Annotated in this window: 102 protein-coding genes, 2 rRNA genes and 1 other RNA gene; 34 read left to right on the plus strand and 71 right to left on the minus strand. The window is 64.0% G+C overall.

Annotation, left to right across the window (positions count from 1 at the left end):
• The 6 genes from HW932_RS15900 to HW932_RS15925 form a co-directional block, all read right to left on the minus strand.
• Nucleotides 1–984 (minus strand): tetratricopeptide repeat protein (locus tag HW932_RS15900; protein WP_176977482.1); only part of this gene is annotated, 984 nt, incomplete at its 3' end.
• A complete protein-coding gene (locus tag HW932_RS15905) occupies nt 981–1661 on the minus strand; it encodes a class I SAM-dependent methyltransferase (protein WP_176977483.1) in 681 nt (226 codons plus the stop codon). The genes HW932_RS15900 and HW932_RS15905, both read right to left, overlap by 4 nt.
• Nucleotides 1661–3637, minus strand: a complete 1977-nt coding sequence (locus HW932_RS15910; RefSeq protein ID WP_176977484.1) for a tetratricopeptide repeat protein — start codon at nt 3635–3637, stop codon at nt 1661–1663. The genes HW932_RS15905 and HW932_RS15910 overlap by 1 nt, the downstream gene beginning before the upstream one ends.
• Before the next feature lie 119 nt (nt 3638–3756).
• Nucleotides 3757–5667, minus strand: a complete 1911-nt coding sequence (locus HW932_RS15915) for a beta strand repeat-containing protein (protein WP_176977485.1) — start codon at nt 5665–5667, stop codon at nt 3757–3759.
• 582 nt (nt 5668–6249) lie between these two features.
• Nucleotides 6250–6585 (minus strand): type II toxin-antitoxin system RelE family toxin, encoded by a 336-nt coding sequence (locus tag HW932_RS15920; protein ID WP_176977486.1) that lies wholly within the window; start codon nt 6583–6585, stop codon nt 6250–6252.
• On the minus strand, nt 6572–6823 hold the full coding sequence (locus tag HW932_RS15925; RefSeq protein WP_176977487.1) for a type II toxin-antitoxin system prevent-host-death family antitoxin: 252 nt from the start codon (nt 6821–6823) through the stop codon (nt 6572–6574). The genes HW932_RS15920 and HW932_RS15925 overlap by 14 nt, the downstream gene beginning before the upstream one ends.
• A 534-nt stretch (nt 6824–7357) precedes the next feature.
• On the opposite strand from HW932_RS15925, the gene radC reads away from it, so the two are divergent.
• From radC to HW932_RS15970, 9 genes are all read left to right on the plus strand, one after another.
• Complete coding sequence (radC, locus tag HW932_RS15930) at nt 7358–7861, plus strand: RadC family protein (protein ID WP_176977488.1); 504 nt, start codon at nt 7358–7360, stop codon at nt 7859–7861.
• A gap of 119 nt (nt 7862–7980) precedes the next feature.
• Entirely contained in the window at nt 7981–8559 is a 579-nt protein-coding gene (locus HW932_RS15935) for a hypothetical protein (protein ID WP_176977489.1), read from the plus strand.
• Between the two features lie 77 nt (nt 8560–8636).
• On the plus strand, nt 8637–9059 hold the full coding sequence (locus HW932_RS15940; RefSeq protein ID WP_222932407.1) for a hypothetical protein: 423 nt from the start codon (nt 8637–8639) through the stop codon (nt 9057–9059).
• Nucleotides 9049–9264: a hypothetical protein gene (locus tag HW932_RS15945; protein ID WP_176977490.1), complete on the plus strand. Its 216-nt coding sequence runs from the start codon at nt 9049–9051 to the stop codon at nt 9262–9264. Before HW932_RS15940 ends, HW932_RS15945 begins: the two co-directional genes overlap by 11 nt.
• Entirely contained in the window at nt 9242–9601 is a 360-nt protein-coding gene (locus HW932_RS15950; RefSeq protein ID WP_176977491.1) for a hypothetical protein, read from the plus strand. The genes HW932_RS15945 and HW932_RS15950 overlap by 23 nt, the downstream gene beginning before the upstream one ends.
• Nucleotides 9602–10137: 536 nt before the next feature.
• Nucleotides 10138–11325, plus strand: coding sequence for a site-specific integrase (locus tag HW932_RS15955; protein WP_176977492.1), 1188 nt, complete (start codon nt 10138–10140; stop codon nt 11323–11325).
• Between the two features lie 95 nt (nt 11326–11420).
• A complete protein-coding gene (locus tag HW932_RS15960) occupies nt 11421–11687 on the plus strand; it encodes a hypothetical protein (protein WP_176977493.1) in 267 nt (88 codons plus the stop codon).
• Between the two features lie 343 nt (nt 11688–12030).
• Entirely contained in the window at nt 12031–12438 is a 408-nt protein-coding gene (locus HW932_RS15965) for a type II toxin-antitoxin system RelE/ParE family toxin (RefSeq protein ID WP_222932408.1), read from the plus strand.
• Nucleotides 12435–12713: an XRE family transcriptional regulator gene (locus tag HW932_RS15970; RefSeq protein ID WP_176977494.1), complete on the plus strand. Its 279-nt coding sequence runs from the start codon at nt 12435–12437 to the stop codon at nt 12711–12713. Before HW932_RS15965 ends, HW932_RS15970 begins: the two co-directional genes overlap by 4 nt.
• A gap of 268 nt (nt 12714–12981) precedes the next feature.
• Here the strand turns inward: HW932_RS15970 and HW932_RS15975 are convergent, their stop codons facing one another.
• The 4 genes from HW932_RS15975 to HW932_RS15990 form a co-directional block, all read right to left on the minus strand.
• Nucleotides 12982–13407, minus strand: coding sequence for a helix-turn-helix domain-containing protein (locus tag HW932_RS15975; RefSeq protein WP_176977495.1), 426 nt, complete (start codon nt 13405–13407; stop codon nt 12982–12984).
• Nucleotides 13407–13706 carry a type II toxin-antitoxin system HigB family toxin gene (locus tag HW932_RS15980; protein WP_176977496.1) on the minus strand — a complete coding sequence of 100 codons (300 nt, stop codon included), beginning with the start codon at nt 13704–13706 and terminating at the stop codon, nt 13407–13409. Before HW932_RS15980 ends, HW932_RS15975 begins: the two co-directional genes overlap by 1 nt.
• A 255-nt stretch (nt 13707–13961) precedes the next feature.
• Entirely contained in the window at nt 13962–15488 is a 1527-nt protein-coding gene (locus tag HW932_RS15985) for a class I SAM-dependent methyltransferase (protein ID WP_176977497.1), read from the minus strand.
• 360 nt (nt 15489–15848) lie between these two features.
• A complete protein-coding gene (locus tag HW932_RS15990; RefSeq protein WP_176977498.1) occupies nt 15849–20084 on the minus strand; it encodes a hypothetical protein in 4236 nt (1411 codons plus the stop codon).
• A 392-nt stretch (nt 20085–20476) separates the two neighbouring features.
• On the opposite strand from HW932_RS15990, the gene HW932_RS15995 reads away from it, so the two are divergent.
• The 7 genes from HW932_RS15995 (at nt 20477) to HW932_RS16025 (ending at nt 25756) form a co-directional block, all read left to right on the plus strand.
• Nucleotides 20477–21307, plus strand: a complete 831-nt coding sequence (locus HW932_RS15995) for a hypothetical protein (RefSeq protein ID WP_176977499.1) — start codon at nt 20477–20479, stop codon at nt 21305–21307.
• 15 nt (nt 21308–21322) lie between these two features.
• Entirely contained in the window at nt 21323–22840 is a 1518-nt protein-coding gene (locus HW932_RS16000) for an MBOAT family O-acyltransferase (protein ID WP_176977500.1), read from the plus strand.
• 11 nt (nt 22841–22851) lie between these two features.
• Nucleotides 22852–23832 (plus strand): hypothetical protein, encoded by a 981-nt coding sequence (locus HW932_RS16005; protein WP_176977501.1) that lies wholly within the window; start codon nt 22852–22854, stop codon nt 23830–23832.
• Nucleotides 23833–23971: 139 nt separating this feature from the next.
• Nucleotides 23972–24247, plus strand: coding sequence for a type II toxin-antitoxin system TacA family antitoxin (locus HW932_RS16010; protein ID WP_176977502.1), 276 nt, complete (start codon nt 23972–23974; stop codon nt 24245–24247).
• Nucleotides 24248–24748: a GNAT family N-acetyltransferase gene (locus HW932_RS16015; protein WP_176977503.1), complete on the plus strand. Its 501-nt coding sequence runs from the start codon at nt 24248–24250 to the stop codon at nt 24746–24748.
• A gap of 325 nt (nt 24749–25073) precedes the next feature.
• The gene (locus tag HW932_RS16020; RefSeq protein ID WP_176977504.1) at nt 25074–25313 is read left to right on the plus strand and encodes an AbrB/MazE/SpoVT family DNA-binding domain-containing protein; all 240 of its coding nucleotides are present in this window, start codon (nt 25074–25076) and stop codon (nt 25311–25313) included.
• Nucleotides 25314–25330: 17 nt separating this feature from the next.
• Nucleotides 25331–25756: a putative toxin-antitoxin system toxin component, PIN family gene (locus HW932_RS16025; protein WP_176977505.1), complete on the plus strand. Its 426-nt coding sequence runs from the start codon at nt 25331–25333 to the stop codon at nt 25754–25756.
• Nucleotides 25757–25980: 224 nt separating this feature from the next.
• Here HW932_RS16025 and HW932_RS22035 read toward each other — a convergent pair whose 3' ends face one another.
• From HW932_RS22035 to HW932_RS22040, 17 genes are all read right to left on the minus strand, one after another.
• Nucleotides 25981–27231, minus strand: a complete 1251-nt coding sequence (locus HW932_RS22035; protein ID WP_176977506.1) for an ABC transporter ATP-binding protein — start codon at nt 27229–27231, stop codon at nt 25981–25983.
• A 17-nt stretch (nt 27232–27248) separates the two neighbouring features.
• Entirely contained in the window at nt 27249–28085 is an 837-nt protein-coding gene (locus HW932_RS16035; protein ID WP_222932409.1) for an ABC transporter permease, read from the minus strand.
• Nucleotides 28082–30868, minus strand: a complete 2787-nt coding sequence (locus tag HW932_RS16040; RefSeq protein ID WP_176977507.1) for a glycosyltransferase family 4 protein — start codon at nt 30866–30868, stop codon at nt 28082–28084. Before HW932_RS16040 ends, HW932_RS16035 begins: the two co-directional genes overlap by 4 nt.
• Nucleotides 30861–31865: a class I SAM-dependent methyltransferase gene (locus tag HW932_RS16045; RefSeq protein WP_176977508.1), complete on the minus strand. Its 1005-nt coding sequence runs from the start codon at nt 31863–31865 to the stop codon at nt 30861–30863. Before HW932_RS16045 ends, HW932_RS16040 begins: the two co-directional genes overlap by 8 nt.
• Nucleotides 31866–32178: 313 nt before the next feature.
• Entirely contained in the window at nt 32179–32523 is a 345-nt protein-coding gene (locus HW932_RS16050) for a hypothetical protein (protein WP_176977509.1), read from the minus strand.
• Nucleotides 32520–33422, minus strand: coding sequence for a glycosyltransferase family 2 protein (locus HW932_RS16055; protein WP_222932410.1), 903 nt, complete (start codon nt 33420–33422; stop codon nt 32520–32522). Before HW932_RS16055 ends, HW932_RS16050 begins: the two co-directional genes overlap by 4 nt.
• Nucleotides 33423–33479: 57 nt before the next feature.
• Nucleotides 33480–35564: a DUF6311 domain-containing protein gene (locus HW932_RS16060; RefSeq protein WP_176977510.1), complete on the minus strand. Its 2085-nt coding sequence runs from the start codon at nt 35562–35564 to the stop codon at nt 33480–33482.
• Between the two features lie 17 nt (nt 35565–35581).
• Nucleotides 35582–36766, minus strand: coding sequence for a glycosyltransferase family 4 protein (locus HW932_RS16065; protein WP_176977511.1), 1185 nt, complete (start codon nt 36764–36766; stop codon nt 35582–35584).
• On the minus strand, nt 36766–38415 hold the full coding sequence (locus tag HW932_RS16070) for a M12 family metallo-peptidase (protein ID WP_176977512.1): 1650 nt from the start codon (nt 38413–38415) through the stop codon (nt 36766–36768). The genes HW932_RS16065 and HW932_RS16070 overlap by 1 nt, the downstream gene beginning before the upstream one ends.
• Before the next feature lie 57 nt (nt 38416–38472).
• On the minus strand, nt 38473–38955 hold the full coding sequence (locus tag HW932_RS16075; RefSeq protein ID WP_176977513.1) for a hypothetical protein: 483 nt from the start codon (nt 38953–38955) through the stop codon (nt 38473–38475).
• 230 nt (nt 38956–39185) lie between these two features.
• The gene (locus tag HW932_RS16080; RefSeq protein WP_176977514.1) at nt 39186–40526 is read right to left on the minus strand and encodes an HlyD family type I secretion periplasmic adaptor subunit; all 1341 of its coding nucleotides are present in this window, start codon (nt 40524–40526) and stop codon (nt 39186–39188) included.
• Nucleotides 40527–40532: 6 nt separating this feature from the next.
• Nucleotides 40533–42269 (minus strand): type I secretion system permease/ATPase, encoded by a 1737-nt coding sequence (locus tag HW932_RS16085; protein WP_176977515.1) that lies wholly within the window; start codon nt 42267–42269, stop codon nt 40533–40535.
• A gap of 206 nt (nt 42270–42475) precedes the next feature.
• On the minus strand, nt 42476–43258 hold the full coding sequence (locus tag HW932_RS16090; RefSeq protein WP_176977516.1) for a SapC family protein: 783 nt from the start codon (nt 43256–43258) through the stop codon (nt 42476–42478).
• Between the two features lie 39 nt (nt 43259–43297).
• Nucleotides 43298–44455 carry a glycosyltransferase gene (locus HW932_RS16095; protein WP_176977517.1) on the minus strand — a complete coding sequence of 386 codons (1158 nt, stop codon included), beginning with the start codon at nt 44453–44455 and terminating at the stop codon, nt 43298–43300.
• A gap of 62 nt (nt 44456–44517) precedes the next feature.
• Nucleotides 44518–45609 (minus strand): GDP-mannose 4,6-dehydratase, encoded by a 1092-nt coding sequence (gene gmd, locus HW932_RS16100; protein WP_176977518.1) that lies wholly within the window; start codon nt 45607–45609, stop codon nt 44518–44520.
• 15 nt (nt 45610–45624) lie between these two features.
• Entirely contained in the window at nt 45625–46617 is a 993-nt protein-coding gene (locus HW932_RS16105; protein ID WP_246296872.1) for a GDP-mannose 4,6-dehydratase, read from the minus strand.
• 109 nt (nt 46618–46726) lie between these two features.
• Nucleotides 46727–46855 carry a hypothetical protein gene (locus HW932_RS22040; RefSeq protein ID WP_281358222.1) on the minus strand — a complete coding sequence of 43 codons (129 nt, stop codon included), beginning with the start codon at nt 46853–46855 and terminating at the stop codon, nt 46727–46729.
• A gap of 192 nt (nt 46856–47047) precedes the next feature.
• Between HW932_RS22040 and rfbB the strand changes: the two genes are divergently transcribed.
• From rfbB to rfbD, 4 genes are read left to right on the plus strand one after another with little or no spacing between them, the layout of a single operon-like run.
• A complete protein-coding gene (gene rfbB / locus HW932_RS16110; protein WP_176977520.1) occupies nt 47048–48115 on the plus strand; it encodes a dTDP-glucose 4,6-dehydratase in 1068 nt (355 codons plus the stop codon).
• A gap of 1 nt (nt 48116) precedes the next feature.
• Nucleotides 48117–48998, plus strand: coding sequence for a glucose-1-phosphate thymidylyltransferase RfbA (gene rfbA / locus HW932_RS16115; RefSeq protein ID WP_176977521.1), 882 nt, complete (start codon nt 48117–48119; stop codon nt 48996–48998).
• Nucleotides 48998–49567, plus strand: a complete 570-nt coding sequence (rfbC, locus tag HW932_RS16120) for a dTDP-4-dehydrorhamnose 3,5-epimerase (protein ID WP_176977522.1) — start codon at nt 48998–49000, stop codon at nt 49565–49567. Before rfbA ends, rfbC begins: the two co-directional genes overlap by 1 nt.
• Nucleotides 49564–50472 (plus strand): dTDP-4-dehydrorhamnose reductase, encoded by a 909-nt coding sequence (rfbD, locus tag HW932_RS16125; RefSeq protein ID WP_176977523.1) that lies wholly within the window; start codon nt 49564–49566, stop codon nt 50470–50472. The genes rfbC and rfbD overlap by 4 nt, the downstream gene beginning before the upstream one ends.
• Here the strand turns inward: rfbD and HW932_RS16130 are convergent.
• The 17 genes from HW932_RS16130 to zwf form a co-directional block, all read right to left on the minus strand.
• Nucleotides 50469–51428, minus strand: coding sequence for a protochlorophyllide oxidoreductase (locus HW932_RS16130; RefSeq protein WP_176977524.1), 960 nt, complete (start codon nt 51426–51428; stop codon nt 50469–50471). The genes rfbD and HW932_RS16130 overlap by 4 nt on opposite strands.
• Before the next feature lie 59 nt (nt 51429–51487).
• A complete protein-coding gene (gene pgi / locus HW932_RS16135) occupies nt 51488–53140 on the minus strand; it encodes a glucose-6-phosphate isomerase (protein ID WP_176977525.1) in 1653 nt (550 codons plus the stop codon).
• Nucleotides 53141–53286: 146 nt separating this feature from the next.
• Nucleotides 53287–54264 (minus strand): LysR family transcriptional regulator, encoded by a 978-nt coding sequence (locus HW932_RS16140; RefSeq protein ID WP_176977526.1) that lies wholly within the window; start codon nt 54262–54264, stop codon nt 53287–53289.
• Nucleotides 54265–54340: 76 nt separating this feature from the next.
• Nucleotides 54341–54553, minus strand: a complete 213-nt coding sequence (locus HW932_RS16145) for a hypothetical protein (protein WP_176977527.1) — start codon at nt 54551–54553, stop codon at nt 54341–54343.
• The gene (locus HW932_RS16150) at nt 54537–54860 is read right to left on the minus strand and encodes a 4a-hydroxytetrahydrobiopterin dehydratase (protein WP_222932411.1); all 324 of its coding nucleotides are present in this window, start codon (nt 54858–54860) and stop codon (nt 54537–54539) included. Before HW932_RS16150 ends, HW932_RS16145 begins: the two co-directional genes overlap by 17 nt.
• Before the next feature lie 2 nt (nt 54861–54862).
• A complete protein-coding gene (locus HW932_RS16155; protein WP_176977528.1) occupies nt 54863–55321 on the minus strand; it encodes a ferritin-like domain-containing protein in 459 nt (152 codons plus the stop codon).
• A 6-nt stretch (nt 55322–55327) separates the two neighbouring features.
• The gene (gene csoS1 / locus HW932_RS16160) at nt 55328–55651 is read right to left on the minus strand and encodes an alpha-carboxysome major shell protein CsoS1 (RefSeq protein WP_012971920.1); all 324 of its coding nucleotides are present in this window, start codon (nt 55649–55651) and stop codon (nt 55328–55330) included.
• 82 nt (nt 55652–55733) lie between these two features.
• On the minus strand, nt 55734–56051 hold the full coding sequence (gene csoS1, locus HW932_RS16165) for an alpha-carboxysome major shell protein CsoS1 (RefSeq protein ID WP_176977529.1): 318 nt from the start codon (nt 56049–56051) through the stop codon (nt 55734–55736).
• Between the two features lie 75 nt (nt 56052–56126).
• Nucleotides 56127–56390: a carboxysome peptide B gene (locus tag HW932_RS16170; RefSeq protein ID WP_176977530.1), complete on the minus strand. Its 264-nt coding sequence runs from the start codon at nt 56388–56390 to the stop codon at nt 56127–56129.
• A 2-nt stretch (nt 56391–56392) separates the two neighbouring features.
• A complete protein-coding gene (csoS4, locus tag HW932_RS16175; RefSeq protein ID WP_176977531.1) occupies nt 56393–56638 on the minus strand; it encodes an alpha-carboxysome shell vertex protein CsoS4 in 246 nt (81 codons plus the stop codon).
• Nucleotides 56635–58167: a carboxysome shell carbonic anhydrase gene (locus HW932_RS16180; protein ID WP_176977532.1), complete on the minus strand. Its 1533-nt coding sequence runs from the start codon at nt 58165–58167 to the stop codon at nt 56635–56637. The genes csoS4 and HW932_RS16180 overlap by 4 nt, the downstream gene beginning before the upstream one ends.
• A gap of 30 nt (nt 58168–58197) precedes the next feature.
• Entirely contained in the window at nt 58198–60525 is a 2328-nt protein-coding gene (locus HW932_RS16185) for an alpha-carboxysome scaffolding protein CsoS2 (RefSeq protein ID WP_176977533.1), read from the minus strand.
• A gap of 187 nt (nt 60526–60712) precedes the next feature.
• A complete protein-coding gene (locus HW932_RS16190) occupies nt 60713–61054 on the minus strand; it encodes a ribulose bisphosphate carboxylase small subunit (protein ID WP_012971926.1) in 342 nt (113 codons plus the stop codon).
• 47 nt (nt 61055–61101) lie between these two features.
• Nucleotides 61102–62517, minus strand: coding sequence for a form I ribulose bisphosphate carboxylase large subunit (locus HW932_RS16195; protein WP_176977534.1), 1416 nt, complete (start codon nt 62515–62517; stop codon nt 61102–61104).
• Nucleotides 62518–62755: 238 nt separating this feature from the next.
• Nucleotides 62756–63115 carry a ribulose bisphosphate carboxylase small subunit gene (locus HW932_RS16200; RefSeq protein WP_176977535.1) on the minus strand — a complete coding sequence of 120 codons (360 nt, stop codon included), beginning with the start codon at nt 63113–63115 and terminating at the stop codon, nt 62756–62758.
• A gap of 153 nt (nt 63116–63268) precedes the next feature.
• The gene (bicA, locus tag HW932_RS16205) at nt 63269–64960 is read right to left on the minus strand and encodes a bicarbonate transporter BicA (protein WP_176977536.1); all 1692 of its coding nucleotides are present in this window, start codon (nt 64958–64960) and stop codon (nt 63269–63271) included.
• 164 nt (nt 64961–65124) lie between these two features.
• A complete protein-coding gene (gene zwf / locus HW932_RS16210; RefSeq protein ID WP_176977537.1) occupies nt 65125–66594 on the minus strand; it encodes a glucose-6-phosphate dehydrogenase in 1470 nt (489 codons plus the stop codon).
• A 111-nt stretch (nt 66595–66705) separates the two neighbouring features.
• Between zwf and glgA the strand changes: the two genes are divergently transcribed.
• The gene (gene glgA, locus HW932_RS16215) at nt 66706–68241 is read left to right on the plus strand and encodes a glycogen synthase GlgA (protein ID WP_176977573.1); all 1536 of its coding nucleotides are present in this window, start codon (nt 66706–66708) and stop codon (nt 68239–68241) included.
• A gap of 7 nt (nt 68242–68248) precedes the next feature.
• On the opposite strand, the gene panD is transcribed toward glgA, so the two are convergent.
• Both panD and HW932_RS16225 read right to left on the minus strand, forming a co-directional pair.
• On the minus strand, nt 68249–68629 hold the full coding sequence (panD, locus tag HW932_RS16220) for an aspartate 1-decarboxylase (RefSeq protein WP_176977538.1): 381 nt from the start codon (nt 68627–68629) through the stop codon (nt 68249–68251).
• A gap of 154 nt (nt 68630–68783) precedes the next feature.
• On the minus strand, nt 68784–69533 hold the full coding sequence (locus tag HW932_RS16225; protein WP_176977539.1) for a YebC/PmpR family DNA-binding transcriptional regulator: 750 nt from the start codon (nt 69531–69533) through the stop codon (nt 68784–68786).
• Nucleotides 69534–69729: 196 nt separating this feature from the next.
• Here HW932_RS16225 and HW932_RS16230 point away from each other — a divergent pair, with 196 nt between their 5' ends.
• The 3 genes from HW932_RS16230 (at nt 69730) to HW932_RS16240 (ending at nt 72943) form a co-directional block, all read left to right on the plus strand.
• Complete coding sequence (locus HW932_RS16230) at nt 69730–71703, plus strand: LOG family protein (RefSeq protein WP_176977540.1); 1974 nt, start codon at nt 69730–69732, stop codon at nt 71701–71703.
• Between the two features lie 264 nt (nt 71704–71967).
• Entirely contained in the window at nt 71968–72735 is a 768-nt protein-coding gene (gene zapD, locus HW932_RS16235) for a cell division protein ZapD (RefSeq protein WP_343047379.1), read from the plus strand.
• A 4-nt stretch (nt 72736–72739) separates the two neighbouring features.
• On the plus strand, nt 72740–72943 hold the full coding sequence (locus HW932_RS16240) for a DNA gyrase inhibitor YacG (protein WP_176977575.1): 204 nt from the start codon (nt 72740–72742) through the stop codon (nt 72941–72943).
• 47 nt (nt 72944–72990) lie between these two features.
• Here HW932_RS16240 and HW932_RS16245 read toward each other — a convergent pair whose 3' ends face one another.
• From HW932_RS16245 to HW932_RS16260, 4 genes are all read right to left on the minus strand, one after another.
• Nucleotides 72991–73938, minus strand: coding sequence for a Nudix family hydrolase (locus tag HW932_RS16245; protein ID WP_176977541.1), 948 nt, complete (start codon nt 73936–73938; stop codon nt 72991–72993).
• Between the two features lie 53 nt (nt 73939–73991).
• Nucleotides 73992–75203 (minus strand): bifunctional glutamate N-acetyltransferase/amino-acid acetyltransferase ArgJ, encoded by a 1212-nt coding sequence (gene argJ / locus HW932_RS16250; RefSeq protein WP_176977542.1) that lies wholly within the window; start codon nt 75201–75203, stop codon nt 73992–73994.
• 17 nt (nt 75204–75220) lie between these two features.
• On the minus strand, nt 75221–78046 hold the full coding sequence (gene secA, locus HW932_RS16255; protein ID WP_176977543.1) for a preprotein translocase subunit SecA: 2826 nt from the start codon (nt 78044–78046) through the stop codon (nt 75221–75223).
• Between the two features lie 120 nt (nt 78047–78166).
• The gene (locus HW932_RS16260; RefSeq protein WP_176977544.1) at nt 78167–79069 is read right to left on the minus strand and encodes a M23 family metallopeptidase; all 903 of its coding nucleotides are present in this window, start codon (nt 79067–79069) and stop codon (nt 78167–78169) included.
• 150 nt (nt 79070–79219) lie between these two features.
• Here HW932_RS16260 and HW932_RS16265 point away from each other — a divergent pair, with 150 nt between their 5' ends.
• A complete protein-coding gene (locus HW932_RS16265) occupies nt 79220–79678 on the plus strand; it encodes a DciA family protein (RefSeq protein ID WP_176977545.1) in 459 nt (152 codons plus the stop codon).
• Here the strand turns inward: HW932_RS16265 and lpxC are convergent, their stop codons facing one another.
• The 17 genes from lpxC to rsmI form a co-directional block, all read right to left on the minus strand.
• Nucleotides 79679–80590 (minus strand): UDP-3-O-acyl-N-acetylglucosamine deacetylase, encoded by a 912-nt coding sequence (gene lpxC, locus HW932_RS16270; protein ID WP_176977546.1) that lies wholly within the window; start codon nt 80588–80590, stop codon nt 79679–79681.
• A gap of 232 nt (nt 80591–80822) precedes the next feature.
• On the minus strand, nt 80823–81992 hold the full coding sequence (ftsZ, locus tag HW932_RS16275) for a cell division protein FtsZ (protein ID WP_176977547.1): 1170 nt from the start codon (nt 81990–81992) through the stop codon (nt 80823–80825).
• A 169-nt stretch (nt 81993–82161) separates the two neighbouring features.
• A complete protein-coding gene (gene ftsA, locus HW932_RS16280) occupies nt 82162–83397 on the minus strand; it encodes a cell division protein FtsA (protein WP_176977548.1) in 1236 nt (411 codons plus the stop codon).
• 6 nt (nt 83398–83403) lie between these two features.
• Nucleotides 83404–84204, minus strand: a complete 801-nt coding sequence (locus HW932_RS16285) for a cell division protein FtsQ/DivIB (protein ID WP_343047381.1) — start codon at nt 84202–84204, stop codon at nt 83404–83406.
• 2 nt (nt 84205–84206) lie between these two features.
• On the minus strand, nt 84207–85133 hold the full coding sequence (locus HW932_RS16290) for a D-alanine--D-alanine ligase (RefSeq protein WP_222932412.1): 927 nt from the start codon (nt 85131–85133) through the stop codon (nt 84207–84209).
• Entirely contained in the window at nt 85130–86014 is an 885-nt protein-coding gene (gene murB / locus HW932_RS16295; RefSeq protein ID WP_176977549.1) for a UDP-N-acetylmuramate dehydrogenase, read from the minus strand. The genes HW932_RS16290 and murB overlap by 4 nt, the downstream gene beginning before the upstream one ends.
• 221 nt (nt 86015–86235) lie before the next feature.
• Entirely contained in the window at nt 86236–87663 is a 1428-nt protein-coding gene (murC, locus tag HW932_RS16300) for a UDP-N-acetylmuramate--L-alanine ligase (protein ID WP_176977550.1), read from the minus strand.
• Nucleotides 87660–88751, minus strand: a complete 1092-nt coding sequence (gene murG / locus HW932_RS16305; protein ID WP_176977551.1) for an undecaprenyldiphospho-muramoylpentapeptide beta-N-acetylglucosaminyltransferase — start codon at nt 88749–88751, stop codon at nt 87660–87662. The genes murC and murG overlap by 4 nt, the downstream gene beginning before the upstream one ends.
• A complete protein-coding gene (gene ftsW / locus HW932_RS16310) occupies nt 88736–89935 on the minus strand; it encodes a putative lipid II flippase FtsW (RefSeq protein WP_176977552.1) in 1200 nt (399 codons plus the stop codon). Before ftsW ends, murG begins: the two co-directional genes overlap by 16 nt.
• Nucleotides 89932–91308 (minus strand): UDP-N-acetylmuramoyl-L-alanine--D-glutamate ligase, encoded by a 1377-nt coding sequence (murD, locus tag HW932_RS16315; protein ID WP_176977553.1) that lies wholly within the window; start codon nt 91306–91308, stop codon nt 89932–89934. Before murD ends, ftsW begins: the two co-directional genes overlap by 4 nt.
• A 5-nt stretch (nt 91309–91313) precedes the next feature.
• Nucleotides 91314–92396 carry a phospho-N-acetylmuramoyl-pentapeptide-transferase gene (mraY, locus tag HW932_RS16320; RefSeq protein WP_176977554.1) on the minus strand — a complete coding sequence of 361 codons (1083 nt, stop codon included), beginning with the start codon at nt 92394–92396 and terminating at the stop codon, nt 91314–91316.
• Between the two features lies 1 nt (nt 92397).
• Nucleotides 92398–93756, minus strand: a complete 1359-nt coding sequence (locus tag HW932_RS16325) for a UDP-N-acetylmuramoyl-tripeptide--D-alanyl-D-alanine ligase (RefSeq protein ID WP_176977555.1) — start codon at nt 93754–93756, stop codon at nt 92398–92400.
• 58 nt (nt 93757–93814) lie between these two features.
• Entirely contained in the window at nt 93815–95596 is a 1782-nt protein-coding gene (locus HW932_RS16330) for a peptidoglycan D,D-transpeptidase FtsI family protein (protein WP_176977556.1), read from the minus strand.
• Complete coding sequence (gene ftsL / locus HW932_RS16335; protein WP_176977557.1) at nt 95583–95873, minus strand: cell division protein FtsL; 291 nt, start codon at nt 95871–95873, stop codon at nt 95583–95585. The genes HW932_RS16330 and ftsL overlap by 14 nt, the downstream gene beginning before the upstream one ends.
• Nucleotides 95870–96760 carry a 16S rRNA (cytosine(1402)-N(4))-methyltransferase RsmH gene (gene rsmH / locus HW932_RS16340; RefSeq protein WP_425485125.1) on the minus strand — a complete coding sequence of 297 codons (891 nt, stop codon included), beginning with the start codon at nt 96758–96760 and terminating at the stop codon, nt 95870–95872. Before rsmH ends, ftsL begins: the two co-directional genes overlap by 4 nt.
• A gap of 400 nt (nt 96761–97160) precedes the next feature.
• An RNA gene (gene rnpB, locus HW932_RS16345) (RNase P RNA component class A) lies at nt 97161–97529 on the minus strand.
• A gap of 48 nt (nt 97530–97577) precedes the next feature.
• The gene (gene rsmI, locus HW932_RS16350; RefSeq protein ID WP_176977559.1) at nt 97578–98438 is read right to left on the minus strand and encodes a 16S rRNA (cytidine(1402)-2'-O)-methyltransferase; all 861 of its coding nucleotides are present in this window, start codon (nt 98436–98438) and stop codon (nt 97578–97580) included.
• A 46-nt stretch (nt 98439–98484) separates the two neighbouring features.
• Between rsmI and HW932_RS16355 the strand changes: the two genes are divergently transcribed.
• From HW932_RS16355 to HW932_RS16370, 4 genes are all read left to right on the plus strand, one after another.
• Nucleotides 98485–100350: a penicillin-binding protein activator gene (locus HW932_RS16355; protein ID WP_176977560.1), complete on the plus strand. Its 1866-nt coding sequence runs from the start codon at nt 98485–98487 to the stop codon at nt 100348–100350.
• The gene (locus HW932_RS16360) at nt 100347–100724 is read left to right on the plus strand and encodes a YraN family protein (protein WP_176977561.1); all 378 of its coding nucleotides are present in this window, start codon (nt 100347–100349) and stop codon (nt 100722–100724) included. The genes HW932_RS16355 and HW932_RS16360 overlap by 4 nt, the downstream gene beginning before the upstream one ends.
• A 90-nt stretch (nt 100725–100814) precedes the next feature.
• Nucleotides 100815–101423, plus strand: coding sequence for a BON domain-containing protein (locus HW932_RS16365; protein WP_176977562.1), 609 nt, complete (start codon nt 100815–100817; stop codon nt 101421–101423).
• Nucleotides 101416–102801 carry an FAD-binding oxidoreductase gene (locus HW932_RS16370; protein WP_176977563.1) on the plus strand — a complete coding sequence of 462 codons (1386 nt, stop codon included), beginning with the start codon at nt 101416–101418 and terminating at the stop codon, nt 102799–102801. Before HW932_RS16365 ends, HW932_RS16370 begins: the two co-directional genes overlap by 8 nt.
• Here the strand turns inward: HW932_RS16370 and ptsP are convergent.
• Together ptsP and HW932_RS16380 are read right to left on the minus strand one after the other, a co-directional pair.
• The gene (ptsP, locus tag HW932_RS16375; RefSeq protein ID WP_176977564.1) at nt 102798–105059 is read right to left on the minus strand and encodes a phosphoenolpyruvate--protein phosphotransferase; all 2262 of its coding nucleotides are present in this window, start codon (nt 105057–105059) and stop codon (nt 102798–102800) included. The two genes, HW932_RS16370 and ptsP, sit on opposite strands and share 4 nt — an antisense overlap.
• Before the next feature lie 107 nt (nt 105060–105166).
• The gene (locus tag HW932_RS16380; RefSeq protein WP_012969363.1) at nt 105167–105715 is read right to left on the minus strand and encodes an RNA pyrophosphohydrolase; all 549 of its coding nucleotides are present in this window, start codon (nt 105713–105715) and stop codon (nt 105167–105169) included.
• Nucleotides 105716–105920: 205 nt separating this feature from the next.
• Here HW932_RS16380 and HW932_RS16385 point away from each other — a divergent pair, with 205 nt between their 5' ends.
• From HW932_RS16385 to HW932_RS16405, 5 genes are all read left to right on the plus strand, one after another.
• Nucleotides 105921–106577, plus strand: coding sequence for a histidinol-phosphatase (locus tag HW932_RS16385; RefSeq protein ID WP_176977565.1), 657 nt, complete (start codon nt 105921–105923; stop codon nt 106575–106577).
• A gap of 103 nt (nt 106578–106680) precedes the next feature.
• Nucleotides 106681–107442, plus strand: coding sequence for a GNAT family N-acetyltransferase (locus tag HW932_RS16390; protein ID WP_176977566.1), 762 nt, complete (start codon nt 106681–106683; stop codon nt 107440–107442).
• Between the two features lie 26 nt (nt 107443–107468).
• Nucleotides 107469–108302, plus strand: a complete 834-nt coding sequence (locus tag HW932_RS16395; protein WP_176977567.1) for a lysophospholipid acyltransferase family protein — start codon at nt 107469–107471, stop codon at nt 108300–108302.
• A gap of 3 nt (nt 108303–108305) precedes the next feature.
• Complete coding sequence (locus HW932_RS16400; RefSeq protein WP_176977568.1) at nt 108306–109535, plus strand: glycosyltransferase family 4 protein; 1230 nt, start codon at nt 108306–108308, stop codon at nt 109533–109535.
• On the plus strand, nt 109507–110034 hold the full coding sequence (locus HW932_RS16405) for a phosphatase PAP2 family protein (protein ID WP_012969358.1): 528 nt from the start codon (nt 109507–109509) through the stop codon (nt 110032–110034). Before HW932_RS16400 ends, HW932_RS16405 begins: the two co-directional genes overlap by 29 nt.
• A 78-nt stretch (nt 110035–110112) precedes the next feature.
• Here the strand turns inward: HW932_RS16405 and rrf are convergent.
• Both rrf and HW932_RS21655 read right to left on the minus strand, forming a co-directional pair.
• A 5S ribosomal RNA gene (gene rrf / locus HW932_RS16410) occupies nt 110113–110228 on the minus strand.
• 82 nt (nt 110229–110310) lie between these two features.
• Nucleotides 110311–110425: ribosomal RNA gene (locus HW932_RS21655) — 23S ribosomal RNA — on the minus strand; the annotation flags it as partial.

A 110425-nucleotide genomic window follows, 5' to 3' on the forward strand; every position in this document is an offset into this window, starting at 1 on the left:
AGTATCAGTCCCTGCAAGTTCAGCCAGCACGTTTTCCAGAAAGTGACCGACTGGATGCAATCTCAGGTCACCTGAGACAAGGCCTATCCTCAGGGCCTGACCTGCCGCCATCGCGGCACTCCAATTGGCATAAGGTTGCACAGACTGCGCCAGCATCGTTCGATAGTCCTGCGCAGCTCTCATACTTGCCAAGGCATCCGCACCGGCAGAAGAAGCCAGACAAAAGCAAAGATTACTTTGCGCACCGATCAGCGCACCATCTCGCTGCAGGGCCTGCTGATATTGGCTTGCAGCACGTTCGTGCTGCCCCAGATCCAGATAGAGATTGCCAAGATTAAGATAAGTCGTTGCTAATTCGGGTTGAATTGTCTGGGCTTTCTGGTACAGCGCAAGAGCCTCTAGCGGTTTCCCGAGCTCTCTGAGTAAATTGCCAAGGTTATTCAAAACGTCAGGCATATCCGGTCGCAATTGAAATGCTTTGACATAGGCTTGCAGAGCTTCTTCATTAAGAAGTGCATCTTTGCAGGCATTTCCCAAGTTGAACCAGGCCTCGGGGAAATCTGGCTTAAGTTGTACGGCCTCCTTTGCATGCTCGATGGCCAACTTCAGAAAACCCATCTGCAGTAAGACCACCGCCAAGGCGTGATGGCCTTCAGCAAAGTTGGGGCGTAACCCCAGGGCTTTCTGGCTCGCAGCCAGGGATTCGCTCAATCTGCCAGTTTGACGCAGTGCGATTCCGAAGTTGTTCAGCAAGTCGGCTTCATCTGGCGAGAGCTGAATGGCTCTTTGAAGAATTGGCAGGGCAGACTCCGGTTGATTTTGCTCAATCAGAAGTGCCCCCTTCAATTTCCAGCCAAAAGGATGATCCGGGTGCTCAGCAATGAAACGATCTGCCCCAGCCAAGGCTTCTGTCAAACGCCGATCAGAAAACAGTGCTACAAGTGATTCTATTTGGCTTTCGATAACGGTAGATTTCTTACTCATCCCCGCTTCTCCGCCACCACTCGAGCCACCACTGGATCATCATCCCCCAGCTTGGCCAATCCTTTGCTTTCGGTGAAGAAAATGACTTTCCAACCCCTCTGCATAAGTTTTCCCAGAAACACTTCAGGATCAATGAAGCGCCGATAATGATCGGTGAGTCGCTCATGGGGACTGAGTATTTCCCCTTGTTCCATCAATGGATCTCGAATGGTGCGGAATTCATGCAGCATTCGCCCCCCTCGTGCAAGCAGCCGATCACAGAAATCCAGCACGATGTCCTCAATATCCTCTGGAATGGCATGCAGGACAAAACGCGAATACACCGTATCCGTCTGTGCGATTGCTTGCGGCGAGAGTTCTATCAATTTCGCCAGGTCGACGAAATTGAGCGCGTGAAACTGTCCAGACGCTTGTGGGATTCGCTGGTTGTAGTGTTCAATATTGTCTGCGATTGCCAGGTCACAGCCGTCGACTGCCAGCAGCGTCAAGCCGTGATGCATGAAAGCAAAACTATCCCGACCATTGCCGCAACCCAATTCCAAAATACAGTTCTTTGCCGTTAATTGGCTTTGTAGACACCAGAGCGCAAAAGGGCTGGGATCGTGGCGCAGATTGTGGCGAGCATAAAACTCGCGCCAAAATTTTGCTGTTTGCTCGCGTAGCTGCAGCGACTCCATCAAGCATTGCCTCCCGCAGCTTCTGCCGCCCGCGACGCAATCCAATGGCCCAGTTCCAGCACAAAACCATCGTGTCGTTGTGCCATAATTTGCCGGCAATAGCCGCTTGCCTTACTCCACTCTCGACGTCTTAGCCGTTCAAAAAGTCGGTTATAGGCAAAGCAGAGCGCAACGGCTGCTGATTCTTCAGTTCGATTCTTACCAGAAATAACAGAATCAAAATAAGGATCGGGAATACGCCATTCCGCACCATAAATTGCTTCAAGGTAATTTTCCGGTGGAGATGGAATTAGCCACTTCTGCTCCAAATAGCTGTGATGCTGCAGCTTGAATGCGGGGAATCTCCACAGCAGGGGCACAGGTAAATGATTGAAGCCCGACAGCAAGGACTCACCATCCTGCTTGAAGAAAAACAGGTCGATACAGATACCTGTTTCCAGATGAGTCAGCGCAATATTCCATTCAAGATCTTGATCGCTTGAATATTCGACCCGTGGACAAACAAACCCTAAACGTTCCAGTGCTTTCAGGAGAGGTCGGCGCGGGACATCCCATCCTAGGCCAACATCCATATCCTTGTCGTGCGGCAACAAATCTCCATCGCGAACAATCCCTAGTAAGGTTCCATAGGCGAGGAAGAAACCGACTCCCAGTTTCTCCATGGCTGCATGAAACGCCAACAAAGCCCGATGGGCAACGCCCACATCCATGAACTCCTTGGGGCGGGCAACGATCCCTGCGCGGTACTGTGCGCATTGCAGACGAATTGCTTGCTGGTAGCTGGCTAGTGCGGCGCCTAAGTCACCCTTCGATTGCTGCAATAGCGCCATATTGAGGGCTGCATCCGGATCATTGGGCTGCAAGGTTACACTGCGGTGAAAGCAGATCTCCGCCTGGTCGAATTGTCGGCGTGCCAGAGCAACATCGCCCAATAGGCGGATGGCTCTAAAGTGGTCGGGGTGTCTTTGGAGCACCTTCTGAGCTGCCTGCTCGGCTTCGCCAAGCATTCCCCCCTTGTGAAAGGAAATCCCCAGATTGATTAGGAAGGCTGGATTCTCTGGCTGTAATTGCGTGGCCTGCTGAAAATAAGCCAGCGCTTGTTGCCAGTTTTCACGGTCACGCGCTAGGGCGCCGAGATTGTTGGCTACTTCGGCCAGCGCAGGGTTGATTTTCAGAGCATTTCGATAAGCCTGCTCTGCCTGCTCGGGTTGCCCCGCTGTTTGTAGTGCTGTGCCATAGTTGGCCCAGCCAATCGCATCGGCAGGAGCCTGTTGTACCACTTGGGCCAGAAGTTTCAATGCCCCTTCGGTATCACCTACTTGGCGCAAGTATTCGCCCAAGGCTACCTGATGAGAAATGACATTCGGTTCATAGTGAACTGCGTTTATCAAAGCCTTGATGGCTTCTTGCAAACGCCCGTTGCGATGCTGAGCTGTAGCCAACAATACCCAAGCCGCTACCAGATGTGGCTTGATCGTCACGGCGCGTTGCGCGGCACTGATCGCCTCGTTTAAACAGCCACTATTAGCCAGTAATTGTGCTCGGCTGGCCCAGGCCTCAGCGTATTCAGGATTGGCTGCACAAATTTGTTCGACTAAAGGTAGCGCTTGGCCAAGTTGGCCGCTAGCCGCCAGACAGGTGGCATAGACAAGCTGGTTCTCGCTGCTGTCAGGCTGTACAAGGCAGGCTGCCTGCGCATACTGCAGAGCCTGTGCGGCTTGGCGCTGCTTCAGAAACAATCGCGCCAGATTTCGCAACACATCTGCCGACTCAGGTTCGAGTGCTTGTGCCCTGGCCAATGCTTCTGCGGCTTCAGTGTCCTTGCGGACGAGCATTAACAGATGCGCTTGCAGTGTTAGGGCACGCACATCTTTAGGGTGGTGATTCAGGCGATCGGACAGCCAGGCAAGGCCCTCATCGTAGCGACCGGCATCTCGATACCCCAGCACCATCGAATAGTCTGCCTGATTGTTCATGGAATGCTTTCGAGAATTCAAAAAAAACCGCCCCGGTTTCCCGAGGCGGTCTGTATGACTTCAGTTGAAATTACGACAACTTAGCGAAGCGCAATCTCCACCAAAGCGTCCGCCAAAAATTAGGCGAAGTAGTCGGAAACGGTCAGGCTACCCAATGCGGCGTCGCCAGACTTCAGGGCGATACCGGTTACTTCGATCACCAGATCGTTGGTTGCCGAGAAGCCAGCAGTAGCATCATTAACTGCAATGAAGCTGCGAACGCTCGTGCCATCGTTCCAGGTGAAATAGACAGCTGCATTGGCTGCCAATGCTTGAGTGCTGGAAGTAACTTGGTCGCTATCGGCAAAAGCAGCAGTGGCTGCTGCACCAAGGTTTGCTGCAGTCACCAAACCAGCATTACCCAGTGCTCCCGGGGTTACCTTGGTGCCACCCGAACCAGAGAGTGCCTGAGCTACAGAACCAAACACCAATTCGATCTTATCCCCTTCAGCGTAGCTGAAATCGGTGATCTTGGAGGTAGTAGTGGAGGTTGAGCTTTGCTTGACATCCACTGCGTCGTCTTTACCAGCGAACACGAAGGTGTCAGCACCTGCGCCACCGGACAGGTTATCAGCGGCAGCGGTTGCACCATCGTTCAGACCAGTTACCAGACGGTCATTGCCAGCGTTGCCCTTGAGCACATCAGCAACGTTTGCAACACCGATCATCTTGTCAGCACCGCTACCACCTTGCAGGCCGGTTGCAGAGTTGTTGCCCGATGCATCGATGGTCAGGTTACCCGTAGCGTTGGTACCAACGATATTCACGATCTTGTTGATCGCGCCGGTGGTCAGGGTCAGATCCGAACCGCCAGTAATGTTGATCAGATTAACGTTGGAGGTGGACAAACCAGCCAGAGTAGTGACGACGTTGTCATCCGTAGTGGCAGATGCGACGTTCGCAGAAACGCCCGAGGAAACAATGTTCAGGGTTTCCAGGCCATTGGAGGTCAGGTTAGCGACAGTCACGATGGAGGTGGCGTTTGCTGCACCAGCCTTGTCCAAGGTCAGCGTCAGACTGTCCGTGGTGTTCAGCGGGTTGGTTGCATCGTTGACGTTGATCGTCAGACCAGTCGTTTGATCAGCAGTAACAGTAACCGGGGTAGCTGCGCCGAGCTTGTTCACCGTTGCAGAGGTCGCAGCGGCGAGGTTCAAACCGGTCAGACCAGTCAAAGCGGTGAAGTCGTAGGTCTTCGAGGCACCACCAACTTCGAGGATTTCGAAGCCAGAGATGTTGGCCTTAGCGGCAGTCGTGAAGACCGTCGAGGTATCATCAGCGATTGCCAGGGTGTCAGTACCATCACCGCCTGCGATTTTGGCAGAAGCGTCATAGACAATGGTGCCGATGGTCAGCTTGTCATTGCCGGTACCGCCGGTGAAGGCAGATTGCTTATGACCCGAAACAACTGTCACGCCGCCGGTGTTAGCCGAAGCATCGATGCTGGTAACCGTCGTAGCCAGAGCGGTGGTGCTCAGGTTAACCGCGCCAGCGCCCTTAACAGTCAGGGTCTTGAGGGCAGCAGCCGTGATTGCACCGGTGGTCAGGTTGGTCGTGGCATCAATCGTCGCAGCGGTCACAGTGCTGGCCGTACCCAAGGCCAGGGTGCCGATGGTGTTGGCTGCGCCAGTGGAGTTGATGGTGGCGGTAGTCGCGCCAGTACCAGCAACAGTAACGTTCGGAGCAGTTGTGCCGGTCGGGCCAACGCCGCCAGAGATGTTCAGGGTGGCGGAAGTGGCCGTAGCGACATAAGACGCAGCCTGGTTGCCCAGAACGGAAACGCCATCACCCTTGATACCGTAGGCAGCGCCAGACGCCAGATTGGTCACCGAGAGGGTGCCCGTGCCGCGATCAGCGTTGATTTCGGTGTGACCGGCAACAGTGCTTGCATCCAAAGCGGCAGACGCACCCGTCACACGGATGTTGAACACTTCAACGCCTTGAATGTCAGCACCATTCAGCGTGGTCGGCGTGCCAACAGTGGTGACATTCATCGTGTCGGTACCAGCACCACCACGGACGATGTCGGAAGCGTTGATAGTCGAGTTAGCGGCAGTTGCCTGATCAACAAGACCATTGATGATGTCGTTGCCGGAGGTGCCGGCGATGTTGTCCGCACCAGTAGTGAGCGAACCTGTCTAGGCAACCGAAAAAGCCACCCTGTTCAAGCTGTTACGCACCGTTTTTCGGTCCGTTTTGGCCACCACCCACCTATTTCCCAGCGGCAAAGCGGCACGATGGCTGACTCTGTCCCGAACGGTCGAACAAAGCCAATCGCATAACGCCGCTGAGCCACCCACCCACTCCCCACCCACAGGGTGTATTAGGGTGTCTCAACCGCCACGCCATACATCCGGTCATGCGCCAGCATGACCCGTTTTCATCGCGTCCTCATCACTGCACCAATAGGGTCTGGTGACTGGGCATCTGTGGCCCAGAGAGGCCCAAAGAGGGCCACTGTCGACGCACCCCTCATCACAGGCCACCGGTAGGCGACCGGTCTCAGATTGACGCCCTCTGGCCTCACAGGGCACTCCTGTACGCCCACCCTTCAGCGTGGACGCAACACCAACCCATCAGTGCTGATCCGAAGCCAAGCGTTCGACGGCAAGCCGATACGCTACGCTATCTTCGCGCTTGGCCACCGCCATCACCATGACGATCAGGACATCGTCTTTCACGCGATAGACGAGACGCCAGCCGAGTTTTCGCAGCTTGATTTTGTAGCACCCCTGCAAGCTGCCATGTAACTCTGAACCGGGTACGTGCGGCTGCTCCAGACGTTTCTTGAGTGCTTTGCGAAGCGGTTCCTTGACGCTGCCATCCAACGCCTTCCATTCGGCCAGTGCCGGCGGCACAAACTTGAGCCGGTACCGGGGGGAGGCGTCCTGAGTGATGTCAGATGTTGTCAATGTCGACCTCGACAGCCTCGTCTTCGTAAGCCAGACGGTTACGTACCAGCTCTACCAGATCGTGGTCGACCAGATCTTCGACCATCGCCGCGAAAAGCTTTGGCGTGATCATGTAAAAGGCCGGACGGTTGTGATTCAGCACCGCCACGGGCTTCTCACCGGCGGTACGCAGAACCTGTGCCGGGTTGCGTTTGAATTCGGACATGCTGATGGAGTAATCGGCGTAGATCGTGTCCATAGTCGGCTCCTAGAGAGTATCGGCTCCAAATATAGCGCCAAAGTGGGCGCTTTTTCAATCAGGCCGATGATGCGTCTTGCCTCACGCCTTCTAGGGTTATGGCTCCCGCCACCCGTCTCGCGCGTCCACATCCGGTCATGCGCCAGCCTGGACCGTTTTCATCGCGTCCTTATTACCGCATCAATAGAGCCTGATAAATGACGGTCTGTGACCCAGAGAGGCCCAAACAGGGTCGCTGTCGACGCTCCCCTCATCACAGGCCACCGGTGGGCTAGCGGCTCCAGATTGCCATCTCTCTGGCCTCACAGGATATACCTGGACGCCCACCCTTAAGCGTGGACGCGCCCATGTTTGAGCACATCACGGCAGACCCATGCGGTCATGACCCGTGGTGTCAGACTCCGACCGTCAGACCCCCTCCCCTCACATTCATATCATGCCTGTGATCCGGCCAGATCAGTCCCTGACCTGACGTCGGAGTCCTGTCCCCGTGTTCAGGGGATGGTCTTCACCCCCCGCTCCGGAGATCACGCCATGCCCCGTTCCACCCGTGCCCGCTTGCTTCCGCCCGATCCGCAACGCACCCGCTCCCTGAGTGAAGACGAACAGACCTTGATCGCTCAGGCGATCCGGTGCCTGGAACGTCAATATCTGGTCAAACAGGATGTCTTGACCAGTCCGGAGGCCACACGCGCCTATCTCCAGTTGCGGTTGGCGGGACTGACCTATGAAGTCTTCTCACTGCTCCTGCTCGATAACCGTCATCGCGTGATCCTGTATGAGGAGCTCTTTCGTGGCACCATCGATGGGGCGAGTGTTCATTGTCGTGACGTGGTTCGCCGCGTCATCGAGACCAATGCCGCCGCCGTCATCTTCGCGCATAACCATCCGTCGGGCGTGGCTGAGCCGAGTCAGTCTGATCTGCGTCTGACCCAACGCTTGAAGGAAGCGCTGGCCTTGATCGATGTGCGGACGCTCGACCATGTCATCATCGGTGACGGGGCGTGGGTGTCCCTGGCCGAACGCGGCTTGCTGTAGCCCCCTCCTTCCGATCCTTCCCTCTCCCTCGCTGACTCCGATTTCAACCTGATGTGAAACACCCTGTCCAGTGCGCTGGACGGGGGCTTTTGTGTGTCCACTCCCTGGAGTATCGATTGATGAAAACGTCCCCTGTCACCGCTCCCGAACCCATCACCCCGATCGACCAACACACCATCTCCAAGCTCAGTGCGCGCGCCATCGGACGCATGACCTATCAGATCGGGGTCGGTGAATCCGGCACCGTCTATCTGGCCGTGACCGCCAATGAAGGCAGCGGTTACTTCAGTCGCGAATGGGTGGCTATTCCCACCCTGCTGGAGCAGCTACGCGGGTCGCTGGAGGCCGAAGAACCCTTTCCAACCCCGGTCCTGCGGGCGGCCTATGTCAATCGGTCGATCAATAACGCCGGGTTTTTGGCCGCGATGCTCCGACATCTCGGATTGCTCAAGGCCGGTGATCCACCGCACTGGCATGTGGTGGGTGAGGACTGGATGGCCTGGCTGGCCACGCAGCAACAGCGCTATGCCGCCGGTGAACGCCTCACGATCGACCCCAAGGCGTCCAGTACCAAGAAGCGGTCACGGACTCGTTCCCGTCCGGAGAAGCACATGACCGCTGAAACCAACGCCACCATCGAGGCCAAGGACGCCCCCGATACCAACGAGTCCAGCGAGACCGATGAAACGACCGCGTGACTGTCTCGGTGGCGATCCATCCCTCCCTTTCACCCGGAGTCCCGATGTCTCAGTCATTTCTATCGTTCCGTCAATTCATGGCGCGCCAGATCGGTCATCCCGGTCTCGCGCAGCTGCTGATCGAGTTGAGTCTCGCCGTCTTGCAGCGTGCCGCTAATCCATCCTCAGTCCCGACGTTTCCCTCTGGAGCCATTCCTATGCCGACACCGTCTCAAGTCCATCACGCGATACCCCGCTTTCCGCTCGGTCGTGTGGTCGCGACCCCACACGCCTTGTCCGTTCTATCCGTTCAAGCCATTCCTCCTGAACGCTTGCTGGAACGCCATGCCCGTGGTGACTGGGGCGAACTGGAGGCTGAAGATGTCCAAGCCAATCAGGAAGCGTTGCAGCACGGCTGGCGTCTGTTCTCCAGTTATACCCTCGCTGAGGCGGTCAAGGTCTGGATCATCACGGAGGCGGATCGTTCGGTGACGACGATCCTGATGCCGGATGACTACTGAGAACACCCTCGCTGGAGAGACGGCACTGGCGACCTGGATCGCCAGTCTGGATGAGGATGCCAAGGAGTTCTTCGAAGAACGGGCGGCGATCGTTGAGTACGACGCTGGACAACCCCGTGCTGTCGCCGAAGCCGTCGCCCACCGCTTGACCTTGCTCTACCTGCAACGCCGGGAGGTCCGTGATGGATGTGATCGAACGGATTGACCAGACGGATCGGATTGCGGATGCAACGCTCCGACACTGGGTCAGACAACGGATGGCTGAACTGGAGGCCGAGGGCTTCAGCGTCTGCCTCTGGATCGTCGCACCGGACGATGATGTGCTGACCGTCTGTGCGCAAGCCTGTTGGGGCTTGGACCAGCCGCAACCATGGTCGGAGGTGTTGGCCGTGGTCGAGTATGTCGAGGAACACCCCTCCTTCTTGGCCGCTGTGGTGCCCGCTCACCACGAAGGTGGACTGATCCTGGTCCTACCCAAGGACGTACCACTCGACCCCGTGTGGCGTGCCGATTTGGCCAACGTCAGTATCACCCCCGCTTGAGGCCCGCCGGACGACGCCCTGGACCGGGAATGGACCGGGGCGATCCAGGCGTGCTTCGTCAGTCACGTCGGTCATGGCCTCAAGACCGTGCCAGTGCTACGCATCGGTGAGGTCGGTGTCGTCATCCGTCCGCCAGACACAGGGACACGAAAGACGGTGAACGAGACGTGTCTAATGATCGTTTCATCCAGACCGGAACACCGGCGTTCTTCTACCCTCTTGGGGGACAGAGTGATGGAGGCTTTTTGCCCCCGTCACCCTGTCCGGACAGCTCTAGCCCCCCTATATATAAATAAACAATAATAACAAGGCGGGTGGTCGCCGCTCTACCAGGTGACTGGCAGCCTTTCTACCAGGTTACCCCCGCTCTCTTACCCGTCCCCTTTGTTTTCGCCACCCCTCCTGAGCTGTCACCGAAGGGTGTCAGTGGCGATGCACGTCATGGCGTCTGCCGCCATCACGGAAGCGGCTGTCCAGACCCTCCACACCCGGCTTCATTTTTTCCATCGTGTCCATCCTGTACGGGAGAACTCCCCATGTCTACGACCCAGACGACCGTCACTCGCTTCAAGTTCAATCAGAAACGCCTTGAGCAGTTACCACCCCATCCGGCTGAAGCCCGCGCGACAGAAGCCGAATACACCGACACCGAGGTGGCGGGTCTCAAGCTGCTGGTATCCAAGAGCGGGCGGAAGTTTTTCTATTTCCGCTATCGTCTCGGTGACCGGAAACGGGCGCTGAAGCTCGGTGAGTTCGGGGCGATGAGCGTGGTCGAGGCGCGTAAGCGCGCCTTGGCGTGTCGGTACCAACTCGATCAAGGTCTCGATCCACGCCCCGAGACGGTGGTCAAGCCGACGGGGCCGACCTTCGCCGACTTCGCCCTGAAGGAATACCTGCCCTACGCCCAACAACACAAGCGTTCCGTGGCCGCCGACGCCAGCAAGCTCCGTTGCCATCTGCTGGCGTACTTCGGGGAGCATCCACTCGATGCCATCACCGTCCGTGACATCCAGCGCTATCAGGCCGCGATCAAGACCAGCCATTGTGCCGCCACGGCCAATCGGCATCTGTCGCTGCTCTCGGCGCTGTTCAAGCGGGCGGTGCAGTGGGGCTATCTCACGACCAATCCTTGTCAGGGGGTCCAGGCGTTCAAGGAGAACAATCGACGTCACCGCTATCTGTCCGATGACGAGATCCAGCGTCTGTTTCAAGCGATGGAGGCCGAGCCGAATCGGGTGATCGTGGCGGCGTTGAAGTTTCTATTGCTCACCGGTGTGCGGCGCGAGGAAGCCTTGCAGGCGCGCTGGTCACAGGTCGATCTGGACCAGGGGTGGCTGTTTCTGCCCCAAATCAAGAGTGGTACCGCACGGCATGTGGTCCTGAACCCGGCGGCGTTGGCGATCCTGAAAAACCAGGAACGAGTGGCGGGTAACCCCTATGTCTTCCCCGGACGCTTGCCGGGGCAGTGTCTACGCAATCCCACCAAGGGCTTCAGGCGTCTCTTGGCGGCGGCGGGGATCGAGAACCTGCGCCTCCACGATCTACGTCATAGCTTTGCTTCGCTAGCGGTCAACGCGGGAGCCACGCTGTATCAGGTGCAGCAGCTACTGGGTCATGCCAGTGCGCAGACGACCCAACGCTATGCCCATCTGAGTACCGAGGTGTTGCGGGAGGCCAGTGACGGGGTCGCGGCTCGGGTCGATCAGGCGATACAGGGGCGTTGACGCCATCCGTCATCAGGGAATCAAACTGGGGGCGGTCGGCTACACTGACCGATTCATGACCAAGCCCCCAACCCTGGACCAGAGGATGACCACCCATGTCGACTCGCCGCCCACGGCTTCCCTCCGCCCCGCCCCTGACCGCCGATGACGAAGCCCGGATCCGGCGGCAGATGAGTCAGGCTCAGTATGAAGACATCCAGCGCCGTCTGGAAGCCTACACTTTTTACTACTCGCAGGCGCTACAACTGGCCGCCCAGCTCAAGACCACCCAGCGCTATGCGCATCTGTCCCAGGCGACCCTGCTGGAGGCGGTGGAGGTGGTGGTCGAGGCGGCGGGGTTGACGGTCGAGATGCTGGAGTGAGCTGACCGGTTGAGGTGTTCCGTGTGGATGGCCTGATGCGGGCCGTCCGGACGGGACATTTTTTTCTTGGTGTGTGGCGAGGTGGTCTGGGAGAGGCGGAAGCGGGGATGAAGGCGGATCGGGATGGGCCTCAAGTTGACCAATAGAGACGCAAGACGGGTCGCTGGAGCCACGACCCTGGGGTGAGTCAGGCTGGACGAATCACCAACCAGATTGGACGTCTCTGTGCGGCCAGCTTCCGACTGTGGTCAAGCGATCCATCCTGGCTTGCTCCCGGCTGGCGATCTACCTTCACGTCATCGTCGGGCTCGTGCATCAGGCGGAGAGGCCGACTATCCAGCCCTTGAACGTCTCGCCCCCAGAAGCCTTGCCGGTGCGTACCGATATTGATACGCTCCTGCGCATGAACACCCCCATCCTGGATGTCCGCTTCTTTGCCTCCGACAGCGGCAATGAACCTGTGCGCGACTGGCTCAAGTCCTTACCGGCCAGTGAGCGACGCACGATCGGTGAAGATATCAAGACCGTACAGTTCGGTTGGCCGCTGGGTATGCCCTTGGTGCGCAAACTGGCCAAGGATCTGTGGGAGGTGCGCGTTCACCTCGCGGATCGAATTGCCCGGATACTGTTCACCGTGGTCGGCCACACGATGGTGTTACTGCACGGATTCATCAAGAAGTCACAAACCACACCACCCGAAGAACTCGACGTCGCCAAGCGGCGTCTGCAACACCTCAGGAGCGCGTCATGAATCCATCTATCGGCAGCCGTTTTGATGATTTCCTGGATGAAGAAGCGATTCTGGAAGAAACCACCGCCGTGGCGATCAAGCGTGTCGTCGCTTGGCAGATCGCGCAAGAGATGAAAGCGCAGCACCTGACCAAGACCGCCCTGGCTGAGAAGATGCACACCAGCCGGGCGGCGCTGAATCGCTTACTGGATGAGACCGACACCAGCCTGACCCTGACCACGCTCACCAGTGCCGCCAAAGCGCTTGGGAAGAATCTGCGTATCGAGCTGGCGTAACCACTGACGCGCATTCCGCTGGCCATGACATACACTGTCCTGGAACGCCCTCTCCGAAACCCTCCGTGAAGGCGGATCAGGATTGGCCCCTGGTTGGTCGATAGAGGCGCGAGACGGGTCGCTGGAGCCACGACCCTGGGTTGAGTAAGGCTGGACGAATAACCGGCCAGATTGGACGTCTCTACGCGGCCCGCTTCTGGCCGTGATCACTCGACCGATCGACCGGGCGGGCTCAGAATCCATTCGAACCCGCCCCCTTTTCCCTGCTTCACAAGAACACGGATGCGCTCACATTGAACCGCTTAGCCAGCTTTTTAGCGATCTCTTTGCTGATGCCGCGTCGGCCGCTCAAGATGTCCGAAATGCGACTCTGCGGGGCGCAGTCGGCGAGGTCTTCCTGCTTCAAACCATGTTGGTCCATCAGGAAGCGGAGCACCTCTTTCGGCTCGGACTCCTGGATGGGCGTGTGCACATCTTCATAGGCGGCCACCTGGTCGGCCAGATAGTCGAGCACGTCGGCCAGTGGGTGATGCTCGTTGTCACCGATCTCATCCAGCAGCACCTCGATGGTGGCCCGCGCTTGGATGTAGTCTTCCTCGGAGTGAATCGAGGTCACGCCGACCACGTTCTTGAACGGTATCCAGGCCCGAAGAATGGCTTGCGGTTCGGGCACCGTTTTATGTGCAAGGGCCATCAGTTTCTCCTGTTCCGCTTCCAACCATCGCGGTCGTACTCTTCATGGGTGAGCACCGCGCGGATGTAGACCTTGTGCCGGTTGTAGTGGATCGAGGCGATCAACCGGTACTTATTGCCCCCGATGTTGAACACCGTCAGCCCATCCACAGAGTCGGCGCTGGCGAACGTCGCCCGAAGGTCATTGAAATCCGCGAAGACGTCCATCTTCATAGTGCGATACCAAGCTTCCAGCGGAGGCTTGGCGTCGGGGTGCTTCGTCCAGAACTCGACCAGGATGGGCTTCGCAATCACATGCATGGAAATCAGTATATACCAAGACGGTATATTGAGGAAAAAGTTCGTGCCCGCTCAATGTGGAATTTCTCAAAGACTCGGTCTGCCCCTGTTTCTCCACCGTCGCCAGTGGTTCCAGGCTGGCCGAGCGAGGCGTCAGACGGATCGCTGGAGCCGTGACCCTGGGGTAAGTGAGGCTGGACGAATAACCGGCCAGATTGGACGTCTCTGTGCGGCCAGCTTCAGGCCGTGGTCACTCGCCCCATCCTCGTATCCGGCTCACTTCACCCCGCCCAGCCGCCGCAACAGCGGCAGGGTTTGGGTCACGAACGGCTCCAGACGCCTGGACAGCTCCGCGATCAGTTCGGGCTCGGTGGTCAGGGGCTGACCGTCCTTGAGCAGCGACTTGTTCAGACCCTGCAAGCGTGTGCGCACGCCCTGGGCCATCGCCTCCAGGGTGCCGGCGCCTTGGCGGTGGGCATCGAGCGCCATCCATTGGATCTCGTCGAGCGCCATCCCCGAACCGATCCCCGGCAGGGCGATGTATTGGTAGGGTGCGCCGCGGGCGACGGATTCGGCGACGATCTGGTTGAACTGGATGGCGGCTTTGCTCTTGGTCTCGGGCTGACAGAAGCCCAGCGCGCCGTTGTGGGCCAGGAGGCCGATGGCCTGCACCAGGGCGGATACGGTCAGGTCGGGCAGGAGCTTGTGCAGTTCGGCAAGCCGGCGCGGTCCCTTGGCCAGGGCCTCGACGATCGGACGGTAGACTGTCTCGCGTCCCGTGACCTCGCCCAGGTTGGTCTTGAAGGTCAGGGCCACGGCCTCCGGCGGCTGCAACAGCGTCACCTGGCGCTGGGCGAACAGGGCCATCTGTTCGCCCGGCCAGACCGGTGCGACGCCGCGCACGAAGACGTCGCGCCGGAAGCTCTGGTTGATCAGCAGATCCTTGTACAGTTCGCGCAGTGCCGGGTCGGGGGCCTGATCCAGCATCTGGCGCATGGCTTCGGGCAGCAGGGTGTCGTAGTTGTCGGGCAGGGTCGCGCTGCCGAGATAGCGCAGTTTGCCGAGCGCGGCCTCGTCGGCGACCTGGGTGCAGTAGAACAGGGACCAGGCGCCGTTGAAGTATTCGTGGAAGAGATAGTTGGTCTGGTGCTTGGGGTGCTTCTGCAGTTGTTCCAGACGGGCGTTCAGCCCCGGTTGGTTGCTGAAGACGGACGCATTGACATCTTTGAGCCGTTGCAGGGCCTGCAGGGCGCTGTCGAAGGACAGGGCGTTGACGCCGGTGCGGTCGGCGAACTGGCGCATCAGGTGTTGCACCGGGTGGGTAGCCAGCCAGCCCGGCAGGGCGTTGTAGCTGAAGTAGGCCAGGCCGCCGGGCGCCAGGCCGCGATCGGCGATCCGGAAGATGGCCTCGCGCACGGCGCGATTGACCCAGCTCAGGATGCCGTGTGAGACCAGATAATCGCAGGGGCTCCAGGGCAGGGTGTGGCTGTTGGCGAGCGCGATGAAGTCGCCTTCGTGGAATTCGATGTTGGTCAGCCCGGTGCGGCGTGCCAGACCGCGAGCGTGGGCGATGTGTTCGGGGTTGAAGTCGACGCCGATGAAGTGATGATCGGGGTTGGCGGCGGCCATGACGCACAGACCATAGCCTTGGCCGCAGCCCAGTTCCAGTAGGCGTCGCGTGGCGGCGGGGGGCTCGGAGCCGCGCAGCAGGGCGACCCAATCCATCCAGAGCGGGGCGCATTCGCGATAGAAACCATAGGTGTAAGGCAGGTCGGTGACGTAGCCGTGTTGCCAGTCGGACATCGAGAAGCTCCGTGAAATGAGTCAAGCGGTTGGTCCGTTTGCACGTTCCATGAACGCACTGACGGCGGAAATGATGACGAATTATCGCCGAATACGGATCGCAGGCGGGCGCTATTTCTTCACCGTGCACTCATGCCCAAGAGCAAACGGATTTCGGCCAGCCGGGTAGAACGCCGCGAAACCCACCACATTCACGCGCCGACGTTTCAGACCCGCGCCCAACAAAAAACGCCCCCGGTTTCCCGAGGGCGTTTCAATGTGACATCCAGGTCAGTGGTTCGGTGGGTTTCGTGACCCGTCGGCGTCTGTGCCAACCATCAGCGTCATACCGTGGTCACTTGACCCATCCTACCTTGCTTGTTACACAATGTAGAGGTTACCGCCCGCATCCACACCAAACCCTGCTGCAGCAATATTCTGACCCGTCAGGGTAATTTGAACATCACCGGCGGCAGAGAATGCACCATCACCATTTGCGTCAAACAGAATGACTGTATTCGCACCCGCAGTGATGATAACTTCATTCGCTGTAGCTGTGCTGGCAGCACCAACATTCGTCACAGCGTTGGCGAAGTCAAAGATGGTGCCCGAAGCCAAATCAACTGCTGTAGCTTGGAAAAGCACTCCCTGAGTTCCTGTCGAGGCTCCAAACTCGAACGTAAAGATGTTGCCCGCCGCATCGGCGTCAACGTCCGCCACAGTGGCATTGGCACGACCGAAGTCAATGGTCAGATCGCCGCCCACGTTAGTAATGCCATCGGCGACTGTGTTCGTAATGCCGCTGTTATCAGCCAAACGAACCGTCCCCGCTGTAAAGCCATCGAAGTCAACCTTGGCATTTACCTGCGCACTGGAGATGTCGATCACATTATTGACGCTCGTGGCCGAGAAATCGTCATCTGCGAAGGTCAAGGCAGTCGTGCCGCCAATGGCTCCAGTTCCAGTCGTCTGGAACACTTCAAGACCATCGATTTTGCCAGCCAGAGCCCCATCCAATGCCTTGCCATTCAGATTAACGGTCAGGGTATCGAGTGCACCCGCGCCGAGATCCACGATATCAGCGGTGACATCCAGGCCATTATCATCGCCCAAGGTCACGGTCACGGTATCGCTGCCGCCACCGGTCTTCAGCGAGTACGCTGAAGCAGCCGTCGCGGTCAGGTTGATATCGACCTTCTGGTTCGCCTCTAGAGAAGCGTCAATCGTGACATTCGCCGTACCGGTGCCATCGGTCACCGTAATCGTCGTTGCCGCATCGATATCGCCATCAGCCGTGGTCCAGGACAGCGCCTTTCCGTTCAGGGTAAAGCCCACGGTTTCGAACGACACGATATCGCCGGCATCGGCAGTAAACGTCTTATTGGTGAGCGCAACCGACAGCGAGTCGGTACCGTTACCGCCGTTGATCTGGAAGTCATCCCCATCAACGTTACCCGTCGCCAGTTCGGCCACGGTCACATTGTCAGTGCCGCCATTGAGAGCCAGCACAAACGAACCATTTGTGCCACCCTTATCGAAGCTATTGACAACGATGGTGTCGATCCCGTCACCCGTTGTGGCGTTTATGTTCTGCCCGCCGTCGAAGGTCGCCTGCGCAGAGCCCGTGTAAGCGGCCGCCGCGATACCATTGAGCAGATTGACCGTGACGGCCTCGCTCGTTTCGGCACCGGCATTGATAACCACCGTGCCGAGCGCCTGTCCAGTCTGATTCCGATAGGTGTTGGTCTCGGCGCCATCGGTCGTGGTGATCGAGAAATTCCCGCCCACTCCCGAGAACTCAACCACATCGACACTGGTCAAGGCCAGATTGGCGCCATAGTTACCCGCGCCGACACGGACGATGTCGCCAGCGGCGTTGGAACCGATCACGGCGCGGTTATAGGCGGTCACATCGGCCGCCGCAACCGTGACGGTATCCGCCACCGCACTGCTGACATCCGCCGTCTGCACGCCGCGATACAGGACGTTATTCACCTGCGCGCCGGTACCGGCGGTCAGCACGCCAGTCGTCATGTTGAAGGCGACGGGGGCGGCTTCTGCGCTGGCATTCAGCCTGAGCTGGTTGGTGTTATTGCCAACGAAGCTCTGCACGCCGGCTGCTTGAGCGGCGGCAACCGTGGCGTAACCGCCGGCGAAGCCCGGAACGTTGATGTTGCCAGTGTCCGTGGCGATCGTGACATTGCCGGTCAGATTCACCGCATTGACACCGGCCGCCGTCACCACCGAGGCCGCATCCAGGGTCGTCACGCCAGCCAGATTGACCCGCAGGTCGTTGCCGTCCAGGGTGCCGTTGCCATCCACATCCACCCAGAAACGGCTGTTGGAGGCATCGAACACCGACGACACTAAACCGCCACCGGCCAGCGCACCCTGCGCCAGGTCAAAGGTGGCCTTGGTACCCGCATAGGCCGTCGCGCCCAAGCCGCTGATGTCGATGATGTCGGTTTTATTGACAAAATCGGCGATGGTATCGGTGCCAGTCGAGTTGGATTGATTCAAGGCGGTATAGATGACGCGGTCGATGCCATCGCCCAGGGTGATGCCGTCGGCGCCGGTCGATGCGTTCACCACGTCATTGCCGCTGCCGACGTTGATCGTGTCGTTCTTCACGCCGCCGGTCACCGTGTCATTGCCGCTGCCGGTGGTGATCGTCGCATTGGCGGTGGCGCTGTAAACGACTCCCGTCAGATCGAGGTCACCAGTGGCATCGCCTGCCGCCACGGTCGTCACCTTGCTGCCGGCTGTCGTCACCGTCAGCCCTTCCACGCCGGTGATGTTCAGCGTATGGACATTGGTGTTGCCACCCAGGGTGTTGAGCAGGTTGAGGGTATGGGCGCCCCCGGCCGTCGCGCCATCGCCATTGGAGATCAGATTGACTGACTCGATGGTGCCGGACACGAAGTCAACATCTGCGACAACGCTGTTGTTCACCTTGTCCTGGCCCAGCGCAAGCGTGAACTGATCGTTGGTGGCGGCAGTTGCGCCGTCATCGATCGTGAGGGTTCCGACGTTCGCGCCGCCGCCGATACCCTGCAGGATATCTACCCGCTGCTGCGTGGCATTGAGGTTATCGATCCGCGCAGTGTTGTAGCCATTTGCCAACTCGAACCGCGTCGCATCGGCAAAATCGCTGGCATCCAGCACGTTGGCGGCATCCGCAACGTTGTTGATCAGCGTGCTCTGTACGCGGATGTATTCGACGCCGGAGATTTTGGTTCTCGCGGCGATCAGGTCGGCTTGGTCGGCGACGATCCGGTCATTACCGTCCCCGCCGGTCACTTGATCGTTGACATTAAGCGTGCCGGTGGCGAAGGTGACCTGATCGTCGCCTTTACCGCCGGTGAAAGTCACATTGTTGGCATTGCCTGCGCCGATGCCAACCGTCAGACCGCCGCCGGTCGAACCCGTGGCATCGATGGTCTTGGTGGTGTTGTTCAGGGCGTTAGTGATGGTGACATTCTTGTCGCCCGAGAAGTTCAACGTCGTGAGATCAGTGTCAAGAGTCGCAATCTTGGTGTCAGCGCCCGTCGCCACAACATTGACGGTTTCAATACCGCCATTGGGGTCACCGACACTCCCCAGCGTCACGACACCGGCATTGGAATTGTTCACGGTGAGCACCACCGCATCGGCGGCACCGGCCACGACGCTGTCCTGGTACTGGACGGTCGCATTGCTGGCGCCGGTCAGGCTGTCGAGGCTGAGGTTGGCCAGCGTGGTGAGCTGCTGGAAGACAGCCGTCTGACTGCTGTTGCGGCTGACCAGAGTCTCAAGACCCGTGGCACCGGACAGTTCGAAGGTCTGCTGTGCACCGTCGGCGGTAACTTGCAGGGTCTCAATATTGGAAAGCTCGAAGCCGGCGTAGTTTTTGGCCGCATCGGAGTAAACGCGCAGCACATCCTCGCCATTACCGCCATTGAGATTGTCGCCGGCAGTCAAAGTCGTATTGGTGCCGACGATGATGTCGTCACCCGAGTTGTCGGTGGTGCCATTGGAACCGACCATCCCAACGATGGTGTCGGCACCTGTAGTGAGCGTGAAGGTCTGGCCGGGGTTGCTGCCACCACCCTGTACCATATCCTCAATGGCGTTGTCCACCTGCTCCTGCGTCGCCGGAGTATCGGTGGTCACGGTCGCCAGGAAGTCACGCGCGCTCTGCCGCCCTGCATCCGTCTGGAAGGCCAGAATCTCCTCAGTCGTGTCGAGCGACTCGACCCACAGCCTGGAGGTCTCGATCTTGGCGTCGCGCACAGCCACATCATCTTCCTGCGCATTATAGGCGACGGTATATGCCAGCCCGGGCAGGGAGACGCGACCGGCCAGCACCTCACCGGTCCAGTAATTCAGACCCGCCGCCGCCGCATCGCGGCCAAAAAGATTCTGGAAGATCTGATTGACCTGAGCCTCAACCGACTTGCCGCCAAAAAGCGCCTGCGACTCGGGGGAGTTATAGAAGTCATCAGCGATGATGAGCCAGTTGCCACCACTCTGGTCCATCAGGCTGGTGTAGTAGGCGAGACCAGAAGGCGCCGGCGGACGGCCGAAATAGCCGAGGAACAGCGTGTAGACCTGGTTCTCATAGATGGAAGTAGCCATGCTCTAAAAACTCCTTAACGGAATGTTGGAAAACGATCTTTGCAGTACCGACAATGCTATGACGACTCAGGCTCTGTCCCGGACGACGCTGTCAATCGTGTTTCGCCGCACGAGCCCTGCATACTCATCCGCCCTGTAGAAGCGGATACTGCCCTGCCTGGACGCCGATTTCAAGCGCCAGACACACCGTTCGCGCCATCGCACCCGCGCGGCCCGCGGAACACAGCCCACCGGAAGCGCCAAGCGGTGCGGATTTGCAACGACTTTGTGATTTTAGCAAATCCAACCAAGCTTTGTGAACTTGTCGCCTGTCTTTTTCATGTCTAACATGTCGCTTTGCCACAACACCCTCGATACGCACCCCAAACGCCCCACCGGCCTCGGACCCTCAGATGTCTCTGATCCTCACCACCTCGCACTCGATCCTGACCCTGGACCCGGCCACGGGCACGACACACCGACGCCGACACGGCGAAGGACTCTACTACGGACTGGCGCGCACACCGAGCGGACAACTCCTGACCGCCGCACGCGGACGCCTGGTCTCAGCCCCCACCCCACCCGACCAAGAAACCGGCGCCATCTTCATACTGACCCCCGACTGGCGCCTGGAGACCGCCTGGCGCCCCCCCTTCCCCCTGCGCGACCTGCACGAGATCGCCTGGCACCACGACGCCCTCTGGGCCACATGCAGCCATGACGACCTGATCGCCATCCGCCGCCCCGACGGCACCTGGCAGCGCTGGTGGCCCCTCGGCCAACCCCCGGCCGCCAGCCCACCCGACTGCTTCCACTTCAACTCACTCCTGTTCGAGGACGACCAAGTCTGGGTACTCGCCCACCAACGCGGACCCAGCCGACTGCTGGCCTTCCCCATCGAGGCCGCCCTGGCCGGCCACACCGTGCCCCCGACCCGAGAGATCGAACTCGGCGTCCAGGCCCACAACATCCGGCGCCTCGATGGCAACCTCTGCACCTGCTCATCCGCCGAAGGCGTCCTCGTCAGCGAAACCGGATGGCGGCTGGAGGTCGGCGGATTCACGCGCGGCATCGCCCAAATACCGGGCGGCTGGGCAGTCGGCGTCTCCGAACTGGCCGAACGCCGCGAACGCGACCTGACCACCGGACAGGTGGTGTTCTTCGACCAAGCCTGGCGCGAAACCGGCCGCATCGCCCTGCCCGGCGAGGGCCTGGTGCTGGATCTGCTCTGGTCCGAAGACTGATCGGCGTACCGGCGCATGCTGTTCAATTCGCTGGAATTCATCCTGCTCTTCCTGCCCCTGACCCTGCTGCTGTGGCGGCTGGCGCTGGGCTGGGGCGGACTGCGCCCGGCGCTGGCGCTCCTGGTCGCCGGCTCCCTGCTCTTCTACGGCTGGTGGAACCCCGCCTATCTGCCCGGACTCGTCGCCTCCATCCTGCTCAACTTCTGGATCGGGCGCCAGATCCTGAACGCACTCGCCGCCGGTCGCAAACCCCTGGCCACCCGCTGGCTCCAGCTCGGACTCGTCTTCGACCTCGCCGTGCTCGGCGTCTTCAAATACGCCTACTTCATCGCCGACAACCTCGCCGTCCTCGGCGGCTGGCACGTCCCCTTCGCCCCCCTGCTGCTCCCGCTCGGCATCTCCTTCATCACCTTCCAGCAACTGGCCTACCTGATCGACTGCCGCCGCGGACAGGTGCGCGACCACGGGCTGCTCGACTATCTGGTCTTCATCAGCTTCTTCCCGCAGCTCATCGCCGGCCCCATCGTCCACCACCGACCGCTGATCGCCCAGCTCGACACCGCACGCAACCCCCTGCTCCCGACACGCGACCACTGGCCCCTGGCCGTCACCCTCTTCGCCCTCGGACTGTTCAAAAAGGTCGCCCTGGCCGACACCCTCGCCCGCTACGCCACACCCGCCTTCGAGGCCGCCGCCCTCGGCCCGGTCAGCGGCGATCTGGCCTGGCAGGGGATGCTCGCCTACAGCCTGCAACTCTATTTCGACTTCTCGGGCTACTCGGACATGGCGCTCGGCCTCGGGCTGCTGTTCGGGCTCAAGCTGCCGGTCAACTTCGACTCGCCCTACCGCGCCCGCTCCATCATCGACTTCTGGCGCCGCTGGAACATCACGCTCTCGCACTTTTTGCGCGACTATGTCTACATCCCGCTCGGCGGCAATCGATTGGGCGCAGGGCGACGCCGGCTCAACCTGCTCGCCACCATGCTGCTGGGCGGACTCTGGCACGGGGCCGGCTGGACCTTCGTCCTCTGGGGCGGACTGCATGGCGGGCTGCTGCTCATCAACCATGCCTGGCGTGACCGGTGCGCCCGCTCACAACGTCTCGGCACACTCGCCGCCCGCGTGCCGACGCCGGTCTGGATCGGCCTGACCTTCCTGTTGACGGCCCTGGCCTGGGTGCCGTTTCGCGCCCCGAGCTTCGCCGCCGCCCTGAACCTCTACGCCGGACTCCCTGATCTCGGCGCACTCTTCGCCGCCCTCGGCACCGCCCCCTGGTGGCCGACACCCGCCTTCTGGCAGGGCTGGCTCGACGCCGATCCGGCGCTCGCCTGGGCCTGGATCGCCCTGGGGCTTATGATCGTCTGGGGCCTGCCGACCGGCTGGCGCTGGGTCGGCTATGATCCCGAACCCAACCGGCCGCTGAAGCGGCGGTCGGGCGTGTTCCAGGGGATCATCGCGGGCCTGCTGCTCTGGATCGCGCTCAAGACCCTGCTGACCGCGCCGGCGAGTGAATTCCTCTATTTCAACTTCTGAGCCGTCACGCCATGCGCGCCTCGTCCTACTGGATCTCGCTGGTCGTCACCCTGCTGCTGCTGTCGGCGCTCTGGAGCCTGCTGTTCCGGCTCCAGCTCGGCCAGCCGGTGCCGGGCGCACGCTGGATGGCCGAGGCCTATGCGCTCAAGCAGGCGCGCGCCGCCGCCCTGCCCAGCCCCAAGGTGGTGGTGCTCGCCGGTTCCAATGCGCTCTTCAGTCTGGACTCGGGCCGACTGGAAGCGGCCTGGGGGCGGCCCGTGGTCAATCTCGGCGTCAATGCGGCGTTGGGACTGGACTACATCCTGCGCTCGGCCGAGCCCTATCTGAACCCCGGCGATCTGGTGCTGATGCCGCTCGAATATCCGCTCTACCAGGGCGACACCACGCCGAGCGCGCAACTGCTCGATCACGTCGTCGGACAGGATCCCGACTATTGGCGCGGGCGGCCGCTGCACGAGCGGGCCGCGTTCGTCGCGCGTCTGCCGGCGGCGCGGCTGCTCGCCGGTCTGCGTCGGCAGCCAGATCCGCTTCCGCCCGGCACCGGACTCTATGGCGGGCAGCATCTCGATGCGCGCGGCGACTACACCCACAACGACCCCGAGCGGCTGACGCCCGAGGAGCGCGCCGCCGTCGAAGCCGCGCACGCCGCCGCACGCGCCAAGCGCCACACCTACGGGCGCGACGATCGCCCGAACGCCCTCGGATGGCGTCGGCTGCGCGCGTTCCAGCGCCGACTCCAGGCGCGCGGCGTCACACTCTGGCTGGCGCCGCCGACGCTCATGGATCAGCCCAGCTACCACCAAGACCCGCGCGAGCGCCGTTACTACGAGACCCTGCCCGAGCGCGTGCGCGCCCTGGGCCTGAGCTTCTTCGGCGAGCCGCGCGCGTTCATGTATGCGCCCGAGGACTTCTTCGACACCCCCTATCACCTCACCGCCGCCGCCCGCGCCCGCCACACCCTGGCGCTCATCGAACGCCTGCCCAAGCCATAGGTGTCCAAAACCGTGGACATGGCCGTTATTCCGCTACTGGAAGAACATTGGACGTTGGCCGCTCAGTGGGCTGAAGGTGACTTGACAGCGTGCGCACAAATGGCGCACGATTCATCAGGTACGCATTTAGGAGTCCGCTATGACAGCCCTTGCCAAAGATACCCGGCTGCACATCCGCTGCGATCAGGAGATACGCCGTTTGCTCGACAAAGCGGCCGCGTATGCGCATATGAGCGTTTCCGAGTTCGTGCTCAGGAATGCGGTCGAGCAAGCCCAGTCGGTCGTGCAGGCGCACGAAGCCATCACCCTGTCTCAGGATGATTTCGCCGCATTCCTGGACGCACTGGATACGCCGGCCCAAGCCAACCCCGCATTGCAGCGCGCGTTCTTCCGTCACGCCAAGCACGTGCAGTAAATGGCCTATTTCATTCACGCACTCGACGGCAATGCGCAGACGACCGGCTTCGATTGTGGTGAGAAAGCGCTCGACGAATACCTGCAGCGCTATGCCTCGCAGGACATCAAGCGTGGTGTGGCGCGGGTTTTTGTGGCTAGCCCAACCGTGCAACCCCAGGTGACGGCCGGTTTCTACACGCTCAGCGCCGCCGGCATCGCCGCTGAGACGCTCCCCGAGAAGTTGCGTAAAAAACTGCCTCGCTACCCAGTTCCGGTGGCACTACTTGGCCGTTTGGCTGTGGGCCGGCGGTTTCATGGGCAGGGACTCGGTTCAATCCTGTTGGCAGATGCGTGTAAGCGTGTTGCTGCAGCCAGTGAAACGCTGGCGGTGGCCGCCATCGTTGTTGATGCCAAATCACCCAAGGCGGCTGCGTTCTATCAGCACTTCGGCTTCATCGAACTTCCCGGCGAGCCCGGCCGCTGGATACTGCCACGCTCACACTTTGCGGATTTGGCTTGAGTCGTCGCCAGGCTTTCCTGCAATCAGCAAGCGCGGGGCCGTCACACGTTTGGCGTCCAAGATGGCCAAGTCTTCGGCGCTCGCGTTATAGGCGATGGTCCTTCTCAACACACAGCCATGGCCGGAAAACCTCAAGCTCAGAGCGCGGGCTGTCGACTTTCATGGGGCCGAGTGTAGCCGATGCGCGGGTGTGGAGGGCTGGGGCGTCAGCTTTGCGCTACGCGAACCCATTCGATCCTGGCCCCTGTTCGCTCTCCTCGCGGTTGCATTGGCTCGGGAACGAGCTAGAATCAAATTCCTTACTTCATTACTTTCGGAGACTGCAATGCTGGCCAAGCGTACGAGCAAGAACCAGATCACCCTACCCAAGGCCATCGTCCAGACCGCCGGCGAGGCCGACTACTACGACGTCACCGTTCAGGACGGCAAAATCGTGCTGACACCGGTTCGCCTGCAGCAGGCGGATGCCGTACGGGCCAAGCTGGAAGAACTGGGCATCACGCAAGACGACGTGGGCGACGCCATCGCCTGGGCGAGAAAGCATGCGTCAACTACCCCCGCCTGAAGGCGGGGGCTTGTGAGATGAGCCTTCAGCGCGTTGTCCTCGACACCAACTGCCTGGTCTCGGCCTTGATCTTCTCGCGGGGCAGGTTTGACTGGCTGCGGGAAGCCTGGCAGACCAAGCGCTTCACCGCCCTGGCCAGTCACGACACGGTCAGCGAACTGCTACGGTTGCTCACTTACCCCAAGTTCAAGCTGACCCGCGAGGAGCAGGAAACGCTACTGGCCGACTTCCTCCCTTACGTCGAAACCGTCAAGATCGACACCACACCAGAGAGCTTGCCCGACATTCGCGACGCGGACGACATCATCTTTCTGGTGCTCGCTGTCGTCGGTCGTGCCGATGCCCTAGTCAGTGGCGATGGTGACATTCAAGCCGTTCGGGACCAGTTTCACGTTCCCATTCTGACCGTCGCGGAATTCGCCGACTGGTTGCAGTCGCACTAACGCGAACCTGCAAAAAAGAGAAGTCACTGCCCAGCAGGGTGTAGGGTTGGTATTGGGGGAAGCAGGACTTGAAGCTCGCCAGCCGGAGCACGTGGTCATCAAATGTTCTCGTAGCTGAGGCGGGATTTGCATTCCAGGGCGATCACGGTATCCGTATCCACTACCAGCAGATCGACTTCCATCCGGGACTGGCGATCTGTCAGGTCCATGGATTCGATGGCCCGCTATCCGGCGGGAGCAATCGACAGCCGTTCGATTCGGCACTGGGGATCGAGATTGCAGACCCCATCCCAATGGGCGGCGCGGATGTTGCGCGTGAGACTGAACGGCGCCGCATCCTGAATCCGGGCCAGCGAGCGCTCGAGATGCCCTCCCGGCAGCCCACCATCGGCCACGCCCACCGTCAGGCTGTAATCTCCCGCCATCAGCCGCGCCGCAAAACTGTAGCTGACCTCCACACATTCACCCGCCGCGACCGGACCGATGCTCAGACCCATCCCATGCGTGTGCGTCATATAGAGCGCCTCACCCCGCCGGTCGCGCACCTGGAAACCGACATGCGGATCCTGAAGCGCCGTGTGGAAACGCACCCGCACCCGCAGCGTGAGTTCGCTGTCGCCGACCAGCGTCCGCACCGGCCGCCCCTGATGCAGCACCTCGACACGCTCGATCGTGACATCCCCCCGCCCATAGGAACCGACAGGCCTCTCCGGCGCCTCATCCTCGGCGATCTCCAGATCCCCCGTGCCGAGCCGGTTGGCGATGGTCGCGTTGTAGAGATCGATGACCCGGCGCGGTTCGGCGTCCAGCTTCACCACCCCGCCTTCGAGCAAAATCGCGCGATCGCACAACGCATAGACCGTGCTCATGGCGTGCGAGACGAACAACAGCGTGGTACCCGCCGCCCGAAACGCACGGATGCGCTCGAAACACTTCTGCTGAAAGAAGATGTCCCCAACGGCCAGCGCCTCATCGACGAGCAGGATATCGGGACGCACCGCCGTGGCCACGGCGAAGGCCAGCCGCACCTGCATACCGCTGGAATAGGTCCGCACTGGCTGGTCGATGTAGTCCCCGATGTCGGCGAAGGACTCGATGTCGTCCATGCAGGCCGCAATGGTGGCCGCATCCAACCCGGCGAGCGACGCCGAACTCCAGACGTTCTCGCGCCCCGTGAACTCGGGATGGAACCCGATCCCCAGCTCCAGCAGGGCCGCCAGACGCCCTCCCCGCTCGATGGCGCCCGTGGTCGGCTGGGTGGTACCGGCGATGAGCTTGAGCAGCGTGCTCTTGCCGGCGCCGTTGACGCCGATCACGCCGACCGACTCCCCAGGCGCGATGTCGAGATCGATGTCGCGCAGAATCCAGCACGGCTGATGCTGTGGACCCAACCCCACCCACTCGGCGAGCCGACCCCATTTGTGCGTATAGCGTTTGTACGCCTTGCCCAGGTTGCGAATGCGTAGATGCCCCATGTCGCTCCGGTTCCCCGTCAGAGTTCGTCGACGATCTCACCGCCGAGCCGCCGATAGGCCAGCCAGCCCAGGACCAGCAGCAGCCCGGCGAGCGTCAGCGGATAGACGAGCGTCGACCAGTCGGGTGCGCGCGCGTCCAGAAAGATCGACTGCATGGCGGCCACCATGGGCAACACCGGATTCCAGCCGAGCAGCGCCGAGAGCCAGTCGGGCAGGATGGAGCGCACATAGACGATGGGCGTGAACCAGAACCAGAACTGGAGCACCAGCGCCGTGAATTGCTCGATGTCGCGATAGAAGACGTTGATGGTCCCGGCCAACAGCCCCAGCCCGACGGTGAAGGCGACCAGGATCAGGATCACGGGCACGGCGGCAAACACGACCCAGCCCGGAAAATACCCCGCCAGCACCAGGAAGGCCATGAACAGCGCCATGATGATGGCGTAGTGCAGCAGGCTGGAGAGGATGGCGATCAGCGGCAGGGTGAGTTTGGGAAAGCTGACCTTCTTGAGCAGGTTGGCATTGTTGACGAAGATCCCGACCGAACGCCCGAGCAGTTCGCTGAAGACGGTCCAGGTGAGCAGCCCGGCACAGAGATAGACGCTGTAGGCGATGGGCGCATCATGCCCGGCCAGCGTGGGCCGCATGAGATTGGAGAACACCAGCGTATAGAGCAGGATGAGCGCGAAGGGATGGATCACGGCCCAGGCCAGTCCGAACTGGCTGCCCAGATAGCGGGCGCGCAGTTCGCGCTGGACACTGGCCAGGATGAAGCCGCGATAGGCCCAGAGTTCGCGCAGCAGGGTGAGCGGCAGCGCGCTCAGCGAGATGGCGGAGGGTTGACCCGTGTTCATGCGCTCGGCTCCAGTTGGCGGACGAGGCCGGTGAGCATCCCCTTGAGCCGGCGCGAGCGCCGCCTGGAGTCATGGCGATCGGCAAAGTCCCGCACGCGCTCGCCGGCCTGGCGCGCGAACTCGGGCTTTTGCAGGCGAGCGATCAGATCGGCCAGCCCCTCGGCGAGTTCGGCGGGCGCGGTGCCGGGCAGACGCAGGACGGCCGGCTCGACGTCCGCGAAGAACGCCAGCGGGGTGACGGCGATCGGGCGCCCGGCCGAGATGGCCATGCGCACGGCGGCCGAGGACGACTCCTGGGTGTGCTGGTAGGGAAAGACGATCAGATCGGCCTGGGCCAGCCGGGCGATGCAGTCCTGATCGGAGAGATAGTCGGTCTCCAGCGTGACGTGCTCGCTCAGACCGAGTTCGAGGATGCGCGCCCGCAGGGCTTTCAGCTCGGCGTCTGAGGCGGCGGCCGAGTACCAGGCATTGATCATCAGCAGATGCAGGTTCGGATGTGCGGCGATGAGTTCGGGCAGGGCCTCGATCATCTGGCTCAGCCCCTTGTGCGGCATCAGATAGCCGTAAGTCGCCAGCACGGTCGCGCCGTCCGGACCGCGCGTGCGGCGCTCCGCGAGCCGCTCCTCGTCGCTGGGTCGTGGGATGTCATAGACACACAGCGGCCAGAGCGTCACGTTGGCCGATAAGCCCCAGTCCTGGAGACGCTCCACGTCGTCGAGGGTATGGGCCAGTATCCGGTCGACCCGGCTCAGAGGCGCCACGAAGGTCGGTTGGATCATCTCAGGCAGCGCACTGCGCGTGTTGTGCAAGTCGAGCACGACCCGGATGCCTTGACGACGCAGCGACTCGCACAGCCTTGCCAGGGCCAATGGCCCGAAGAAGGCCCAGTGATACTGGATGACGAGGATCTCCAGACGCTCGCGGCGTGCCGTATCGACGATGGCCGTGAGATCGTCTTCGCCCAGACGCCAGAGACGGCGGATGTTCGGTGCGTCCGGGTGTTCGAGCCGTTCGTTCTCTGGGGCCAGGACCAGGAGCGCGTCCGGCTCGAAGGCGCGCGTCAGATGGAGCGAATAGGCGGCGATGCCGCAGCGCGAACCCCAGGTGCTCACCCAGCCGACCCGTACCGGCGGTCGCGGTCCGGGCTGGGCGTCGATCCGTGCCAGGGCGTCGCGGGTGAGCCGGGCCACGCGCGACCAGGTGTAACGCTCGCGCACGCGCGCTCGGGCCAGTTCCAGTCGTGGCCGAAGCTGCTCGGGAGCCGCCATGTAGAGTTCGCGCATGAGCTGGCTGAGATGCTCGGGATCCGGTTCGCTCCAGAGCGAATCGGGCACCGCGAGATGGGTGCACGCCGGCGCGGGTCGCTGGTCGATGAGCCAGGCGGTGTCGGCGTCGCAGAAGTCCAGATGGCCGCCCCAGCCGGTGACGATCACCGGTCGTCCGTGCAGCATGGCCTCGGCGATGGGCAGCCCGAAGCCCTCGCCCCGGCTGGGCGCGACCAGCACCTGACAGGCGTCGTAGAGTCCGGCGATCTGACCGGGCGTCCAGTCGTCGAGGATGATCTCGACCCTGGGATAGTGCCGGTCGCGCGCGCGGTAGCGTTCGAGCTGTTCGACGACGTCGTTGTGCGGATTGGGGAAGCTCTTGATGACGAGCACGACATCGTGGAAATCGCGAAAAGCGCGTCCATAGGCCTCCAGCAGGATATCGGCCCCCTTGCGTGGAAAACAGGAGGAGATGTGCAGGAAGCGAAAGCCTTCGGGCAGGACGCACGGCAGCGGCTCGGGCATGGCTTCGAGCAGATGCTCGACCCCGTTGCCGACCACGGCGATCGGAACCTCGACCCCGGCGTCCTGGAGGAAGCGCGCGGTCTGGGTCGAGACGACGGTGATGAGGTCGAGCACGCGGTTGAAGTCCTGGGCGTCCGCCGACGGAAACCCGGTCTCCTCCCAGGCATAGTTGGCCAGGACGCGCCGCTCGCCGCGCATGTCGCGCACGCGCGGCGGCCAGGCGTTGCGCAGCGCGACGCTCGGCGCGCGCGGGTCGCGGCTCGACTCCCACATCGCGCGTAGCCGTGCCGGGTCTTCGACGGCGGCGAAGTTGGGCTGGGGATCGTCGCCCTGCTCATAGGTCAGTAGCGCGACCTGTTCTCCAGGCTCACCGCTGTCCTCGAGCGCCATGGCGAGACGGCGGTTGACGATGGCCAGACTGTAGCTGGAGTCGAAGACGCCCTCGACGCGCCAGCGCCGGCTGTCCGGGTCGAGCGACCAGGGGCGCTGACCGTCGAGCGTGCGGCGCCGGGTCGGCGGATCCGTGGCGAGCAGGAGCAGCAAACCGGCCATCTCCTGGGGCGTGGCATCGGCGACGGCCAGACCGCCGCCGGTCCAGGCGTCGGCCCCGTCGGGGAGCCGGACGATGGCTGGAATCGCGAGCCGGGCGAGCCGGGACTTGTAGCGTTCGAGTTCGGCGACAGGCAGGCAGAGCGCTTCGAGCTGAGCCAACCGGGCGAGTCCGGTCGCGGATTCGAGCGCGGCGCTGTCGAGGCTCAAGCCAGGACGCGACGCAAGCCGGCAGGCATCGGCCCCCGTGCTTGCGTCCTGCATGAGTACGAGCCGCACCGGAAGGGGGGCGAGCCGGGTCAGGGTCTCGGCCAGTGACTCCAGCCAAGCCAAGGTTTCGGACGACGGCTCGGCAGGATCGAGCGCGAATCCGATCAGGATCTCGTCGGTCTTGACACGGGTCTGGAGCGGAGGGGGCAAGGCCGGGCGAGCGGTATCAATCATCGGATGAGGCGTATTCTGTCTGGGATGGCACTGGATAGAATGGTACACGCGCGATCAGGGCATAGTCCTGTCCGCCGTAGAGCAGCCGGTTCAACGGATCGGCCGACTCGGCGTCTTCGCGATACTGAGGCCAGGGATTGAGGCGCTCGATACGCACGTCGATGAAACCGAAGTGCCGGGCCAGCTGATGGAGCAGGGGCGGCGGCAGAGGACGCACATGCGTGGGGTCCATCCAGAAACTGTAGGCACCCACTTGCAGGTTCTCGGGATTGGGCGTCTCCAGGATCAGCAGACCGCCCGGACGCAGTACGCGCCGGGCTTCGGAGAAAAGCACCAGCAGACTGTCGAGCGGCAGATGCTCGACGAGCTGAAAAGCCGTGATGGCCGCCGGCGTTCGATCACCGAGAGAAGCGAGATATTCGAAGAGATCGGCGTGATGGACGCGCAAGCCCGCACGACGCGCGACACCGACCAGGGTCGCGTTGCTGTCGACGCCTCGGGCCTGGAAGCCTTCCCCGTCCAGCAGGGCCAGCCAATCGCCGCGACCGCAGCCGAGGTCGAGGACATGGCCGGCGCTCGGATCGGGGATGGCCTCGCGCACGAAAGGCAGATAGACACACTGGCGCGTGCGGATGTCCTGGGGAGAACCGCGATGCGTCTCCTCGAACTCCATGTACCAATCGTCACGTTGCGCGCCGATCGTCGGTGGCGGCGGTGGCGCGACCGGGGCCTGGATGGCCGCGAACCGTGATTCCAGCAGCTCGATCTCGCGACGCATGAAGTCCTGGTCGAACTGGAGAGCGGCACAACGCCGATCCAGCACCATGGAGCCTTGTTCGGCAAGACGTTGGCGCTCGCGCATCCCCTGTTCGAGCTGCTTGAGACCGACCTGGGTCTCCTGAATGGCCAGTTGGAGACGATACAAGCGCCCCTGGATGGTGAGCAACGCCCATGTGAGGTTGAACAGATCCCGTATTCCGGGGAGGCGTTGGATCAACCAATGAGGCGAATAACCGTTCGTACGCCAGGAGCGCAGCAGGCTCAGTCTCCCCGTTATCCATTTCAGCCCGGACGCACCTGTCGCGGATGTCTGATCCGCGACGGACGAGTGCTGCGCAGTCAGCGCTGACAGGCTGTCGTCACTCGGGGACGTCAGCACGCGTTCGAGCCTGGTTTGGAGCGCCTGGATGTGGTGTGTATCGCTGAACAGTTTTGGCATGATGATCACGTCGATTCCCGGCTGCATGACGGATCGATCGCGGGCGATCCGTGCAGTCCGAACCTGATGATGCGGCGGTCGGCAGGCAATCTCAGGAGGATTGGGTGATGAGCAGGATACCGGCCAGGATGCAGCCCATCCCGACGAGGCGATAGACACCGAGCGTCTCGCCCAGGACGAAGGCCCCGGCCACGCCAACCAGTACGAAGGTGCTGCCGGCCATGATGGGAGCGGCAACGGTCAGCGGATTGACGGCGAAGACCTTGACCGTCAACAGAAAACTGGCGCCATAGAGGCCGACGGCCAGCATCAGCACCGGATTCATCCAGGCCAGGATACCAGAGCCACGCTCCACCAGATGTCCCGCTTCCTTGATGGCCAACTGCGCACCGACATTGCACAGGACCGCGATCAGCGCCAAGAGGGGTTGATTCATGCGTCTTCCCTTGGAGGTGGCTTGAGCAGATAGGGCGGACGGCCCTTGATCTCGTCATAGAGCCGACCGAGATAGTGACCGATGATACCCAGGGCGATCATGAGCGATCCGCCGATGATGATGAGCAGCAGATTGACCGTGGTGAAGCCGTCGAGTGCCACACCCATGAATTTCTGATAGAGGCTGTTGAACCCGATCAGCACGCCCAGCGCGAGCGTCATGAAGCCGAGGGCGGTGATCAGATGCAGCGGCAGACTGGAGAAACTGGTCAGGTTGTCGATGGCGTAACGCAGGAGTCTGAGCCGACTCCAGCGACTGGCGCCAAGCTCGCGCTCGGCCACTTCGAACGGGATACGGGCCGTTGGATAGCCGGCCCAGTGTATCAGTCCCCGGAAGAAGCGCCGACGCTCGGGCAGGGCATGGTAAAGCTCGACCACGGCGCGGTCGAGCAGCTTGTAATCGCTATGGTTGCGCAGATCCATGCCGGCGAAGTGTCTGAACATCCAATAGAACGACTGGGCGTAGACCCTGGCGAGCCAGGACTCGTCGCCACGATCGACCTTGACGCACTCGACCACGGCGAACCCCGAGCGCCAATGACGAAGCATCTCTGGGATCAGGGCGGGAGGATGCTGTAGGTCTGCGTCCAGGACGATGGCACAAGCTCCTTTCGACGCGACCAATCCGGCATGGATGGCCGCCTCCTTGCCGAAATTGCGCGTGAAATACAACGGACGGATACGCGGATCGTCCCGAGCGGCACGCGCGAGTTCCAGAGAAGTGGCATCGGTCGAACCATCATCCACGGCGATCAGCTCGATATCGGACTCATCGTCGACAGCCGCGAGGATGATCGCCAGGTTGCGGCGAATCGAGACGGCCTCGTTGAAGACGGGCACGACCAACGAAATCAGGCTTGACATCGGCATGGAGGAAATGAAAAGCGTCCTGGATGTTCAACGTGGCTCGACGATCAAACGTCTGATCCGCAGATCGCCGTGCCCCGGGTAGATCGTGCGAACCTCGAGCGGACCATCGTCGTCGGAGACATCGAATTCGATCAATAATGATCGGCTCCGGCCGGCCGTTCCCATGAGGGAACCCTCACCATAGATCCGGCGGCGACCGCCATCGATGGGGGCCGCGACCGCATCCCAAACCCCGGCGGTTCGATCGACAGGCAAGTGACTGCGGTAGTCCAATCGCGCGCGATAGGAACCAGCCGGCAGGGCCACATAGGGACCAAAACTCAGGAAGTCATGCGCCTCGGGATTCTCCGGCCGCAGTTCGCCGTCGATGACCGTACCGATATTGGTTGAGAGATTGTCGGCCAGCCATTGTAAACGACCGCCGGGCAAATAGCGCAGTGTCGACTGCAATTTCAAGGGGACATCATTCCAGGCGTCAGACGACATGCCCGGTTTGCACAGGAGCGCCTGGCGCCACTGCGAGCACTCGCCACGCGCGAGCGCATTCCTGAAGCCATCGGGAATGGTCATCGGAGAGCGACTGAAGAAGGGCGAGGCCAAGACATAGAGTTGGCCGGTCTCGAACGGGCGCGAAAATTTTGCGCTCTTGGCGGCACAATCTAGGTTGGCACGAGCGATGTAGCCGCTGTCGAGCGTCAACCCGAAATGTCCGGCCAGACGCTGGAAGAAGAAATACTGATCGATATCGCCCTCTTGGCAGCCAAAGGCCGGGTGCAGATCGATCCGTTTCACGTCATGCAGCACAGCCTTCCAAGGCGAGAGATCCCCCTGAGCCTGCTCCTCGACGCGATCTGTCAGGCGCTGCCGAATCGGTTGCACGTCCCACCACTGGAGGGGCAGGACGAGGAGCAGGATCGGCATCACCTGAGGCGGTCCGAACCGCTTGAGTACCGTTGCCAGCGCAACGAAGGTCAGCAGATAGAACACCGGCCAGAAAAAACGCCCGCCGGCGCGGAAGATCCCGGTCGCCCAGGCCAGCATGTCCGGCAATGGAAGTTCGAGAAGCAGATGCGTCCCCAGATAGACGCGATTCGAAACGGCGTAGAGCGTGCAGGCAAGTGCACAGAGCATGAGGCCCGGATAGCGGTTCCGGATCATCGGCCAGTCGATCGAGCCGCGATCGCGAATGAGTGCCGTGAATCCTATCGCGACGAGCAGCCATACGCCCGCGCCAAGATAGTTGAAACCCTCGTATTGTCCCCCGGTCGCATCCACGAAACATGGCGTCAGGCGACCGCCGCACAGAGGCGCGAGCAGATTCATCGAGTAGAGCCCAAAGCCCTCGGCGCGCAAGCCGCTGCCCCCATAGCCGAAGACCGGCACGATGAATGCGAGCACGGCCAGGGTGATGAGCAGGCGACTCACTTGCTTTCCCCAGGAGCCTCCCGTACGCGCCTCATCGAACAGGAAGGCCAGGAAGATCCCAAAACAGATCGCCAGCCAATAGGGATGTACCAGCAAGCCGATCAGCGCAGTCGCGGCCAGCCACCAGGCCGAACGCGCACGCGGCCAGAGATCGCGTATACCCCTGAAATACAGGCCGAGCGCAAACAGGACGAGTCCGTGCGCCATCAAGGCCGAATGGCCCAGGCGCCAGGACAGGATCGGAGCCATCAAGGCCAGAGCCACCGCCGCCAGGGAGGCGAACCATTGGCGACAACCCAGGGAGCGAATCAGAAACACGCCCGCGAGTGCCTGCATCAGGATGACGAGCACATGCCAAAGACCGAAGTACTGGAAGTCTTCAGGCAGCCAGGGTGAAAGCAGCTTGAACGAGATCGCCAGCAACGGAATGCTGTCGGTAAAGGCGATGGAGACGCCCTCAGGTGCATTCAGACGATTGGTATGCAGCAGCGGAAAACGCCACTCGTCGTCACGATAGAACTGCCACCCGGAGAGATGTTGAGCAAAGTCTCCGGTTTCGAACAGATGCGCCCGCCCCGCCAGAAAGTCATGCGGAAACACGGACCAGGCCACCAGACTCGCGATCAGAATAGCGACTGAATAGGCGACTGCCGATGACCATTCGGTCACCGGGATCTTAGATGACATCCGTGACCTCGGGAATCTCAGTGATGGCCATCCGACACCCGACCATAAAGGCGTATCGTCTGCTCGACACAGGCTCCCCATGTGTAATGGGCGGCGCGCTTCAATCCCATTGCTCGCGCCTCGCGCCTCCAGGTGTCATCCTCGAGTCCGCGCTGCATGGCTTGACGCAAGGCGTCGATGTCGAGCGGATCGACCTGAAGCGCGACGCCTTGCACCAGCTCCGAAAGCGTTGGGCAGGTCGAGGTGACGAGTGGGACACCGCAGGCCATCGCCTCGAGCGGCGGCAGGCCGAAGCCTTCATAGAAGGACGGAAAGACGAAGAGGCGCGCGCCGGCGATGAGGCAGGGCAGGTCGGATTGGTCGACGTACTCCAGGTATCTGAGGGTTCCGCCGGATCGGGCCGCCTCGATGCGCTCATGGATGGCGGCGCTGTTCCAGCCGCGCGCACCGATCAGGAGCAGAGGGAAACGATGCTGCAATGCGACCGGCAAGCGAGCATGGGCCTCGATCAGTCCGGTGATGTTCTTGCGCGGTTCGATTGTCGCCACACAGAGACAATAGGCATCGGGCGTCAGACCATAGATACGCACACAGGAAGCGAGTTCGGTCGTTGAGCGGGGATGGAAGGATCTGCCGACACCCAGTGGGATCGCGCCGATGCGATCGGCCGGCCAGCCGCAGTGCTCGATGACCTCGCGCCGGATGGATTCGGAGTCGGTGATCAGGTACTGAGCACGCGCGAGCGTCCTGGGCCATTCATGCTCGAACAGAGCGCGGCGCTCGGCGGGATGGAATTGCGGGTAACGTATGACCGAAAGGTCATGGATGGTCGCCACGGCCGGACCCGAACAGGGGGGCAGGAAATAGTTGGGCGAATGATAGAGATGGTCGGAGAATCCACTGAGTCGCCGCCAGGCGAGCAGCGACCGCCACTGACGGTAGCCGGCCATGATGGGGGATATGGAGGCCAGTCGGGTGGCCAAAGCCATCGTCAAGGACGACCGGGACTCGCCGTCCGGGCCGGCAGTCAATGCCTCATCGTCGGGTGAGGGTGGTTCGACCCAGCGCCCGCCGCCCATGAAACGAGCCGAGGAGACCAGCGGATGTCCATTCAACCCCCTCGCCAGCTCATAGGCGTAGCGACCGATGCCGGTGAGGGGGTGGCGGATCGCATCGATATCGAGGATGAGCCTTATCCCCATCATTGACACATGAGCGCGATGGTCAAATCGATGAACATGATCTCGAAATCGGCGTCTTCCTGGCTTTCGATGCCGGCGAGAAAATCTCGCCCATAGTCGGCATCCATCGCACAGGGTTGTGTTTGCTGGACGCGCCTGAACTCTTCGAGAAAGGCTTGGGCTGCCGCGATCTTGGCGTCGAGTACCGCTTGATCCGCTGCCGCTGCATTGTAGGCGATGGTATAGGCCATCTCGGCCACCGAGATACGGCCTGAGTCCACTAACCCGGCCCAATAGCTGAGTCCGGCCGATTGAGGATCCCGCGCAAAGAGAGATCGGAACACCTGAGTGATCTTCTGCCCTGTCGTCAGCGGACCATAGAGCGCCTGGGATTCGGATGACTTGAAGAAGTCATCGACGAGGATCAGATAATTTCCACCCGTCATGTTCATCCAGTTCGAATAATAATCGAAACCGGCAGGTGCCGGCGGACGCCCGAAATAACCGGCATACATGACATAGACCTGCCTCGAATACTGAGACTGCCCCCCCTGAGAGGACGTAGTAGCCGATATCACGTTCGAATTGGCGCTCTGTCCCGCATCATTGTAGGCACGAACTCGATAGTAATAGGTCGTGCTTGGACTCAAGCCAGTCACAGCCTGACTCGTGATATTGCCGAGTGCCCCATCGTATAGTTTCGTCGTGAACGCGCTGCTCGTGGACAGCTCCAGCCAATAACCCGTCACACCTGTGACGCTGCTCCAATTGGCGGTGAACCCCGTGCCGGTGACATTCGTTGCGGCCAGTGCCACGGGTGCGGACGGGATGGTCGGCTCGGTCGAACCCCCGGTTCTATAGGCGGCGACGACGTCCTGGGTCTGACGCAGCAGACGCGCGTTGTCGCCATGGATGGCATGACCGGCGGCAACGCCCTGGTAGGTCTTGAGCGGCGTGGAGAACAACGGCGCTTCCGTGTAAGAGCTGCCATAGCCATCGTCATCATAGGCCATGATGGTGTGATATTTGACGCCATTGGTTCCAGTGAAGTACCAGCCGGCCGAATACTGATTGTCGAGGTTGGGGTTCGGCCCGGGATCCGATGCCTGATATTTTGAATGATGGGCGCCGAGATTGTGACCGACCTCATGCGTCAGGGTATGGTCGATCGCGACGGCGCGGATGGCATTGACGGTGTGGGCATAATTGGCGTGACCGGACCAGTCCATAAGCATATAGCCTATTCCGACATAGCCATAGGCCGAACCATGATCGACGAGCATCGACACCAGATCGGCGCCATAGGTGTTGCGGGCTGTGGCGACGGCGGCGAAGGGTCCGGTCCCAGCCTGCAGTGCATTCAGATCGGCAGAGAGCGGCGTCGTTGTGCTCGACTGGGTGGTGTAGGCGACCGACATCGAATGCACGAGCCGGAAGGTGATGTCAACGCCGCTGTTCTGCATCGCCTGGTTCATGCGATTGACGACATCCTGCGAGAAGGCCGTCATGCCGCCGTTGGAGGCGACCCAGGAGGTGGCTGTGGTGTCATAGACGAGCATGATGTCGATGGTGGCGGCTTGGACGGCACGCGCCCAAGGCAGAATCGAAAAGACCAGGAATATGAATGCCGCTAGGCGAAAACCGCCGAATCTTCTTCTGGAAGGATCCATGACGAACCTCTTGCGCTGAGTGCTCGATGAAAGACCTGTGGGACCCATGACCGGCGATCAATCCGGCGGTGGGATGATCGGAGACGAATGGATGACGGGAGGGCGGTTGCGCGGATCATATTCAGTGACCCGTCCGACACCGGTCTCGGTATCGCCCACGACCCGATATAGATAGGGCGAATGGGGGTCGCTGAAGGTCATCAGATAACTCTCGGGAGTGAGCGTCATGGAGAAGGTCGACAGATCGCTGTCCGAGACGCGCCCATTGATGGAGAGCGTGTCCGGTGTCGGGCGCGACTCGGACGTGACAAGGATCTCGACATAGGCGTCGGGGAAGAATTCGAGCGCCAGGGTCTTGGGCGTCGGCGCCTCGGACGCGCGCTGCCGACTGGAAGCACCGGTGGCCGGATCGAGCAGATCGGTTTGGAGGATCACAGCGCCGGCGCGGACCATGAAGCCGGAGGAATCGGCCTTGACCGCCGACTGGGCCTCACGAGCCGCGGCAACCTGCTCGGTGCTCGCGCGCAGGATCTGTGACACGGGAGCACCCTCCCCGCTCGCCGCAAGCGCAACAAGGGCGGATGGCGCAAACAACAGGCCGCTGAGCAACACTTTCCGGAACATGCTATCCACCTCTTCGTTTCGCATCGCCTGTAACTGAGTACGCATCCGCCGAATCCCGGCGGACTCGACTCAGTCTATAGCACGAGTCGGCAAATAGACTTGGCTTTCGACGCAAATGTTGACGCAGGTCACGTCGGAGAGGAACCTCACTCCTCCCGGAAGGCCTGCGCCACGCGATCGGTGAGCGGACGGATGAGATAGTCGAAGAAGGTGCGCTCGCCGGTCTTGATCATGGCATCGACCGGCATCCCGGCCTGGAGCACGCGCCCCTCGAGCTTGGCTACGCCCTCGGGTGTGACCTCGATGCGGGCGAGGTAATAAGGCTGGTTGGTGGCCTGATCGACGAGCCGGTCGGCCGAGACGGTCAGAACGCGCCCTGGAATGACAGGTGTGGTGCGGGCATTGAAAGCGCTCATGTGCAGATCGGCTTCCAGTCCGGGCGCGATGCGGTCGATGTCGATGGGCTGGACGCGGGCCTCGATGATGAGCGACTCGCCCTCGGGAACGACGTCGAGGATGTGATCACCGGGACGGATGACGCCGCCGACGGTGTGCACGCTGGTGCCGACCACGGCGCCGGCGGCCGGTGATCTGACGACGGTACGCTCGACGGTCTTGCCGAGTGCGCGCATGCGTTCGCGCAGGTCGGCGAGCTTGGTCTCGACGTCGCGCAGTTCGGTGACGACCTCGCTGGTGAACTTGCGCTTGAGCTGGGCGATCTGGATCTCGGTCTCGCCGATCTGGATGCGCGCGGCGGCGATGTCGGATTGGTGCTGGGCGCGCTCACCTTCGAGTTCCGCTGACAGACGTTCGTATTCGCGCAGGGTGCGTTTGTCGCCAAGTCCCTTGTCGAAGAGCTTGACCATGCCGTCGATCTCTTCCTGATAGAGATCGATACGCTTGGTCTTGGTCAGGATCAGGGCTTCGAGACCACGGATCTGCTCCTGGAGCTGGTCGCGACGCTGTTCGAGCACCTGGCGCTCGCCGTTGAGCGACTTGCGGCGGGCCTGGAAGACCCGCTGCTCGCCGGTGATGGCCTCGGCGATGCGCGGGTCGTCCTGGGCGGCAAGGAGTTCCTCAGCGAAGGATATCTCGGTGAGATCGTCGCGCTCGGCGATCAGACGCGCCTCCTGGGCGCGCAGAGACAGGAACTGGCCGCGGGCGATCTCGAGCTGGGCGCCGGCCTCGGTGTCGTCGAGCCGGACCAGCACGTCGCCCTCGGCCACGCGGTCGCCCTCGCGCACCAGGATCTCGCTGACGATACCGCCATCGAGATGACGCACGGTCTTGCGCGCCGACTCGACCGCGACCACGCCTGGAGCCACGGCGGCGCCGTCGAGGGGGGCGAGCAGCGCCCAGGTGGTGAAGCCGCCGAGCGCGATCAGCAGGACGAGCAGGCCAATGAGGCGCTCGGGCTTGTCGCTGATAGGGATGGGGGAGGAGTCCTCGGTCGCGCCGAGATGACGGGGAGTGACTGTGATGTCCATGATGGTTCAACCGGCGGCTTGAGCGGGGAGCGTACCCGTGGCGGCGGGGCGCGGAACGGCGGTCGGGCGGGCGAACTGGGCCAGCACCTGATCACGCGGACCGAACATCTCGGTCTGTCCCTCGCGCATCACCAGGATCTTGTCGACCGAGCCGAGGATGCTGGGTCTGTGGGTGATGATGACGACGGTCGTGCCTTCCGCCTTGAGTTGGGCGATGGCCTTGACCAGCGCCGATTCGCCCTGCTCGTCGAGGTTGGAGTTGGGTTCGTCGAGCACGACCAGGACCGGATTGCCGTACATGGCGCGCGCCAGACCGATACGCTGGCGCTGGCCGCCCGAGAGCACGGCGCCGGCATCGCCGATCGGGGTGTCGTAGCCCTTGGGCAGACGCAGGATCATCTCGTGGACCTGCGCACGCTGGGCGGCGGCGACCACCTTTTCAGGATCGATCTCGCCGAAGCGGGCGATGTTCTCGCTCACGGTGCCGTCGAAGAGCTCGATGTCCTGCGGCAGATAGCCGATGTAGGGACCGAGTTCGTCGCGGTTCCAGTGGCCGATGTCGGCCCCGCTCAGACGCACCTTGCCGGCGGCCACCGGCCAGACGCCGAGCAGCACGCGCGCCAGACTCGACTTGCCGGCGGCGCTCGGGCCGATGACGCCGATGACCTCGCCGGGGGCGATCTCGAACTGCACGCCGCGCAGCACCGGCAGGTTCGATCCGGGCGGGGCGGCCAGTACGCCCTCGAGCGTGACCCGGCCGTCGGGCGCTGGCAGGCTCATGTAGCGCGGACGCTCCGGGATGGCGTGCAACAGATCGTGCAGACGCTTGTAGGCCGAGCGCGAGGCGAGGAAGCCCTTCCAGCCGCCGATGAGCTGATCGATCGGCGCCAGGGCGCGGCCCATGATGATGGAACCGGCGATCATGACGCCCGCGGTGAACTGCTGCTGGATGACCAGATAGGCGCCCAGACCCAGGATCAGCGACTGGAGCGTGATGCGCAGCACCTTACTGGCATTGGAGAGCATGGCGGCGCGGTCGCTGGCCAGGGCCTGGAGCCTGAGCACCTCGCGATGGCGCTCGAACCAGCGCTGGTGCACGCGCGGCAGCATGCCCATGGCTTCCAGGGCCTCGGCATTGCGCAGGTTGCCGCCGAGATAACTGCGCGCGCCGATGGCCAGACCATTGGCCTTGCCGAGCGGCTGGCGGGTGACGATCTCGTTGGCGAGCGCGAGCGCGAACAGGATGACTGAGCCGACGATGGCGAACCAGCCGAGCCAGGGATGCATGAGGAAGAGCACGGCGATGTAGACCGGCATCCAGGGCACGTCGAAGAAGGCGAAGAGCCCGTTTCCGGTCAGGAACTGGCGCAGGTTTGTGAGATCCTCGATCGGCTGGGCGCCGGCGCCGCGACCGTCGCGCAGCTTGGCGTCGAACATGGCGCCGAACAGACGCGGATTGAGCTGCATATCGAGCCGGGCGCTGACACGCACCAGGATGCGCGAGCGCAGCAGTTCCAGCAGGCCCATGACGGCGAACAGCCCGACCACCAGGATGGTCAGCATGATGAGGGTCGACTCGCTGCTGCTGGCCAGGACGCGGTCGTAGACCTGGAGCATGTAGATCGCCGGGGTCAGCATCAGCAGGTTGATGAAGAGACTGAAGAAGCCGGCGAAGAGGAAGGAATTGCGACTGGCCTTGAGGGCCGCACGCAATTCGTCGTCTGGACGATGGTTGGGTTTCACGGATGGGCCTGCAGATGAGATTCGGTGGTCGGTACCAGGGATGTGACCCGAAGGGTCCGGCGCGTCCGGTCTTGGAACCTGGACGGCCGGAACCGACCCTCGTCGCGATCACGCGAAACGTGCGTCTTTGGTACCTGGAAAGATGCCCGATTATAGCTCAGCCCAAGACCGATGCGCCAATGGGTTGGATGGCGCTCCGTCGCCGCTCAAGGACTGCCCCAGTCGAATTTCAGGACGTCCTGATCCTCCAGCGAGAAGGAGGCCGGCGTCCTGGCGGTGGTCTGAGCGGCGTTCGCCCGGAGGTCGGCCAACCGTCCGAGCAGACCGATATGTTGCATCGCGAGCAACTGGCAGTAGGCCAGGGGCAGGCCCCCAACGCGGCGCAGTTCGAGGAAGTGCTCGTCGGACGCGTGGTTGAGCGCAGACTCGTCGATCTGGAACAGACCCTGGATCCGGCGCTCGTTCTCACCGGCCTTGAGCTGGATCGGCCAGGGGCGGATCAGTTCCAATCGTGCCAGCGTGTCGCAGACCAGGGTGGTCTGTTCACGGTTACGCTCGACCTGCTGTAGAAAATCCAGCACCTGCTTCAGGCTCTCGGCCGGCTCTCCGGCGGCATCGAAGAAGGGTTCGCCCTGCCCCGCTTCCGTCAACAGACCGCTGTCCTCGTCCAGACAGAGTACCCGGTCGCCGTTCTCGGTACGCGCCAGCGCGAAGGGATGGCCGCGCAGGGCCGATGGGATATAGGCGCCGATCCAGCGGCCATCGGGGGCGACGAAAAGGTTGGTGGTTGGTTCGAGACCGAGCACGGCCACCGGGACGTAGCGCTCGTTCTGCCGGACGAAGGCGATCGGCAGCGACATGGCCGCCTTGGGCAGTTCGGCCGCGACGAGCGGCGCCAGCGCCGTGCGCGCGGCGAAGGCGTAGGAGTCGAAGCGTTTCCAGCCCTTGTCGGCATGACGTTCGCGGGAGATGGGGACGATGTTTGGCATGATGTCGATCGGTGATAGGGTTTGTTTCGCGAATTCGTATTATAAATTCTGATACAGCCGCAATGTACGCTTGACACAGAGATCCCATGTGTAGCCGCGTGCGCGCTGAAGACCAAGCTCAGCCGCTTGCAGACGCCAGGTTTCATCCTCGAGACCACGCTGCAAAGCCATGGTCAGGGCATTGGTATCGTACGGATCGATTTGCAAGGCGACCCCCGAAGTCAATTCACTCGAAGTCGGAATCTTTGATGTCACCACGGGTATTCCGCTCGCCATTGCCTCCATCAATGGCAAGCCGAATCCCTCATAAAGCGATGGAAATACGAAAAGACGAGCCCCAGCAAAAATCAATGGAAGATCCGACTGAGGCACATAGTCGAGATAAAGCAGATTACCATGCCGCTGCTCATCGGCAATGCGCGCATGGACATCATCGCTATTCCAACCACGCTCCCCCACCAACACCAAGGGGTAGCGCTGACGCAGGGGCGGCAAAAGTGCGACGTAAGCATTGATCAAGCGCCCAATATTCTTACGCGGCTCGATGGTTGCCACGCATAGACAATAAGAACCGGGGGTCAAACCATAATGACGCAAACGAGATGACAACTCGGTAGATTTACGGGGGTGAAAAATACCATCGACGCCTAACGGAATCGCTGCGATACGTTCGGCAGGCCACCCGAAATAATCGATGATCTCTTGGCGGACTGCATTGGAGTCCGTGATCAGATGTGTAGCTCGTGCAAGCGTTCGAGGCAGCTCGGCTTCCATCAGGGCTACACGCGCCGGCGGATGCCAGCCAGGATCACGAAAAGTCGATATATCATGGATTGTGGCAATGGACTTACCTCCAAAAGGAGGCAAGAAATAGTTTGGCGAATGATAGAGGTGATCCTGAAACTTCCGAAGTTTCCACCAATATAATACCGGACTCAAGCGGCGATATAGATGCACGGCCCAACGACGCTGGGCCAGAAATGAACGAGATCGGAGGACAAAGGAAAGGGGAGACCTGCTATCCTCCAACCCATCGAGATCTACGGCACTCGGCAACGATATCCAACGCCCCAAGCAGAAGTAACGTATCGAGATATCTGGCGACTGAGCTGGAAGTCGTCTAGCCAGCTCCAGCGTGTAACGACCGATCCCGGTCAAAGGCGGACGAAGAGCGTCTGCCGCAAGAATGATCTTCACCTGAAGCTTCTCACCCTATGACATGAAATGTCATGTAACAGTCGGTAGGCTTGACGAGCAAGCTACTCGTGGTGGTCGAACGCCTTGAAGCCATGACGCTCGACCAGCTCGTCGCGCTCGGTGGCCTTGAGATCCTCGCGCACCATCTCGCGCACCAGTTCCTCGAAACTGGTCCGGGGCACCCAGCCGAGTTTCTCCTTCGCCTTGCGCGGGTCGCCGAGCAGAGTCTCGACCTCGGTCGGGCGGAAGTAGCGCGGATCGACGCGGACGATGACGCGACCCTGATCGTCGGTGCCGGTCTCGTCGACGCCCTGCCCCGCCCAGCTGATGCTCATCCCGAGTTCGCGCGCGGCGGCCTCGACGAAGTCACGCACGCTGTACTGGACACCGGTGGCGATGACGAAGTCTTCGGGCTGCTCCTGCTGGAGCATCAGCCATTGCATCTCGACATAGTCGCGCGCATGTCCCCAGTCGCGCTTGGCATCCAGGTTGCCCAGATAGAGACAGTCCTGCAAGCCCAGCTTGATGCGCGCGAGCGCACGGGTGATCTTGCGCGTGACGAAGGTCTCGCCACGAACGGGACTCTCGTGATTGAACAGGATGCCGTTGCAGGCATAGATCCCATAGGCTTCGCGGTAGTTGACCGTGATCCAGTAGGCATAGAGCTTGGCCACGGCATAGGGCGAGCGCGGATAGAAGGGCGTGGTCTCACTCTGGGGGACTTCCTGGACCAGACCATACAGCTCCGAGGTCGAGGCCTGATAGAAGCGGGTCTTCTTCTCCAGCCCCAGGATGCGGATCGCCTCCAGGATGCGCAATGCACCGAGCGCATCTGAATTGGCCGTATATTCCGGCTCCTCGAAGGAGACGGCGACATGGCTCTGGGCGGCGAGGTTGTAGATCTCGTCGGGCTGGGTCTGCTGGATGATGCGGATCAGGCTGCTGGAGTCGGTCAGATCGCCGTGATGCAGCACGAAGCGCTGGTCGGGCTCGTGCGGATCCTGATAGAGATGATCGATACGATCGGTGTTGAACAGCGAGGTCCGGCGCTTGAGGCCGTGCACCATGTAGCCCTTGTTCAGCAGGAACTCAGCCAGATAGGCTCCGTCCTGACCGGTGACGCCTGTGATGAGTGCGACTTTGCGTTGAGACATGATCGAAGCGAGTCCTCAAGAATCGGTACGCGAAAGATGTTCCAGTTCGGACTGAGTCATTTCCTGGATGAGTTCGGTGAATGAGGTCCGGGGCGACCAGCCGAGCACGCGCTGGGCCTTGCTCGCGTCGCCGACCAGATGCAGCGGCTCGGCCGGACGCAGGAAGTGGCGGTCGAAACGAACATAGTCGGTCCAGCCGAGTTCGACGGCAGCAAAGGCGGTCTCGATGACGTCCTGCACCCGATGCAGAATGCCGGTCGCGAAGACATAATCGTCGGGCGTATCGTGATTCAGTGCCATCCACATGCCACGCACATAGTCGCGCGCATGGCCCCAGTCACGCTGGGCGCTGGTGTCGCCGAGTACCAGTTCACGCTGACGCCCGAGCTTGATGGCGGCGGCGGCATGACAGATCTTGCGGGTAACGAAGTTCTCGCCGCGCCGGCTGGATTCGTGGTTGTAGAGGATGCCGTTGACCGCGAACAACCCATGACTCTCGCGATAGACCCGGACCATCTGGGTCGCGAACGCCTTGGCGCAACCATAGGGGTTGATGGGCGCGAGCGGCGTGTCCTCGTTCTGCGGGCTGGCGACCGGGCGGCCGAAGATCTCGCTGGAGGTGGCGTGGAAAAAGCGCGGCGGCTCGGGCAGGTCGCGCAGGATCTCCAGCAGACGCAACGTGCCCATGGCGGTGAACTCGCAGGTAGTCTCCGGGATCTCGAAGCTCAGACCCACATGGCTCTGACCTGCCAGATGATAGAGTTCGGCCGGCTGGACGCGATTGAGCACACGGCGCAGCGTGGTCGGATCGTCGAGATCGGCATAGTGCAGAAAAAGGCTCTTGTTGTAGACCTCCGGGTCGGCATAGAGATGCGCGAGCCGACTGCGCTCCAGCGTACTGGTTCGCCGCACGGAGCCATGGACCTCGTAACCCTGTTCGAGCAGCAGTTCGGCCAGATAGGAACCGTCCTGCCCCGTGATGCCGGTGATGAAAGCCTTGTTGTTCAAGTCGACCTCGCGAATGGGCGCCCTTGGGTAGAGGATATCAGGCGGGGATTGTCGCGCGATTCGGCCCCTTTGGGCAAAGTTTGATGCTCGCGCCCGAACGGCGCGCCTCTCAGAGCGACGTCGCCTCGCAAAAGGCATCCCAGTATTCCAGGGCGATGGCCCGGCTGTCGGCGAAGTGCGCGGCACCGAGCAGCCCGAGTATATATAGCCATTCGCTCTGATATCCGGACAGCTCCATCGGTTTACCCGCGTGATCAAAGGGCCGGCGATGATTTCACATCAGATGGCTATAACCGATTGCGCATCGGAAGGTGTGGGGCCGATGATAGCGACACCCTGGAGGTTCGAGCCGAGACGGCCGCTCCGATACTGTGGTTTCGGCGCGCCTCCGATCGATCCAGCCTCGACGATTATAAGGACAGGACTCTACATGCAAACCCTTTTAGTCACGGGCGGTGCCGGCTTCATCGGCGGCAACTTCGTCCATCATATCCTTGAACGGGCCGATGTCCGGGTGGTCAATCTAGACCGGCTGACCTATGCCGGCAACCTCGACACACTCGCCAGTCTGGCCAGCGATCCGCGCCACGTCTTCGTCCAGGGCGACATCGCCGACGCCGAACTAGTCGGGCGTCTGCTGCGTGAGTATGAAGTCGACGCGGTGGTCAACTTCGCCGCCGAGAGTCATGTCGACCGCTCGATCGACGGGCCGGCTGAGTTCATCCAGACCAACGTCGTCGGCACCTTCAACCTGCTCGACCGTGCGCGCGATTACTGGTCCGGACTCGGTCCGGCGGCGCGCGCGGCCTTCCGCTTCCTGCACGTCTCGACCGACGAGGTCTATGGCTCGCTCGGGCCGAGCGGACTCTTCACCGAGACCACGCCCTACGCACCCAACTCGCCCTATTCGGCCTCCAAAGCCGCTTCGGATCATCTGGTGCGCGCCTGGTTCCACACCTACGGGCTGCCGGTGCTCACCACCAACTGCTCCAACAACTACGGCCCCTATCAGTTCCCCGAGAAGCTGATCCCGCTGATGATCCTCAAGGCCCAGGCCGGCGAGCCGCTGCCGATCTACGGCGATGGCGGCAACGTGCGCGACTGGCTGTTCGTGCTCGACCACTGCCGCGCCATCGCGCGCGTGCTGGACGCCGGCACGCCGGGCGAGGTCTACAACGTCGGCGGCAACAGCGAGCGGACCAATCTCCAGGTCGTCGATACGCTCTGCGCCCTGCTCGACGAACGCCTGCCCGATTCGCCGCATCGTCCGCACAGCAGGCTCAAGACCTTCGTCGCCGACCGCCCCGGACACGACCGCCGCTATGCCATCGACGCCAGCAAGCTCAAGCGCGAGCTGGGCTGGGAGCCGACCGAGACCTTCGAGTCCGGGATGCGGCGCACGGTCGACTGGTATCTGGACAACCCCGAGTGGTGTCGGCGCGTGATGGACGGCAGTTATCGCGGCGAGCGCCTGGGTTCGGGCATGGGAGGCGTTTGAGATGACACGCAAGGGCATCATTCTGGCCGGTGGTTCCGGCACCCGGCTCTATCCGCTGACCCGCTCGATCAGCAAGCAACTGCTGCCGATCTACGACAAGCCGATGATCTACTATCCGCTCTCCACGCTGATGCTGGCGGGGATGCGCGAGATCCTGATCATCACCACGCCGCATGACGCGCCGTTGTTCCAGGCGCTGCTCGGCGACGGGTCGCAGTGGGGCCTGTCCCTCAGCTATGCCGTCCAGCCCGAACCGAATGGACTGGCGCAGGCGTTCCTGATCGGTCGCGCGTTCCTGGCCGGTGCGCCCTCCTGTCTGGTTCTGGGCGACAACATCTTCTATGGTCACGGACTGGTCGATCAGCTCAAGGAGGCCAATGCGCGTCAGACCGGCGCCACCGTATTCGGCTATTACGTCTCCGATCCCGAGCGCTATGGCGTGGCCGAGTTCGACGACTCGGGCCGGGTGCTCGGCATCGAAGAAAAGCCCAGGACGCCCAAGTCGAACTGGGCCGTGACCGGAATCTATTTCTACGATGGACGCGCCCCGGATCTGGCGGCCGAACTCAAGCCCTCGCCGCGCGGAGAATTGGAGATCACCGATCTCAACAACCGTTATCTCAGTGAGGGCGCACTGTCACTGACCCGCATCGGGCGCGGCACCGCCTGGCTCGACACCGGCACCCACGCCTCGCTGATGGAGGCCGGCCAGTTCATCGAGACCATCGAGAAGCGCCAGGGTCTCAAGATCTGCTGTCCCGAGGAGATCGCTTATTTCAACGGCTGGATCGATGCCGAGCGACTGCGCGCCATGGGCGAGGAGCTGAGCAAGAACGGCTATGGCCAGTATCTGCTGAGTCTGTTGCAGCGGGGGCGCGTCTGATGAAGGTGATCGAAACGGCCATCCCCGGCGTACTCATCCTGGAGCCGAAAGTCTGGGGCGACGAGCGCGGCTATTTCCTGGAGACCTATCGCGCCAACCAGTACGCCGAACTCGGCATCCCGGCGTCGCTGGTCCAGGACAACCAGTCCTTCTCGCGCCGGGGCGTGCTGCGCGGGCTGCACGTCCAGCATCCGCGCGCTCAGGGCAAGCTGGTGCAGGTGCTGGCCGGCGAGGTATTCGACGTGGCCGTGGATATCCGGCGCGGCTCGCCCCACTTCGGACATTGGGTGGGCGTGACGCTCTCAGGCGAGAACAAGCGCCAGTTCTGGGTTCCGCCCGGTTTCGCCCACGGCTTTCTCGTCACGGGCGAGAATGCACTATTCGTCTATAAGAACACCGACTATTACAGCCCGGAGACCGAGTTCAGCGTGCGCTGGGACGATCCCGACCTCGGCATCGACTGGCCGCTGGCCGGGATGACGCCCGAGTTGTCGGCCAAGGATCGCGACGCGGCCTGCTTGCGTGACATCCCGCTCGATCGTCTCCCCGGCCTGGAGGATTACCCATGACCACCAAGACCCCGGCCGGCCACCGGCCCAAACTGCTCCTGATCGGCGCCAACGGCCAGGTCGGCTGGGAACTGCGCCGCACGCTCGCCAGCGTCGGTGAGGTGATCGCCGCCTCGCTGGAGGGTGAATATGGCCCGACCATCGATCTGATGGACGCCAAAGCGCTGGCCCGTCTGATCGAGGACAGCCGGCCGGATGCCCTGATCAACGCGGCGGCTTACACCGCCGTCGACAAGGCCGAGAGCGATCGCGCGACCGCCCAGCGTCTCAATGCCGACGCGGTCGGCGAGATGGGCGCTCTGCTGGCCGAGCGCGGCACGCCGATCATCCATTACTCAACCGACTTCGTCTTCTCCGGCGGTCTGGGCCGCACCTATACCGAGGACGACAGCCCCGACCCGCTCAACGTCTATGGCGAGACCAAGCTCGGCGGCGAACGCGCCCTGCTCGACTCGGGTGCGCGTGCCCTGATCTTCCGCACCAGTTGGGTCTATGGCGCGCGCGGGGCGAATTTCCTGCTGACCATGCGCAAACTCTTCCGCGAGCGCGAGGAACTGCGGGTGGTCGACGACCAGATCGGCTCGCCGACCTGGAGCCGGATGCTCGCGGAGATCACGGCCCAGGTGCTCCATCGCGTGCTGCGCGGCGACCTGGATCTGGACAAGGTCGGCGGACTCTACCACCTGACCGGCAGCGGTCAGGTCAGTTGGTACGGCTTCGCCAGCGCTATCCTGGAGGCCAGTGGCGCCCGGACCAACCTCATCCCCATCCCGTCATCCGAATATCAGGCCCCGGCTAGGCGTCCGACCTTCTCGGTGCTCGACAACGGGCGCTTCCAGGAGACCTTCGGACTGGCGATGCCGGACTGGCGTCTGTCGCTGGCGCAGTGTCTCGAAGAACTCTAGACGCCGCCACCTCCGGTCCAGTACTTCTTCTCACAGCGCGTGACGAACTCGACCGTGATGCGGTCGCGTCCTTCCTTCGCGGCGTCCTTCTCGATGATGCGCCGGATCATCGGCCGGATGATGGCCGGCGCCTCGCCGACGCGTTTCTGGGCGTCGGCACTCCAGATGAGGCCAAGCTTCTTGTTGGCCCAGCTCCCCACGGCCGGCGGCGGCACATCCTGGAAATCACGGATCGTCAGTCCGGGCGTGCCGCCGAAGGCGGCTTCGGCCAGGGTGTCGGACATCGACTGGCCGAACGACTGGGTGAAGACCGGAAAGGCCGGATCGTTCTCGAAGATCACCCGTTTCAGTTCCAGTACCCGTTCGCCGCGCGCCTGTCTGGACTTGGCGTCCATATCGGGCGCGGCTTGGTCGATGTAACGGCACCAGGTTTCGACGACGGCATCGAACGCGGTGAAAAAGCGCTCCGGCTCCAGCGGCTTGAAGGTGCAGTGCAGCAGATGGGGCGAGGTCACGGACTCCAACAAGGGCAGCCGCTCGTCCGGCAGTTCCAAGGCCGCGCGGTGCGCGTGCGCAACGCGGGCGAACGGCTCCAGATCCAGGGTCGACGAACAGGGGGCCAGATCCAGCGTCAGCAGCGTGCGCTCGGGCGGCTGGCCGCCGACGTGCAACAGAAAGGCTGGGAGATCGTAGTCGACGCGCGGATAGGCGAAGATCACCAGACCCCAGCGCCCCAAGCGCAGCGAGTAGCGGCTGACCATCACCCGATCGAGCTTTTCGCCCTGATAGACGCGTGTATGGCTGAAGACCTGTTTGCCGTGGGTGCAGCGCCGGGCGCTGTACTCGGTGACATCGGTGAGATCCAGACGCTCCCCGAGCCGGTCGAAGAAGAGTCGCTCATGCCGCTCCCAGGGGGTTGGTTCCAGGACATCTCCCGCCTCGTTCATCTGTTCCATAGGGCCGCGTCTCCAAATTGTTTGGAACAGATCGACATGTGTGCCGGCACCACGCCCCCTCAAGCCCTGCGCTGACGGATGAAACGCTCCAGGAGCGCGCGCGTGGAGGGGTCGTGATCGGCTGTGACCTTACCGGCCTGAATCTCGGCGAGGATGACGTTGGCCAGTTGCTTGCCGAGTTCCACGCCCCACTGATCGAAGGAATTGACGCCCCAGATCACGCCTTGGGTGAAGATGCGATGCTCGTAGAGCGCGATCAGGGCGCCGAGCGTATGCGGCGTGAGACGCTCCATCAGCAGACTGTTGGTCGGGCGGTTGCCGGGGAAGGTGCGATGATGCGCGAGCATTTGCGCCCGCTCCTCGTCCAGGCCGGACGCGAGCAGTTCGCTCAGTGCCTCGTCATAGGTCCGACCGCGCATCAGCGCCTCGGTCTGGGCGAAGAAGTTGGCCATGAACTTGGGATGATGGTCGCCCAGCTCGTTGTGACTGTGCACGGCGCCGATGAAGTCGGCCGGGATGAGCTGCGTGCCCTGATGGATGAGCTGATAGAAGGCGTGCTGGCCATCGGTGCCCGGCTCGCCCCAGACCACAGGACCTGTGGTGTACTCGACCGCCGTGCCCTCGCGCGTCACGCCCTTGCCGTTGCTCTCCATGTCGCCCTGTTGCAGATAGGCCGGCAGATAGCGCAATGACTGATCATAGGGCAGGACGGCATGGGTGCGCGCCCCGGCAAAGTTGGCATACCAGACGCCGATCAGGCCCAGCAGCGCCGGCATGTTCTCCCTAAGCTCGGCGGTGCGGAAATGCTCGTCCATGGCGTGCGCGCCTTCCAGAAGCTCGGCGAAACGGTCGAAGCCGACGGCGAGCGCGATCGGCAGCCCGATCGCCGACCAGAGCGAATAGCGTCCGCCGACCCAGTCCCAGAAGCCGAACATATTGGCCGTGTCGATACCGAAGGCCGCGACCTTTTCGGCATTGGTCGAGACGGCGACGAAATGCCGCGCCACGGCGGAAGAGTCGCCGAGCGCGGTGAGCAGCCAGGCGCGGGCGCTGGCGGCGTTGGTCATGGTCTCCTGGGTGGTGAAGGTCTTGGACGCGACGATGAAGAGCGTGGTCGCCGGATTCAGTCCGCGCAGGGTCTCGACCAGATGGGTGCCGTCGACGTTGGAGACGAAGTGCACGCGCAGGCTTTCGCTCTGATAGGGCGCGAGTGCCGCACACACCATCTTCGGACCGAGATTGGAGCCGCCGATGCCGATGTTGACCACATCCGTGATGCGCTCGCCGGTGTAACCGCGCCAGTCGCCCGAACGCACGCGCCCGACGAAGGTCTCCATCCGCGCCAGCACGCCGTTGACCAGCGGCATCACGTCCTCACCCTCGACCTGGATCGGACGCTTGGAGCGGTTGCGCAGTGCGATGTGCAGCACGGCGCGGTCCTCGGTGTTGTTGATCGGCTCGCCCTCGAACATACGGCGAATCCAGCCCTTGAGATCGACCGCCTCGGCCAGCTCGATCAGCCGGTCCAGCGTCTCGCGGGTGATGAGATTCTTGGAATAATCGAGATGCAGTCCGGCGACGGTCAGACTCATGGCCGCCGCGCGCTTGGGGTCGGCATCGAACAGATCGCGCATCCGCTGCAGGCGCATCGCCTCCCAATGCTGTTGGAGTGCCTGCCACTGGGGTGTCTGGTTCACGAGCACGGGCGACATGACGGTTCGAGCCTCCTCAAATCCGGGATCACAGGATGGAGGCGCATTTGATCACATTCGCGCGTAATTCTCAGCTATCGCGCGATCGGACGGTCGGGGTCTGAGTCGGCGGCCTCGACACGCCCGGCTCCAGGCCGGAACGGCCGCTAGGCCGGCGGCTGGAAGCGCGTCAAACGGGCACGGGTCTCGTCGAGCTGGCGGCACAGCCGTCCGCTCTCCTCGCCGAGAAAGTCGATGAAAGCGTCGGCCACCACAGACAATTCCTTGCCCTTGGCATGGGCGACATACCACTGACGTTCCAGCGGGAAGCCCTGGACGTCGAGAATGGCCAGCTCCGAGGACTCGGCCTCCTGGGCCAGGGTATGGAGCGAGAGCACCGACAGGCCCAACTTACCGTAGATGGCGTGCTTGATCGCCTCGTTGCTGCCGAGTTCCATGCGCACACGCGGCTTGAGTCCGGCCTCGCCGAAGGTCTTGAGCACATAGTCGCGGATGCCCGAGCCCGGCTCGCGCATGATGAAATATTCCTCGGCCAGACGCTCGACCGGGATGTTGCGCTCCAGCGCCAGCGGATGCTCGCGGTGGGCGATGACATGGAGCGGATTGGGCGCGAAGGGCGTGGCGATCATCTCCAGGTCACGCTCGGGATTCTGACCCAGGATGTAGAGATCGTCCTTGTTGGCGATCAGGCGTTCCAGGACGCTGTCGCGGTTCGTGACCTTGAGCGCCACGTCGACCCCCTGATGGCGCTGACAGAAGCGCCCGAGCACCTCCGGGGCAAAATACTTGGCGGTCGTGATGACGCAGAGCTTGAGATAGCCGCGCTTCAGCCCCTTGAGATCGGCGACCTTCATCTCGAAGCGGTCGAGCACGCCGAAGATGTCCTTGACCGCCGTCTCCAGCTCGCGTCCGGTCTCGGTCAGATAGACCTGACGCCCGATCTGCTCGAACAGCGGCAACCCGATCACGTCGGTCAGGCGCTTGATCTGGGTCGAGACCGTCGGCTGGGTCAGATAGAGTTCGTCGGCGGCCTTGGTGAAACTCTTCAGGCGCGCGATGGCCTCGAACACCTGGAGCTGGCGCAGACTGACGTGACGGGCAAGATTCAGCATGGGATCGAACATGGCGGCTCACTGGGTCTGCGATCATAACGCTTGGAATCTGTCCCGTGGTGCACGGTCCCGGACCGATGGATCTGGCTCAATCGGGCCAGACCCGCCGGCCGGAACGGTAGTCGGCATCATAGGGTCGGTTCAACTCGGTTCTGGCTGGGGAAACCGGACGCTTGGCGGTGTGCCGGATGGCGGTTCGGGTTGCCGTCGGCTTGGTGCTTGTCCTGGGCTTGGCGGCCGGCGTCTCGGCGGTCGTCGCCTCCGGGCCGACATCGACCTGCGGATCAGTGTCTTGACTCATGTCCATGATCCTCACAGCTCGCGGCCTCGTCCACGGATGCCGAATTCACGGACCCGAAGAACGCATCGACCTGCTGGGCGAAGGCGGCGCGCTCCGGATCGATGTCCGTGGCCGGCGGCTCGGTGTGGATGGTGATGTTGACATAGGTGCGACCGAAGCTGATGTCGGGATAGACGCCGGTGGCCTCGCTCGCCTTGGCCACGGCCTCCAGAAAGTCGCGGGTGTGCGCGTAGTCGGCGAAATCGAGCCGACGTTCGAGACGCGGCGGACGGTCGCGGTGTTGCCAGGTGGTCGAGGTCGCGTTCATGGCTATCTCCAGGTGCTGTTGCTTCGTCTGGTCTGATCCAAACGCCCGATCCAGTCCTCCAGTTCACGGGCGTGGGTCAGTTCCTCGTCATGCAGGGCGGCGAAGAAGTCGCGTCCGGCGACATCGCCGATCAGGGCGCAATAGTTGGCAGCGTCGCGATAGAGGGCGACCGCGTACCATTCCAGCCGACGGTCGGCCTCCAGCAGTTCGATCAGCGAGAATCCGGCCTGGACCGGCCTGAGCCGCGAGCCGTTGGGCATGGCGCCCAGCCGCAGCATCCGCGCGGTCAGGCGTTCGGCGTGCTCCTGCTCCTCGGCGGCCTCGCGCCGGAAGTGCGCGCCCACCTCGGCCAGTCCCCACAGATCCGCCAGTCCGGCATGGGTCAGGTATTGCTGGACGGCGCTCAGCTCATGGCTGAGCGCGCGACCCAGATAACCCAGGACTCTCGGATTGGCTGCCATGGGCTATCAGGAGCGACCATGCCCGCCGTCGGTGTCACCCGGCTTGACCGGCAGGATCGGCTCGACCTCGCGATGCGGGCGGGCGATGATGTGCGCGGCGACCAGACCGTCACCGACGCGCTCGCAGGCATCGGCCCCGGCGCGCACCGCCGCGTTCACCGCGCCGGTCTCGCCGCGCACCAGTACGGTCACATAGCCGCCGCCGACGAACTCGCGTCCGATCAGACGCACCTCGGCGGCCTTGGTCATGGCGTCGGCCGCCTCGATGGCGGGCACCAGTCCACGGGTCTCGATCATTCCAAGCGCGATGCCATAGTTTTCGGAAGGCATGGTGGCTGACTCCTGGGTCTTAAAGTAGAGGATTGAGCGATTTCGATGTCGGGTCGGGTCGGGTCTTATGTCAGTACCGGCCTCAGGCCGCCGCCTTTCCGGGCAGTTGGCCGCCGGTCGGCAGGATCGGTTCGACCTCGCGATGCGGGCGGGCGATGATGTGGGCGGCGACCAGACCGTCACCGACGCGCTCGCAGGCATCGGCTCCGGCGCGCACCGCCGCGTTCACCGCGCCGGTCTCGCCGCGCACCAGCACGGTCACATAGCCGCCGCCGACGAACTCGCGTCCAATCAGACGCACCTCGGCGGCCTTGGTCATGGCATCGGCCGCCTCGATGGCGGGCACCAGGCCGCGCGTTTCGATCATGCCCAGGGCGATCCCGTAGTATTCGTCAGCCATCTCGTGTTACTCCTCTGTTGACAAGTGTGGGTCTGTGTTTCGGTGTCGTAAGCTGTGTTCGTGGAGTCGATCCTGTCAGACGCTATCGGTCGGTTCGGGCTCGTCCCAGCGGTCGATGATGCCGCCGATGCTCAGGTCGGTGAGTATCTGAGTGCCGACCGCGACCCGGGCCGCCGAGCCGCTGATGGTGAAGACCCAGTTGCCCGGATGAGCGCCGACCGTGTCGACCGCCACCGCCCGTGCGCCCTTGGCGTCGCGCAACACCCGCAGCGATACGGACTGGAGTCCGGGGACGCGGCGCGTGCAGACCAGCGAGCGTTCCACCTGCATGATGTCCATGCTCAGTCCTCCGGCCAGTGGTCGATGATGCCGACGATGGTCAGATCACTCGGGTAATCCTTGTGGCCGGCGGCCTCGCGTGCCGCCGAGCTGCCGACGCAGAGCACCCAGTCGCCGGGGGTGCAACCCACGGCATCGACCGCGACCAGCCGGCTCTTGCCGTCGAGCACCACCTGGAGATGACGGTGCTCCAGTCCGGGGATGCGGTTGGTCGCGACCAGCGGCTTTTCGACGCGGCAGATCTTCATGCCGTCCTCCCGCCGAGCAGTGAGCCGCCGACCGGCTCCAGTCGTCCGTTGCCCTGGCTGTCGCGCACCGTCCAATAGGTATGGAGCAGACCGTGTTCGGCCAGATCCGGATAGCGCTGGGCGATGGCCTCGGCGAGGCGTTCGCAACGCTCGATCGCCCGCTCGCGCGCCCCCGGCACCTGTCCCGAATACTCGAAGCGCAGGACGATCGGCACCGGCAGTCCGTGCTCGACGTTGAGCTGCTTGAAGATCTTGATGCCGACGTCCAGGTTGCAGGCGCCCTCTTCCAGGGTGCGCAGAAAGCTGAAATAGGTCAGGTTGCGCAGATGGATCTCGGCGAAATCCATCCCGACCCCGATGAAACGCTCTTCGTGTCCGATGTCGGTGTAGTGGCCGTTGTGATAGTCACGCACATAGTCGAGCTGCGAGATGTTGTGCTCGATCAGACGCGCGATCAGGCGCTGCATCCCAGGCGCGGGCGCCAGACCGCCGCCGCTCGGGTTGGCCACGCGCTCGCGGATCAGGGCGCGCGCCGCCTCGGGGTCGAGCCGCGCGGTCTCGCGATGGAGCGCGCCGGCATCGACAAAACGGTCCAGATCGGCATCGCCGCGGGCGTCGGGCAGGTGCAGACGCAAGCGGTCGGTGTCGGTGTCGATGCCGATGAGCAGGCCCTCGATCGAGGCGCCGCAGCAGTAGCTGTTCTCGACGGCCTCGCGGAAGGCGCGCAGACGCTCGCGTCCGGCGGCGGCGGCCTGGCGGGTGTCGCTGCCGTGGGCCGCGCAGCCGTGGTGCTCGGGGTCGCGGCTGCTGTAGTGATAGACGACGACCTTCAGATAGCGGGTCGGGGCGTCGGCGGTGTTGGGCACGCCCTCGCGGAAGCGTCCGAGTTCCACCGCCGACCAGCGCCCGAGCGCCTCCTCGACGTCGAAGAGTGCACCGGCGTTGGCGCGCCGCTGGACGGCGCCCATCGGCAACCGCAACACATAGCGGATGGCATGGGCCAGACGTCCGTCCGAGCAGGGCGTGACGTTCATGGCGTGGAAGCCGCAGTCGAGCAGGAAGCGGCGGAATTCATCGGACTGACCGCGATCGTCGAGCGGGTCGGTCGTGAAGTAGTCATCGCTCATGGCCCGCACGGTCTCGAAGGTGGCGTGCGCGAAGAGCGCGCGCCGGTCGAGTCCGGCGACCCAGGCGTCGGCCAGCAGCGATTCGGGCAGCTCGAAGCCGAGCGTCCGACGGGCCTCGGCCTGTGCCCAGTCCTCGAAACCGGCGTCCGGGACGCGGGCGGCGATGGACTTGAGCGTCGGCACGATGCGCGCGAAGGCGTCCTTGATCCGCTGCTCGTAGGCCCACAGCCGCTGGTTCTCGTCCAGACGGGTGAGCGGATGCGTCCCCGTCCGACCGATTCCGTCCAGCGATCCGGCGAACTCAGGCGCAACCTGAGTCGTGCTGACCGGAGCGGCGGGCGTGCTCGGCCAGGAGGCTGGACGGACGCGCCGGCGTGGCTGTGGCTTGGGCTTGATGCGCATGGCGATGACTCCTGATCCCGCTACCGTTCCTCAACCCCGAGCCCCGCCCGAGAGTGTGACCAGGGCGCCGCGCTCGGTGTTGCCGCTGCTGCCCGTCACGCGCGATTCGGACTGTGGCCGGTCGCGATCCTGAGCCTGGGCGTCGCGGAAGGCGCGGGCGCCGGCGAAGGCTCCCACGGGCGGGCCGCGTCGGGTCGGGTTGCGGCTGTGCGCCGACTTGCCCTCGGTGCCGGTGACACGCTCGTTGCGGCCCCAGTCGTCACCCGTGATGCGCAGTCCGCCGTCCAGACCTTCACCCGTGATACGGGGACGTGACGGTTCGGACTCAGCCGTGGTGTCCTCGATCGCGGCCGCAACAGGCATCGCGGTGGCCGGTCGGGGCGGCATCACGCTGCCGGGACGGGCCGGGCCGGTCTCGCGACGTTCCTCGGCACGGCGGGCGCGGAAGCCCTCGGTGCCCGTGACCCGGTTGCCGCCCATGTTGAAGGGGCCTGTGATGCGACTGTGCTCTTCATCGTAGTGGGTGCCGGTCACCGAGCGGCGTGCCTGCTGCGACTGGGCGGCACGCGCCGGGGTGTCGATGCTGAACTGGCCCCATTGACCGCCGCCGAGCGGCTGCGGGAAGTCGTCACTGCCCGGCAGGGCCGCGAACTCTTCGCTGCCGCAGGTGGCCAGGAGGTCGTCCTCGCCCAGATAGGGCGTGCCGGTCACGGGCTGGCAGGCACCCTTGACATCGCCGGTCATGGCGCCGCCGATCCCCGGCTGGATGCCGGTGAGACCGAAGCCGGGTGTGGAACGACCCAGCGGCATCCGCTCGGCGGTCCGGCGTGCCGTCTCCGGGCCGCAGTCGGCGGCGATCTGCTCGGCACCGAGATAGGTGGTGCCGGTGACGATCTCGCAGCGTCCGGTCTCGTTGCCGGTGACGCGCGCCGTTCCTGCAACCAGACTGCCTGTGACCGTCTGGCCACGCCAGGTGGTGTCGAGTCCGACCTTGAGCGTGCCGACCGGCTCGGGACGAGTCTTGCAGACGCTGTCGAAGTGCTCGAAGCCGAGATATTCGTTGCCCGTCACCCGCTGGCAGGCGCCCGATTCGACGCCGGTCAGGGTGTTGTTGCGTCCGATCAGCGATCCGGTCACGGTGCGCCCGCTGAGGGTCTGGGTCTGGCCGACCTTGGGCGGCGCGCCCTCGGGACCGGGCGCGGTGTAGGGCGTGCCGGTGAGCTGACGTCCGGCGCCGGTCTCGTCGCCCGTGACCTTGGTGCTGCGTCCGACCTGATCGCCGGTGACGGTCTGACCGCCGGTGGTGACGACACTGGCGCTCTCACGATTGGGCGCAGGCGTCGGCCCGATGCCGCAGAATTCCTGGAACACCTCGGCGCCCATGTATTCGGTGCCCGTGACCTGACGGCAGGCGCCGGCCTCGTCACCCGTGGTGCGCTGACTGCGCCCGACCTGGGTGCCGGTCAGGGTCTGGCCGGAGGCCGTGGTGCTGACGCCGACCTTGGACGGTGCGTCATTGGGCCGTGCGCCGTTGGAACGACGGGCGCGTCCCGTGGGTCGCGGACCGGATTCGCTGCACTTGCCGTGCTCGCAACGTTCCTCGCGGACGCGCTTGGCGATCTCTCGCGAACTGACCCCGGCCTTGCGTAGCAGATTGGTCGCCGCCGCCTGACTGGAGCGTCCGCTCACCGAGTCGACGCCGGTCTTGCCGCGTCCGGCCAGGGCGGCACGGCGCGCCATCGACAGCATCCGACCGCGCGAAGGAGCCTTGGCCAGGGTCGCGCCGCCACGCGGACGGCCATTGCGCTGGCGCTTGTCGTTGACTGGATTGGCGGTTGCACGCCGTTCGGTCGCCGGCTTGGGGGCGCCGGTCGCTTGAGCGCTGTCCGTGGTCACGGCGGCCTGGTCGTCGCGCCGGCGTTCCGAACGCGGCGCCTTCGGCTCCAGACCGGCGATGGCACGACGCCGGGCGATCGACGCCTCGCGGCCCACGAGCCCGCTCAGATCGGCCTGATCCGCCGGCGCCGGACGCGCATAGCCCGGACGTCCACGGGTGAGTTGATCGCGCCGTGCCATCGAGCGCTTGCGTCCTTCCGCCATGGTGACGGAACGCCGGTTGCGTTCGAGCTTCGGTTGACTGACACGCGGTGCCGGTGCGGCTTCCGAGGCGCTCAGACGCTCGCGGAGCGTCATGGGTGCCGGCTCGCTGGCCGGAGCACGCTTGGTGCGCCGCGTGTTCGATGCTGTGTTCGTGACCGATTCGGGGTTCGGTCGACCCGTTTTACCACCGTTGGCGATGGCGCGGCGTTTGGCGATGGAGGCCGCGCGCCCCGTCAACTGTCGTTCTTGATCAGCCATGTCCGTGCCTGCCTCTTCGTGGATCGCTGCTGACTGCTGTCCAGGCTCCGGGCCTGGGGCCGATGTCTGTCGTCTTCTGATCGGCTTCATGATGGGCATCGCTGTGCTCTGCCCATCCTACGAATCAAGCACGATCCTCGATGTCATCGGCCGGCCCGGAGCGCGCCCCTCGCCCTCGCGTCCGCCCTCAGCGGGCGCGGTGCACCAGGAAGGAATGTCCCTTGCTCTGGGCGTAGGTGTCGTAGCCGACCAGCCGGACGTGATGGTCCGGATAGCTGCGCCGGCAGGACTCGATCTCGGTCAGGATCACGTTCGGATCCTGTTCGCCGAAGAAGGGCATCTTCCACATCGGCCAGTAGTACTCGAAGGCGCGATCCGGATGCTCGTGCTCCAGCGAGGCGTTCCAGCCGTTGTCGAGGATGTAGAGGATCTGCTCCAGGATCTCCTCGCGGTTGAGCGGCGGCAGATAGGAAAAGGTCTCGTAGCGGCCGATGGTGGCGTGATCGCCCATGCTGCTCGCGGTGTTCATGATGTCGGGTTCCTCTCAAAGATGGACTGGGGACAGGGGTTCCGGGCTCAGGCCGCGTCGAGCTTGTCGACGACGTCGAACTCGAACTTGATCTCCTTCCAGGTCTCCATGGCGATGGCCAGCTCGGGGCTGTGACGCGCGGCATCGGAGAGGATCTCGCGGGCGTGCTTCTCGACCTCGACCCCTTCGTTGCGCGCCTTGACGCAGGCCTCGGTCGCCACGCGGTTGGCCGCGGCGCCGGCCGCGTTGCCCCAGGGATGACCCTGAGTGCCGCCGCCGAACTGGAGCACCGAGTCGTCGCCGAAGATCGTCACCAGCGCCGGGATGTGCCAGACATGGATACCGCCCGAGGCCACCGCCATCACGCCCGGCATCCCGCCCCAGTCCTGATCGAAGAACAGCCCGCGCGAGCGATCTTCGGGGATGAAGGATTCACGCAGTTGATCGACGAAACCGAGCGTCGACTGCCGATCGCCTTCCAGCTTGCCGACCACGGTGCCTGTGTGCAGATGGTCGCCGCCCGACAGGCGCAGACACTTGGCCAGCACGCGGAAATGGATGCCGTGCTTGGGATTGCGGTCGATGACCGCGTGCATGGCGCGGTGGATATGCAGCAGCATGCCGTTGTCGCGGCACCAGTTGGCCAGACTGGTGTTGGCCGTGAAACCGCCGGTGAGGAAGTCGTGCATGATGATGGGCGCGCCGCATTCCTTGGCGAACTCGGCCCGCTTGAACATCTCCTCGCAGGTCGGGGCGGTCACGTTCAGATAGTGACCCTTGCGCTCGCCGGTCTCTTCCTGCGCCTTGCGCACGGCCTCGGAGACGAACTCGAAGCGGTTCTGCCAGCGCATGAAGGGCTGGGAGTTGACGTTCTCGTCATCCTTGGTGAAGTCCAGACCGCCGCGCAGCATCTCGTAGACGGCGCGGCCATAGTTCTTGGCCGACAGACCCAGCTTGGGCTTGACGGTGGCGCCGAGGAAGGGACGACCATACTTGTCCATGCGGTCGCGCTCGACCTGGATGCCGTTGGGCGGGCCGCCGCAGGTCTTCACATAGTGCAGCGGGAAGCGGATGTCTTCCAGGCGCAGGGCGCGCACCGCCTTGAAGCCGAACACGTTGCCGACCAGCGAGGTGAGCACATTGACGATCGAGCCTTCCTCGAACAGATCGAGCGGATAGGCGATGAAGGCATAGAAGCTCTCCTTGTCGCCCGGCACGTCCTCGATGCGATAGGCACGGCCCTTGTAGTAATCGAGATCGGTCAGCAGATCCGACCAGACCGTGGTCCAGGTGCCGGTGGAGGACTCGGCGGCCACGGCGGCGGCGGCCTCCTCGCGTGACACCTTGGCTTGCGGCGTGACCTTGAAGCAGGCCAGCAAGTCGGAATCCAAGGGCACATAATCCGGGGTCCAGTAGGTCAGGGCGTAATCTTTGACGCCGGCGTCATACGTCTTCGTGCTCATGATTTACTCCGTTCGATGGGTGCGGCCTGAGGTTGCGAAGACGATAAATGTGTCGAATCTCTAATACCAATCAATTAAAAGAATGGAATCCATCGATGAAAATCGATGGGTTTGGCGAGGTTCGGGGGCGAAGACGTGTCGACACAAACGAAAATCAGCGTCCCGCAGATGCGCGACGCTGATTCGGAAGGAAGGAAAATCGTCGGGGACTGGAGGCTGATCGTCGACAGCAACCCACTCAGTGCGGTCGATGAACCATGAGCGCGAGCCGACTGCGATAGCTCAGATCCTCCACGCTCAAGCGGATGTGATGGTCGCAATGGGCCTGACGACAGCGCGCGATCGCGCCATGCACGGCGGCCATGTCGCCGTCGTAGCAACTCGGCGGCTCCCAGGACTGCCAAGCAGTGTATCTGGACCGGATCTGCTCGGCATGTTCGATGGCGATGATGCAGCCGCGATGCAGACAGTGTTCCAACTGGCTGAGCATCCTTGACTCGGCCGGCTGGAGGTGGGCGTCATGGAACTGGGCTGCCTGGAACGGAGCGGCATGAAAGGTCGCAGGCGATGTCGTCTGGGCGAAGGCGGCGGTCGGCATCGGAACACCTCACTCGATCGAGTTTGAAATCGGTAGGGAAGCCGGACGGCTTCCGTCGTCGAGTTCAGGATAGTACCTGAGCGAAAAACTCGGAAATTGAGATTGTCCGCAAGCGACATCGAATCCGGTCGATGTCTCTGCCGCCCGCCACCATCAGGCCACGACCGCCTCCGGCTTGGTCAACGGCACCGGACGCGGACTCGCCGCCAACAACGCCTCGGCCCGCACCAGCGCCTCCTGCATGCTCGGCACCACCTGATCGGCCGGCAGCCGCGCCGTGATCCCGAGCCGGTCGAGCCGTTGCCGGACATCGCCCTCGGCCCCGGCGATCAACACCTGACGTCCGGCCTCCAGATCCTCCAGCACCAGCGTCTCCAGTGCCAGCGAGGACGACACGCCGAGTATGGGCACCTCGCTGAAGTCCAGGATCAGCACCTCGTGATCCTCAAGCACCGCATGCTGACGCGCGATCGCCTTGGCCAGACCGAAGATCAGCGGACCGCCGAGCGTGAAGAGCAGGATGCGGCCGTCGGCGCGCTCCAGCACCGCCTGGGCGTCGAGCGTCAGGTTCTCGTGCTCGCCGGGATGCTGGATCGCGCGCACCGAACGGCTCTGGAGCCGGCTCAGCCGATCGATGGTCAGGACGTTGGCGACGAAGACACCGACCGCCACCGCCCAGATCAGATCGACGAAGACAGTGAGCGCGATCACGCCATACATGATCATGGCCGCGCGCAGCGAGACGCGATGCGCGCGCTTGAGGAACGACCAGTCAATGATATCCAGCCCGACCTTGAAGGCGATGCCGGCCAGCACCGCGAGCGGGATCTGAGAGGTCAGACCGGCGGCCCAGAGCACCACGACCAGCAGGATCAGGGCGCGCGTGATGCCGGAGAGCGCGCTGCGCGCCCCGCTCTGGATGTTGACCACGGTGCCCATGGTCGCTCCCGCACCGGCGATGCCGCCGCAGAGTCCGGACGCCAGATTGCCCAGCCCCTGCCCGATCAGCTCCTTGTTGGAATCGTGTTCCTTGCGCGTGAGGCTCTCGGCGATCACCGAGGTCAGCAGGGCGTCGATACAGCCGAGCACGGCCAGGACCAGGGCGTCGACGAGCATCAGCCGCCATTGCTCGGCGCTGAAGACGGGCATCTGGAGCGTGGGCAGCCCGGTCGGGATCTCGCCGATGCGCCGCAGGTCGCTGCCGTCGAGCAGCAGGAGCGAGATCAGGGTGCCGAGCACCAGGGCCAGCAGTTGCGGCGGCAGATAGTTCTTGAGCCGCTTGGGGAAGAAGAGGATGAGCGCCAGGGTCATGAGCGCCAGTCCCGCCTCGGCCGGATCGACCTGTGCGAGCAGATCGGGCAGCGAGCGCAGCGTCCCCAGCACCCCGCCCGCCGGCGTGGCCTGACCGAGGAAGGGGCCGAGCTGGAGGATGATCATGATGAGCCCGATGCCGGTCATGAAGCCCGAGACCACCGTGTAAGGCATGAGCGTCACGTACTTGCCGAACCTGAGCAGACCCAGGATGATCTGGAAGACGCCCGCCATCATGACCACGGTGAAGGCCATCGCCAGGCCCTGTTCGGGATTGGTGGCGACCAGATTGGCGATGACGGCGGTCATGACCACGGTCATGGGCCCGGTCGGTTCGGAGATGAGCGTGGGTGTGCTGCCGAAGAGCGCGGCGAAGAGTCCGACCAGCACCGCGCCATAGAGTCCGGCGGCGGGTCCGGCCCCGGAGGCCACGCCGAAGGCCAGGGCCATGGGCAGCGCCACCACGGCGGCCGTCACACCGCCGAAGAGGTCGCCCCTGAGGTTGTCGAAGCGGATGTCGTTGAGTAGTCGCATGGCTCGGCACCGATGGCTGTTGCATTCAGCCTATCTAAAGCGCCAATGGCCATCGATTCAAAGTGATAATTTTGATGAAATACATCGAATATGATCGATGTATCCGAGTAACCGAGGCGATTCCAGCCCGCGCCCGGATCGAGAGCGCGGGTCAGCCGGAACCGCTATAGCCCATTGCGCCAATCCTGATCTTCACGGTCGAACAGCCGATTGGCCTCGACCGGCCCCCAGGAACCGGCCGGATAGGTGTGGATGAAGTCGCGCTCGGTCGCCCAGAGTTTGAGCACCGGATCGACCACCCGCCAGGCCCAGTCGACCTCGTCGTAGCGCAGGAAATGGGTGTGGTCGCCCTCGATGACATCCAGGATCAGCGCTTCATAGGCGTCGATGTGCTCGGGCGGCAGCACACAACTGCTGGCATCCATGCGCTCGGTCTGGGTGCGCAGTTCCAGACCCGGCTGCTTGACCTGGATCTCGAGGCGCATGCACTCGTTGGGCTGGATGTTGAGCAGCAACCAATTGGGTTCGAGCCGATCGATCGCCGTCGACTGGAACAGCCGCTGCGGCGGATGCTTGAAACGGATCGCGATCAGCGAGTTGGTCTGGCCGAGCCGCTTGCCGGTACGCAGATAGAAGGGCACGTTGCGCCAGCGCCAGTTGTCGATATAGAGCTTGAGCGCGGCATAGGTCTCGGTGGTGCTGTTGTGCCCGATGCCCGACTCGTCGAGATAGCCGGCGAGCCTGTTCTCGCCCGCGCGCCCCGGCCCGTATTGCGCCCGAAACGCCTGCGCATGGACCGCCTCGCGCGGGATGGGCCGGATCGATCGCAGTACCTTGACCTTCTCGTCGCGCAAGGCCTCGGCGTCCAGGCTCGGCGGCGGCTCCATGGCCACCAGCGCCAGCATCTGCAACAGATGGCTCTGGATCATGTCGCGCATGGCTCCGACCCCATCGTAGAAACCGGCCCGGTCCTCGATCCCTCGCGACTCGGCGTGCGTGATCTGGACGTGGTCGATGTAGTTGCGGTTCCACAGCGGTTCGAGCATCAGATTGGCGAAGCGGAACACCAGAATGTTCTGCACCGTGCTCTTGCCCAGATAGTGATCGATACGATAGATCTGCTCCTCGTCGAAGCGCCGGCGCAATTGGCGATCCAGAATCTTGGCGCTCTCCAGGTCGAAGCCGAACGGCTTCTCGACCACCAGCCGCGACCAGCCCTCCTGTTCCAGATGCAGATCCTGTGCGGCCAGCGACTCGACGATGGTCGCGTAATGGCGCGGCGCCACGGCCAGATAGGTGAGCCGATTGGCCGGAAAGCCTTCCTCGCCCCGCAGACGTGCGGCCAGCGATGCGAAGTCCTCAGACCGCTCCAGATCGCCGTTGACGAAGTGCAGCCGCCCCAGCAGACGCGACACGACCGCCGAATCCAGCCGATTGGCCAAACGCTCGCTCAGGATCGCGGCCACCCGCTCGCGCCAGTCCTCGTCGGACCAGTCGCGCCGCCCGAAACCGACCACCCGACTCTCGGGATGCAGCCGTCCAGCCGCCTCGAGATGATAGAGCGCGGGCAGCAGCTTGTAGGCCGCCAGATTGCCTGTGGCCCCAAAGATCAGCAGTGTGCAGGGTTCCATCATCGGCCAGTTACCTCGATCCGGATCAAGTGTGCTAACGTGATGTCTTTCATGGGGTCTCCTCCCTTCACCTATGGCCGCCCGCGCCAACGCGCCCAGAACGAAACACACAGCATGGAGTCGTCACTCAGCCCCTTTGCCTTCCCGGCGTTCGAGCCGGACCGTCTGCGCATTCTCGTCGCCAGCAGCGAGGCGCATCCCCTGATCAAGACCGGCGGACTGGCCGATGTCGCCGCCAGTCTGCCGGCGGCGCTGCGCCAGCTTGGTCATGACGCGCGACTCGTCATTCCGGGCTATCCGCTCGCCATGCGCCAGTTGCGCGAGCCAAAGCCCCTAGGCGAGATCCGCGTCCCAGGCTACCGGACGGCCATCCGGCTGGTCGAGGGACGCCATCCCGATCAAGACCTGCCGGTCTATCTGGTCGACGCGCCCGAGTATTTCGGGCGCGAGGGCAACCCCTACTGTGATCCGACCGGGCGCGACTGGGGCGACAATCCCGACCGCTTCATGCTGTTCTGCCGAGTGCTGGCGCTGATGGCACAGGGACTTCCAGCGATCGGCTGGCGTCCGGACGTGTTCCACGGCAACGACTGGCAGACCGGACTGGCTCCGACCCTGTTGCAGGAGGCGCCCTGGTCGCCGGCGCGCGTCTTCACCATCCATAACCTGGCCTATCAGGGGCTGTTCGACCGCGCCACCTTCGATCGGCTGGAGCTGCCCCCGGCGCTGTGGAATCTGGCCGGACTGGAGTTCCACCAGCGCCTGTCCTTCATCAAGGGCGGAATCGTGTTCTCGGAGCGCATCAACACCGTCAGTCCCACCTATGCCGAGGAGGTGCGCACGGCACGCTTCGGCTGCGGACTCGACGGACTGCTGCGTCAGATCGGACAGCGCTTCAGCGGTATCCTCAACGGCATCGACTATCAGGTCTGGAATCCGGCCAGCGACCCGCTCATCCTCCAAAACTATGACGCCGAACGCTTCGGACTCAAGACCGAGAACAAACTCGACGTGCAGCGCGAACTGGGCCTGCCGCGCAGTGAGGATGCCTTCGTGCTCGGCTATGTCGGACGACTGGTCGAACAGAAGGGCGTGGATCTGATCCAGGCGATGCTGCCCGAACTGCTGCAAGACCCAAGGGTGCAGGTCATGATCCTGGCCTCGGGCGAACGGCGCTGCGAGCAGGCGCTGCTGGATCTGGCTGCCGCCAACCCGCGTCAGATCGGCGTCTACATCGGCTATGACGAGACCCGCGCCCATCGCATCGAGGCCGGCTGTGACGCCTTCCTGATGCCCTCGCGCTTCGAGCCCTGCGGCCTGAACCAGATCTACAGTCTGAGATACGGAACGCCGCCGATCGTGCATCGCACGGGCGGACTGGTGGACACAGTGGCGCCGGCCACGCCGGAGAATCTGGCGAAGGGCACGGCCACGGGTTTCGTCTTCGACGAGCCGACGCCAGCGGCCCTGCTCGGCGCCGTCCGCTGGGCGATGCGACTCTACCGCGACGACCCCGACGGCTGGCGCCGCCTGGCCGTCACCGGCATGTCACAGGACTTCAGTTGGGAGTCGAGCGCGCGCCGTTATATCGAACTCTACAACGACGCGATCGCGGATCGGATGGCGCTGGAGCACGCCCGCTCGGCGTGACCGGCGCTCAGGCCGCCTGGGCGGGGATGGCGTCGCCGGTACGGATGACGCGGTTGTGCTCGTTGAGATAGACGAGGCTCGGCTTGAAGACGTCGGCCTCGGCCTCGCTCATGACGGCATAGGCGCAGATGATGATGCAGTCTCCGGGCGCAGCCTTGTGGGCCGCCGCGCCATTGACCGAGATCACGCGCGAGCCGGCCTCGGCGCGGATGGCATAGGTGGTGAAGCGCTCGCCGTTGGTGACGTTGTAGATCTGGATCTGCTCGTATTCACGAATCCCGGCCAGGTCCAGCAGTTCCTCGTCGATGGCGCAGGAACCCTCGTAATCCACTTCCGAATGCGTCACGCGCGCGCGATGGAGCTTGCACTTCAGCAAGGTCAGATGCATTTGACTCGATCCTCTCAATGGCCGCTCGGCCTGGGTCTTCAAAAACGTCGATGAAGACTATTGTATTTCAGTTCGCCTAAGTCTACAGCAGACGTTGCTGCATTGCAGCAACGTCGATCGATGACCACTCCACCTGCACGCCCCAGACCGAGTCTCAGACGTCGAGCGCCGCCATGATCTCGTCGGAGATGTCGGCGTTGTGATAGACGTCCTGCACGTCGTCGAGGTCTTCGAGCATCTCGACCAGCTTCAGGAGCTTCTCGGCCGTCTCGGCGTCGAGTTCGACCTGGGTGGCGGCATTGAAGCCGATCTCGGCGACCTCGGTGTCGAAACCGGCCTTGGTCAGCGCATCCTTGACGGCGGCGAAATCCTCGGGCGTGGTGACGACATCGAGCGAGCCGTCGTCGTTGACCACCACGTCCTCGGCGCCGGCCTCCAGCGCCGCTTCCATCACGGCGTCCTCGCTGGTGCCGGGCTGGAAGCTGATGATGCCCTGCTTGGTGAACAGATAGCTCACCGAGCCGTCGGTGCCCAGGTTGCCGCCGCGCTTGGTGAAGGCATGACGCACTTCGGAGGCGGTGCGGTTGCGGTTGTCGCTCATGCAGTCGACCATGATGGCCACGCCGCCCGGACCATAGCCCTCGTAGCGGATCTCCTCGTAGTTCTCGCCCTCGGTGCCGCCGGCGCCGCGCTTGATGGCGCGCTCGACGGTGTCGCGCGGCATGTTGGCGCCGAACGCCTTGTCCATCGCCAGACGCAGACGCGGATTGGCGCCCGGATCACCGCCGCCCTCGCGCGCGGCGACCGTGACTTCACGGATCAGCTTGGTCCAGACCTTGCCGCGCTGCTTGTCCTGCGCGGCCTTGCGATGCTTGATGTTGGCCCATTTACTGTGACCGGCCATGAGTGATTCTCCTGACTGTGGAAAGGCCCCGCGCCCTGCCCCGCCGGGCGGCGCGGTGCGTTCGAATGTTGGTCGCGCATAGTAGCATCGCGCCTCGCCGGACGGCCAAACCGAGCGCGCGTCCGGCTGTGGTACTCTGGCCGTCCATCCACGGCGATGGACCCATTCGACGAGAGCCAGTGGCGAGAGAGTCTCCATGTACGCGACACCCGAAACCGGCGACGGCTGGATCACGCGCCTCATCGCGCGCGACGACGAGGGCTTCGTCGTCAGTGCGCGCTTTGCCATCACCCCGAGCTTCCGCGCCCTGATCGGCGGGCGCGAACGCGATCTCGTCTTCGCCGCGCGCAGTCGGCTGGCGCGCCTGGGCATCAACATCCTGCCGCTCGGCGAGCTGGAACTCGACAGCGATCACGGCGACCTCCGGTTGCGCATCCTGGCGGCCATCGCGTCCTACGGCATCGGCGAGCATCTGGAGCGCATCGTGGTGCCCGGACTGCGCGTGGGGCGTCTGGTGTTCTGTCCCGAGGACAACCGGCTCGATTCGGCGGCGATCCATCAGCTCATCCACGACAACACACTCCAGGTGCCGGCCGGGTTCTCGCTCGACGGCCACGGCTATCTCATCCTGCGTCCGCAGCAGCGCATCTATCGCTTCCAGAAGCCGCTCACGCCCGAGGAGGTCACGGCCATCGCCACCCATGCCGACGGCAAGGATCTGCTCAACCGCCTGCAGACGCGGGTCGAGGTCGAGCACATCGAATTGCCGCCTCGGGACGGTCTGGTCACGGCCTGTTCGATGTTCCTGCACCGCCATTACGTGGTGCTGCGCAATCTCGACGAAGCGCTCGGCGTGCATCTCCAGGCCACGGTGCTCGATCCGGTCTCCACGCGCGGCACCAACGTCTATCTGGAATTCGTCAACCGCACCGAACAGCTCATCATCAACCCGAGCGTGGCCGCCTCGGTGCACGAGGCCATCCGCGTCGATCCCAAGCCGCGTTACTGGCACGGACGCGCACATCCCGAGCCGTGCGCGGGCGATGAGGAGGCCACCGGCTGTCAGTCGCTGCTGGCGATCTTCGACCGGCTGGAGGCCGGCCCGGTGCGCGATCGTTACTCGCACCGCATGGCCGCCATCGTGCGCGATCCGGCCCGGCTCCTGGAGGGCGAGGAACCGGAACGGCTCTGGACCCAGCCGCAGACGCCGCGCGACCCGCGCGGCGGCACCGACCTCTCGGCCGGGCTGGTCGCTGAGGGGCTGGATCTCACGGCGCGTCTGGAGTGCGGCACCCAGATCCTGGCCGATCTGCCGGACGGCGCGCGCGCCACCCTGCTCCTGGGCTACTTCCCCAATCTGATCGAACACACCCAGATCTGCGAGGCGGCGCTCCGGGGGCGCATCGGGCGCATCGTCTTCCGGCGTGCCTCTTTCGAGCACGGTCCCTTCCTGTCCTCGCGCGACCATGGCCGGCTGGCCGACTACGAGGGTCTGGGTCTCCAGGTCTTCTGGTGCAACGAGGCGCGCGGCCATGTGGTCCGCCACGTCTTCCGCGGACTGCGCGGCTACTTCACCACGCCCGACACGGTCGACCGCTTCCGCTCCTGCCTCATCTTCGCCGTCTATGGCTCGACCAAGCCGCTGTCCGAAACGGCGGCGGCGCAGATCGAACGTCTGCTCACCAATCTGCGTGCGCTCTTCGGCAGCGACATCGGCATCCTGACCGGCGGCGGGCCGGGAGCCATGCAGCAGGTCACGGACGTGGCGCACCGGCTCGGACTCCTGGTCGGCTCCAGCTTCATCGAGACGGTCGACCAGACGCCCAACGAGAGCGCCGAGTTCTACCAGACCTTCCAGGCTCGAAGCCGTCAGGCGCGCCAGCGCTGGTTCGAGATCGCCAGCTTCCATCTGTTCCTGGTCGGCGGCGTCGGCACCCTGGAAGAGATCGGGCTGACGCTCACCGATATGAAGCTCGGCGTGATCGAGACCGGCCCTGTGGTCTTCTTCGACAGCTCGGGGGGGGAGTTCTATTGGGAGGGACTGCGCCGGCAGCTCGAAGAGATGAAGCGTCAGGGGCGCGTGCCGCCCTGGCTGACCGATCAGATCCTGATGACGACCGACCCGGACGCCGTACCGCGTTTTTACAAGCAGGCACTGCGCCTTGGTTGAATCAGCCGCGCTTCCAGGCATCGCGCCGTGCCCGGCATCCATCCGACGTGCCACCGTTCATCGCGAAGACGGCGACCTCGCGCGCAAGACGGATGACATCCGGCGTCGAAATCGGGACAATTCCAGACCAGCCCGGCATACCGCTGGATCCATGTCCCGTTCCGCCGTTCGCCGAGGTCACATCAGGCGCGGGTTGGATCGGAGTCGCCTCAACAGTCACTGGGTCGCCTGGCGGGCCGCGTCCGCCGGATACAAAACAAGGCCGTGTCAACATTGATTACCTTCGAACATCCGCTCAACGAACGTATCCGCACCTTCCTGCGGCTGGAACATCTGTTCCGTCAACTGGAGTTTTTCATCCAGCAGGAAGACCCGCGCTCATCGCGCTGTGCCATCTGGGCGCTCTTGGATATCGTCGCCGTCACCACGCGCGCGGATGTCAGGAACGAGATCCTCAAGGAACTCGACCGACTCACCGGCAATCTCAACCGGCTCTCGACTCAGCGCGGTATCGACACGGAAGCGCTCAACGAAGTGCTTGCGGATCTGCGCCGCGTCACCGAGGGCGTCCAGCACCTCAACGGTCCCATCGGTCATCGCGCACGCGAGGACGAATTCCTCAAGGCCATCGCCCAACGCAGCAGTATTCCGGGCGGCACCTGTAGCTTCGACCTGCCGCACTTCCATTATTGGCTCATCCAGCCGACCGAGCAGCGCCAGACCCGGTTCAACGACTGGCTCCAGGATCTCAATCCGGCGATCGAGGCCATCCGGCTCGCGCTCTCGCTGATGCGCTCCAGTTCCGCCTCGCGTCAGGTCACGGCCGAGGGCGGCTTCTATCAGGAAGCGCTCGATGCCGTGGCGCCGGCGCAGATGCTGCGCGTGACGCTCGAAGCCGAGGCGGCGATCTTCCCCGAGATCAGCGGTCACAAGAACCGCTTCAGCATCCGCTTCATGAAGCCCGAACTCCAGGGACGCGCCACGCCGCATGCCGAGGACATTCAGTTCCGGCTCACCTGCTGTGTCTTCTGAGACCATGGTCAAGACGGTCGAGTGTCCGCACTGTGGCAAGCCTGTGCCCTGGACGCCGGACTCGCGCTGGCGCCCGTTCTGCAGCGAGCGCTGCCGGCTGATCGATCTGGGTGATTGGCTGGAGGAGCGTCATCGTCTCCCTGCCGATGACGACGAAGCGCCGAGCGAGGATGCGCCAGACGCGACGGAAGCGCCCGTTCGGCATTAGGTGATTTCAGAGAACACAGGGCCATCTGTAGCGCCCCATCGTTTGGATCAGGACTGGGGCCAGAGTCCCCGAATCGCGGCGATTCCCTGGGCACCGTGCTGGAAGGCGTCGTTCAGATCATCCGTCGTCAGACCACCGAGCGCGTAGACCGGCAGCGGCACGGGGTCGATCCAGGCGGCGAAGGTCTCCCAACCGATCGGCTTGGTCTCGGGATGGCTGGCCGTGGGTTTGACGGGCGAGAGTAGCGCGTAATCCAGGCCCAGTTCGGCGGCCTGTGCCAGTTGGGCTGGGTCATGGCAGGAGGCGCCGACCAGCTCGTTCGATCGGCCTGGACGCTCGCTAAGTCCCATCAGCACCCGGCTGTTCAGATGCAGACCATGACGCGCGACGTTCGCAACCTCGGCAGGATTGCGATTGAGCAACAGTGTCGAACCCTTTCGTTCGCAGAGATCGAAGGCGGCTTGCGCCAGATGCGCATAGTCGTTCGCTGAAAGCTGGTGCGCGCGCAGTTGCACCAGACGCGCACCGGCCTCCAGGGCACGCCCCAGACGCGCCAGGAACGCATCGGGCCGGTCTGGCTCCTCGCCCGTGATCAGCATGAGCGGCGGCAGACGCAGCGCGGTGATGATGGGGCGGTCGGCGGCGGGAAAGGCGGCGGGGTCCATCTCCTCGGGCGCTAACCAGTCGAGCGGCTGGCCCTCGCGTCCGTGCGGAACGCCCGCATAGTCCTCCACCCGATGCACGTCGAGCAGGATATGCCGGTCGCCATAATCGTGATGAACGCGGATCAGCGGACGGCTGGCGCGCACCTGGATGCCGAGTTCCTCGGCGAGTTCGCGCGTCAGACCGGCTTCGGGCGACTCGCCCGGTTCCAGCTTGCCGCCCGGAAACTCCCAGAGTCCGCCCTGATGCACATGATCGGGGCGTTTGCCGACCAGGATGCGCCCGCTCGCGTCGGCGATGGCGCCGGCCATGACATGGATGATTTCAGGCATGGGCGCGACTCCAGAGCGTCCGTCAGGCGGCCGAAGCCGCCCCCATTCCGCGATCAACTCCGATATTCGGCGTTGATGCGCACATAGTCGTAGGAGAAGTCGCAGGTGAGCACTTCGGCGTCCACCGTGCCGCGACCGAGCGCGACCCGGATCAGGATCTCGGACTCGGCCATGACGGCGGCACCGGCCTGTTCGGTGTAATCCGCCGCGCGCCCGCCCGCTTCGACGATGCGCACCTCGCCGAGCCAGATGTCGACATCCTCGATGATCAGACTCTCGACACCGGCCCGCCCCACGGCGGCCAGAATCCGCCCCCAGTTGGGATCGGAGGCGAAGAGCGCGGTCTTGACCAGCGGCGAGTGGGCGATGGTATAGGCCACGCGCCGTGCCTCGTCGCGATCGCGCGCCTGCTCGACGCGCACCGTCACCAGCTTGGTCGCGCCCTCGCCGTCGCGCACGATGGCGGTGGCCAGTTCGACGCAGACCGACTCGACCGCCGCTTGCAGGGCCGCATAGTCAGTGCTGCTCTCATCGACGATCGGCGCATTGCCGAGCGCCCCGGTCGCCGCCAGCACGCAGGCATCGTTGGTCGAGGTATCGCCGTCGATGCTGATGGCATTGAACGAGCGATCGGCCGCCGCCTTGAGACAGCCTTGCAGCACCTCGGGCGCCACGGCAGCATCGGTGGCGATGAAGGCGAGCATGGTCGCCATATCGGGACAGATCATGCCCGCGCCCTTGGCGATGCCGGTGATGGTCGCCTGACGCCCGTCGATCTCAAAGGTCCGCGAGCAGAGCTTGGGCACGGTGTCCGTGGTCATGATGGCGCGCGCCGCGTCCGGCCAGGCCGCCGCCTCGAACCGCTCCAGAAGCGCCGGCATGGCGGCTTCGAACCGCGCGACCGGCAGCGGCTCGCCGATCACGCCGGTCGAGAAGGGCAAGACCTCCTCGGGCCGACAGCCCGCCGCCTCGGCGAGCGCGGCGCAGCAGGCGCGCGCGTCGTCGAGTCCGCGCGCGCCCGTGCCGGCGTTGGCGTTACCCGAGTTGACGAGCAGATAACGCGGCGCGGTCTGGCTCAGATGATGACGCGCCAGCGTCACCGGCGCAGCACAGAAGGCGTTGCGGGTGAAGACGGCGGCGGTCGTCGCGCCCGGAGCCAATTCGAGCGCGAGCAGATCGTCACGCCCCTGATAGCGGATACCCGCCCCAATGGTCGCCAGACGCACGCCGGGGACAGACAGAAAAGACAAATCGGTCTCGCTCATGTGACGCCATCGCCTCTTCAGTCGACCTTGCCGCAACACTGCTTGTATTTCTTGCCCGAACCACAGGGACAGGGTTCGTTGCGCCCGACCTTGCGCCCGTCGCGCACATAGGTGTGATGGTCCTCTTCGGCCCGACTCCGGCCACCAGTCGACTCGGACGACTCCTCGTCACCCTCGCCGAAGCCATCGAAGACATCGTGCTTGAACTCGAACCCCTTGGGCGCGGGTTCCGGCGTGCGCCGAGCCGCGAAGTCCGCATCCACACCGGCCTGGATCTCCAGCTTGGCCAGCGTGGTGATCACGTCCTGCTTGATGCCATCGAGCATGGCCGAGAACATCAGAAAGGCTTCGCGCTTGTACTCCTGCTTGGGGTTCTTCTGCGCATAACCGCGCAGATGGATGCCCTGGCGCAGATAGTCCATCGCCGCCAGATGATCCTTCCAGTGACTGTCGAGCGTCTGGAGCATGACCGCGCGCTCGATCTGGCGCATGTTGGCCGCACCGATCAGGTTCTCACGCTCCTGGTAGCGCTGAGCGAGCGTGTCCTGGATGCGACGGCGCAGGGTCTCCTCGTGCAGGTCGTGATCCTGGTCGAGCCAGCTCTGGATCGGCCAGTCGCCGCCGAAGTGCTCGGCGAGCGCCTCGGAGAGTCCGGCGACGTTCCACTGCTCTTCCAGGCTGTCGGGCGGGATGTAGGTGTCGATCAGCCCCTTGAGTGCATCGGCACGCATCGCCTCGACGGTCTCGGAGACGTCGAGCGCGTCCATCAGATCGCGCCGCTGACGATAGATGACCTTACGCTGATCGTTGGCGACATCGTCGTATTCGAGCAACTGCTTGCGGATGTCGAAGTTGCGACCCTCGACCTTGCGTTGGGCGTTCTCGATCGCCTTGGTCACCCAGGGATGCTCGATGGCCTCGCCCTTCTGCATCCCGAGCCGCTGCATCATCTTGCCGACCCGGTCGGAGGCGAAGATACGCATCAGGTTGTCTTCGAGCGACAGATAGAAGCGCGAGGAGCCGGGATCGCCCTGACGCCCGGAGCGACCACGCAACTGGTTGTCGATGCGCCGTGACTCGTGACGCTCGGTGCCGACCACATGCAGACCGCCGGCCTTGATGACCTGCTCGTGACGCGCCTTCCAGGCCGCCCGCAGCGCCTCACGATCGGCGTTCGGGCCGGCGTCCTCCAGCTCGGCCTCCAGATTGCCGCCGAGCACGATGTCGGTGCCGCGACCGGCCATGTTGGTGGCAATGGTCACGGCGCCCGGACGTCCGGCCTGGGCGATGATGCCGGCCTCGCGCTCGTGCTGCTTGGCGTTGAGCACTTCATGAGCGATCCCGGCCTTCTTGAGCAGGCCCGAGACCAGCTCGGAGGTCTCGATCGAGGCCGTGCCGACCAGCACCGGCTGACCGCGCTGCACGCAATCCTGCACGTCGGCGATGATCGCCTCGTACTTTTCGTCCGGGGTCAGATAGACCAGATCGCCGCGATCGTCGCGCACCATCGGCTGGTTGGTCGGGATGACGACGACCTCCAGGCCGTAGATCTGCTGGAACTCGAACGCCTCGGTATCCGCCGTGCCGGTCATGCCCGAGAGCTTGGGATAGAGCCGGAACAGATTCTGGAAGGTGATCGAGGCCATGGTCTGGTTCTCGGGCTGGATCGACACCCCTTCCTTGGCCTCGACCGCCTGATGCAGACCTTCCGACCAGCGCCGTCCGGGCATGGTGCGCCCGGTGAACTCGTCGACGATGATGACCTGACCGTCGCGCACGATGTACTCGACGTTCTTCTGAAACAGCGTATGGGCGCGCAGGGCGGCATAGACATGGTGCATGAGCACGATGTTGCCCGGATCATAGAGTCCGTCGCCCTCTTCCAGCAGCCCGATCTCGACGAGCATCTGCTCGACCTTCTCGTGCCCTTCCTCGCTCAGATAGACCTGACGGATCTTCTCGTCGACCGAGAAGTCGCCCGGCCCGAAGTCCGGCTGGCCCTCTTCGTTGGTGATGGGCGGCTGGCGCGTGAGCCTGGGGATGAGCTTGTCGATCTGCTTGTAGAGATCCGTACTGCCCTCGGACGGCCCCGAGATGATGAGCGGCGTGCGCGCCTCGTCGATCAGGATCGAGTCAACCTCGTCAACGATGGCGTAGAAGGGATCGCGCTGAGTCCGCTGCTCAGGCGCGAACGCCATGTTGTCGCGCAGATAGTCGAAGCCGTATTCGTTGTTGGTGCCGTAGGTGATGTCGGCGCCATAGGTCTCGCGCCGGGTGCAGGGGCGCAGATGACGATGGCCCTGACCGGCGTCCGGCTCGAACTCGGGGTCGAACAGATAGGACGCCATGTCCGGCCCCAGCCCGCCCGATGAGTTGATGACGCCGACCGACAGCCCCAGGAAGTGATAGAGACGCCCCATCCAGGCGGCGTCGCGTCGCGCCAGATAGTCGTTGACCGTGACGACGTGCACGCCCTTGCCCGGCAGCGCGTTGAGATAGGCCGCCAGCGTAGCCACCAGGGTCTTGCCCTCGCCGGTGCGCATCTCGGCGATCTTGCCGCTGTTGAGCACCATGCCGCCGACGAGCTGCACGTCGAAGTGACGCATCCCGAGCACACGCTTGCCGGCCTCGCGCACGACGCCGAAGGCCTCGGGCAGCAGATCGTCGAGCGTCGCGCCTCCGGCCAGACGCTCGCGGAACTCGGCGGTCTTGGCCGCGAGTGCCTGATCCGAGAGCTGCGCCAGTTCGGGTTCGAGCGCGTTGATCCGCGCCACCGTCTTCATCAGTGATTTGACCAGCCGATCGTTGCGGCTGCCGAAGAGCTTCTTGAATGGATTGAACATCGCGGGATTCTTTAAAGAGAGCCTGACGCGGAAAGCGGCGGATGATAACGGATTTCGCCGCGAACCGCGTCCGGGAATGCGCCCGAGCCGGCTCGGGCATTCGGCCATGGATGAGGTCGGTCAGCGCAACATCTCGGCGCTGGCGAGACGCTGGGTCGGCCGGCTACGCAGATAGGGCATGGGATCGACCGCGCGCCCGTTGCGGATCACCTCGAAATGCACATGGGCTCCGGTCGCCGTTCCGGTCGAACCGACGGTCGCGATCTGCCGGCCCTGTCGGACCATTTCACCCTCACGGACCAGATTGGCGGTGTTGTGGGCATAGCGCGTCACCAGACCATCGCGATGACGGATGTCGACCACGTTGCCGTAGCCGTTGCGACGCCCGCTGAAGACGACGATGCCATCGGCGACGGCCAGGACCGGGGAGCCGCGCTTGGCGGCGAAATCGACGCCCTCGTGGAACTGGCGCTTGTTGCGAACCGGATGCACCCGGAAGCCATAGGGAGAGCTGATGTAGCCGGAGCGCACCGGCCAGCCGCTGAGTTGCGCGCCGGCGGTCCTCGGCCGCTGTTCCAGAACCCGGTCGGCGAGCCGGTCGAGCTTGCGTTCGCGATCCTGCACCAGCACCACCAGCGTCGACAATTCGTCGGCCAGCTCCTTGATAGTGTAATCGCGGGCCATGGCCGTCTCGGGACCGCCGCGCGGCGGCGTATTCACGAAATCGAACTCATGGGGATCGAGCCCCGAGACCTGGACCAGACGCTCGCCGAGCGCATTGATCCGCAGGAGTTCGGCCTGCATCTCGCCCAAACGGGCGGCAATGGCGCCGATTTCGTCGGAATCGGTCGCCGAAGGGTTGACGGACGCCGGTTCCATGGCGATGCTAGCGCGATCAGGCGCGCCGGCCCGATCACCGATCCAGAAGCCGAATCCGACCCCGGCCAGAGCGAAGCTGGAGACGGCCGAGAGCATGACCAGGGTCTGGCCGCGTTGAGTCTTCTTGCGAGCGAAGTGGGGCATGGCTGATCTCTTCTACTGGTCAGGTCCGACGCCGAGCGTGGCCGACGTCGGGCATGGCCCCGAGTCCCGTCCTGCTCCACAGGGGCGGGCGATACGACGGATCGGTCTCGGGAAGTGTGGGAGAGGCTTGAGCGAAACGAGGATGTTGCGATGAGACTGCGTTTTCGACACATCCGTGACCATCTGAGTCATCACGGATTCGCGCGCGAACGGCTCGAACAGGACCGACGCGAACAGACGCTCGTCGCCGAGATTCGGGCGCTTCTGCCTGGAAAGCTGGGCGCGCACTGCCTGGACCTGAAGATCGCCGATGGTCGCTTGACCCTGTTCCTGGATTCCACGGCCTGGCTGACGCGCGCACGTTTTTTAGCGGGTGAGATTTTGACATCGCTGAAATCTTACCACGTCGACGCGATCGGATTTCAGATCAGACTGCCGGAACACGAATCGTCCATGCAAGAGGCGGCGAGCCGACGTGTGCGGCTCTCGGAGACGGCGGCCAGACATTTGCTGGAGGCGGCGGATCATCAGCGCGATCCAGGCCTGAGCGAGGCGCTCAGGCGACTCGCGCGGCATGGTCCGCGCGCGACGCCCGAGGGGCCGGACTGATCAGAGGGCGGGCACCGGCTGGGCATAACAGATCGGCGCGGCGGCAGAGTCCTCGAACACGACCTCTTCCCAGGCCGCTTCATCGGCGACGAGCGCACGCAGCAGCAGATTGTTGAGCGCATGACCGGATTTGTGGCCCTCGAAGGCGCCGATCAGGGTGTGGCCGAGCAGATAGAGATCGCCGATGGCATCGAGGATCTTGTGCCGGACGAACTCATCTTCGTAGCGCAGGCCCTCCTCGTTGAGGATGCGGTACTCATCGACCACCACGGCATTGTCCAGACTGCCGCCGAGGGCCAGATTCTGCCGGCGCAGCGCCTCGATGTCGCGCAGGAAGCCGAAGGTGCGCGCCCGACTCAGTTCGCGCACGAAGGACGTGGTCGAGAAATCGATCTCCGCCCGGTTCGAGCGCGACTGGAAGGCCGGGTGATCGAACTCGATCGAGAAATTCACCTTGAAGCCGTCGTAAGGCGTGAAGCGCGCGAACTTGTCGCCGTCGCGGACCTCGACCGGGCGCTTGATGCGGATGAAGCGCTTGGCCTTGGCCTGCTCCTCGATCCCCGCCGATTGCAGCAGGAAGACGAAGGGCGCAGCACTGCCGTCCATGATCGGCACCTCGGCGGCGGCCAGATCCACATAGGCGTTGTCGATCCCCAGACCGGCGAAGGCCGAGAGCAGGTGCTCGATGGTCGAGACCCGCACATCGCCATGAACCAGGGTGGTCGACAACCGCGTATCGCCGACGTTGAAGGGCGTGGCCGCGATGGTGACGGGCTGGTCGAGATCGATGCGACGAAAGACGATTCCCGTATCGGGCGCGGCCGGGCGCAGGGTCAGCTCGACCTTTTCACCCGTATGCAGGCCGACCCCGGTCGCACGGATGGCGTTCTTCAATGTGCGCTGCTTGAGCATCGGTTCGGGATCTCCCATCACAATCCACGGCGGACGTCGGGTACTCGGTCGGCCGTTCGACTCGGACACGGGCGCCGACGCCTCGGATCCTTCTGATATCGCTCACGCCTCCGGATACTGAGGCGTGGCGATGGTCATATTAGGGTTTTCCCGAAACCTTTTCAAGCTCGATAATAAAAAAAGCAGGATCGCATTGTTTTATATCGATTTCTCGATACAGGGAATGTCCTGATCAATCTGCCTGACGACGCAGGAATGCCGGAATGTCCAGGTAGTCCAGATCGTTTTCGTCGCTCTTGTCGGACGCGACCGAACCCGCTCCCGACCCCTTGCGATAGACGGCCGGACGGCGCTCCATCTCGCGATAATCGGGTGCCGAGTCGGCCGACTCTCCCGTGATCAGTCGGATCGACGGCTCGCCCGCCGTGCGCTTGACCTTGACGCGCCGGTCGCCGAGTCCGGTGGCCACCACGGTCACGCGCAGTTCGTCTTCCAGCTCCGGATCGACCACGGTGCCCACGACCACGGTGGCGTCGTCGTCGGCGAAGTCGCGCACCGTGTTACCGACCTCGTCGAACTCGCCGATAGTCAGGGTCATGCCGGCGGTGATGTTGACCAGGATGCCCTTGGCGCCGGCCAGATCGATGTCTTCCAGCAGCGGACTCTTGATGGCGGCCTCGGCGGCCTCGCGCGCGCGGTGCTCGCCGCGTGCCGAACCCGTGCCCATCATGGCCACGCCCATGTTGGACATGACGGTCTTGACGTCGGCGAAGTCGACGTTGATCAGACCGCGACAGGTGATGAGCTCGGCGATGCCCTGGGTGGCGTTGAGCAGGACGTCGTTGGCGGCCTTGAAGGCGTCGAGCAGGCTCATGTCCTTGCCCAGCACCGCCAGCAGCTTTTCGTTGGGGATGGTGATGAGCGAGTCGACGTGCTGGGCCAGCTCCGAGATGCCTTCATCGGCGATGCGTCGACGCTTGGTTCCCTCGAAGGGGAAGGGTTTGGTGACGACGGCCACGGTCAGGATGCCCAGCTCCTTGGCGACCTGGGCCACGATGGGCGCCGCGCCCGTGCCCGTGCCGCCGCCCATGCCGGCGGTGATGAAGACCATGTCGGCGCCTTCGAGCGCCTCCTGGATGCGGTCGCGATCCTCGAGCGCCGCGTGCCGGCCGACGTCCGGATCGGCGCCCGCGCCCAGTCCCTTGGTGATGCAGGCTCCCAGCTGGAGGATGGTCTTCACATTGGAATGACGCAGTGCCTGCGCATCCGTGTTGGCGCAGATGAAATCCACGCCCTCGATGGTCGAAGCCACCATGTGATTGACCGCGTTGCTGCCGCCGCCACCGACACCGATGACCTTGATGACGGCATTCTGACTGTGGGTATCCATCAATTCGAACATTTGATCTGCTCCCAGGCGCACACCATGCGCCACCATAAACCTTGAATTCCAGCCGTGGGCACGAGTCCCACGACCACCCCCGACTCGGTCGACACGCTCGGCACGCCCCGACCGACCAACAAAATCGAACCCGCCTCGATGAGTCCCTGATCAGGCCCTATCGCTCGAATCAGAAATTCCCTTGGAACCAATGACGCAGACGTGCCAGGACTCCCTTCAAACCCGGACTCTCGGACAGCTCCGGACGACGCGCGAAACGATGCTGACGTGCATACATCAGAAGTCCCACGCCCGTGGAATGGATCGGATTGTCGACGACCTCCGACAGGCCGAGCACGCGATTGGGCACACCCAGACGCACCGGCATGTGGAACACCTCCTCGGCCAGCTCGATCAACCCGCGCATCTTGGCGCTGCCGCCGGTCAGCACCACGCCGCCGGCGATCACGTCTTCGAAGCCGCTGCGACGCAGTTCGTTGTGCAACAGGGTCAGCAACTCCTCGTAGCGCGGCTCGACGACTTCGGCCAGGGTCTGGCGCGAGAGCCGTCGCGGCGGACGGTCGCCGATGCTCGGCACCTCGATGCTGTCCCCGTTGGCCGCCAGCTGGGTCAGGGCGCAGGCATGCTGGATCTTGATCTGCTCGGCGTGCTGGGTCGGCGTGCGCAGTGCCACGGCGATGTCATTGGTGACTTGATCGCCGGCGATCGGAATGACGGCCGTGTGCCGGATGGCGCCATCGGTGAAGACCGCCAGATCCGTGGTCCCGCCGCCGATGTCGACCACGCAGACGCCCAACTCCTTCTCGTCCTCGCCGAGCACCGCATAGCTCGAACTGAGCTGTGCCAGCACCAGATCGTCGACCTCCAGCCCGCAGCGGCGAACGCACTTGACGATGTTCTGGGCCGCGCTGGCCGCGCCCGTGACCATGTGCACCCGCGCCTCCAGCCGCACGCCGCACATGCCGATCGGCTCGCGGATGCCTTCCTGGTCGTCGATGATGAACTCCTGCGGCAGGATGTGCAGGATCTTCTGATCGGTCGGGATGGCCACGGCGCGCGCGGCCTCAATGACGCGATCGACATCGGGCTGGTTGACCTCGTGCTCCTTGATCGCGGTGATGCCGTGCGAATTGAGACTGCGGATATGGCTGCCGGCGATGCCGACATGGACCGAATGGATCTCGCAATCGGCCATCAGCTCGGCGGCCTCGACCGCGCGCTGGATCGACTGCACCGTGGACTCGATGTCCACCACCACACCCTTCTTGAGCCCGCGCGAGGGGTGGGTGCCGATGCCGATGATCTCGATCTGATCGTCGTCCTTGAGTTCGCCGACCAGACAGGCGATCTTCGAGGTTCCGATATCCAGACCCACCAGCAGACTCTTGTCGTTACGTCGCGACATCCAGATTTACCCTCGATTGCCCGCGCGCGCCGCCACGCGATCGGGAGGCACCCGGACCCCAGAGTCCGTGTTCGGCGCCCATTTCACGGAAAAGCCATTGCTATAACGCAGATCGACCGTCAGTGGCCGACCCGCCGCCTCCAGCTGGGCAGCGCTCGCCAGATAGCGCGCCAGCCGTTCCTCAACCAACGTGGTTCCCAGCCGCAGCTCGGCCCCCGACGCCAGCTTGAGACGCCAGTCGCCGCGCGGGTCGACCGACAGTCGTTCGATCCCCTGATCGATACGCTCGAGCGCCGCCTGCCACGTTTGATAACGGGCCGTGATCTCAGGCGCACGCTTGTCGTCGCCTTCGAGCAGGGGCAGATTGGACGGAATGGTTCCGCCATGCGGGCGGAAGACGATCCCGTCGGCCGTCACCAGCCCATCGAGACTCCAGCGCGCGATCGGTCGGTATTCCCGGACCTGCACCCGCAGGGTATCCGGCCAGACCCGACGCAGCGTCGCCTGTCCGACCCAGGGCAGTTCCTCGGCGGTCTGCTTGAGATCGACCAGATCGGCCGTCAGGATACCGCCACGCAGGCGTTCGGTCAGCCGTTCCTGGAGCTGCTGCGAGGAATGATGATGCACCTCGCCCTCGACCTGGATGAGCCGGATCGGCAGCAGCGTCGGTTCCCAGCGCAGAAACAGCCAGCCGGCCCCGCCGAGTGCAAGCAGGATCAGCACCCCGAACAGGGCGCGCAGGCGCGCGCCCATCCGTGCCGGATGGGTCGCCTGGCGGGTCTCGGTCTTGCCGGCAACCGTGCTCACCGTCAGAGACTCGTCTCGAGGATGCGCCAAACCAGATCGTCGAAGTCGATCCCGGCCGTGCGTGCAGCCATGGGCACCAGACTATGGTCGGTCATGCCCGGAACCGTATTGATCTCCAGCAGGAAGGGTTGTCCGGCGCTGTCGAGCATCATGTCAACCCGACCCCAGCCGCTCGCCCCGACCACGTCGAAGGCGTGCAGCGCCAGCTCACGCAAACGCGCCTCGACCTCGGCGTCCAGCCCGCTCGGGCAATGATAGCGGGTGCTGTCGGCGCTGTATTTGGCCTCGTAGTCGTAGAAGGCGTGCGGCGTCTCCAGCCGGATCATCGGCAGCGCCTCGCGTCCGAGAATGGCGCAGGTGAGCTCCATGCCCTGGATCCAGCGTTCGGCCAGTACCAGTGAATCGAACTCGGCGGCGGCGCGCCAAGCGCGCTCCAATCCCTCGACCGACTCGACGCGCGCCATGCCGATGCTCGAACCCTCGTGCACCGGCTTGATCATGAGCGGAAAGCCGAGTTCGGCCGCCGCCGCCAAGTCGCTCTCCTCACGCAGCAGCACGAAGTCGGCCGTCGGCAGACCGCAGCCGGCCCAGGCGAGCTTGCAGCGATATTTGTCCATACCGAGCGCCGAGCCGAGCACGCCCGAGCCGGTATAGGGCAGACCGATGGTCTCCAGCGCGCCCTGGATCTGGCCGTCCTCGCCGCCGCGTCCGTGCAGGATGATGAAGGCGCGATCGTAACCGCCGGCGCGCAGTCGCTCCAGGATGGTTGCGTCCGGGTCGAGCGGTTCGACGTCGACGCCGAGACGTTGCAGCGCCTCGTGCACCGCGCGTCCGCTCTTGAGCGAGATCTCGCGCTCGGCGGCCTGTCCGCCCATCAGTAGGGCCACTTTTCCGAAGCGTTCGGGCGCCCGGTTCATGTCAGTCGTCATGCCTGTTCTCCGGCGATACGCCGCACCTCGGGCATCAGGCGGATGCCGGTGTGACGTTCGACCGTCTGCTGTATCTGTTCGATCAGGCGGGCGATGTCGGTCGCCGTCGCTCCGCCCCGATTGATGATGAAATTGGCGTGGATCGAAGAGACCTCGGCCCCGCCGATGCGCAGTCCCTTGAGTCCGAGCGAATCGATCAGACGCGCGGCATGGTCTCCCGGCGGATTGCGGAACACCGAGCCGCAGCTCGGCTGGCCGACCGGCTGGGTCGCGGCGCGTTGGTCGAGCAGCTCGCGGATGCGCGCCAGACTCGCGGCGCCGTCGCCCGGCGTCAGCTCCAGTTCGGCGGCCAGGAACCACTCGCCTGTCGGTCCCCGGACCTCGCGATAGGCCGGTTCGTATTCGGCTGCATCGCGTTCATGGACCTGTCCCTGTCGATCCAGAGTCCAGACCCGTCGCACGAAACTCCAGGTCTCGCCGCCCCAGGCGCCGGCGTTCATCGCCAGCGCACCGCCCAGGGTGCCGGGGATCCCGGCCAGGAACTCGATCCCGGTCAGATCATGGCGGGCCGCGAAACGGGCCAGCTTGGCACTGGCGACTCCGACTTCGGCATAGACGCGATCATTGCCGCGCCGCTCCAGAATATCCAAAGTCCCCTGGGTCAGGATGACGGTCCCAGGAAAGCCCGCGTCATCGACAAGCAGATTGCTGCCCAGTCCGAGCCAAAGCAGCGGCTCGTCCGGATCGAGTCCGCGCATGAATTCGACCAGGTCGTCGGCATCCGCCGGGCGATAGAGCCGACGCGCCGGCCCGCCGACACGCCAGCTCGTATGGCGCGACAGGGGTTCGTCGAACTGCCATTGGCCGCGCAGTGTCGTCATCGCCGTGTGCTCCGCCGCTTCCGGCTGCCGGCTGCCGGCGTCCGGCTAGAGGCTGACGACTGACGGCTGACCGCTGGAGGCTGACCGCTGGACTCCGCCCCCTCGGACTCGGTGCGAACGCCTGCCATCCATCCCGACAGGGCGCGCAACGACTCGCCACAGCCCATCGCCAGCCGGTTCATGAGTGATCGTCCATCCATCCGCTCAGTCCCCATCGCCGTTCAGAGCCCCTGCTCGATGAGTGCCGGCAGACGCGCCGCCAGACCGCCGATGTCGCCCGCGCCCGAGACGAGCAGGATATCGCCGTCGTTCAGGAGATTGGCCAGCAGCCCCGGAATCGCGTCGAGTCCCTGGGCGAAGATCGGATCCAGCTCGCCGCGCACCCGGATGGCTCGGCTCAGGGCGCGTCCGTCGGCGCCGGCGATCGGCGTCTCGCCTGCCGGATAGACTTCGCACAGCACCAGGGCGTCCGGGGTCGAGAGCACCTCGACGAAGTCCTCGAACTGTTCCTGGGTGCGGCTGTAGCGATGGGGCTGGAACACCAGCACCAGACGGCGTCCCGGCCAGCCCTCGCGCGCGGCGGCCAGGGTCGCGGCCAGCTCGCGCGGATGATGACCATAGTCGTCGACCACCAGCACCTGACGTCCCTGCGGATCGACAACCTCGCGTGCCACGAAGCGCCGGCCCACGCCCTGGAAACCGGCTAGGGCGCGCACGATGGCCTCGTCCTCGACCCCCAGCTCCAGCGCGACGCTGATCGCGGCCAGCGCATTGAGCACGTTGTGGCGTCCAGGCAGGTTGAGCGTCACCGCCAGCGGGCGCTCGAATTCGGCGCCGTGCACCAGAAAGGAGGTCTGCATCCCGCTCTGCCGGATGTCGCTCGCACGCAGATCGGCCTCGGGCCGGGTGCCGTAGGTACGCACTGGACGCGGAATCTGCGGGATGAGTGCGCGCACCTCGTCGTCATCGATACAGAGCACCGCCAGCCCGTAGAAGGGCAGATGGTGCAGGAACTCCATGAAGGTCTGGCGCAGCCGGTCGAAATCGTTGCCATAGGTGCGCATGTGATCGGCGTCGATATTGGTGACGATCGACACCATCGGCTGGAGATAGAGAAAGGACGCATCGCTCTCGTCGGCTTCGGCTACCAGATACTTGGTGCTCCCCAGACGCGCGTTGGCTCCGGCACTGTTCAGCCGTCCGCCGATGACGAAGGTCGGATCCAGCCCACCTTCGGCCAGGATGCTGGCCACCAGACTGGTGGTCGTCGTCTTGCCGTGGGTGCCGGCGACCGCCACACCGTAATAAAAGCGCATCAACTCGGCGAGCATCTCGGCACGGCGCACGATCGGAATCCGTAGCTCGCGCGCCTGCTGGATCTCGGGGTTGGTCTCGTCGATGGCGGTCGAGACCACCACGGCATCGGCCTCGCTCACCTGCTCGGCACGATGGCCGATGAAGACCTCGATGCCCAGATCGCGCAGACGGTGCGTCACCTCGCTGTCGCGCAGGTCGGAGCCGGCGACCTCGTAACCGAGATTGGCCATGAGCTCGGCGATACCGCTCATGCCGGACCCGCCGATGCCGATGAAATGCAGACGCCGCACCCGCCCCATGTTGGCCGCTGTGTGCTGGAGATGGGGACTCATGAAGGCGTTCCTCGAACGGAGAGTTCCAGACAGACGCGGGCGATGTGGTCGGTCGCCTCGGGCTGGGCGCGACGTCGCGCGGCCTCGGCCATCGCCAGCAGCCGGGCGCGATCGGCGAACAGTTCGCTCAGAATATCGGCCAAACCGACCGCCGTCAGGTCGCGCTGTATGATCAGATGCGCCGCGCCGGCCTCGGACAGGTAACGGGCGTTGCCGACCTGATGATCGTCGACCGCGAATGGATAGGGCACCAGGATCGAGCCGACACCAGCGGCGGCCAGCTCCGAGACCGTCAAAGCGCCGGAACGACAGACGACCAGATCGGCCCAGGCATAGGCTTCGGCCATGTCGCGCACGAAGGCGACGACCTCGGCCTCGACGCCGGCGTCACGGTAAGCGTTGCGGGCCAGTTCGAGCGTGCGCTCACCGGCCTGATGGCGCACCAGCGGGCGTTGATCGATCGGCAGCCGGGCGAGCGCCTGGGGTACTGTCTCGTTGAGCGCCTGAGCACCCAGTGAACCGCCGACCACCAGCAGCCGCACCGGACCCGAACGATCGGCCAGCCGTTCAGCGGGCGCGGGCAGATCCAGGATCGCCTGACGCACCGGATTGCCGGTCACGATGGCCCGACGCGCGGGCGGAAAGCTGCCCGGAAAGGCCTCGAACACCTGGGTAGCGACCCGCGCCAGCCACTGATTGGTCAGTCCGGGCACGAAGTTCTGTTCATGGATGACCAGCGGAATCCCGAGCGCGCGCGCCGCCAGTCCTCCGGGACCGGAGACGAAGCCGCCCATGCCGAGCACGACCGTCGGCCGGCGTCGGCGCAGGATGGCGCGCGCCTGACCGAAGGCGCTCGCCAGCCGGAAAGGCGCCTTGAGCCACTGAAGCCCGCCCTTGCCGCGCACGCCCTCGATCGAAACCCATTCCATCTCGAACCCATGCTCGGGCACCAGACGCGATTCCATGCCGGCCTGGGTGCCGATCCAGAACACCTCGGCCCCCTGCCCGCGCAGATACTCGGCGACGGCAAGCGCTGGAAAGACATGACCGCCGGTGCCCCCGGCCATGACGGCTAGGCGCGCGACCATGACGGATCTCGCTTGAATTTGGATTCGGACTCCGCGCGCCTCAGCATGACATCGATCCGCAGCAGGATGGCGATCGCCATACAGCCGACCATCAGACTGTTGCTCCCATAGCTCATGAAGGGCAGGGTCAGCCCCTTGGTGGGCAGGATGCCGACATTGACCCCGAGATTGACGAAGGACTGGAGCCCGATCCAGAGACCGATCCCCTGCGCCACATAGGCCTCGAAAGGACGCTTGAGCGCCTCGGCCCGCACGCCGATCGATATCGCGCGCCAGGTCAGGAAGACGAAGGCCGCGATCAGCACCAGCATCCCGACCAGACCCAGTTCCTCGCCGATCACCGAAGCCAGGAAGTCGGTATGCGCCTCGGGCAGGAAATACTGCTTCTGGATGCCATTGCCCAGGCCGACGCCGAACCACTCGCCACGCCCGAAGGCGATGAGCGCCTGACTGAGCTGATAGCCCGAATTGAACGGATCTTCCCAGGGATTGAGAAAGGAGATGACCCGCGCCAGACGATAGGGCGACAGGATCACCAGCGTCACCAGTCCGGCACCAAGGATCGCGAACAGAAAGATGAAGGGCATGAGGCTCGCGCCGCCGAGAAACAGCATCCCCATCACGGTCGCCAGCATCACCGCCATGGTGCCGAAATCGGGCTGCATCAGGATCAGCAGCGCCGCCGCGCCGATCAAAACCAACGGACGGATGAACCCCGAGATCTGATTGACCACCTTGTCGGCATGGCGCACCAGATAGCCGGCGACATAGACGATCGCGAACAGCTTGACGAATTCGGACGGCTGCACATTGAGCGGCCCGAGCGGGATCCAGCGCGTGGCGCCATTGACGGTACGACCGATGCCGGGGATGAGCACCAGGATCAGCACCAGCGCACTGGCGAGAAAGAGCCAGACGCCATGACGCTCCCACCAATGGGGCGGGACGTTATAGGCCATGAGTCCCAGCATCAGCGCCAGTCCGAGTGCGATGGCATGCCGGATCGAGTAATGGAAGGGATTCTGACAGCAGGCTTCGGCAATCGACATCGAGGCCGATGTGACCATCACCCAGCCGAAGGTCAGCAGACCGATCGCGCACAGGAGCAGAGGATAGTCCAGCGTCTGGGTCTGGCGCACGCGCGGCGTCCTGGACAGAGGTTTCGAGGGCGCAGCGGCGGTCATTCGGGCAGCCTCCGCACGGCCTCGGCGAAGACCCGGCCGCGATGCTCGTAGTTGTCGAACATGTCGAAACTGGCGCAGGCCGGCGAGAGCAGGACGCAGTCGCCCGGCTCGATGCGCTCGGCGGCCAGGGTGACGGCCTCGTCCATATCGGTAGCTCGGACCAGGGGAACCGTGCCGTCCAGCGCCGACGCGATCAGCGGGGCGTCGCGTCCGATCAGCACCACAGCGCGCGCGGCGCGTTCGACGGCGGTGCGTAGCGGCGTGAAATCGGCGCCCTTGCCCTCACCGCCGGCGATCAGGACCACACGGCCGGCGCCGTCCTCCGGGATCAGCCCCTCCAGAGCTGCGATGGTCGCGCCCGGATTGGTGCCCTTGGAATCGTCGTACCAGCGCGCACCGGCGCGTTCGGCGACGAACTCGCTGCGATGCGGCAGACCTGGAAAGATCCGCAGTGCTTCACAGGCGCCGGCCATGGTGATGCCGCTCGCCTGCGCAAGCGCCAGAGCGGCGAGCGCATTGGCCAGATTGTGCCGGCCTGGAATGCGTATCTCCGCCGTCGGCAGGATCGGCTCCTCGCCCCGGCAGATCCAGGGTCGACCGTCGAGCACGCGCACCCCGAAGTCCGAGCCTTCGGGCACGCCGAGCGTGAAACCGATCTCGCGCTCGGGAGCGCGCGGCATGGCGGCCACGATCGGATCGTCGCGATTGACGACGGCGATCCGCGCCCCCTGATAGATCCGCGCCTTGGTCCGGGCATAGTCGTCGAGACCGGCATAGCGGTCGAGATGATCGGCCGAGACATTGAGCACCACGGCGGCATCGGCGCGCAGGCTCGGCACCGTCTCCAACTGGAAGCTGGAGAGTTCGATCACATAGCGTTCAATGTCCGGCGCCAGCAGATCGAGCACCGGCTCGCCGAGATTGCCGCCGACCGCCACCCGCTGTCCGGCCAGACGCGCCATGAGTGCGACCAGGGTCGTCACGGTGCTCTTGCCGTTGGAGCCGGTGATGGCGCACAGGGGCGCTTGGATCTCGCGCGCGAAGAGTTCGATGTCGCCGACCGCCGGCACGCCGCGCGCAATCGCCTGCCGGATCAGCGGCTCGGCGAGCGGCACGCCGGGGCTGACCACGAGTTCGGTGGCCGCCGCGAACACGTCCGGGTCGAAGCCGCCGACGAAGACCGCGACCTCGGGCAGCTCAGACTGGAGCACGTCCAGACCGGGCGGCCGTTCGCGGCTGTCGGTCACGGCCACACGCACGCCGCGCGCGCTCAGATGGCGCGCGCAGGACAGCCCCGTCTTGCCCAGACCCACGACCAGGGTCTTGGACTCCGGAGAGCGAGAGCGGTCGGTGGCTGTGGAAGGAGACGTCATGGCGTTCACCGGATCTTCAGGCTCGCCAGACCGATCAGCACCAGCACCACGGTCATGATCCAGAAGCGGACGATGACGCGCGGCTCGGGCCAGCCCTGCAACTCGAAATGATGGTGCAGCGGCGCCATGCGGAAGATGCGCTTGCCGGTGAGCTTGAAGGACATCACCTGGAGCATCACCGAGATGGTCTCGGCGACGAAGACGCCGCCCATGATGAAGAGCACCAGTTCCTGACGCGCGGCGACCGCGACCACGCCGAGCGCCGCGCCGAGCGCCAACGCGCCCACGTCGCCCATGAAGACCTGCGCCGGATAGGCGTTGAACCACAGGAACCCGAGTCCCGCCCCGACCAGGGCGGAACAGAAGATCACCAGCTCACCGACCTCGGGCAGATAGGGGATGAGCAGATAGTTGGCGATCTGGGCGTGACCGGCGGCATAGACGAAGATGGTCAGGGCGCCGGCGACCAGCACGGTCGGCATGATCGCCAGCCCGTCGAGTCCGTCGGTGAGATTGACCGCATTGCTGGAGCCGACGATGACGAAATAGGTCAGAAGGATGAACCAGGGGCCGAGCTGAATGCTCAGGTTTTTGGCATAGGGAATCAGTAGCGCCGTCTCAGCCGGAGAGTTCGCGGTCACATAGAGCGCCACGGCGGCGGCGAACCCGAAGACCGTCTGCCAAAAATACTTCCAGCGCGCGATCAGACCGCGCGGGTCGCGCTTGACCAGCTTCTTGTAGTCATCGACCAGCCCCACGAGTCCGAAGGCCATGGTCGTCAGCAGCACGATCCAGACATAGCGGTTCTCCAGATCCGACCACAGCAGCGTCGCGATGCCTACGGCCACCAGGATCAGGGCGCCGCCCATGGTCGGGGTGCCGGACTTGGACAGATGGCTCTGAGGGCCGTCGTCGCGCACGGTCTGGCCGATCTTGTAGGCGCGCAGACGGCGGATCATCGGCCGCCCGACCAAGAGCGCGATGGCCAGCGCCGTCAGCACGCCGAGGATGGCGCGCAACGTCAGATAGCGAAACACCGAGAACCCCTTGTGGTACTCGGTGAGCCAGTCGGTCAGATACAGCAACATCTTAAAGAATGTCCTCGGCGCACAGCGCCTCAACGATGCGTTCCATCCGGGCCAGACGCGAGCCCTTCACCAGGACGCGGTCGCCGGGTTTCAAGTCGGCCTTGAGCCGGTTCAGGAGTGCGTCCTGAGCGGCGAAATGCTCGGCGCCCGATCCGAAGGCGCGGCTCGCCTCGGCGCTCAGGGCGCCGACCGTGAGCAGATGGTCGAGTCCGGCTTCGCGCGCCTGTTCGCCGATCTCGGCATGAAGCCTTGCCGCGTCCGGCCCCAGCTCGCCCAGATCGCCGAGTATCAACCAACGTCGTCCGTCGAGTCCGGCCAGCACCGCGATGGCGGCGGCGATCGAATCCGGGTTGGCGTTGTAGCTGTCGTCGATGACGCCGACGCCGTGACAGAGGCGGGGATAGAGCCGGCCCTTGACCGGGGTCAGGGTCGCCAGACCTGCGGCGATGGCCGTGCGGTCGAGACCGAGCGCCAAGGCACCCGCCGCCGCCGCCAGTGCATTGCGGACGTTGTGCTCGCCGGCCAGGGACAGCGCGAGCGGCCAGTCCTCGCCGGCGACGCGCGCCATGAAGGTCGTGCGAAAGCCGGCATCACCCCACTCGACCCGGATCGATTCGGTGCTCGCGGTCAGATCGGCGGCGCCGTCCAGGGCGAAGGTCAGCATCCGCCGCCCCTCGGCCAGTTCGCGCCACAGCCCCAGATAGGGCGAATCGCCGCTGACGACGAAGACGCCGTCCTCCGGCAAACCGCGCGCGATCTCGCCCTTGGCGCGCGCCACGCCATCGACGCTGCCGAAGCCTTCCAGATGCGCGCGCCCGGCATTGGTGATCAGCGCCACCTCGGGATGCGCGATCTCGGTCATGTAGCCGATCTCGCCGTGATGGTTCGCCCCCATCTCCAGCACCAGGAAATCCTCGTCGCGCGCACTCAGCAGCGTCAGCGGCATACCGATGTCGTTGTTGAGATTGCCGCGCGTGGCCCGCACCCGCCCGGCCTGAGCCAGGATGGCGGCGACCATCTCCTTGACCGTAGTCTTGCCGTTGCTGCCGGTGATAGCGATCACCCGACCGGGGAAACGATCGCGCCAGACCGCCGCCAGCCGTCCCAGACCGAGCCGGGTGTCGTCGACCACCCACTGCGGCAGATCGAGCGGCAACGGCTGATCGACCATGGCGGCGACAGCCCCGGATGCCTGGGCCGCCGCGACGTATTCGTGCCCGTCGAAACGCTCGCCGCGCAGGGCGACGAAGAGTTGCCCTGTGCAGTCGGCGCGCGAGTCGGTGCCGACCGAGGAAAAGGCGACATCAGCGCCGTGCAGCACGCCGCCCGCGCGGGCGATAGCCTGAGCCAGTGTCCACATCAGCGCCGACCCTCCGTGCTCTCAGGTTCCGATACCGGATCGAACGTCAGCCGTATGCTCATGGCGCCGTCCCCTGCAAGTGTTGCGCGAGCATCATCGACGGCTCGGGATCATCGGGCGGAACATTGAACAGCCGTAGTGCGCCCTCCATCACCTTCTGGAAGATGGGCGCCGCCACCACACCGCCGTAATAAGCCCCGGCGCCCGGCTCATCGATCATGACCACCATGACGAAACGCGGCTGACGCGCCGGCACGAATCCGGCGAAGACCGACTGATAGCGATTGCTCGAATAACCGGCCTTGCCCGCTGATTTCTTGGCCGTTCCGGTCTTGCCGGCGGCGCGATAGCCGGCAATGATCGCCTGCTTGGCCGTGCCCTGTTCGGAGACCACGGTCTCCATCATGGCGCGCAGTCGCCGGGTTGTGTCCTGGCTCAGGATACGCACGGCCTCGGGCGCCGCCGCCGCTTGCATGAGCGGATCACGCTTGAAGAGCGTCACGGGCCGCTTCACGCCATCGCTGGCCAGCACCAGATAGGCCTGAGCCAGTTGCAGCGGAGTGACCGAGAGACCATAGCCGAAAGAATGCGTGGCATGCTCGAAGGGCCGCCAGGTCGAGTGATGCCTGAGCAGACCGCGACTCTCGCCCGGAAAGCCGACGCCGGTCGGATGGCCGAATCCGAGCCGGTCGTAGAGGCTCCAGAGATCGCCGTAACTCATCTTCTGCGCGATCTTCACCGAGCCGACGTTGCTCGACTTGGTGATGATGCCGGTGACATCGAGCGTGCCATAGTTGTGGACGTCGCGCACGACGTTACGGCCGATACTGTAGGGTGCGGTCGAGAAACGGCTCGCCGGACTGATGACCTGCTTTTCGAGCGCGGCAGCGACCACGAACGGCTTGAGCGTCGATCCCGGCTCCATGACATCGGTGACAGTGCGATTACGCCGCCGCTCACTGCCGCCGCTGCGATCGCTGTTGGGGTTGAAGCTCGGCTGATTGACCATCGCCAGGACTTCGCCCGTGGCCGCGTCGAGCACCACCAGACTACCGCCCTTGGCCTTGTGCTCGGTCACAGCGGCCTTGAGCTCACGATAGGCCAGATATTGCAGGCGACGATCCAGAGTCAGCGCCAGATCGCGTCCCGGATGCGGCGGGCTGACCTGCTCGACCTGCTGCACGGTGCGCTTGCGCCCGTCGCGAATGACGCGCTGCAACCCCGGCTCGGCCTTGAGCACCCGGTCATAGGCCAGCTCGATGCCTTCCTGGCCGCGATCCTCGATGTTGGTGAAGCCGATGACGTGGGCGAAGACCTCGGCGCCCGGATAGAAGCGGCGATACTCGCTCTCGAAGTCGAGTCCGGTGATCTTGTGGCGGGCGATGGCCTCGCGCACGGCGCGCGCTTCCTCGAAGGTCACGCGGCGCTTGACGTAGAGAAACCCCTTGTCGCGGTTGGACTCGATACGGTCGCGCAGAAAGGCCGCATCCATGCCGAGCGCCTGGGCGATCGCGGGAATCTTGTCGAGATGGTCGATCAGCTTGCGCGGCTCGGCCCACACCGTCTCGACCGGCGTGCTCACGGCCAGCGGCTCGCCGTTGCGATCCGTGATCATGCCGCGCCGGGCCGGAATGACGGCATCGCGCAGATAGCGCGCTTCGCCCTCGCGTTGCAGGAACTCGGTCTGAATGACCTGACGATAGAAGACCCCGGACGTCAGGACGACGAAGGCCAGCGACAGACCCGACATCAGGAGCCGGCGGCGCAGGACCAAATTGGGCGCCCGGCGCGGTTTGAGCGGCGGCAGGGGTTTGCGAGCGCGACGACTAGGGTTGGGCATGAACGCGCTCCTCGATCAAGAGTACGTCGCCGGCCCGAGGGGCGAACATACCCAGTTCACGACGTGCCTTGCGTTCGACCAGCACATGGGTCGAGAGCGCGGCCTCTTCGAGACGCAGACGGTTCCATTCGACATCGATCGCGTCGCGCTGGGCGCGCAGATCCTGGAGATGCGCGAACTGGGTGCGTGTCTGATATTTGGTGTGCACGACGGCCATCGCCGTCAGGATGACGGCGAGTATGAATCCGGCGACCGTGACGAAGCGAGCGCGCGTCATGGCAGACGCTCCGCCACACGCAGGGTGGCGCTGCGTGCTCTCGGGTTGTGCGCTTCCTCATCCGCCGAGGGACGCACCGATTTGCCGACGGGACGCAGACGCCCCTGGACCTCGACGGCGCGTGCCGGAACGCCCTTGGGCAGTTCCGGTCCCCTGGATTCACGGCGGATGAAGCGCTTGACCAGACGGTCTTCGAGCGAATGGAAGCTGATGACCGCCAGCCGTCCGCCGACCGCCAGCCGATCGCAGACCTGATCGAGACAGCGACGCAGGGCTTCCAGCTCGCCGTTGACCTGGATGCGCACGGCCTGGAAGGTGCGGGTGGCCGGATGCTTGCCCGGTTCACGTTTGGGCACGGCGCGTGCGACCAGTTCGGCCAGTTGGGCCGTCGTGCGGAGCGGGGTCTGGGCGCGGGTCTCGACGATGGCGCGCGCGATGCGGTTGGCGAAGCGTTCCTCGCCGAACTCGCGCAGTACGGTCGCGATCTCACCCTGTTCGGCACGCGCGAGCCATTGTGCCGCCGACTCGCCGCTATCGGGGTCCATGCGCATGTCCAGCGGGCCGTCGGCCATGAAGCTGAAGCCGCGTTCGGGGGTGTCCAGTTGCGGTGAGGAGACGCCGAGATCGAGCAGCACACCATTCAGGCGTGCATCGATCCCGGCCTCATCGAGCAGACGCCCGATGTCGGCGAAGGAACCGCGATGGATGGAGAAGCGTCCGTCCTCGGCCGCGAGCGCCCGGCCAACGGCCACCGCCTCGGGATCACGATCGAAGCCGAGCAGACGCCCGGCCGCGCCCAAACGCGCGAGGATGGCGCGACTGTGCCCACCTCGTCCAAAGGTGCCATCGACATAGATTCCGTCCGATTGCACCAGCAAGGCGGACACGCTTTCCTCCAGCAATACGGGTTTGTGCGACAACGGATGATTCTCTGAACGGCGTTTGCCGTGGGACGCGCCCCGGATCAAGCGCGGCGAACGTGCGTCCTGACTGCAAGGTGACATCATGGTGAATCATCCCTGTTCATCATGTTTTTATTCCAGACTCATGTTAGAGAGGCTCCGGATCAACGTCAAGAAATCCTTGGCCTTTGTTCTTCAGAGTCAGCGACTTACGGCATGAACCTGAGACGGGTCGAGAACAAGTGAAAAATGCTATCGATTCAGGATCATGAGCTCATGAATTCATAAAAGACATGAGCAATCGGCTGCAAGTCGATGAGACATCAGGGTGTTCGAGCACCCTGAAGCGAACGACGGGAAGGGGGTTGGAGAAGGAGAATTGGGGCTAAGGAGTCGGCCGATAAGCCGGGTTCTGTCGAGGACAGTCATTCATCTGGGACGCGCGTCACCGCGCGCCTCGTGCGACCTACCCGGGAACACGCGCGGGCCGCGCGCCGCCGCTCAAGGCGGCTCGTTCCTCTATTTGGTCTTGCTCCGGGTGGGGTTTACCCTGCCACTGATGTTGCCACCAGCGCGGTGCGCTCTTACCGCACCTTTTCACCCTTACCGGCGCGAGCGAACCCGAACCGGCGGTATCTTTTCTGCGGCACTTTCCGTGGACTCACATCCCCCAGGCGTTACCTGGCACCCTGCCCGATGGAGCCCGGACTTTCCTCCCCTTCCGAACGGAAGGAGCGACTGTCTGACCAACTCCTCAGCGGCGACATCCTAACAAATCCGACCAATGCCTGTCGCGCGTCGTTCAACCGGATTCGGCGCCGAGTCCCAGCTCCAGTCCCTGCCTGTAGAGCGCATTCTTCTTGGCTCCGGTCAGGCGGGCGGCCAGCGCGGCGGCCTGACTCAGCGGCATGGATTCGCCGAGGATGCGCAACACGCGCATGGCTTCGTTGTGCGCGGCCTCGGTCTCGGAATCGGGACAGCCCGCGACCAGGATCACCATCTCGCCGAGCCGTTGCTCCGGGTCGGACTCCAGGCGCTCGATGAGCGTGCCGGCCGAGCCGAACAGAAAGGTCTCGAACTGCTTGGTCAGCTCGCGGGCGATGACGAGGCGTCGCTCGTCGCCCAGGACGGTTTGCAGGTCGCGCAGCGTCTCCAGCGCCCGCTTGGCGCTCTCGTAGAGGATGAGCGTCCCCGGCTCACGCGCGACCGCTTCGATCCAGGCGCGACGGCGCGACTGGGTGCGGGGCGGAAAACCGAGAAAGAGGAAGCGGTCGCTCGGCAGACCCGAGGCCGAGAGCGCACAGATGGCCGCGCTCGCTCCGGGAATGGGTACCACGTCCAATCCCCGTTCGCGCGCCGCTGAGACCAGGGTATAACCGGGATCGCTGATCAGCGGAGTGCCGGCGTCCGAGACCAGCGCCAGACACTGTCCGGACTCCAGCCGTTCCAGCAGACGCGGTGTCAGCTCGGACTCATTGTGATCGTGATAGGCGATCAGCTCGGACGAAATTCCGCAGTGCGCCAGCAGGCGGCGTGTCTCGCGCGTGTCCTCGGCGGCGATGGCGTCGACCTCGGCGAGCACACGGCGCGCGCGCTCGCTGAGATCACCGAGATTGCCGATCGGCGTGGCCACCACGTATAGTACCCCGGCCTGTTGTCGCATCTTCCGCCCCTCCGGCAGACTCACACAAGAATACGGATCCGGAATCATGCCCAAGAATCGCCTCGACCGTCCTGCTTTTTTCTCACGTCGGCGGCTCGGGCCGCTGCTCCTCGTCTCGATCCTGTCGGGTTGCGCCGTCCAGCCGCTCCAGGATCCGGCCAGCCTGCTCACCAGTGTTCCGTCCGCCGACTTGAGTCGTGCCGCGACGCTGAAGACGCAGGGCGAGGCCGATGAGGCCGCCGCGCTCTATCTGGAGCTAGCCGCCCGTGCCCAAGCCCCGGCCAAGGCCGAACTCAGACTCCAGGCCGCCCAAGCCTATCTGGACGGCGGTCGGGTCAGTCAGGCGCGCCAAACGCTCGACGAACTCGAAACGGCCGGACTCGTCGGCGGACAACTGGAGCGCTCGCGTCTGCTCAAGGCCGAACTCGCCATCGCCGACCGTCAGCCCAAGACGGCCATCGCCGAACTCAAGCGCCTGAACAGCGCGCTCCCCAAAGCCCTCAAGATCCGGCGACTTGGATTACTGGCGGCAGCCCAGCGACTCGACAACGATCCAGTGGCGGCCGCCGGGTCGCTGGCCGAACTCGACGGCCTGCTCGACGGGCCGACACGTCTGAACAATCAGGTTTCACTGGTTGCGACACTGGCCCTGATCGGCGAGGACGATCTGCTGAAACTCACCCGCGCCGGTCGCGGCCCCATGAAGGGCTGGGCCGAGATCGCTCAACTTGCGCGACGCCATGGCGCCGATCCAAAGCGCCTGGACGACGCCTATCGTCAATGGCGCCAAGGTCGCGCCGGCCATCCCGCGCTCCCCGAGTTGGCGCGCGCCTATGCCGGCGACGGCCCCGGCGGATACGCAAGCGGCCAAAGCGTAACAGTGATGCTGCCCGGCAGCGGACGCTTCGCTGCCGCTGCCAAGGCGGTGCGCGACGGGATCGAGGCCGCCAGCCAAGCCGACACCAGTGCTCAGCGCCCATCACTGGACTTCGCCGACAGCACCAACGCCGGACGGGTACGTAACCTGCACGGATCGGCCATTGCGCGCGGCGCCGACTATGTCATCGGGCCGCTGGAAAAACCCGCCGTCGAAGCCCTGATCGCGGCCAAGACCTCGCCGGTTCCGACACTGGCGCTGAACGAAGCCTCTGAGACGGAACGACGCGCCCTGAACCTGTTCCAATTCGCGCTCTCACCCGAGAACGAAGCCGCCGAGGCTGCCAACAAAGGCCGTACCCTGGGCGCCGGACGCGCGCTCGTCCTGCATCCGAACACGGCCTGGGGCCAGCGTTTGGCCACGGCCTTCGGAGCGCAGTGGCGTGCTCAGGGTGGAACCCTGGTCAGTCAGGCCGGCTTCGACCCGGCCTGGTCGAGCTATGACAAAACCCTGTCGCGACTCATGGATGGCCAGGACGCCGATCTGCTGTTTCTGGTCGCCACGGCTGAGATGGCGCGCAAGATCCATCCTCAGATCCAGGCAGCGGCGAACAAGCCGCTGATCGTCATCTCGACCTCGCATGTGTATTCGGGCCGTTTCGATGCCGATGCCGACAAGGGAATGGTCGGGCTCTATTTCGTCGATATCCCCTGGATGCTCGGCCTGGGCGGTGACGGACCGCTGGCGCATCGCACCATCATGGGCCGGACAGCCAGCGCGGCAGGGCCGCTCGCCCGACTCTATGCCATGGGGATCGATGCCTACCGTCTGGCGCCGCGTCTGTCCGAGCTGGCCGCCAATCCCGGCGCCTACTATCCAGGCCAGACCGGCGGACTGGCGATCGACCCCGTGGGCCGAATCACCCGGCAACTGGCGCTCGGACGTTTCACCCCGACCGGGCCGGTACCGGCTCAGTCTCCGAATGCGCCCGCTGGACCGAGTGCTCGGGAGTCTCGGCGGATCGATACCGAATGAGCGGTACCGATCCAAGCCGCCGCTCACGCCCCGACACCCGCGCGATCGGCGAGGCCAAGGAGCGTCTCGCCGAGTCGTTCCTGATCGCTCAGGGTCTGAGATTGGTGGCGCGCAATCAGCGCTCCCGCTTCGGCGAGATCGATCTGGTGATGCGCGACGAGGCCGTCCTGGTCTTCGTCGAGGTGCGCTACCGGCGCTCGACGCGCTTCGGCACCCCGGCGGCGACCGTGGACGCGCGCAAACAGCAGCGCCTGATCCTGGCCGCCCGGCACTATCTGCATCGTCATCCGACCCAACTGGCCTGCCGGTTCGATGTCGTGGCCATCAGTGCCGAGGACGACATCCAGTGGATCCGGCAGGCTTTTACGCTCTAGGAACTGAACCACTCGTCACCCGATCCAAGCCTGAATGATCGCCATCGGCGCGTCGTTCATCGCTCATCAAAGCCCTTCATCCCAATCCCAATGAATAGAACGTACTCGAAGCTGATCATTCTGGCGGGCGCCGCGCTCGTATTCGCGCTCTCGGCGACTGGATGCGCGCCCCTGGTCGTGGGCGGCGCGGCGGTCGCCGGCGCCTCGGCCATCCATGATCGTCGCCCGGCCCAGACGATCCTCGACGATCGACAGATCGAGTTCGCCGCCGCCCAGGCGATCTCCCAGGATCGCGAGCTCAGCGACGGCGCGCGCCTCGTCGTCACCAGCTACAACCGCACTGTCCTGCTCACCGGGCAGGCCACGTCGGCGGAACTCGCGCGGCGCGCCGGCGAGCGGATCAGCCGACTGCCCAAGGTCGCGCGCGTGATCGACGAGGTCCGCATCGGGCCGCGCATCGGGATGAGTCGCCAGTCGGAGGACACCTATATCGCCTCGCGCGCCAAATTGGAGCTGGCCGGTATCGGTCTGCCCGATTTCGATCCGACCCGCGTCAAGATCGTGGTCGAGGATGGAGAGCTCTATCTACTCGGGCTGGTCACGCCGCGCGAGGGCGATCTCGTCGCCGAGCGGGTGCGCTATGTGCCGGGTGTGCGCAAGGTGGTCAAACTCTTCGAATACTGGACGCCCAATGCCTGAGCTCACCGCTGGACTGCGCGCCGAGCTGGCGCGGATCGCGGGCGCCGACGCCCTGCTGACCGACCCGGCCGACTGCTGGCCCTATGGTTACGACAACAGCCGCCGTCAGGCCCTGCCCCAGGCGGTCGTCTTCGCACGCGATGAGGACCAGGTCGCGGCCCTGGTCCGGCTCTGCGCGCAGGCCGGGCTGCCGCTGATCGCCCGCGGCCTCGGCACGGGCACCACGGGGGCTACGGTGCCCGATCGCGGCGGCGTCGTGCTCTCGTTTGAGCGCATGGATCAAATAAAGCGCATCGAGCCCGGCGACCGGCTGGCGGTGGTCGAACCCGGCGTGACCAACGCGCGGTTGCAGCAGGCCATCGCGGCCGCCGGCTTCTTCTGGCCGCCGGATCCGACCAGCGCGGCCACCTGCACCATCGGCGGCAACCTGGCCTATAACTCGGCCGGCCCGCGCGCGGTCAAGTACGGCACGCCGCGTGAGAACACCCTCGGTCTGCGCGCGGTGAGCGGCACGGGCGAGGTCTTCCACACCGGCGTACTCACCACCAAGGGCGTGGTCGGCTATGACCTGACGCGGCTCATCATCGGCTCAGAGGGCACGCTCGCGCTCGTCACCGAGGCCACGCTCAAGCTCACCCCGCTCCCCGAGGCCAAGCGCACCCTGCGCGCGACCTATACCGACATCCACAGCGCCGCGCTCGCCGTCTCGGCCATCATGGCCCAGCCGGTCACGCCCTGCGCGCTGGAGATCATGGACGGCTCGGCGATCGAGATGGTCAGCCGCTATTCCGAACTCGACCTGCCGGATGGGGCCGGCGCGCTGCTGATGATCGAGGTCGATGGGCCGGCGGCCTGTATCCAGGAAGCGCAGCGCGCGGTCGGCGAAGCGGCGCGTGTCTCGGGTCTGCTGGAATTGCGCCTCGCCGAGACGGCGGATGAGGTCGCCGCGCTCTGGAAGACGCGCAAGGCGCTCTCCCCGGCTCTGCGTCACATCGCGCCGAAGAAGATCAACGAGGACGTGGTGGTACCTGTCTCGCACATGGGCGCGTTCATCGATGGGCTGGAGCAACTGGCGCGCGAGACCGGCATCCGGATCGTCAACTTCGGTCATGCCGGCAACGGCAACATCCATGTCAATCTGCTGATCGATCCGGACGACGCCGAGGAGGTCGCGCGCGCGGCGCACTGTCTGGATGCGGTCTTCGCGTTGGTTCTGCGACTGGACGGGACGCTCTCGGGCGAGCACGGCGTGGGACTGGAGAAGCGCGATTTCGTCGACCGCGAACTCGACCCGGTTGCGCTGAGGCTCATGCACGCCATCAAGGCGCAGTTCGACCCGGCGGGCATCCTCAATCCAGGCAAATCGCTGCCCGTCTAGCGCCCCGGTCGCACCAGACCGCCCAGGCCGACGGTCTCCAGCGCGTCGAGCAGCAGGCGGCGCACCGAGCCGGCATCCTCGCATTGCAGGGCGACCTTGAGCACCTCGCGCGCCCGCGCCCGGCTGATGCTGCGGATGACCTTCTTGACCCGCAGCAGACTGCCGGCTCCCATGCTGAGGCTGTGCACCCCCATCCCCAGCAGCAGGAAGGTCGCCAGCGGGTCGCCGGCCATCTCGCCGCAGACGCTGACCTCCTTGCCGTGGAGCCGCGCCCCGGTCAGGATCTGGAGCAGCGCGCGCAGCACCGCCGGGTGATATTCGTTGTAGAGCTTGGCCACATGCGGATTGTTGCGATCGACGGCCAGCAGATATTGCGTGAGATCGTTCGTCCCCACCGACAGGAAATCGACCCGGCGCGCCAGGGCCTCGGCCTGATAGACGGCCGCCGGCACCTCGATCATGACCCCGACCGGCGGCATCCGCACCTGATAGCCTTCCTCCAGCAGCTCGTTGTGCGCACGCTGGATCAGGAGCAAGGCATCGTCGACCTCGCCGACGGTACTGACCATGGGCAGCAGCAGTTGCAGGTTGTCGAGTCCGATGGACGCGCGCAGCACCGCGCGCACCTGGCTCAGGAAGATCTCGGGATGGTCGAGCGTGATGCGGATGCCACGCCAGCCCAGGAAGGGATTGGCCTCCTGCATCGGAAAGTACGGCAACGGCTTGTCGCCGCCGATGTCGAGGGTGCGGATCGTCACCGGACGTGGCGCGAACAGTTCCAGTACATGCCGATAGTTGGCCATCTGCGCCGCCTCGCTCGGAAAGCTGTCGCGCACGATGAAGGGCAGCTCAGTCCGGTAGAGACCGACGCCGGCCGATTCCTCGATGCCGAGCGGACGGCTCTCGGACACCAGACCGGTGTTGAGATAGAGCGGGATCACATAGCCGTCGGTGGTCTCGGCCGGCAGATGGCTCAGGGCTTGCAGCTCGCTGGTCAGGGCCGCGTCATCATCGGCCAGACGCTGGTACTCCGAACGCACGGCCGGCCCAGGCGAGACATAGACACGCCCGCGATAGCCGTCGACCACCATCTCGCGCCCCTCGATGCGCCCAACCGGTAGATCCGATACGCCCATGGCCGCCGGGACGCCCATACCACGCGCCAGAATTCCCACATGGGACGACCCGGAACCCGAGGTCGAGACGATGCCGGCCAGCTTCTCGCGCGGCACGTCGGCGATCTGCATGGCGCTGATCTCATCGCCCACCAGAATCGTGCACGGCGGATACTGAATCGGCGCACTGGCCCGGTTCTGCAAGTGCATCAGGATGCAGCGCCCCAGATCGCGCACGTCCGTGGCCCGTTCGCGCAGATAGGCGTCGTCCATGGCGTCGAACACACGCGCATGTTCGGCGATGGTCTCGCGCAACGCGCCGGGCGCCCAGTTGCCGGCGCGAATCCGCGACAGGGTGCCATCGATCAGGGTATCGCTCTCCAGCATCAGCCGCCAGGCATCGAACAGGGCCATGTCCTCGACGCGCAGATGGACCTGCGTGCGGCTGGCGAAGCGGTCGAGATCCTCGGCGACCTCGCGCACGGCACGGCGGAACTCCTCGGCCTCGGCCTCCAGATCCTCAGGGCGGCGATCGGGCACGGCATCCAGATCGGCGGGCGGATAGACCACAACCGCCTGCCCGAGGCCGATACCCGGCGAGGCGGCCAGCCCCGGCAGGAAGCGCTGCGGGATGCCATCGTCCTGCAAGCGCGCCAGCTCGCCACTGGTGCGGGCAAAGGTGATGGCCCCGGCCAGTTGCGAGGCCAGGGTCATCACGAAGGTCACTTCGTCCTCGCCGAAATGACGCCGCCGGCGCTGACGCAGCACCAGGACACCGAGCACCTTGCGGTTCTGGATGATGGGCGCACCGAGAAAGCCGTGATAACGCTCCTCGCCGGTGTCGATGATGCACTCGTAGCGCGGATGATTGGCCGCGTCGTCGAGGTTGATCGGCTCGGCACGCTCGCTCACCAGTCCGATCAGCCCGCGTCCGAGCTCGAGCCGCACACGCCCTACGGCGTCCTTGCGCAACCCCTCTGTGGCCTGCAGGACGTGACGATGGTTGTCGTAGTCGTTGAGATAGACTGAGCAGACGTCCGCGCCGACGGCCTGCTTGACGCGCTGGACGATGATGGAGAGCGCCTGCTCGAGATCGCGGGCATTGTTGACCTCCTGAACGATGCGCCTGAGTGATTCGAGCATGCTGGGGGAGCTGAGCAGACCTGGAGCGGATGGGATCACGGACGAATGGGTGCCTGACTGCATGCGGATCTAGGCCACTGTCTCAGCCCTGGCGCGGCGCAAGGCGTTCATGGATATCCCTGGCGCAGCAACCTGGAGGGACTGGCATAGACATGCCGACGATCCGGCACGCCTTCCGGATAGAGGGTCGGCGCCAGCTCTTCGAGCGCCTGCTGATAGACATGGCGCTTGAAATACACGACTTCGTAGAGCGGCTGCCAATATCTGACCCAGCGCCAGGCGTCGAACTCGGGTTTGTCGGTGCGATCGAGACAGAAGGCTTCCTCGCCGCAATTGACCCGCAGCATGAACCAGACCTGTTTCTGGCCAATGCAGATCGGACCCGGCCCGCAGTAACGGTGCCGAATGTAGCGTTTGGGCAGGTGATAGCGCAGCCAACCGCGTGTGCTGCCCAGGATCGTGACCTGCTGCTCACAGAGTCCGACCTCTTCCTCCAGTTCGCGGAACATGGCCTGCTCGGGCGTCTCGTCGGGGTTGATCCCACCTTGTGGAAACTGCCAGGCATTCTGGCCGACGCGGCGCCCCCAGAATAGGCGACGGTCCCGATTGCTCAGGATGATGCCGACATTGGGTCTGAAGCCGTCGTGGTCGATCAAGGATGGGTCTCTCCCTGGCTGGTCGCTGGCTCATTCTTCCATAGAGCAGTCGTTTCCGGCAAGCCGGCGCATGTATAAGCGATTTCCAATCAAGAGCTTGGTCGTAAGCACTTGAAACCCGCGCGCCGATCCCGGAGTATGACACGCAAGGGCGCAAGATCCGCGCCAGACACCACTTCAATCTTTACAGACTGGAATCAACCGCGTGCCACTGGCTATCTTCGATCTCGACAACACACTCCTGGACGGCGACTCGGATTATCTCTGGGGCTGCTATCTCGCCCAGCATGGACTCGTGGACGGCGCTGAGTACGCGCGCGAGAACGAGCGATTCTACCGCGAATATCAGAACGGGACTCTGGATATCCAGGAGTTCCTGCGTTTTTCGCTGCGCCCGTTGCGCGAGCACCCGCGCGAGCGCCTGGAGGCATTGCGCGCGCGCTTCCTCGAAGAGCAGATCGAGCCGATCATGACCCCGGCGGCGCGCGCGCTCGTCGAGCGGCACCAGTCCGCCGGCGACATCCTGCTCATCATCACGGCGACCAACGCCTTCGTCACCGCGCCCATCGCCGAGCGCTTCGGCGTGCCGCACCTGATCGCGACCCTGCCCGCCGAGCGCGACGGCGCCTATACCGGCGAGGTCGAGGGTGTTCCCTCCTTTCGCGAGGGCAAGGTCGAGCGGCTCGAACACTGGCTCGCCGAGCATGGACTGGATCTGGCGGGCAGTTGCTTCTACAGCGACTCGCACAACGATCTGCCGCTGCTGGAGCGGGTCGAGCGCCCGATCGCCGTCAACCCGGACGCCCAGTTGCGCGCCACGGCCGAGACACGCGGCTGGCCGATCCTGTCGCTGCGGGCCTGAACACGTAGCCGCCTTCACCGAGCTGTCATCCGCCCCACATCAGGCCGCAACACTCGCCGCCTAAGATAGCCCTCCAGGCATTCTTCACCTGTGAGGGCATTCGATGGTCGCTTCGGCTTCCGCGTCGCTCGCCAAGCGCGGCGAGCGTCTCTATGTCGAGATCGCAACGTCCGAGTCCGAGGTCCGCGAGGCGCAGGCACTGCGCTATCAGGTCTTCGGCGAGGAAATGGGCGCACGGCTCAAGGGTGCGCCCGGCTATGATCACGATACGTTCGACGACCATTGTCAGCACCTCCTGGTTCGCGATTCGCGCACTGGACGTGTCGTTGGTTGCACCCGTCTACTGACCGACGCGAGCGCCGCGCGCATCGGCGGCTTCTATTCCGAGAGCGAGTTCGAACTGGACGCCATCAAACGGCTCGACGGACGTCTGCTGGAGGTCGGTCGTACCTGCATCGCGCCCGAGTTCCGGCAGGGGCCGGCGATCGCCGTGCTCTGGTCAGGACTGGCCGGATTCGTCCAGCTCAACGGCTTCGACTATCTGTTCGGCTGTGCCAGCGTCCCGCTCGGCGAGGACGACATCCAGGCCGCCGCGATCATGAACCGACTGCGCCGTCAGGCGCTGGCATCCGAGGACCGGCGCGTCACGCCGCGTGCGCCGCTGCTCACGACCCAGGTCGCCGACGACGTTCTGGACGCGCCGCTGCCGCCCTTGCTGCGCGCCTATGTCCGTCTGGGCGCCAAGGCGTGCGGCGAGCCCTGCCGTGATCCGGATTTCGGCGTGGCGGACGTGCTGATGTTGCTCGACATCGACGCCATGAATCCGGCGTACTCACGCCACTTCCTCGACAGGCACGGTCTTTGAGTCATTCCGAACGACACCCGAGGATCATGATCGCGCGAACACTCTGGAGAAGCTGGCGGGTCGGCGAGCATCTGGCGACCGGAACGCTGGTCGGCCTCTATGCCGCGCTCCAGGGTCACGCACGAGGGCAACCGGGCTGGTTGCCGCGCGCCGTGTGCTGGTGGCATGGACGGCTGGTGCGCGCCCTGGAGGTCGAGGTCCGGATCGAGGGCCGGTTGGAACCGGGCTGTCTGCTGGTCGGCAACCATGTCTCCTGGCTCGATATCCCCATTCTGGGCGCTCAGGGTGAGATCGGGTTTCTGGCCAAGTCGGACGTCCGGTGCTGGCCGCTGATCGGCTGGCTGGCGGGCCTTGCGGGTACCCGCTTCATCGAGCGCGGTGCGCATCAAGCGGAGTCCGTGATCCATCGACTCCTGGCGGATCTGGCCTCGGAGCGCACGGTCATGATTTTCCCCGAAGGCACCACAACGGATGGCCGGACGCTGGGGCGTTTCCATCCGCGACTCTTCGCCATCGCCCAGAATCCCGAGGTTCGCGTACAGCCGGTCGCCATCCGTTACCGGCGTCGCGATACCCTCGCCCTCGATCAGTCCGTGCCCTATATCGGCGACGACAGTCTGATCGCCAATCTCAGCCGACTCGTCCGACATCCGGGGCTGATCGCCTGTGTCCATTTCCTGCCGTCCATGCAGGCTCTGGAGGGGGAGTCACGTCGTGCACTCGCCGAGCGCGCCCGCGCGGCCATCCTCGAAACGCTCGACGTCGCGGAGACTGCGCCCGTCATGACCACCAGAGACGCGGCTGTATCAGTGCGCGACGAGGATGCAAGCCCATGCTGGCTGGAGCCTGGAGCCGTATGAATCATGTCCAGTGAAACGCGGATCACCCCTCAGTCCACAGGCGATCGACTCAGAATCGCCATTGTCACCGAGACCTATCCCCCAGAGATCAACGGCGTGGCCAATACCATGCGTCACCTGGCCGAAGGCATGGCCGCGCGCGGACATGGCGTTCAGTTGATCCGGCCACGACAACCGGCCGATCCGGGGCATCCCGAACAATCCGATAGGCTCGATCTGCATCTGGTTCCGGGACTGCCGATCCCTGGTTATCGAGGTCTAAGGTTCGGGCTTCCGGTCTACTGGCGTCTGCGGCGTCTCTGGCACCGCCGCCCGGCCGATCTGGTCTATATCGCCACGCAGGGACCACTTGGTCATGCCGCGCTCTCAGCGGCTCAGGCGCTCAAGATTCCGACGATCACCGGTTTTCATACCCACTTCCAGCACTACAGCCGGCACTATGGACTGGGTGCCCTGACCCGTCAGATCGCCGAGACCCTGAGACACTTCCACAATCGCTCCGATGCCACGCTGGTTCCAACCGCCGAGTTGCGTGACAGCCTGGCCGCCGAAGGATTCGAGAACCTCCATGTCTTTGGGCGCGGAGTGGACGTCGATCAGTTCGCGCCCGACCGGCGCTCCGCTGAACTGCGTCGCTCCTGGGGCTGCGCGGAGGACGATCTGGTCGCCCTGTATGTAGGTCGGATCGCCGCAGAGAAGAATCTCGCCCTGGCGCTCGCTGGGTTTCGCGCCATTCAGCGCCAGTGTCCGAACGCACGCTTCGTGCTGGTTGGCGACGGCCCCGAACGCCCGCATCTGCAACAGGAACACCCGGATCTGATCTTCGCCGGCGCGCGCGTCGGCGACGAGCTCGCCGCCCACTATGCGTCGGGCGATCTCTTCCTGTTTCCGAGTCTCACCGAGACCTTCGGCAACGTCGTCACCGAGGCCATGGCCAGCGGTCTGCCCGTCATCGCTTTCGACTATGCCGCGGCGCGCGCGCACGTCCAGCCCTGGGTCAATGGCGTGACCGTGCCGATCGACGCCCAAGAATCCTTCATCGACATCTGTCTGGAGTGCGTCGGCGATCGGGAACGACTGCGACGAATGGGACTCGAAGCCAGGAAGCGCGCATTGGATATTGGCTGGGAGCGCGTTCTAGGGCGTGTCGAAGAGCACCTGTTCGCCGTGATCCACAGAAAACGAGGTCAAGCGGAGTCCTGTCATGCAAGCCTGGCTACGACATCTGAATGAATTGGAAGTATCCGTCTGTCGCCTCTGGAGCCGTTCGGGGCAACGTCGCTGGATTCGATACCCCTTCGCGTTCATCAGCCGGCTGGGGGATGGGGTGTTCTGGTACAGCCTCATGGCCGCCCTGCCCCTCGTCTATGGATTGAAGGGTTTGCAAGCCAGTCTGCACATGCTGGCGACCGGCGGTATTGCGTTACTGCTCTACAAATCACTCAAAGGTGTGACTCGGCGGTCTCGTCCCTGCCATCATGCCAGCGACATCACGGCCCTCGTCCCGCCACTCGACCAATACAGCTTTCCTTCGGGTCACACGCTCCACGCTGTCGTCTTTTCGAGTGTCGCCATCTACTACTTTCCTGTACTGGCCTGGATACTGGTTCCTTTCACAGCGCTGATTGCGTTGTCTCGCATCATTCTCGGGCTGCATTATCCCAGTGACGTTTTGATGGCGACGTTGATTGGTCTAGGGCTGGCTTATGCGAGTCTCTCCGCCTTCATATGAGATTGGCGAACAGATCGAAAACGCCCAAAGCCAAAACCCCCACTTCCAGAGGGAAGCGAGGGTTTTGAGGGGAGAGGGCCCTGGCGGTGCCCTAGGTTCGCATGGGGAGGCCCCACACTAGGATCGGCGAAGACTTGTTTCACGTCTGAGTTCGGGACGGGATCAGGTGGTTCCAAGACTCTATGGCCGCCAGGGAAAGGGTGGGAGCGCCGGGATTGGGGTCCGACGGTCCGCGAAACGGTGAGTGATCGTAAGGGTAACGCACTTGGGTGTTATATGGTCAAGCCGCACGGTCAATTAGTACGGGTAAGCTGCACGTGTTACCACGCTTCCACATCCCGCCTATCCACGTTGTGGTCTTCAACGGACCTTCAGAGGTATCGAGTACCTG

This window comes from Allochromatium humboldtianum (genome assembly GCF_013385175.1).
Lineage (GTDB): Bacteria > Pseudomonadota > Gammaproteobacteria > Chromatiales > Chromatiaceae > Thermochromatium > Thermochromatium humboldtianum.

Coding starts and splice junctions, on each gene's coding strand:
- ftsL (WP_176977557.1), bottom strand. CDS start 95,873: ATGACGCGCGCTCGCTTCGTCACGGTCGCCGGATTCATACTCGCCGTC.
- HW932_RS15970 (WP_176977494.1), top strand. CDS start 12,435: ATGAATCCATCTATCGGCAGCCGTTTTGATGATTTCCTGGATGAAGAA.
- HW932_RS16185 (WP_176977533.1), bottom strand. CDS start 60,525: ATGGCTGATCAAGAACGACAGTTGACGGGGCGCGCGGCCTCCATCGCC.
- HW932_RS15975 (WP_176977495.1), bottom strand. CDS start 13,407: ATGGCCCTTGCACATAAAACGGTGCCCGAACCGCAAGCCATTCTTCGG.
- HW932_RS15960 (WP_176977493.1), top strand. CDS start 11,421: ATGTCGACTCGCCGCCCACGGCTTCCCTCCGCCCCGCCCCTGACCGCC.
- ftsZ (WP_176977547.1), bottom strand. CDS start 81,992: ATGTTCGAATTGATGGATACCCACAGTCAGAATGCCGTCATCAAGGTC.
- HW932_RS16050 (WP_176977509.1), bottom strand. CDS start 32,523: ATGAATCAACCCCTCTTGGCGCTGATCGCGGTCCTGTGCAATGTCGGT.
- HW932_RS15990 (WP_176977498.1), bottom strand. CDS start 20,084: ATGGCTACTTCCATCTATGAGAACCAGGTCTACACGCTGTTCCTCGGC.
- HW932_RS16290 (WP_222932412.1), bottom strand. CDS start 85,133: ATGACGACTGACATGAACCGGGCGCCCGAACGCTTCGGAAAAGTGGCC.
- csoS4 (WP_176977531.1), bottom strand. CDS start 56,638: ATGAAGATCTGCCGCGTCGAAAAGCCGCTGGTCGCGACCAACCGCATC.
- murG (WP_176977551.1), bottom strand. CDS start 88,751: ATGGTCGCGCGCCTAGCCGTCATGGCCGGGGGCACCGGCGGTCATGTC.
- HW932_RS16140 (WP_176977526.1), bottom strand. CDS start 54,264: ATGTTCGATCCCATGCTGAATCTTGCCCGTCACGTCAGTCTGCGCCAG.
- HW932_RS16190 (WP_012971926.1), bottom strand. CDS start 61,054: ATGAACACCGCGAGCAGCATGGGCGATCACGCCACCATCGGCCGCTAC.
- HW932_RS16180 (WP_176977532.1), bottom strand. CDS start 58,167: ATGCGCATCAAGCCCAAGCCACAGCCACGCCGGCGCGTCCGTCCAGCC.
- HW932_RS16365 (WP_176977562.1), top strand. CDS start 100,815: ATGAATAGAACGTACTCGAAGCTGATCATTCTGGCGGGCGCCGCGCTC.
- bicA (WP_176977536.1), bottom strand. CDS start 64,960: ATGCGACTACTCAACGACATCCGCTTCGACAACCTCAGGGGCGACCTC.
- HW932_RS16145 (WP_176977527.1), bottom strand. CDS start 54,553: ATGAGTCAAGACACTGATCCGCAGGTCGATGTCGGCCCGGAGGCGACG.
- csoS1 (WP_176977529.1), bottom strand. CDS start 56,051: ATGGCTGACGAATACTACGGGATCGCCCTGGGCATGATCGAAACGCGC.
- HW932_RS15915 (WP_176977485.1), bottom strand. CDS start 5,667: ATGAATGTCACCACTGTTGGCACGCCGACCACGCTGAATGGTGCTGAC.
- murC (WP_176977550.1), bottom strand. CDS start 87,663: ATGAGTCCCCATCTCCAGCACACAGCGGCCAACATGGGGCGGGTGCGG.
- HW932_RS16015 (WP_176977503.1), top strand. CDS start 24,248: ATGGCCTATTTCATTCACGCACTCGACGGCAATGCGCAGACGACCGGC.
- HW932_RS22040 (WP_281358222.1), bottom strand. CDS start 46,855: ATGGAGCTGTCCGGATATCAGAGCGAATGGCTATATATACTCGGGCTG.
- HW932_RS15955 (WP_176977492.1), top strand. CDS start 10,138: ATGTCTACGACCCAGACGACCGTCACTCGCTTCAAGTTCAATCAGAAA.
- HW932_RS16195 (WP_176977534.1), bottom strand. CDS start 62,517: ATGAGCACGAAGACGTATGACGCCGGCGTCAAAGATTACGCCCTGACC.
- pgi (WP_176977525.1), bottom strand. CDS start 53,140: ATGTCGCCCGTGCTCGTGAACCAGACACCCCAGTGGCAGGCACTCCAA.
- HW932_RS16240 (WP_176977575.1), top strand. CDS start 72,740: ATGGTCAAGACGGTCGAGTGTCCGCACTGTGGCAAGCCTGTGCCCTGG.
- HW932_RS15995 (WP_176977499.1), top strand. CDS start 20,477: ATGTCTCTGATCCTCACCACCTCGCACTCGATCCTGACCCTGGACCCG.
- HW932_RS16360 (WP_176977561.1), top strand. CDS start 100,347: ATGAGCGGTACCGATCCAAGCCGCCGCTCACGCCCCGACACCCGCGCG.
- ftsW (WP_176977552.1), bottom strand. CDS start 89,935: ATGACCGCCGCTGCGCCCTCGAAACCTCTGTCCAGGACGCCGCGCGTG.
- rsmI (WP_176977559.1), bottom strand. CDS start 98,438: ATGCGACAACAGGCCGGGGTACTATACGTGGTGGCCACGCCGATCGGC.
- ptsP (WP_176977564.1), bottom strand. CDS start 105,059: ATGCTCGAATCACTCAGGCGCATCGTTCAGGAGGTCAACAATGCCCGC.
- murB (WP_176977549.1), bottom strand. CDS start 86,014: ATGACGACACTGCGCGGCCAATGGCAGTTCGACGAACCCCTGTCGCGC.
- HW932_RS16065 (WP_176977511.1), bottom strand. CDS start 36,766: ATGGGGATAAGGCTCATCCTCGATATCGATGCGATCCGCCACCCCCTC.
- rfbA (WP_176977521.1), top strand. CDS start 48,117: ATGACACGCAAGGGCATCATTCTGGCCGGTGGTTCCGGCACCCGGCTC.
- HW932_RS16090 (WP_176977516.1), bottom strand. CDS start 43,258: ATGCCAAACATCGTCCCCATCTCCCGCGAACGTCATGCCGACAAGGGC.
- HW932_RS16130 (WP_176977524.1), bottom strand. CDS start 51,428: ATGGAACAGATGAACGAGGCGGGAGATGTCCTGGAACCAACCCCCTGG.
- zwf (WP_176977537.1), bottom strand. CDS start 66,594: ATGATGGAACCCTGCACACTGCTGATCTTTGGGGCCACAGGCAATCTG.
- HW932_RS16245 (WP_176977541.1), bottom strand. CDS start 73,938: ATGCCTGAAATCATCCATGTCATGGCCGGCGCCATCGCCGACGCGAGC.
- HW932_RS16170 (WP_176977530.1), bottom strand. CDS start 56,390: ATGGACATCATGCAGGTGGAACGCTCGCTGGTCTGCACGCGCCGCGTC.
- radC (WP_176977488.1), top strand. CDS start 7,358: ATGCCCCGTTCCACCCGTGCCCGCTTGCTTCCGCCCGATCCGCAACGC.
- HW932_RS15950 (WP_176977491.1), top strand. CDS start 9,242: ATGGATGTGATCGAACGGATTGACCAGACGGATCGGATTGCGGATGCA.
- HW932_RS16035 (WP_222932409.1), bottom strand. CDS start 28,085: ATGAACACGGGTCAACCCTCCGCCATCTCGCTGAGCGCGCTGCCGCTC.
- HW932_RS16025 (WP_176977505.1), top strand. CDS start 25,331: ATGAGCCTTCAGCGCGTTGTCCTCGACACCAACTGCCTGGTCTCGGCC.
- HW932_RS16400 (WP_176977568.1), top strand. CDS start 108,306: ATGTCCAGTGAAACGCGGATCACCCCTCAGTCCACAGGCGATCGACTC.
- HW932_RS16040 (WP_176977507.1), bottom strand. CDS start 30,868: ATGATTGATACCGCTCGCCCGGCCTTGCCCCCTCCGCTCCAGACCCGT.
- HW932_RS16355 (WP_176977560.1), top strand. CDS start 98,485: ATGCCCAAGAATCGCCTCGACCGTCCTGCTTTTTTCTCACGTCGGCGG.
- HW932_RS16060 (WP_176977510.1), bottom strand. CDS start 35,564: ATGTCATCTAAGATCCCGGTGACCGAATGGTCATCGGCAGTCGCCTAT.
- csoS1 (WP_012971920.1), bottom strand. CDS start 55,651: ATGCCTTCCGAAAACTATGGCATCGCGCTTGGAATGATCGAGACCCGT.
- HW932_RS15925 (WP_176977487.1), bottom strand. CDS start 6,823: ATGGACACGATCTACGCCGATTACTCCATCAGCATGTCCGAATTCAAA.
- HW932_RS16230 (WP_176977540.1), top strand. CDS start 69,730: ATGTACGCGACACCCGAAACCGGCGACGGCTGGATCACGCGCCTCATC.
- HW932_RS16070 (WP_176977512.1), bottom strand. CDS start 38,415: ATGGATCCTTCCAGAAGAAGATTCGGCGGTTTTCGCCTAGCGGCATTC.
- panD (WP_176977538.1), bottom strand. CDS start 68,629: ATGCATCTGACCTTGCTGAAGTGCAAGCTCCATCGCGCGCGCGTGACG.
- ftsA (WP_176977548.1), bottom strand. CDS start 83,397: ATGTCGCGACGTAACGACAAGAGTCTGCTGGTGGGTCTGGATATCGGA.
- HW932_RS15980 (WP_176977496.1), bottom strand. CDS start 13,706: ATGCATGTGATTGCGAAGCCCATCCTGGTCGAGTTCTGGACGAAGCAC.
- rfbD (WP_176977523.1), top strand. CDS start 49,564: ATGACCACCAAGACCCCGGCCGGCCACCGGCCCAAACTGCTCCTGATC.
- gmd (WP_176977518.1), bottom strand. CDS start 45,609: ATGTCTCAACGCAAAGTCGCACTCATCACAGGCGTCACCGGTCAGGAC.
- HW932_RS16005 (WP_176977501.1), top strand. CDS start 22,852: ATGCGCGCCTCGTCCTACTGGATCTCGCTGGTCGTCACCCTGCTGCTG.
- HW932_RS16010 (WP_176977502.1), top strand. CDS start 23,972: ATGACAGCCCTTGCCAAAGATACCCGGCTGCACATCCGCTGCGATCAG.
- murD (WP_176977553.1), bottom strand. CDS start 91,308: ATGACGTCTCCTTCCACAGCCACCGACCGCTCTCGCTCTCCGGAGTCC.
- glgA (WP_176977573.1), top strand. CDS start 66,706: ATGGAGTCGTCACTCAGCCCCTTTGCCTTCCCGGCGTTCGAGCCGGAC.
- HW932_RS15940 (WP_222932407.1), top strand. CDS start 8,637: ATGGCGCGCCAGATCGGTCATCCCGGTCTCGCGCAGCTGCTGATCGAG.
- HW932_RS16020 (WP_176977504.1), top strand. CDS start 25,074: ATGCTGGCCAAGCGTACGAGCAAGAACCAGATCACCCTACCCAAGGCC.
- argJ (WP_176977542.1), bottom strand. CDS start 75,203: ATGAGCGAGACCGATTTGTCTTTTCTGTCTGTCCCCGGCGTGCGTCTG.
- HW932_RS15985 (WP_176977497.1), bottom strand. CDS start 15,488: ATGTCCGACTGGCAACACGGCTACGTCACCGACCTGCCTTACACCTAT.
- HW932_RS16265 (WP_176977545.1), top strand. CDS start 79,220: ATGAGACTGCGTTTTCGACACATCCGTGACCATCTGAGTCATCACGGA.
- HW932_RS16330 (WP_176977556.1), bottom strand. CDS start 95,596: ATGCCCAACCCTAGTCGTCGCGCTCGCAAACCCCTGCCGCCGCTCAAA.
- secA (WP_176977543.1), bottom strand. CDS start 78,046: ATGTTCAATCCATTCAAGAAGCTCTTCGGCAGCCGCAACGATCGGCTG.
- HW932_RS15905 (WP_176977483.1), bottom strand. CDS start 1,661: ATGGAGTCGCTGCAGCTACGCGAGCAAACAGCAAAATTTTGGCGCGAG.
- HW932_RS15935 (WP_176977489.1), top strand. CDS start 7,981: ATGAAAACGTCCCCTGTCACCGCTCCCGAACCCATCACCCCGATCGAC.
- mraY (WP_176977554.1), bottom strand. CDS start 92,396: ATGTTGCTGTATCTGACCGACTGGCTCACCGAGTACCACAAGGGGTTC.
- HW932_RS16000 (WP_176977500.1), top strand. CDS start 21,323: ATGCTGTTCAATTCGCTGGAATTCATCCTGCTCTTCCTGCCCCTGACC.
- HW932_RS16370 (WP_176977563.1), top strand. CDS start 101,416: ATGCCTGAGCTCACCGCTGGACTGCGCGCCGAGCTGGCGCGGATCGCG.
- HW932_RS16200 (WP_176977535.1), bottom strand. CDS start 63,115: ATGCCGACCGCCGCCTTCGCCCAGACGACATCGCCTGCGACCTTTCAT.
- HW932_RS15910 (WP_176977484.1), bottom strand. CDS start 3,637: ATGAACAATCAGGCAGACTATTCGATGGTGCTGGGGTATCGAGATGCC.
- HW932_RS16405 (WP_012969358.1), top strand. CDS start 109,507: ATGCAAGCCTGGCTACGACATCTGAATGAATTGGAAGTATCCGTCTGT.
- rfbC (WP_176977522.1), top strand. CDS start 48,998: ATGAAGGTGATCGAAACGGCCATCCCCGGCGTACTCATCCTGGAGCCG.
- lpxC (WP_176977546.1), bottom strand. CDS start 80,590: ATGCTCAAGCAGCGCACATTGAAGAACGCCATCCGTGCGACCGGGGTC.
- HW932_RS16260 (WP_176977544.1), bottom strand. CDS start 79,069: ATGCCCCACTTCGCTCGCAAGAAGACTCAACGCGGCCAGACCCTGGTC.
- rfbB (WP_176977520.1), top strand. CDS start 47,048: ATGCAAACCCTTTTAGTCACGGGCGGTGCCGGCTTCATCGGCGGCAAC.
- HW932_RS16395 (WP_176977567.1), top strand. CDS start 107,469: ATGATCGCGCGAACACTCTGGAGAAGCTGGCGGGTCGGCGAGCATCTG.
- HW932_RS16225 (WP_176977539.1), bottom strand. CDS start 69,533: ATGGCCGGTCACAGTAAATGGGCCAACATCAAGCATCGCAAGGCCGCG.
- HW932_RS16155 (WP_176977528.1), bottom strand. CDS start 55,321: ATGGCAGCCAATCCGAGAGTCCTGGGTTATCTGGGTCGCGCGCTCAGC.
- HW932_RS16080 (WP_176977514.1), bottom strand. CDS start 40,526: ATGGACATCACAGTCACTCCCCGTCATCTCGGCGCGACCGAGGACTCC.
- HW932_RS16390 (WP_176977566.1), top strand. CDS start 106,681: ATGGTCGCTTCGGCTTCCGCGTCGCTCGCCAAGCGCGGCGAGCGTCTC.
- HW932_RS15945 (WP_176977490.1), top strand. CDS start 9,049: ATGACTACTGAGAACACCCTCGCTGGAGAGACGGCACTGGCGACCTGG.
- HW932_RS16150 (WP_222932411.1), bottom strand. CDS start 54,860: ATGAACGCGACCTCGACCACCTGGCAACACCGCGACCGTCCGCCGCGT.
- HW932_RS16325 (WP_176977555.1), bottom strand. CDS start 93,756: ATGTGGACACTGGCTCAGGCTATCGCCCGCGCGGGCGGCGTGCTGCAC.
- HW932_RS22035 (WP_176977506.1), bottom strand. CDS start 27,231: ATGGGGCATCTACGCATTCGCAACCTGGGCAAGGCGTACAAACGCTAT.